This window comes from Bacteroides sp. 90-K9/2 (genome assembly GCF_047310725.1).
In the GTDB taxonomy this organism is placed as follows: domain Bacteria; phylum Bacteroidota; class Bacteroidia; order Bacteroidales; family Bacteroidaceae; genus Bacteroides; species Bacteroides vicugnae.
In genome coordinates this window covers 115,343-230,685 of sequence record NZ_JBCGVL010000002.1, presented here as the reverse complement: position 1 = coordinate 230,685, position 115,343 = coordinate 115,343, and the positions used below count along the sequence as shown (strand labels likewise).

Annotated in this window: 65 protein-coding genes and 2 pseudogenes (2 of these 67 running past the window's edge); 34 read left to right on the top strand and 33 right to left on the bottom strand. The window is 42.7% G+C overall.

Annotation, left to right across the window (positions count from 1 at the left end; genetic code table 11):
• From AAHJ11_RS08415 to AAHJ11_RS08370, 10 genes are all read left to right on the top strand, one after another.
• Positions 1-86: the 3' portion of a sulfatase-like hydrolase/transferase gene (locus AAHJ11_RS08415; RefSeq protein WP_298044097.1), read on the top strand. 1,441 nt of this gene lie to the left of the window's left edge; the window shows 86 of its 1,527 coding nt (coding positions 1,442-1,527); its start codon lies beyond the left edge, outside the window; its stop codon occupies positions 84-86.
• Positions 87-199: 113 nt separating this feature from the next.
• Positions 200-1,858 (top strand): hypothetical protein, encoded by a 1,659-nt coding sequence (locus tag AAHJ11_RS08410; RefSeq protein WP_413579333.1) that lies wholly within the window; start codon positions 200-202, stop codon positions 1,856-1,858.
• A gap of 21 nt (positions 1,859-1,879) precedes the next feature.
• Positions 1,880-2,284: a hypothetical protein gene (locus AAHJ11_RS08405; protein WP_148367793.1), complete on the top strand. Its 405-nt coding sequence runs from the start codon at positions 1,880-1,882 to the stop codon at positions 2,282-2,284.
• A 21-nt stretch (positions 2,285-2,305) separates the two neighbouring features.
• Positions 2,306-3,937, top strand: coding sequence for a DUF1735 domain-containing protein (locus tag AAHJ11_RS08400; protein ID WP_217720799.1), 1,632 nt, complete (start codon positions 2,306-2,308; stop codon positions 3,935-3,937).
• A gap of 33 nt (positions 3,938-3,970) precedes the next feature.
• Positions 3,971-4,957 carry a glycoside hydrolase family 43 protein gene (locus AAHJ11_RS08395; RefSeq protein ID WP_195648723.1) on the top strand — a complete coding sequence of 329 codons (987 nt, stop codon included), beginning with the start codon at positions 3,971-3,973 and terminating at the stop codon, positions 4,955-4,957.
• 140 nt (positions 4,958-5,097) lie between these two features.
• Positions 5,098-8,283: a SusC/RagA family TonB-linked outer membrane protein gene (locus AAHJ11_RS08390; protein WP_148367790.1), complete on the top strand. Its 3,186-nt coding sequence runs from the start codon at positions 5,098-5,100 to the stop codon at positions 8,281-8,283.
• Positions 8,284-8,303: 20 nt separating this feature from the next.
• Positions 8,304-10,190 carry a RagB/SusD family nutrient uptake outer membrane protein gene (locus tag AAHJ11_RS08385; protein ID WP_148367789.1) on the top strand — a complete coding sequence of 629 codons (1,887 nt, stop codon included), beginning with the start codon at positions 8,304-8,306 and terminating at the stop codon, positions 10,188-10,190.
• Positions 10,191-10,212: 22 nt separating this feature from the next.
• Positions 10,213-13,299, top strand: a complete 3,087-nt coding sequence (locus tag AAHJ11_RS08380) for a SusC/RagA family TonB-linked outer membrane protein (RefSeq protein WP_413579329.1) — start codon at positions 10,213-10,215, stop codon at positions 13,297-13,299.
• Positions 13,300-13,324: 25 nt separating this feature from the next.
• Positions 13,325-15,121 carry a RagB/SusD family nutrient uptake outer membrane protein gene (locus AAHJ11_RS08375; protein ID WP_148367787.1) on the top strand — a complete coding sequence of 599 codons (1,797 nt, stop codon included), beginning with the start codon at positions 13,325-13,327 and terminating at the stop codon, positions 15,119-15,121.
• A gap of 29 nt (positions 15,122-15,150) precedes the next feature.
• The gene (locus AAHJ11_RS08370) at positions 15,151-16,053 is read left to right on the top strand and encodes a BT_3987 domain-containing protein (RefSeq protein ID WP_148367786.1); all 903 of its coding nucleotides are present in this window, start codon (positions 15,151-15,153) and stop codon (positions 16,051-16,053) included.
• Positions 16,054-16,186: 133 nt separating this feature from the next.
• Here AAHJ11_RS08370 and AAHJ11_RS08365 read toward each other — a convergent pair whose 3' ends face one another.
• Together AAHJ11_RS08365 and AAHJ11_RS08360 are read right to left on the bottom strand one after the other, a co-directional pair.
• Positions 16,187-17,563 (bottom strand): ATP-binding protein, encoded by a 1,377-nt coding sequence (locus AAHJ11_RS08365; protein ID WP_195648727.1) that lies wholly within the window; start codon positions 17,561-17,563, stop codon positions 16,187-16,189.
• Between the two features lie 76 nt (positions 17,564-17,639).
• Positions 17,640-21,650: a hybrid sensor histidine kinase/response regulator transcription factor gene (locus AAHJ11_RS08360; protein WP_195648728.1), complete on the bottom strand. Its 4,011-nt coding sequence runs from the start codon at positions 21,648-21,650 to the stop codon at positions 17,640-17,642.
• 358 nt (positions 21,651-22,008) lie between these two features.
• Here AAHJ11_RS08360 and AAHJ11_RS08355 point away from each other — a divergent pair, with 358 nt between their 5' ends.
• From AAHJ11_RS08355 to AAHJ11_RS08335, 5 genes are all read left to right on the top strand, one after another.
• Positions 22,009-23,556, top strand: coding sequence for a sulfatase (locus AAHJ11_RS08355; protein WP_148367783.1), 1,548 nt, complete (start codon positions 22,009-22,011; stop codon positions 23,554-23,556).
• A 30-nt stretch (positions 23,557-23,586) separates the two neighbouring features.
• Positions 23,587-24,717: a family 43 glycosylhydrolase gene (locus AAHJ11_RS08350; RefSeq protein WP_148367782.1), complete on the top strand. Its 1,131-nt coding sequence runs from the start codon at positions 23,587-23,589 to the stop codon at positions 24,715-24,717.
• Positions 24,714-26,381 carry an arylsulfatase gene (locus AAHJ11_RS08345; protein ID WP_167511915.1) on the top strand — a complete coding sequence of 556 codons (1,668 nt, stop codon included), beginning with the start codon at positions 24,714-24,716 and terminating at the stop codon, positions 26,379-26,381. The genes AAHJ11_RS08350 and AAHJ11_RS08345 overlap by 4 nt, the downstream gene beginning before the upstream one ends.
• 5 nt (positions 26,382-26,386) lie before the next feature.
• Positions 26,387-28,591, top strand: coding sequence for a glycoside hydrolase family 2 protein (locus tag AAHJ11_RS08340; RefSeq protein WP_413579324.1), 2,205 nt, complete (start codon positions 26,387-26,389; stop codon positions 28,589-28,591).
• 778 nt (positions 28,592-29,369) lie between these two features.
• Entirely contained in the window at positions 29,370-29,831 is a 462-nt protein-coding gene (locus AAHJ11_RS08335; RefSeq protein WP_413579323.1) for a hypothetical protein, read from the top strand.
• A gap of 772 nt (positions 29,832-30,603) precedes the next feature.
• Here the strand turns inward: AAHJ11_RS08335 and AAHJ11_RS08330 are convergent.
• The 10 genes from AAHJ11_RS08330 to AAHJ11_RS08285 all read right to left on the bottom strand — a co-directional run bounded on the left by AAHJ11_RS08330 (position 30,604) and on the right by AAHJ11_RS08285 (position 51,253).
• Positions 30,604-33,210: a DUF4962 domain-containing protein gene (locus AAHJ11_RS08330; protein ID WP_195648731.1), complete on the bottom strand. Its 2,607-nt coding sequence runs from the start codon at positions 33,208-33,210 to the stop codon at positions 30,604-30,606.
• 118 nt (positions 33,211-33,328) lie between these two features.
• On the bottom strand, positions 33,329-34,936 hold the full coding sequence (locus AAHJ11_RS08325) for a sulfatase (protein WP_148367777.1): 1,608 nt from the start codon (positions 34,934-34,936) through the stop codon (positions 33,329-33,331).
• Positions 34,937-34,948: 12 nt separating this feature from the next.
• On the bottom strand, positions 34,949-36,946 hold the full coding sequence (gene hepC, locus AAHJ11_RS08320; RefSeq protein WP_148367776.1) for a heparin-sulfate lyase HepC: 1,998 nt from the start codon (positions 36,944-36,946) through the stop codon (positions 34,949-34,951).
• Between the two features lie 20 nt (positions 36,947-36,966).
• Positions 36,967-38,256: a DUF4995 domain-containing protein gene (locus AAHJ11_RS08315; protein ID WP_148367775.1), complete on the bottom strand. Its 1,290-nt coding sequence runs from the start codon at positions 38,254-38,256 to the stop codon at positions 36,967-36,969.
• 172 nt (positions 38,257-38,428) lie between these two features.
• Positions 38,429-40,195: a RagB/SusD family nutrient uptake outer membrane protein gene (locus AAHJ11_RS08310; protein ID WP_259021772.1), complete on the bottom strand. Its 1,767-nt coding sequence runs from the start codon at positions 40,193-40,195 to the stop codon at positions 38,429-38,431.
• A gap of 23 nt (positions 40,196-40,218) precedes the next feature.
• Positions 40,219-43,425 (bottom strand): SusC/RagA family TonB-linked outer membrane protein, encoded by a 3,207-nt coding sequence (locus tag AAHJ11_RS08305; protein WP_413579320.1) that lies wholly within the window; start codon positions 43,423-43,425, stop codon positions 40,219-40,221.
• Positions 43,426-43,672: 247 nt separating this feature from the next.
• The gene (locus tag AAHJ11_RS08300) at positions 43,673-44,116 is read right to left on the bottom strand and encodes a cupin domain-containing protein (RefSeq protein ID WP_320974728.1); all 444 of its coding nucleotides are present in this window, start codon (positions 44,114-44,116) and stop codon (positions 43,673-43,675) included.
• Between the two features lie 29 nt (positions 44,117-44,145).
• On the bottom strand, positions 44,146-45,267 hold the full coding sequence (locus tag AAHJ11_RS08295) for an aldose epimerase family protein (RefSeq protein WP_234131806.1): 1,122 nt from the start codon (positions 45,265-45,267) through the stop codon (positions 44,146-44,148).
• Positions 45,268-45,279: 12 nt separating this feature from the next.
• Positions 45,280-49,317, bottom strand: coding sequence for a two-component regulator propeller domain-containing protein (locus tag AAHJ11_RS08290; RefSeq protein WP_258978811.1), 4,038 nt, complete (start codon positions 49,315-49,317; stop codon positions 45,280-45,282).
• A 37-nt stretch (positions 49,318-49,354) separates the two neighbouring features.
• Positions 49,355-51,253, bottom strand: a complete 1,899-nt coding sequence (locus AAHJ11_RS08285) for a hypothetical protein (RefSeq protein WP_320974729.1) — start codon at positions 51,251-51,253, stop codon at positions 49,355-49,357.
• Positions 51,254-51,492: 239 nt separating this feature from the next.
• Between AAHJ11_RS08285 and AAHJ11_RS08280 the strand changes: the two genes are divergently transcribed.
• From AAHJ11_RS08280 to cysK, 15 genes and pseudogenes are all read left to right on the top strand, one after another.
• The gene (locus AAHJ11_RS08280) at positions 51,493-53,454 is read left to right on the top strand and encodes a sulfatase (protein WP_320974730.1); all 1,962 of its coding nucleotides are present in this window, start codon (positions 51,493-51,495) and stop codon (positions 53,452-53,454) included.
• Positions 53,455-53,654: 200 nt separating this feature from the next.
• A pseudogene (locus tag AAHJ11_RS08275) lies at positions 53,655-53,780 on the top strand (ISAs1 family transposase); the annotation flags it as partial.
• Positions 53,781-53,999: 219 nt separating this feature from the next.
• The gene (locus tag AAHJ11_RS08270) at positions 54,000-55,649 is read left to right on the top strand and encodes a DUF6377 domain-containing protein (RefSeq protein ID WP_148367767.1); all 1,650 of its coding nucleotides are present in this window, start codon (positions 54,000-54,002) and stop codon (positions 55,647-55,649) included.
• Positions 55,650-55,860: 211 nt separating this feature from the next.
• Positions 55,861-58,860: a TonB-dependent receptor gene (locus AAHJ11_RS08265; RefSeq protein ID WP_320974731.1), complete on the top strand. Its 3,000-nt coding sequence runs from the start codon at positions 55,861-55,863 to the stop codon at positions 58,858-58,860.
• Positions 58,861-58,902: 42 nt separating this feature from the next.
• Entirely contained in the window at positions 58,903-60,366 is a 1,464-nt protein-coding gene (locus AAHJ11_RS08260; protein ID WP_413579418.1) for a RagB/SusD family nutrient uptake outer membrane protein, read from the top strand.
• A gap of 36 nt (positions 60,367-60,402) precedes the next feature.
• On the top strand, positions 60,403-61,917 hold the full coding sequence (locus AAHJ11_RS08255) for a SusF/SusE family outer membrane protein (RefSeq protein ID WP_320974733.1): 1,515 nt from the start codon (positions 60,403-60,405) through the stop codon (positions 61,915-61,917).
• A gap of 14 nt (positions 61,918-61,931) precedes the next feature.
• The gene (locus AAHJ11_RS08250) at positions 61,932-63,710 is read left to right on the top strand and encodes a glycoside hydrolase family 66 protein (protein ID WP_320974734.1); all 1,779 of its coding nucleotides are present in this window, start codon (positions 61,932-61,934) and stop codon (positions 63,708-63,710) included.
• Between the two features lie 168 nt (positions 63,711-63,878).
• Complete coding sequence (locus AAHJ11_RS08245) at positions 63,879-66,392, top strand: glycoside hydrolase family 31 protein (protein WP_320974735.1); 2,514 nt, start codon at positions 63,879-63,881, stop codon at positions 66,390-66,392.
• Between the two features lie 136 nt (positions 66,393-66,528).
• Positions 66,529-67,851: an ATP-binding protein gene (locus AAHJ11_RS08240; RefSeq protein ID WP_148367761.1), complete on the top strand. Its 1,323-nt coding sequence runs from the start codon at positions 66,529-66,531 to the stop codon at positions 67,849-67,851.
• 902 nt (positions 67,852-68,753) lie between these two features.
• Complete coding sequence (locus AAHJ11_RS08235; RefSeq protein ID WP_148367760.1) at positions 68,754-69,329, top strand: restriction endonuclease subunit S; 576 nt, start codon at positions 68,754-68,756, stop codon at positions 69,327-69,329.
• A gap of 8 nt (positions 69,330-69,337) precedes the next feature.
• A complete protein-coding gene (locus AAHJ11_RS08230) occupies positions 69,338-70,810 on the top strand; it encodes an N-6 DNA methylase (RefSeq protein WP_234131813.1) in 1,473 nt (490 codons plus the stop codon).
• Positions 70,811-70,817: 7 nt separating this feature from the next.
• On the top strand, positions 70,818-71,327 hold the full coding sequence (locus AAHJ11_RS08225) for a hypothetical protein (protein ID WP_234131814.1): 510 nt from the start codon (positions 70,818-70,820) through the stop codon (positions 71,325-71,327).
• 199 nt (positions 71,328-71,526) lie between these two features.
• Entirely contained in the window at positions 71,527-72,327 is an 801-nt protein-coding gene (locus AAHJ11_RS08220) for an alpha/beta hydrolase (protein ID WP_167511914.1), read from the top strand.
• A 29-nt stretch (positions 72,328-72,356) separates the two neighbouring features.
• Positions 72,357-72,698 (top strand): cupin domain-containing protein, encoded by a 342-nt coding sequence (locus tag AAHJ11_RS08215; protein WP_217720814.1) that lies wholly within the window; start codon positions 72,357-72,359, stop codon positions 72,696-72,698.
• A 122-nt stretch (positions 72,699-72,820) separates the two neighbouring features.
• Entirely contained in the window at positions 72,821-73,768 is a 948-nt protein-coding gene (gene cysK, locus AAHJ11_RS08210; protein WP_148367756.1) for a cysteine synthase A, read from the top strand.
• 131 nt (positions 73,769-73,899) lie between these two features.
• Here the strand turns inward: cysK and AAHJ11_RS08205 are convergent, their stop codons facing one another.
• From AAHJ11_RS08205 to AAHJ11_RS08175, 7 genes and pseudogenes are all read right to left on the bottom strand, one after another.
• Positions 73,900-76,194 (bottom strand): glycoside hydrolase family 3 N-terminal domain-containing protein, encoded by a 2,295-nt coding sequence (locus tag AAHJ11_RS08205; RefSeq protein ID WP_148367755.1) that lies wholly within the window; start codon positions 76,192-76,194, stop codon positions 73,900-73,902.
• A gap of 46 nt (positions 76,195-76,240) precedes the next feature.
• Positions 76,241-77,503, bottom strand: a complete 1,263-nt coding sequence (locus AAHJ11_RS08200) for a hypothetical protein (protein WP_148367754.1) — start codon at positions 77,501-77,503, stop codon at positions 76,241-76,243.
• Positions 77,504-77,523: 20 nt separating this feature from the next.
• Positions 77,524-79,200 carry a SusD/RagB family nutrient-binding outer membrane lipoprotein gene (locus AAHJ11_RS08195; RefSeq protein WP_148367753.1) on the bottom strand — a complete coding sequence of 559 codons (1,677 nt, stop codon included), beginning with the start codon at positions 79,198-79,200 and terminating at the stop codon, positions 77,524-77,526.
• Positions 79,201-79,211: 11 nt separating this feature from the next.
• Complete coding sequence (locus tag AAHJ11_RS08190) at positions 79,212-82,400, bottom strand: SusC/RagA family TonB-linked outer membrane protein (RefSeq protein WP_148367752.1); 3,189 nt, start codon at positions 82,398-82,400, stop codon at positions 79,212-79,214.
• Positions 82,401-82,420: 20 nt separating this feature from the next.
• Positions 82,421-83,236, bottom strand: a complete 816-nt coding sequence (locus AAHJ11_RS08185) for a family 16 glycosylhydrolase (RefSeq protein ID WP_148367751.1) — start codon at positions 83,234-83,236, stop codon at positions 82,421-82,423.
• A gap of 584 nt (positions 83,237-83,820) precedes the next feature.
• On the bottom strand, positions 83,821-87,792 hold the full coding sequence (locus AAHJ11_RS08180; protein ID WP_148367750.1) for a hybrid sensor histidine kinase/response regulator transcription factor: 3,972 nt from the start codon (positions 87,790-87,792) through the stop codon (positions 83,821-83,823).
• A 96-nt stretch (positions 87,793-87,888) separates the two neighbouring features.
• Positions 87,889-88,074 (bottom strand): annotated as a pseudogene (locus AAHJ11_RS08175) (helix-turn-helix transcriptional regulator); the annotation flags it as partial.
• A 324-nt stretch (positions 88,075-88,398) separates the two neighbouring features.
• Between AAHJ11_RS08175 and AAHJ11_RS08170 the strand changes: the two are divergent.
• Positions 88,399-90,123 (top strand): hypothetical protein, encoded by a 1,725-nt coding sequence (locus tag AAHJ11_RS08170; RefSeq protein ID WP_297284772.1) that lies wholly within the window; start codon positions 88,399-88,401, stop codon positions 90,121-90,123.
• Between the two features lie 478 nt (positions 90,124-90,601).
• Here the strand turns inward: AAHJ11_RS08170 and AAHJ11_RS08165 are convergent, their stop codons facing one another.
• The 12 genes from AAHJ11_RS08165 to AAHJ11_RS08110 form a co-directional block, all read right to left on the bottom strand.
• Positions 90,602-93,004 carry a glycoside hydrolase family 3 N-terminal domain-containing protein gene (locus tag AAHJ11_RS08165; protein ID WP_148367749.1) on the bottom strand — a complete coding sequence of 801 codons (2,403 nt, stop codon included), beginning with the start codon at positions 93,002-93,004 and terminating at the stop codon, positions 90,602-90,604.
• Positions 93,005-93,307: 303 nt separating this feature from the next.
• A complete protein-coding gene (locus AAHJ11_RS08160) occupies positions 93,308-93,787 on the bottom strand; it encodes a pyridoxamine 5'-phosphate oxidase family protein (RefSeq protein ID WP_148367748.1) in 480 nt (159 codons plus the stop codon).
• 190 nt (positions 93,788-93,977) lie between these two features.
• Complete coding sequence (gene rnr / locus AAHJ11_RS08155; protein WP_259021751.1) at positions 93,978-96,134, bottom strand: ribonuclease R; 2,157 nt, start codon at positions 96,132-96,134, stop codon at positions 93,978-93,980.
• Positions 96,135-96,353: 219 nt separating this feature from the next.
• Positions 96,354-97,481: an FISUMP domain-containing protein gene (locus tag AAHJ11_RS08150; RefSeq protein ID WP_148366886.1), complete on the bottom strand. Its 1,128-nt coding sequence runs from the start codon at positions 97,479-97,481 to the stop codon at positions 96,354-96,356.
• A 36-nt stretch (positions 97,482-97,517) separates the two neighbouring features.
• Positions 97,518-98,651, bottom strand: coding sequence for a fibrobacter succinogenes major paralogous domain-containing protein (locus AAHJ11_RS08145; RefSeq protein ID WP_234133196.1), 1,134 nt, complete (start codon positions 98,649-98,651; stop codon positions 97,518-97,520).
• Positions 98,652-98,654: 3 nt separating this feature from the next.
• The gene (locus AAHJ11_RS08140; protein ID WP_148366884.1) at positions 98,655-99,695 is read right to left on the bottom strand and encodes a BACON domain-containing protein; all 1,041 of its coding nucleotides are present in this window, start codon (positions 99,693-99,695) and stop codon (positions 98,655-98,657) included.
• Positions 99,696-99,702: 7 nt separating this feature from the next.
• Positions 99,703-101,019 carry a DUF4302 domain-containing protein gene (locus AAHJ11_RS08135; RefSeq protein WP_148366883.1) on the bottom strand — a complete coding sequence of 439 codons (1,317 nt, stop codon included), beginning with the start codon at positions 101,017-101,019 and terminating at the stop codon, positions 99,703-99,705.
• Positions 101,020-101,031: 12 nt separating this feature from the next.
• Positions 101,032-101,928, bottom strand: coding sequence for a putative zinc-binding metallopeptidase (locus tag AAHJ11_RS08130; protein WP_148366882.1), 897 nt, complete (start codon positions 101,926-101,928; stop codon positions 101,032-101,034).
• Positions 101,929-101,949: 21 nt separating this feature from the next.
• Positions 101,950-103,518, bottom strand: a complete 1,569-nt coding sequence (locus AAHJ11_RS08125) for a RagB/SusD family nutrient uptake outer membrane protein (protein ID WP_148366906.1) — start codon at positions 103,516-103,518, stop codon at positions 101,950-101,952.
• A gap of 23 nt (positions 103,519-103,541) precedes the next feature.
• Positions 103,542-107,132 carry a SusC/RagA family TonB-linked outer membrane protein gene (locus tag AAHJ11_RS08120; protein WP_167511872.1) on the bottom strand — a complete coding sequence of 1,197 codons (3,591 nt, stop codon included), beginning with the start codon at positions 107,130-107,132 and terminating at the stop codon, positions 103,542-103,544.
• 151 nt (positions 107,133-107,283) lie between these two features.
• Positions 107,284-108,447, bottom strand: a complete 1,164-nt coding sequence (locus tag AAHJ11_RS08115) for a FecR family protein (protein WP_320974747.1) — start codon at positions 108,445-108,447, stop codon at positions 107,284-107,286.
• 62 nt (positions 108,448-108,509) lie between these two features.
• Positions 108,510-109,004, bottom strand: coding sequence for an RNA polymerase sigma-70 factor (locus AAHJ11_RS08110; protein ID WP_032845598.1), 495 nt, complete (start codon positions 109,002-109,004; stop codon positions 108,510-108,512).
• A gap of 153 nt (positions 109,005-109,157) precedes the next feature.
• Here AAHJ11_RS08110 and AAHJ11_RS08105 point away from each other — a divergent pair, with 153 nt between their 5' ends.
• Together AAHJ11_RS08105 and AAHJ11_RS08100 are read left to right on the top strand one after the other, a co-directional pair.
• Positions 109,158-110,165, top strand: a complete 1,008-nt coding sequence (locus AAHJ11_RS08105) for an NAD-dependent epimerase/dehydratase family protein (RefSeq protein WP_148366880.1) — start codon at positions 109,158-109,160, stop codon at positions 110,163-110,165.
• Positions 110,156-111,121: a phosphatase PAP2 family protein gene (locus AAHJ11_RS08100; RefSeq protein ID WP_148366879.1), complete on the top strand. Its 966-nt coding sequence runs from the start codon at positions 110,156-110,158 to the stop codon at positions 111,119-111,121. Before AAHJ11_RS08105 ends, AAHJ11_RS08100 begins: the two co-directional genes overlap by 10 nt.
• A gap of 90 nt (positions 111,122-111,211) precedes the next feature.
• On the opposite strand, the gene dusB is transcribed toward AAHJ11_RS08100, so the two are convergent.
• Both dusB and AAHJ11_RS08090 read right to left on the bottom strand, forming a co-directional pair.
• Positions 111,212-112,207: a tRNA dihydrouridine synthase DusB gene (dusB, locus tag AAHJ11_RS08095; protein WP_217720834.1), complete on the bottom strand. Its 996-nt coding sequence runs from the start codon at positions 112,205-112,207 to the stop codon at positions 111,212-111,214.
• 14 nt (positions 112,208-112,221) lie between these two features.
• Positions 112,222-114,114: an RNA-binding domain-containing protein gene (locus AAHJ11_RS08090; RefSeq protein WP_320974748.1), complete on the bottom strand. Its 1,893-nt coding sequence runs from the start codon at positions 114,112-114,114 to the stop codon at positions 112,222-112,224.
• A 24-nt stretch (positions 114,115-114,138) separates the two neighbouring features.
• Here AAHJ11_RS08090 and AAHJ11_RS08085 point away from each other — a divergent pair, with 24 nt between their 5' ends.
• On the top strand, positions 114,139-115,343 hold the 5' portion of the coding sequence (locus AAHJ11_RS08085; protein ID WP_217720836.1) for a peptidase U32 family protein. The gene runs 79 nt beyond the window's last position; 1,205 of the gene's 1,284 nt are visible here — the first part of the coding sequence; the start codon lies at positions 114,139-114,141; its stop codon lies beyond the right edge, outside the window.

The following is a 115,343-nucleotide window of genomic DNA, read 5'->3' as shown; positions in this document are numbered from 1 at the left end:
AACTTCTGGATTCTCTGAAACAAAATTTCTTTGCCGAAGTGGATGGTTATTATCGCAGTGAAGTAGAAGAAGAACCATTAAAATAAGGTCAAATGTTTATTCTGAACATAAATCCCGTTGATAAAACAATCGTTCTATTCTACCGGGATTTATTTCTCTACCTTTGTTCTGTTCGATGTCGGACAATTAACCTTGAAGTATGTATATGAAAATGAAAGCTTTTTTAATGTTTGTATTGCTGTTCTTATGTTCAATGGGAACAAAGGCGCAGGATTTGGGGGCGAACTATAATGAAAATATAGACTACCCGATTACGGAAATAGAGATGCTGAAGCAGTCGAAAGTGAATTGGGTGAGAGGGTTTGTCAATGTCCCCGCTCTGTTTCTTCAAAATGAAAACGGGAAAATTGTAGGCGTGAAAGAAGAAGCCATTAAGACACATATTCCCACACTGAAATTTATCCAGGCCAAGAAAGCGTTGGGCGACCGCGTGAAGTTCATATTAAGCCTGAAAATACCTTTTGAATTATATACCGATACGGTTCCCAAAGTAGGGACGAAGGAGATGGAGTACATATTCCGGGCAACGGAAGTGTTATTGCAAACTTATCAGATGGCGCTGAACATTGACATTTTGGTTATGGGTAACGAACCGGAGTGGGAAAATGCATTGGATACCGATCTTTGTCATGCCGACGGTGATGATTACCGGGCATTCCTGAATGAGTTTGCCAATCGGCTGACTACTTGGAAGCAGGCGAATGGCTGGACATTTGACATTTATGCAGGGGCATTGAACCGTGTGTCCGAGTTGCCGAAGAGCGAAACGGTTCCTGCGGTAGTCTCTGTGGTTAATAATAATCCTAATGTGGTGGGACTCGACCTGCATGTTCACGCATTGAATATCAATCAGGCGGAAGATGATTTCCGGATCATCCGCAATAAGTACGGTGTAACCAAAAAACTGATTTGCACGGAATTCTCTATGGTGCGTGCTTTGAATCCTCATGTGGCCGATGCGTTGGGAGAATGGGGAACCAAGAATGGTTATACAGCCGGAATGAAAATCTACGAATATCTTAATCTGATAGCTGAAAAGGCGAATGCCGGTACACCGGTTAGTGCTGCCGAGTTCAAGAGTCTTTTTGAGAGTTACTCTTGGTATCCGAAGAATTGGTATAAGACTTTTTATGAGGTATTCAAGAAATATGATACGTATGCCATTACCGGGCGTTTTAGCGTTGTTCCCGGTGGGGCGAGAGCTGTTTACGATGCGAATACTGAAATGTGGGAGCTTGGAGGAATTTATTTTTCCCGTTATTTAGGACTGGATGCAAACGGGTTCTACAATCCCAATCCATTATTATATCCTGATTTCATCGCTGCTCAAAATGGGCTGGCAATTTCCAGTCTTGTCGAAGGACAACAGGAGTTATTTATTAGTTGGGGTAACGGAGCTGATAAGACGGGAGTGTTGTCGGTGACAGACAAGGACGGGACCGAGGTAGTGCGTCAGCCGCTTGATTCGGAAAGCGATTATACGCTGGTTAAAAATCTTGTTCCCGGCACAACATACCATGTAGCGTTGCTGAAGTCGGATGACAGTGTGTTGTGGGAAGATGATGTCAAAACTAAGCTTGTGACGGGAGAGTTCCCTCTGTTGAAATATCAGCAAGTGGATGGATATGCGTTGGTGCAACTGTTGAATTTGCCGGCTGATGTCGCTTCTTACAAGCTAAAGGTGGATGGACAGGAAATCGATATAGTGAATAAGAACCTGAACGGGCAAGTGCTTACGGCCGAAGTGACTTATAAGGATGGATCGGTAGAAACATTGTCGGCAACTATTAGAAAGTAATGATCTTAAATTTATTCGCTTATGAAAGTAATATATGTATTATTGGCATACCTGTTGGTTTTCGCCTCTTGCGCAAAAACGGATTATGCTGAAAACGGCGTTGATAGAAAGGATATAACGGGATATACCGAAATAGGATTTTATAGTTTGGATGGAGTTTGTATTTTTGCAGAGCAGGAACAAGTTCAGACTGCAATCAATTCCAAGCGCCTGACCTATCGTTTACAGAATTCGGATCAAAGCCAATACATTCATGTGAAGTTTACCGGGAAACCTGCAACTATCGGTCAGAAAATAAAGGCAGCGTTCTCATTCCGGGGAGTTTCTTTCCTCAAAGAAGAGATGGAGATGGAGGTCGTTCGGATAGATGGTGGAAAAGTGTGGTTGTCAGGTGACAATGTTGGTATGGTAATCCCTGTTTTTTAATCATTTAAAAAGAATTGAATTATGAAAAGATATATTCCTATTGTAGCGTCGCTGATGGCGTTTTCATTGGTTTCCTGTGGTGAAGTCATGGATTTGACGCAGCCGGAAAAGGCGGAAGTTACTTATTCCGGTATCACTTTGTCACTTAATCAGACTGGCAAGTATGACCTATATCTGGATGAGCCTGAATATGAATATACCATTATGGTAGAGAAGAGCCATTGCGAAAAGGAAGCGAGAGCGGAATTTGCAGTAGTCGATGCTCATTCGTTTGGCGAGGAATACACGCTATTGCCTGCGGCTAACTATGACCTGGATGCCAACAGTCTCGACTTTAAAGGTGACGATGTGTTGCATGCTGTGGGGCTGCGTTTCCACGATCTTACTACACTGGACAACACCAAAAAATACGTGCTTGGTCTGAAACTGAAGTCTGACGATCTTGCCGTCAATGAAGAAAAGAGTACCATGACTTTCTATCTGCAACAAAAACAAGGTGGTATCGGTAATCCGTATATCATCACTGCGGCCAAAGACTTGGCCAAGCTTGGTGAATATCTCAAAGACGGACAGACTACTTACGTACGTCTGGGTGCGGACATCGACCTGCAAGGAACGGACTGGACTCCGGTGGAAGCCACTGCTGTCAGACCTGTGGATTTCGACGGCTGCGGACACGTTATCAATAATCTGAAAATTACATCTTCTTCATCCGGTTATCAAGGCTTCTTCGGTATGTTGACAGGACGGTGTGCCAATGTGACCTTTACGAACGCGCAAGTTACCGCTGATAAGAAACTTGCGGGTATTGTTGCTGGTCAGGCGGGTAATGTTTCCGGTGCGGGTATAGTAGAGAATGTTCGGGTGTCAGGTACTATCAGTCTGACTTCGGGTAATGCCGCATGGGACGACGGTCAGGCGGGTGGTATTTGCGGACGACTTCATGGAGCAGACAGTAAGATTTATCAATGTGGTTCGGAAACGAAGATTACTGCTTTGTGGTCGGCAGGTGGTATCTGCGGTGAAGTGCGTGAGGGAGCTGCTATAGAACAGTGCTATCATATAGGTGATATCACTACCCAGTCATGCGTCGGTGGTATTGCCAGCCGGTTGCTTGGAAGCAAAATTTCCCACTGCTATTCACACGGAGTGATGAAAGCGGTTCCCATGGTGGTGGCCAATCCGGGTGGTGGTATAGCAGGATGGGTGCAACCTATGTCCGGTGCTTCTACAACCTCTACCATATCCTACTGCTGGAGCGACTGCGATGTATCTGCACAAAACCAGGTGGGAGGTATTATGGGTAATGCCAACAATACTACCGGGAGCGGTATTACTGTTCATCACTGCGTGGCATGGAATACGTATTTATTCTCTCAAGCTGCGCCCAAATCGGGTAAGGTATGCGGACGGTACAGCGAGAACGTCGCTTATTCCTGTTACGCTAATCCTGCTATGGAATGTGTGTTCCCCAATAATCCCATGTTGCCTGACCAAGCCAGCGTAAACGTGGACGCTGTCATTACGGTAGACCGTTACAATGGTCTGACTACCATCAATAACTTGATGGAAGCTGTCCGTACTCTTGACTGGGATAACTCTATATGGAACCTTGACGGTGAACAACCCCGTTTGGCATGGGAACTGGATTAATAAGAAGTGATATAATAATTAAGATATAAACTGATGAATACATTCAATAAAATCCTCTTACGAATGACACTTGCTTTGGGAGCGACATTCATATCTGTCTCCCAACTGCAGGCTGATGATTGGAAAGAAATATCTTTTGCCGACCCCACTATCTTTGTGGAAAATGGAAAGTACTACCTCACCGGTACGCGCAACCAGGAACCGTTGGGCTTTTCCATCCTCGAATCGACCGATTTGGAGCATTGGACGGTTCCCGACGGCAGTTCCCAGCAACTGATTCTTCGGAAAGGTGACCGTACGTACGGTGAAAAAGGCTTCTGGGCACCTCAATATTTTAAGGAGAAAGGAACCTATTATTTCACTTATACCGCCAATGAGCAAACGGTGATTGCTTCTTCAAAATCGGTATTCGGTCCTTTCCGTCAGAAAGAAGTCAGACCGATAGACGCTTCCGCCAAAAATATCGACTCATTCCTGTTTAAGGATGATGATGGGAAATACTACCTGTATCATGTTCGTTTTAATAAAGGAAATTACCTTTGGGTAGCCGAGTTTGACATGAAGAAGGGAGGCATCAAACCGGAAACGTTGAAACAATGTATGGACTGCACGGAGCCTTGGGAAAAGACTCCGAATTACAAGTCCGCACCAGTAATGGAAGGACCGACGGTTATGAAATGGGACGGAGTGTATTACCTGTTCTATTCTGCTAATCATTTTATGAATATTGACTACTCGGTGGGCTATGCTACTGCTTCTTCCCCTTTTGGTCCGTGGAAGAAACATCCGAACAGTCCGATCATACATCGTAGTCTCGTAGGAGAAAACGGATCGGGACATGGAGATGTGTTTAAGGGGTTGGATGGAAAATACTATTATGTCTATCATGTCCATCGTTCGGACTCCACGGTGCAACCTCGTAAAACGCGTATTGTTCCGCTTATGCTGGAGAAAGGAAATGACGGCGTATATAGCATCACCGTAGACAAAGATCACGTCATAAAGCCTATGTGGAAATGATTTGTTCAGAAATGTAGTAGAGAAATCTATTTTGCACATTTGTACGGGTTTTAAGGAGATTCTTCCCTTTCATTTGAAGATTTTCCCGCTTAATTTGTGCTATGAGATAAAGAATTTGTTAACAGTTAAAAATAATGTTTATGAAAAGGAACAGACTTTATTTTTCTTTCTTCTGTCTTTGTTGCTTTTTGCTTTGTACATTGAGCGTACATGCACAACAAATCTATTGGAAGGGACAAGTGAAGGATGCAGTATCCGGTGAGCCGATGATAGGTGTCAGCGTTCGCGTGAAAGGTACAGGCAGCGGTACGATTACTGATTTTGACGGTAATTTTTCCGTGAAAGCATCGAAAGGAGACATACTTGTCATTTCTTATGTGGGCTATAAAACTCTGGAACTGGATTTAAAGAATAAGACGACGCTGGGAGTCATTTCTTTGGGAGAAGATGCGGAAACGTTGGAGGAAGTGGTAGTGGTAGGATATGGTGTTCAGAAAAAGGTATCCAGCGTCGGTTCCATTGCTACGGCAAAGGGAGACGACTTGTTAAAGGTAGGTAGCGTGAACTCTGTGTCCGAAGCCTTGCAAGGTCAGATGCCCGGTGTGGTTGCCATCAATTCCACTTCGAAGCCGGGAGCCGATCAGGCCTCTTTGTTGATTCGCGGTAAGTCCACTTGGGGAGAAGCTGCGCCGCTTGTACTGGTGGACGGCATCGAGCGTGATTTCAATGATGTCGATGTGAATGAAATAGAATCCATCTCTGTATTGAAAGATGCTTCGGCCACTGCGGTTTACGGTGTGAAAGGTGCAAACGGCGTTATCCTGCTTACCACCAAGCGGGGACTGGAACAGAAACCGGAGATTTCGTTCACTGCCAACTTTGGCTTCAAACAACCGTCTGCCGCTCCCGAATGGGCGGATTATGTGACTTCCATGAAACAGTATAACAGAGCCCAGGCGAATGATGCCAACTGGGGGGCACTGGTTCCCGAATCTACCATTGCTGCATGGGAAAATGCGTATGCTACCGGAAATTATGGTCCTTACAATGATGCTTTCCCGCAAGTGGACTGGTGGAAAGAAATGGTAAAGAATGTAGGTTACGAGCAGAACTACAACCTGAATGTACGAGGTGGTACAAAGAAAATGAGTTATTTCGTTTCTTTGGGTTATTTGCATGACGGTGATATCTTTAATACGACCAAACAGGAGGAATTTGATCCTTCCTTCTCCTATCGCCGCTATAACTGGCGTAGTAATTTCGACTTCAATATAACGAATACTACCAAACTGTCATTTAATGTAGCCGGTAAGATGGGGTATCAGAATCAACCTTCTTATTATGAGAATGTCGATTCTCCGGATGAACGCTTTTTCGGAACGTTCTTCACGGCTCCGAGTAATGAGTTTCCGATTAAATACAGCAATGGAATATGGGGAGACGGGTTAAGTTCCGATCAGAACATTGTCTGTCTGATGACAGAAGGGGGGAGTCGTAACATTAAGCAACATCAAGGTTTCTATGATGTGATCCTGAATCAGAAACTGGACTTTGTCACTAAAGGATTATCATTGAAAGCATCCTTGTCTTATACCACTTCTTCATCATGGAGTACCCAGATTATGCCGGGTAAGATTCTGGGTAAAGATGATTTGGTTGCTCAACGTACGCATATTCGTATCAATCGTGTGTATGATTATGCCAATCCTATTTACAATCCCGATGGAACCATTACTTATAATTATACGGAGAAACGCTATCCGGATGAAAACGCCCCTGGAGATTTACCTGTCGGCGGTGCTTATGACGGATTCAAGGCTTACGGACGTAAGTTGTATTATGAAGTGGCATTGAATTACAACCGTCAGTTTGGCGACCATGATGTAAGTGCCTTGTTTGTGTTCAACCGTAAGATGAACGAGTCGACTAGTGATAATGTGGCCGTCATGAACTTCCCGGCTTACGAAGAAGATTGGGTGGGTCGTGTGACTTACAACTTCAAAGAACGTTACCTGGCCGAGTTTAACGGTGCTTATACCGGCTCGGAAAAATTTGCTCCGGGACATCGCTTCGGTTTCTTCCCGTCCGCTTCTATCGGTTGGCGTATCAGTGAAGAGCCTTGGGTGAAGAAATGGACCAAAGGAATACTGACCAACCTGAAAGTGCGTTATTCGTATGGTGTGGTGGGTAATGATAAAGGGGCTACCCGTTTCAACTATATTCAGAAATTCGAGCAACTCTCCGATAACGCACAGTTCGGTAAATACCAGACCAGTAATTGGGGACCTTTATATAAAGAAGGCAAACTGGCCGATCCGGATGCCACCTGGGAAGAATCCGTTAAACAGAATATCGGTATTGAGATAGGTTTGTGGGGCAAATTGAACTTTACGTTGGACTTGTTCGATGAAAAGCGAAATAATATTCTGATGACTCGTAATACAATTCCGTCTTGGGCGGACAGTGGTATTGCTTTCCCGCAGGTGAATCTGGGTAAAACTAAAAATCATGGTTTCGAACTGGATGTTACTTGGAACGATCGTATCGGAAAGTTTAATTATTATGCAAAGTTTAATTTTGCAACTAGCGAGAACCGTGTCGTCTTTATTGACGACCCGAAGAATCAGAGTGAATATCTGAAGAAAGCCGGGAAATCAATCGGATACGTCAACAAGTACCTGGCAACAGGTAACTTCCAGTCGTTGGATGACATTTATAACTCGGCGCAGTCTACCATTGCCAACGGTGCACACAACACACTGATTCCCGGTGACTTGTATTACATTGATTACAACGGAGACGGTATGATCGATGCTAAAGATATGGTTCCGATGAAAGACCTGAACTATCCGGTAACTACCCTCGGATTTACGCTGGGAGGTTCTTACAAAGGATTTGGATTCAATATGTTGTGGTACAGTGCCATGGATGTTTATAAGGAAGCGATACCGTCTTACTTGTGGGATTTCCCTGCAGGTAACATCAAAGCTCAACCCAATACATTGAACACATGGACAGCCGATGCCCCGATTCAGAGCGGAGCCGTCCGCCCTAGTATTCATGTACAGAGAAATTACAACTCGGTGGGCAGTACTTATACGTATACCAACCATGCTTATCTTCGTCTGAAGAATCTGGAAGTGAATTATGAGATTCCGAAACGCTGGTTACAACCTGTGCATCTGACAAAGCTGCAGATATATATCAACGGTACCAATCTGCTGACATTCTCGAAAGGCGATTCACGTCGTGACCCGGAGCATTCGGGACAGAATGTGTATCCGATGGTGAGACGTTATAATATTGGTTTTAGATTAGGATTATGAGACACTTTAAATTTACTGATATGAGAAGACATAAGTTGAATTGGATATGGATCATTATGCTGGGGTTGTTTTTCGGAAGTTGTGAGGACTACCTGGACCGTTCCCCTGATGACGGACTTTCCGAAGATGATGTTTATAAAGACTATAACAGCTTGTTAGGGTTCATGGACCGCATTTTTCTGAATGGTGATATATTGATCTTCACACATGGCATCAACTCCTATTCAAATACGTATGTAACGGTAGGTAATTTGTCCGATGAATATGCATCTGTCCGTGATGATGACCCGTCGAAGTTTGTCAATGCAGGCAACTGGCTGGAGAATGCGAGTACACGTTTCGAAATAGGAAGTAAAAGTGATGGAGCGAATTTCAAAAGTGCTATTTCGCGTGCCTATACCGGACTTCGTATCGTGAACCGTGTGATTAACGGAGTCGACCAGGTGAAATCGATTACCGAAGACCAGAAAAGAAAATTGCTGGGACAGGCTCACTTCCTGCGTGCTTACTTCTATTTTGAAATCATCAAACGATATGGCGGAATGCCTATCTTTGACCAGCTTTGGGGAGCATCAGACAACTTCGATCTTCCCCGTAAAACTTATCAGGAATCCAATGCATGGATGCAGACTGATCTGGATAAAGCCATTGAATATTTGCCATTAAGTTGGTCGGATGTAGAGCACGGTCGGCCTGACAGAGTAGGTGCTATGGCATTAAAAGCAATGACGCAGCTTTATGCGGCCAGTCCTTTGATGCAGAACGACCTGAATACCATTGAAAACAAAGGATATGGAAAAGAAATGGCTGCCGAGGCTGCCCGCAGTGCGCAGAAGGCTATCAACGCTATCGAAAGCCACGAATATTATCGCCTGATGAATCATGACGAATACCGCAGTATTCAGTTAATGCCTAATTCCAACCAATTCGCACAACCGGAATACTTATGGTTTCTGCGCTGGCATCACGGTAACTGGTCGGCTTTTGTCAGAGCGCAGTGGTTGACACAACCTTATGATAACAAGACCGGTGCCGAAGGTACTCCTTATAATGCTCCGACACAAAATGCGGTAGATATGTACGAACGCATGGGAACTGATGGTAAGTACTATCCGATCACTGATCCGCGTTCCGGTTATGATGCGGTGAAGACTACCGATCCATACTCGGATAGAGATCCTCGTTTCACTAACAATATCCTTGTCCCCGGTGAACAGTGGGGAAAGAACTTGCAGGGGGTTCCTTATTATGTAACCACTTATTCGGGCGGTTATTCCGAGAACTTCATTTCTACCAACCAGTTTACGAGAGGTTCCCAGCAGACCGGATATATGTGTAAGAAGTTTATCTGGCCGGAAGCAAGTGTGCCTTTGTTTGGCGAAGCAGGTTTCCAATTATATCGTCTGGTGGCTGTATACATTCGTGTTTCACAGGTTTACCTCGATATGGCAGAGGCTTCATACGAAGCAACAGGTGATCCGGATGCAATAGTGACAGGTTGTACGATGTCGGCCCGTCAGGCATTGAATAAAATCCGTGTAAGAGCCGGAATCGGTGAACTGCCGGATGGAGTGGACTTTAGAGAAGCTTATCGTCGGGAGCGCGGTGTGGAATTGATGTTCGAAGGACACCGCTGGTACGATATCCGCCGTTGGATGATTGCTGAAGACTTGTTTAAGGGTGAATATCCGATTATGGGCGTTAAAGCTACCCCGATCAACCATTCTTATACCGCCGACCAGTTGAAAGTGGAAAAAGCCTGCACTTATAAGTTGACCGACTTCACCTATGAGTATGTTCCGGTAAAGACAGCCGTGCGGACGTTTAACAAGCGTAATTATTGGTATCCGTTGCCGATGGATGAAGTGGCGGCTTTGGATAATCTTCAACAGAACCCCGGATGGTGATACCTAAAATAAAGAAAAGTATATGAGAAACAAGATTAGATATATAAGACTGATAGGGCTCATATTTGTCCTTATCGTTGGCTCTAGCCTGACTTTCGCACAAAATAAATCAAAGAGAAAGTCGGCGAAGAAGCCTTTGGTGGAAATAGTTTCTATTGTTACCGACGAGAAAGGTAGTCCGCTGAAGAATGTTTCTATCATTTGTGGAGAAGGTGCAGTCGTTCTATATACAGATGAAAAGGGACGTTTTCAGACGAAAGTGGAGAATGACGCAACCGTTATGATCGAAGCTTTGGGATACGAGGATAAAGTGTATAAACTGACAGGTAGCAATATCGTTCCTGAAAAGATTGTCCTGAAGAAAGAGCCTCTGTTCCTGACCGGAGAATCCTTGGTGAACAGAGCCGATGGCGGAAAGACATATAAAGGGAATGAAGTAGGTGCAACGAGTGTACTGGAGAACGGGCAGTTCGGAACGTTTCCGGATTTGACTTTGACGAATATGCTGCAAGGTAAAATGTTAGGTTTGCAGGTCCGCTCTACGGTCAGCGGATTGGGAAATAATACGCCTGATTTATATATCCGTGGCCAGCACGGTATGTCGGAAAATACGGCTATTGTTATTATCGACGGTGTGGAACGTCCGGTTGCGGATTTGATTCCTGAAGAAATTGAACGTATCGAGTTGCTGAAAGATGCCACTGCTAAGATTCTTTACGGAGCACGTGCAGCGAATGGAGTACTTTGGGTAACTACCCGCAGAGGAAAGGCCAACCGCCGTATTTATAATGCCACTGCCGAGGTGGGAGTGGTGCAGATGACACGCACACCGGATTTCCTGAATTCCTATCAGTATGCTAATCTGTATAATGAAGCGCGTGCCAATGACGGGATGACTCCTTACTATAACCAAAAGCAACTGGAAGGATATAAAAACTCCAAAGGAGCCAATGACCTGTTATACCCGAACGTTGATTTATATGATCAGTTGTTGAATAAGAATGCCAATTACCGGAAAGTATCATTCGATATGACGGGAGGTACCGACAGAGTGCGTTACGCACTGATTGCCGGATATGTAGGAGGTAGCGGATTTGAAGACGTTGCCTATACTCCACAACTGAACCGCTTGACGCTTCGCGGAAACCTCGACTTTAACGTAACGGATTTCCTGACTATATCCGCAGACGTTGCCGGACGTATGGAAATGCGCAAATGGGGACAACTGGACTGTGGACAGGTATTTACGGCCTTGTCTACTCACCGCCCGAATGAATACCCTCTGACAATGTCAACGGAAGAAACCGGACTGGCAGGCGGTTCGGACGGGATTCCTTTGTTCGGTGCAAGCCTCCGGCAGCCGATGAATGCTTATGCGGAAACCATGTACGGAGGATATACAGACGAACGCTATACGCGTAGCCAGACCAATATCGGTTTGAAATTTGATCTTGATATGCTGACGAAAGGATTGAAAGCCGGAGCTTTCCTCTCTTTCGACAACTATGATTACCTGCAACTTTCCTTGAGCAAAGTCTATCCGACGTATGCCATCAAGACATACCGTGACTTTGCCGGTGAGGAAAAAATCATGTACACCCAGATGAAGAAAACAGATGTAGCCACTTCACAAAGCCGGAAGTCGACTACCCTGCAACAGACATTGGGATGGAATGCTTTTGCCGGTTATGAGAATACATTCAATCAAAAACACGATGTATCGGCACGCCTGACTTATATGTACTCGAAAACAACCAATCAGGGAGTAACCCAAGACATCATCAATGCCAACTACGCATTGCGCCTGAACTATATGTACGACCACCGTTATGCTGTGGAAGCCGACATGGCATTGATGGGAAGCAACCGTTTCAAACCGGGAAACAAATATTTCTTCTCGGCTGCGGGGGGGCTTGCCTGGATTCTAAGCAATGAAGATTTTCTGAAAGACAATGAATACGTGAACTTCCTGAAACTGAAAACCAGTGCCGGTATTCTGGGATATGACAGAAGCACGGAACATTTATTGTATGAACGTGCCTGGGCACAAGACGGCAGTTTCCGATTCGGAACAACGAACAACGGTGCTACGGCTTACTATTCTACTTTTGTCCGTGCAGGCAATCCGAACCTGAAATGGGAAAAGGCGGCAGAATGGAACATCGGTGTGGAAGGTCTGTACCTGAACAACCGCTTATATACCGAAATAAACTATTTCCGTGAAAAACATACAGACATCATCGGTTCTGTCGATGCATCTTACGGGGATTATACAGGCAACTTTACTTACCAGGATAACATGGGTTCTGTCTTGAATCACGGTATAGAAGGAATGTTCACCTGGAGCGACCGCGTCAACGACTGGTCTTATTCGGTAGGAGCCAATTTCGTATGGTCGAAGAACAAAGTATTGAAATGGAATCAGGTGAAACATGGTGAAGAATACCGCTACACCGTAGGACGCTCTACCGATGCTATGATGGGATTGGTTGCCGAAGGATTATTTGGTAAGGACGTAGCTATCAACGGACATGCAACCCAGACATTTGCCGATTATCAGGAGGGCGACATTGCCTACCGGGATCTGAACGGTGATAAGGTTATCGATGGTCGTGATGTGAAAGAACTTGGAAACTCATTCCCGCGTACTACACTGGGTATTGACTTCAGCGTAAGCTACAAAGGTTGGGGGCTGTATCTTCAGGGATACTCCGAACTGGGTGTTCACACTTGGGCAACGAATGCCTATTATTGGAACAACGGAGAAAGTAAATACTCCAAACTGGCATTAGACCGTTACCATCCGGTAAACAACCCGACCGGAAGCTATCCTCGTCTGACAACAACTGCCGGTGAGAACAACTTCCGTAATTCTTCCTTTTGGCTGGAGAATACAAGTTTCTTCCGTATGAAGAATGTCGAGTTGAGCTATACGTTCAATCAGTTCTCTCCGAGTTCGGTGGTGAAAAAGATCAAGGTTTTTGCCCGTGGTGCCAACTTGTTCGTGCTTTCTTCCGTGAAGGATCTGGATCCTGAACTGCTGAATGCCGGTGTGACCAACTATCCGGTGACACGTAGCTTTACAGGTGGAGTCTCTTTTGTATTTTAATTTTGAACAATTAATAGATGGCAATATGAAACATATATTAGGAAGTTGCGTTTTAGCAGGTCTGTTTCTCTTTTGTGCTTGTGACGACACATTGGATACCAAGGTGACGTGGCAGATCGGAGACTCCGATACATGGAGAGTTCCGGAGCTTGCTCAAGGCGTACTATATAAAGCTTATAATGGCATAGCCAACCGTCCGGATTGCTTCGAAGATAACTTTCTGGATTGTGCTACTGATAATGCAATGACCAATTTGCGTAGCTCTTCTGTCTATAAATTAAGCATGGGCGGTATGACAGCGTTTAACAATCCGATTGGAAACTGGAGCAATGCATACAACATGCTGAATTATGTAAACTCTTTCCTCGAAAACGGCTTGACCGACCAGGTGCAGTACAACCGTACCGATCCGGAAGTGGACAAGCAAATCAAGTTACGTCTGAAAGGTGAATCGTATTTCCTGCGTGCATGGTGGCATTTCGAACTATTGAAGATGTACGGTGGAAAGGGTAAGAACGGAAAAGCATTGGGTATTCCGTTGGCAGATCATTTTATCTCGCAGGAAGAAGCTGCGCAGAATGGTGAGTTCCTCCGTCCTACATATCAGGCAACAGTCAATTTTATTGTAAACGATTTGAATAATGCCATCGAACTGTTGCCGAACGCATATCAGGGAGATGACCTGGAGTTTGGTAATACACAAATAGGGCGTGCCACGAAAGCTGCTGCGGCTGTTCTGAAAAGCCGTGCGCTTTTATATAGCGCCAGCCCAGCCATGCAGGATGATGACGTGACGAAGATTACCGGTATGGGACAATTCGAAATACTGAACCCTACAGTTTATCAGGCAAGATGGGAAGCGGTAGCTAAAGAGATTAATAAGATTCTGGGTATGGAAGGTTTCGGTACTTTTGTTCCTGTCACGGCTTCTTCCATAGCCGATGTCCAGACGGAAAGTTCCGATTATGCTTTCCGCAGGTATTTTAATAATAACCTGCTGGAAGGTTTTCATTTCCCGCCGTTCTATTATGGAAGTGCCCGTGCCACTCCTTCTCATAATCTGGTAAAGGCTTTTTATACGAAGAACGGTTATCCGGCAACTGACGTCCGTTCGGGTATCGACTTGTCTGATCCAGACTTTGATATGATGCAGCTTTATGCCATACTGGATAATCGTTTTGCATTGAATGTTTATTACCACAGTGCTACATTTGGTGATTCCGGTCAGTCACTGGATATGTCCGAGGGTGGAAAAGATTCTCCGTCGTTTAGTGAGAATGCTACACGTTCCGGTTATTACCTGGCTAAATTCGTATCCAAGAAATCGGCTATGCTGAATCCGATCCAGACGTTAAGTTCGGTTCATTACAATCCTTTATTACGGAAATCGGAAGTTCTTCTTAACTTTGCCGAAGCTGCCAATGAGGCATGGGGCAACCCGACGGTGAAAGGGGAGGGCTGTCTGTATTCTGCTTATGAAATAATGAAAACGATCCGTTTGCAGGCAGGAGGCATTAACTTTGATCTTTATCTGGATGAAGTAGCTCAAAGTAAGGATTCGTTCAGAAAGCTGATTCAGAATGAACGCCGCTTGGAGTTTGCTTTCGAGAATCATCGCTATTTTGATATGCGGCGCTGGGTATTGCCGTTGAACGAAGAGGTGGAAGGAGTTGCCGTCACCCGCAATGAAGACGGTACATTCAGCTTCAAAGTACAGAAGGTGGAGCAACGGAAATATGAAGTGAAAAACTATTTCACTCCACTGCCATATTCAGAGCTGGAAAAGAATAAGAATCTAATTAATAATCAGGGTTGGGAATAACATGTGGTTGATATAAATACTTATTTACAATGAAGAAACTAAATATATTATGGATAGGGCTGATAAGCGTTCTGATGACTGCTTGTTATGATGATTATGAAAAGGACTACGATAAGAGTACGGTGTACTTTGCTTCGCAGAAACCTTTGCGGACACTGGTAGCCGACACAGATATGTCGATAAAGGTAGGAGTGGCCATTGGTGGCAAAAGAGAAGTGCATACCGATGATTGGGCTACGTTCGAGATCGATCCGTCTTTATTGGATGGTACGGGCTTGACACTAATGCCGGAAAACTATTATCAGTTGGCTGATCCGAACAAGATGACGATCAGCAACCCGAACCTGGCAATCGCAGATGTGAAAGTGACTTTCTCCGATGCTTTTTATAACGATGATGCCGCTTTGGATAAACACTATGCCATCCCTTTCCGGTTGGTCGATCACAATCAGGATGAAGTAAGTACCGACGTGAATGGCAATTTGAAGGATTACAGTATTGTAGTTGTCAAGTTCGTCAGCCAGTATCACGGCACCTACTTTGTAAAAGGGAAAGTTACCAACTTATCCACCCAGCAGGTGACTGAATACAATAACAAGGATTTGAGTCAGAATATGACCCGCGACTTTGTTTCATTAGGCAGGAACAAGGTACGCAGACCGGGCTTCGGACAAACGTTGGAAAACAATGAATCGGTGAATCTGACAGTCAATTCAGATGGAAGTGTGACTATCGAGGCCGGGGGAAGTGTCGCTATCGCAGATGCATCCGCCACATTAGATCCTGCAGCCGAATCACTGGAATTTGTAGGGAAACAGCCTAAGTTTACACTTTCTTATAAATACACGAAAGGCGGTGTTACTTATCAAGTCAATGAAGAATTGATTCGTCGTCAGAATCCGGAAGCCGATTTACGCTTCCAGGAATGGTAGAAATAGGTATTAGTCGATTATAGGTGTCTATCTGTCGCCGGTAATTAGCTGAATCAACGATGTTGCAGGCTGATTACCGGTGATGTTTTTAGACATTCTGTTAAATTTATATCGCTTAAATTAGCTTACGACTCTACTTTAGAATAGATTTTCCTTTTTCTGTTATCATCCAATAACCTATCTTTTTCGAGCCTTTTCGAATAATGCAGCCATTCACTTTTAAGTTGCGGAATGCTCTCTTGATCGTAGCACTGGAAACAGATAAAGATATGGCTAAATTATCATATGTTGACTGATTATCTTTTACTATCAATTTTAATATATCTTTCTCTAATGATGATAGTTTTAAAGGGTCATTTAAAGGGTCATTTAAAGGATCATTTAAAGGGTCATCGTTCTTAATTCTGTTAGGTCTATATATGATAAGTGTAACGCCACCGGCTTCATTTATAAACTCCGGTTTGCGGAGCCCTGCTTTCGTCATACCCTCATAAATTTTATGAATACCTCGTCCCCATGATTCAATAAATCCGGCACGGTAAAAAGTTTCGGCGATAAGGCGATTCCGGGGTTGTGAAGCGTGGTCACCTAATAATTGTTCGATAGTCATACCTTCGGGAAGTGTCCCCGGATTCCAAAGGCGGATGCGGTCATTATACACTTTCATTTGTATATGTACTCCCGTGTACAACTTATGCACAATACTATTGAATAAACTCTCCCGCAATGCATCTTCTGGAATTTCTAAAGGTTCAATGCGCTGCAATCCTTCATAATGGACAGGTGAAATGAGATACTTGGATTTCAATACTTCTATCACGCGATCGGTCATCTGAATGATATTTCCATCCACTACATCTTGAAACATCAGGTCGGCTTCATCACGACCAAACCTCCCAATACGAAATTGTACACTGGTGAAAAACTTTGCAGGATTTTTGCCGAATAGAAGTAAAGCAGCATTGCGCAACTTACCTTCCCCACCGATAAGATTCAGATTAGAGAGTACTTTTTCCGTAGTTTCATTCAATGAATCTACTGGCATACGTCCGGCATCGACGGCTTTACGCAAAAAGAAATCAATAGCTTGGCGGTCGATGTCATCCAATGTAGCTCTTTCGTTTTCAATATCATCCCACGAATGCCCCATTTTGCGAAGCAAAAACTGTTGCAAGGCTGCACCTTTCAACTCCTGTTTGGTAGAACCGCTGCGATAATGATATATACCGTGATAAGCGATAGGCAAATTACACGGTTGCACGGCAATCTCGATGTAGTCTTTACCCTCTTTATGCAAAAGATTTACATCAGCTACAATGCCCAGGTAGTTAACAATCTTATTAGGAATGTCTTCCATCAGTCGTTTGGTGTCTGCTACACCAACCACTTGTTGGTTATCGTCTATACCGATATAGATACGCCCACCTTGTGCATTTGCAAAACCACAAATCCACTTTAGATATTCGTCTCTCCACGATTCCTTATATTCAATATTCTGACTTTCACTCATAATTACTACAAAGTTACATATTCTTTTTCAAACTTTGTAGAGTATAAGGAGATTTACAAGTGCCAGTTCCGGCGAATTACTTCAATTGCTTGAGAAACTCTGTCGGAGTGATATTAAATTCCTTTTTGAAACATTTTGTAAAGTAGTTCGGGTCTGATATACCGACAGCGAATGAGGCTTCGGAAACATTCATGCCGTTCAGTAAATGGGTTTTGGCTTCCTTCATCTTGATGGTACGTATAAACTGTGTGATGGAGCATCCCGTGAGTGATTTCAGTTTCATGTGCAGCAGACTACGGCTGATGCGGAGATGGGCTGTGATTTCAGTTACTCCAAAATCTTCCTTGGTGAGGTTCGCCATGATCAGCTCCACCAGTTCTTTCATAAACACCTCATCCCGTGGATTATTGGTGATTTGCTTGATGTTCAGTTCCTCCGCCTGTTTGAAGTGCTCGATATTCTGTTTCCGGCTCTTTTGGATATTCTGTACCAGCAACTCCAGGTTCTTGGCGTTGAAAGGTTTGGTGATATAGGCGTCCGCTCCCCGCAGATAGCCTTCTGTATGGTCGTTTTCATCCGTCTTGGCAGTCAGGAGGATGACGGGGATATGACTGGTCGTTACATCTTGCTTGACGCGTTCCGTGAATTCCAGTCCGTCCATCACCGGCATCATTAAGTCCGATATAATCAGATTCGGCAGTTGTCTGGCTATCTTCTTGCAGGCTTCCGCTCCGTTGTAGGCACGTATGATGTCGTATTTCTCGCCGAATATACTGGCGAGGTAATCATTCATTTCTTTATTATCCTCCACAATCATGATAGATTCTCTGCCGGAGTCTTTCTCTTTGTTGGTCAGCTTTTCGGGGATGAGTTCGATTGTTTCCTTGATTCGCTGGTTGTATTTTTGTATTTCTTCGGTCGTGATGTTTTCGGAAGAGCGTTCGTCGGGTGCGTAGGCATCCTCCGATACGTTCAGGGTGACGATAAAGTCCGAACCTTTGTTGACTTCGCTCTCTACCCGTATTTCCCCTTTGTGCATGTGGATGAGCGAACGGGTGAGCGACAGTCCTAGTCCGAATCCCTCGCGGTGGTCACGCTTCTCTACCTGGTAGTAGCTTTCGAATATTTGTTCTTGGGCTTCCTTAGGGATGCCTCTACCACTGTCTTTCACGGAGATTTGCACAAATGTCTCTTTTTCTTCTTTTATCAGTTTGGCGCTCAACTTGACATATCCTCCCGGTTGTGTGTATTTAAATGCGTTCGAGAGCAAGTTATAAAGAATCCGTTCCAGTTTGGAAGGCGAGAACCATACTTCCTCTTCGGTGTCTTCCAGATTGACAATAAAGTCTATTTCCCGTTCTCCGGCTACGATGTCGAAGATGTGAGACAACTCTTCCAGAAAATGCATGATGTCTCCTTTGCGGACGCTGATATGCATCTGCTTCATTTCGATTTTACTGAACGTCAGTAATTCGTTAATCAGATAATTCATCCGGTTGGCATTGCGGTAGATGACTTCCAGCTTCTCTTTGTCGTTGTTGTTGATCTGTGGCTGCTGGATCAACCGTTGAAGAGGTGACAGAATCAGGGTTAGCGGTGTTTTCAGGTCATGGGAGATGTATGTGAAGAAATTGATCTTTTGTTGGTTCATGTTTTCTATGTTGACACGCTGTTCATGCTCTGTTTTCAGTCGCATGAGCAGGATGATACGTGTTTTGGTATATCTGTATGCGGCGTAAATGATTAACAGGGAGAGTAGCGCATAGGCAAGGTATGCTCCCGATGAGAGCCACCAGGGAGGAAGGATTCTGATGGCAAGGTCTTTTTGTCCCGTTTCATCCCAGTGGATGCCGTCTTTGCTGGCTTTGATCTTTAAGATATACCTTCCTGAAGGCAGGTTTGAGAAACGTACCTGATGCTGGTTGCCTACAAACTGCCAGTCTTTGTCGATACCTTCCATTTTCATGGCATATTGGGTGTTGTAGGTGTATTGATAATTCAGTCCGGAATATTCGAGACGCAGGGATTGGGCCTGGTCGTGTGTCAGGGTAATCTCTGTCAGCTCGGAGATGGAGGAAGGGATGGACGCCTTTTCATTATTGGGTGACATATATTCGCTGTTGCTCCATATAGCAGTCAGTGCAATGTTGAAATGGGGATTGACGGAGCGTACCTGTTCCGGATAAAAAGAAATCATGCCGTTGATGGTTCCGAAATACAGTTCTCCGTCAGGTTTCTTGCAGGCGGAGGAGTAGTTGAACTGGTTGATGGGCAATCCGTCGGCAGTGGTATACCGGTCTATATTTTTTGTTTGGGGATTGATACAGCAGAGTCCGTTTCCGGTTCCTACCCAGATATTACTCATTTCATCCTCAATGATACCTTTAATGGCGTTGGAACCCAACTGTTCTTTGCTGTAAAAAGCGATGATGCTGCCGTTGCGGTCTGATACATAAAGCCCGTTGTTGTCTGTCCCTATCCATATCCGTTGGTGCGAATCGGGGTAGATATAGGTTACATAGAGATCGGTGTGTGGTAAGATAGGGAGCGAGGTAACTTTCAGTGTACGGGTGTTTATCTGGAACATACTGCCTTTTCGGGTTCCTGCCCAAAGTATGCTGTCATTGAATTGTACCAGATTGAAGACGCGCAGCGGTGAGACCTTTTCCGGACGGGCATTGATTTTTTTCTTGTCGATCAGGAACAAGCCTGAAGGACCTCCGTACCAAACGTGGTCGTTTTTGTCTTCGATGATGCAGAAGCCGGACGAGACCTCTTCCGACAATAGATTATAGTTCACCGTACGGTTCAGATGCGGTATATAGTGAAGAGCTCCTTTCAGGAACAGTCCGAGCCATAGGCTGTTATCTTTGTCGAGCCATAGAGAGTGTATGTTCTTGGCGTAGATTTGCATCTGTTTGTGAAGCCGTTCGGCGCGGGTAATCTCTTTTTTACTGTTCAGGTAATTCAATCCGCCATCCTCCGTAGCGATGTACAGGCCGTTGTCCGGAGCATTGATAATCTGGCGGACAGCTTTTCCGCTCAAATGGTTGAAACTGCTTCCGTAAGGATATATCTGGAATTGGTCGGAGCCGAATATATAATAGTTGACTCCTCCGAAATAGGTTCCCACCCACATATTATGTGCCTTGTCCTGATAAAGACTGTAAATGGGCGAATCGTTCAGGGCACTTAAATCCCGTTCGGATTGTTCGTAGTGCGCAATCAGTTGGTAGAGTTTGTTGAACACGAAGATGCCGTACTCCGTTCCTACCCATATATTTCCGGTATAGTCGGTTGACGCACACCGGAAATCTTTCACTTCGAGGTCTTTCGAGAGGTTACACAGGGTGTTGCTTTGTATGTGGTAGACGAAGAAATCACTATTAGTATTCAACAAAAGCTGGTTGGACGAGATCAGGACAGCATTGTTACATTGTTGTGCAAAAGGCTGGATGAGAGTAGGGAGGGAAACGAATTGTTTCTTTTCCAGACTGTATCGCATCAGTCCTTTGTTGGTATCTATCCACAGGGTTTTGTCTCCGTCCTCTGCGAGGTATCTCACATGGGGCTTCTCTTCATTGAGCAGGAAAGGGACGAACAGGCTGTCCTGTTCATTGTAACGGTAGAGTCCGTTGCTGCAGGCCGCCAGGAGCATACCGTCGCTGGTGTTCAGGAAACAAACATCATCTTTGGTGTTCCCTTTGATCCGGTAACGGGTAAAATCTTCCGTCCGGTAGTCATAGCTGCAGATGCCCTGATCGGTAGAGATCCATAGAACGTTGCGGAGTGAGTCATTGTACAGACGGGTGATGAAGTCATGGCAGAGTGAGGTACTGTCGGCTTCATTGTGTGCGAACAGGTTGATATTATAACCGTCAAACCGGCACAAGCCGTTGCGTGTACCAAACCAGATGAATCCGTGATTGTCCTGTGTGATTGCATTAATGGTGTTATGCGGAAGTCCTTCGGTTATACTTAACTGTTTGAAACGTATGTTGGTATATTGTATCTGTCCCGTAGACAGGTTTATGTTTAAGAGCACGAGACTAAATAAGAGGATGATTTTAAGTGATGTGGTTCTCATGGCTTTTCTGATTAATTTTCACGACCAAAGATACGTCTTTTTTTGTTTTGGACGGTCGTAGGATTGTTCAAACGGACAGTACTAATGTTCAGTTTGTTGCCCGACAACTGATTTTTATACATGATTGCAGGTATTAAATACTATTTTTCTGTTTTTCTTGGATAGAAAAGACCACATTTGCAAGGTGAAACTCTAAAAGTCAGAAAAAGGATCACACGTTTGATGTGTGTCCGGATGCGGCGATTAAGGATATGGAAGGTATGCAGAAAATTTTTGTAACGATGGGACATGATATGAAGTCGGTTCCATGATTGTACACCGTTTTGAATAAAAGACTATAAGATTAAAATAAGCAAATATGAAAAATACACTCTTTTGTATCACAGGACTAGCTATACAGGGATTGCCTCTGTCGGTCACAGCGCAGAACGGTAAACCGAATATTGTGGTTATCATGACCGACCAGCAGCGTGCCGATCTCTGCGGCAGAGAGGGGTTCCCTCTTGACGTGACTCCTTATGTAGACCAACTAGCACAGGAGAATGTATGGTTCAACAAGGCATATACCGTGATGCCTGCCAGTTCCCCCGCCCGTTGCTCCATGTTCACCGGACGTTTCCCTTCTGCCACTCACGTACGTACGAACCACAATATCCCCGACATCTTCTATCAACAGGATTTGGTAGGAGTATTGAAAGAAAACGGATATCAGACAGCATTGGTCGGCAAGAATCATGCTTACCTGAAACCTGCCGACCTGGACTTCTGGTCTGAATACGGACACTGGGGAAAGAACAAAAAGGCGACTCCCGCCGAGAAAGAAACTGCCCGTTTCCTGAATCAGCAAGCCAGAGGGCAATGGCTCGAACCCTCTCCAATCTCCCTGGAAGAGCAGCATCCCACCAAAATCGTGAACGAAGCACTGGCATGGATTGAGAAGCAGAAAGAAAATCCTTTCTTCGTATGGGTATCTTTCCCGGAACCCCACAACCCTTATCAGGTATGCGAACCCTATTACTCCATGTTCTCACCTGACAAACTTCCCGTATTGAAGACATCGCGCAAGGATTTGGCAAAGAAAGGAGAGAAATACCGTATTCTGGCAGAACTGGAAGATGCATCCTGCCCCAATCTGGAACAGGACCTGCCCCGAATCCGTGCCAACTATATCGGAATGATCCGGTTGATAGACGATCAGATCAAAAGATTGATCGAATCATTGAAAGCCGGCGGACAATATGAAAATACCATCTTTGTTGTACTCTCCGACCACGGTGATTATTGGGGAGAATACGGATTAATCCGTAAAGGAGCCGGACTTTCCGAGAGCCTGGCACGTATTCCGATGGTATGGGCGGGCTATCAGATCAAGAATCAGCCTGCACCTATGGATAGCCACGTGTCGATAGCCGACCTTTTCCCCACCTTCTGCTCTGCCATCGGTGCCGAAATACCGGCAGGCGTTCAGGGACGTAGCTTGTGGCCGATGTTGACCGGGAAGGCTTATCCCCAAGAAGAATTCTCCAGTATAGTGGTTCAACAAGGCTTCGGCGGGGCTGACGTCGGACTGGACGCTTCCCTGACTTTCGAACAGGAAGGCGCATTGACTCCCGGCAAGATAGCCCACTTTGACGAACTGAACACTTGGACGCAAAGCGGCACTTCACGCATGATAAGAAAGGATGACTGGAAACTGGTGATGAATCATTATGGAAACGGTGAACTTTACAACTTGAAGAAAGACCCTTCGGAAGTTCATAATCTGTTTGGTGAGAAGAAATATAGCGAAATTCAAACGGAACTTCTGACCCGGTTGCTGGCATGGGAATTACGTTTGCAGGACCCACTACCTCTTCCGCAAAGACGCTATCATTTTAAACAGAACCCATTTAACTATCTTAAATAGGAAGAATACGTAAACATAAAACAGGAATATATGAAATTGATTGGACGATTAGGATTGATCTTGCTTACAGGATTTATTTCCATCTGTACAGCATCAGCGCAGTTATATGGAACGGCAAATACAAACGCTCCGGAACTACGTGTTCCGAAATCTGTAAAGCCGGCATTTGATTATTGGATGAGGGACACCTGGGCTACGTTGGGACCTGACGGTTATTATTATATCACAGGAACTACCTCTACCCCCGATCGTCATTTTCCGGGACAGAAACATTGCTGGGACTGGAATGACGGTTTGTACCTGTGGCGTTCCAAAGATATGAAGTCGTGGGAAGCTATGGGACAAATCTGGTCGATGGAAAAAGACGGCACCTGGCAAAAGAAGCCGAAAGTATATAAAGCAGGAGAGAAATATCAGAAAAAATCCATCAACGGTGATCCGATGGACAACCGCTTTCATGCAGTGTGGGCTCCGGAAATGCATTATATCAAAAGCGCGAAGAACTGGTTTATCGTTGCCTGCATGAATGAGTCGGCAGGCGGGAGAGGTTCTTTTATTTTGCGCAGTAAGACCGGAAAACCGGAAGGACCGTACGAGAATATCGAAGGCAACAAAGAGAAAGCCATCTTCCCGAACATCGACGGAAGTTTGTTTGAAGATACGGACGGCACAGTTTATTTTGTCGGGCACAACCATTATATCGCCCGTATGAAACCGGATATGAGCGGATTGGCCGAGGAACTGAAAACGTTGAAAGAAAAGAAATACGATCCGGAACCGTATATTGAGGGAGCATTTATTTTCAAATACGATAACAAGTATCATCTGGTACAAGCAATATGGTCGCACCGTACGGCAGAGGGAGATACCTATATCGAGAAGAAGGGAGTGACTTCGCCGAAAACACGTTATAGTTATGACTGTATCATATCGACAGCCGATAATGTGTATGGGCCATATAGTGAGCGCTACAATGCCATCACGGGAGGAGGACACAACAATCTTTTTCAGGATAAGGCTGGAAACTGGTGGGCTACCATGTTCTTCAATCCACGCGGGGCACAGGCGGCAGAGTATAAAGTGACGTGCCGTCCCGGATTGATTCCGATGATCTATGAGAATGGTAAATTCAAACCCAACTTTAATTATAAAACCAAATGAAAACTTCTTTATTGATAGCAGGCAGTCTGGCTCTGGTTCCGATGGCTTATGCGCAGGACAAGCCGAATATTATAATTATACTGGCTGATGACTTGGGATTTTCAGATCTCGGTTGCTTCGGTGGTGAGATTCATACACCGGTATTGGATAAACTGGCGGAGAATGGCGTCCGTATGACGCAAATGTACAACAGTGCACGCAGTTGCCCGTCCCGTGCCAACCTGTTGACGGGACTTTATCCCCATCAAACAGGACTGGGACACATGGACGGCAGTCACCCTGCATGGCCGAAGGGATATTCGGGATTCCGTTCCAATTCGGATAATGTCACGATTGCGGAAGTCTTGAAAGATGCCGGATATTTTACGGCTATGTCGGGAAAGTGGCATTTGGGGAACAAGTCGAATCCTGTTCTTCGTGGTTTTCAAGAGTATTACGGGTTGCTGGGCGGATTCAATTCTTTCTGGAATCCGGCGGTATATACCCGTTTGCCGAAAGACCGTACCCCCAGACACTATGAAGAAGGGGCTTTCTATGCAACGAATGTGATAACGGATTATGCGATTGACTTCATCGACCAGGCACATCAGGAAAAGAAACCGCTGTTCCTGTATCTGGCTTATAATGCTCCCCATTTTCCTTTGCACGCACCGAAAGAAGTGACTGATAAATATATGTCTCTCTATATGCAGGGATGGGACAAGATTCGTGACGCACGTTGGAAACGGATTGTTGACCTGAAACTGATGCAAGGCAAACCGGAACTTAGTCCGCGCGGCGTGGTTCCCGAAAGTCTGTTTGAAGATGAAACGCATCCGTTGCCGGCATGGGACTCATTGACGAAAGATCAGCAGACCGACTTGGCACGCCGTATGTCTATCTTTGCAGCGATGGTGGATGTGATGGACGCGAATATCGGACGGGTAGTGGATGAGTTGAAAAAGAACGGTGAGCTGGACAATACATTTATCATGTTTATGTCTGATAACGGAGCTTGTGCCGAATGGCATGAATTTGGTTTCGACAAACAGACCGGAGTCGAATATCATACGCATACGGGAGCCGAACTCGACCAGATGGGCTTGCCCGGAACTTATCATCATTACGGCACAGGCTGGGCGAATGTTTGTTGCACGCCGTTCACGCTGTATAAACATTATGCTCACGAAGGAGGTATCTCAACCCCATGTATCATTTCCTGGGGCAATCATGTGAAGAATAAAGGCGGACTGGATCATCAGCCTGCACAATTCTCCGATATCATGTCTACTTGTGTGGAACTGGCAGGAGCCACTTATCCGAAAGAATATCAGGGAAGAGCGATTCTGCCCACGGCAGGTAAATCCATCCTCCCGATTGTGAAAGGAAAGAAGATGCCCGAAAGGTATATCTATGCGGAACATGAAGGCAACCGCATGGTGCGTAAAGGTGACTGGAAGCTGGTTTCGGCCAATTTTAAGGGAGATGAATGGGAATTGTACAATATCAAGGAAGACCGTACCGAGCAGCACAACCTGATCGGCAAATATCCTGAAATGGCAAAAGAACTGGAAACGGCCTATTTCGAATGGGCAGACAAGAGCGATGTCCTGTATTTCCAGAAAATGTGGAATACCTACAATAAGAATCGACGGAAAGATTTTAAAGAATATAAAACCCGCTAACGCTTATGGATAAGAGAATCTTGTTTACTCTGGCTTTAGGAGCCATGTCGCAGGTGTTTGCCCATGCATGGGAGCCTAAAGGAGACAAAATCAAAACAGTATGGGCTGAACAGGTGACGCCGGAAAATGTGTGGCAAAGTTATCCCAGACCGCAATTGCAACGGGCAGAATGGATCAATCTGAACGGATTGTGGAAATATGCCGTGACGGATCAGAACACGGTCCGGAAGAATGTTTCCTTTGAGGGGGAAATCCTTGTTCCGTTTGCGATTGAATCGTCTCTGTCCGGAGTGCAGAAAACATTTCTTCCTACGGATAAACTATGGTATCAACGTGAGTTCACACTAAATCCTTCCTGGAAGAATAAATCTACTATCCTGCATTTCGGAGCAGTGGATTATGAATGTCAGGTGTGGGTGAATAACCGGTTGGCCGGCACGCATAAAGGAGGGAATAATCCGTTCTCGTTTGATATTACTAGGTTTTTGAAGAAAAGCGGGCCTCAAAGCATTGAGGTAGCTGTAACCGATCCGACAGATACGGAATCTATTTCCCGTGGCAAACAGCAACTCAATCAGGAAGGGATTTGGTATACTCCCGTATCGGGTATTTGGCAGACAGTCTGGCTGGAAGCGGTAGATAAAACTTATATCCGTCAGGTGCTTCCTTCCACTGATATTGAGAAGAAGTCTGTAAAACTGAATTTCGACATAGCCGGAGCTAAAGGCAATGAAGAGGTAAAAATAGAAGTATTGGATGATGGTAAAGTAATCAGGACGGTGGAACAGAAGTTGCGTGATGCGATTGAGATAGATGTTCCGGATGCTGCTTTATGGTCTCCCGAATCTCCGAAACTGTATCATCTGAATATTTCCTTATCCAATGGAGGGCGTGTTTTAGATCAGGTAAAGAGTTACTTTGCTTTGAGAAAGGTAGATGTACGGAAAGATGAGTGCGGATATAACCGCATTTGCCTGAATAATCAACCCATCTTCCAATACGGTCCGCTCGATCAAGGCTGGTGGCCCGACGGATTGCTGACTCCTCCTTCCGAGGAAGCGATGCTGTGGGACATGGTGCAGTTGAAGAAGATGGGATTTAATATGATCCGTAAACACATCAAGGTAGAACCGGAACAATATTATTATTACGCCGATTCTCTCGGTCTGATGATGTGGCAGGATATGGTATCCGGTTTTGCTACATCAAGGAAGAAAGAGGAACACGTTAATCCGTCGGCTACTGCCGATTGGAATGCTCCCGAAGAACATACCCGCCAATGGCAAAAAGAAATGTTCGAGATGATTGACCGTCTCCGTTTTTATCCTTGTATCACTACCTGGGTTGTATTCAATGAAGGATGGGGACAGCACAATACGGTGGAAATCGTGAATAAAGTGATTAAGTACGACGATACACGTCTGATAAACGGGGTGACCGGGTGGACGGATAGAGGCGTAGGTGATATGTACGACGTACATAATTATCCTGTCACTTCCATGATTCTGCCGGAGAATAACGGTAACCGTATTTCCGTATTGGGAGAGTTCGGCGGTTATGGCTGGGCGATCAAGGAGCATATCTGGAATCCGAATATGAGAAACTGGGGGTATAAGAATATCGACGGGGCAATGGCATTGATTGATAGCTACGGTCGCCTGTTATATGATTTGGAAACGCTGATTGCCCAGGGATTGAGTGCAGCAGTCTATACACAAACCACCGATGTGGAAGGGGAAGTGAACGGCTTGATTACTTATGACCGGAAAGTGACTAAAATACCGGAAGGCTTATTGCACCTGATGCACAACCGTTTGTATGAAATCACCCCCGTGAATGCGGTTACTTTGATTGCGGACAGTCAGAATGGAAGCAAGAATACCCGCCTTGTCGGTGTGAACGGTCAGGAACTGAAAATGACTTCTTTGCCTTTCGAATGTTCCCCTCGTTCCACAATAGTATCTGAAGCAACTTTTAATGTAGATAAGGGCTTCAATCACCTGTCTTTGTGGCTCAATGTTGCCGGAGAAGCAAAAGTGTGGTTGAATGGAGTGGAAGTCTTTGCGCAGGAAGCAAAGCAGACCAGGCAATATAATCAATACAATATCAGTGACTACAGCCGTTACTTGCGGAAAGGGAGCAATCTGTTGAAAATCGAAGTGAAAGATAGCAAGAAGATGAGATTCGATTATGGGTTGAGAGCTTATTAACGGAATTGTTTTTCTTTTGTCTGTTTCTATTATAAGGTACTTACCTTTGTATTCTTCTTCCCGAATTGGCTTAGGAATCGAAACACTGTAGAATTTCTTGGTATCTGGGAGAAGCTGAACAATCCCACTTTTAATTGTGTAGAATCCGACATAATTAAAAGTGGGATTGAACAGTTATTGCCTTAGCGCAAAAGAATGGATACAAAATACAAATGCCATTGGTATTATATCAAAACTGCTAGATATGGTGGAACATGCCCACAAAGGCATTGATTTTATAAACATTCAGTGCAAAACTTCTTGTATTTATTGCCTTATTTCCAATATATTCCAAATAAATCATTTATCTTTGTCACACGCTTTCCGCCCATCAGCGTGATGGAACTGGTGGAAAGTGGTTTTATTTCTTAATAGAGTAAAAGCGTATTATCTCTCGTCTATGAAAATTAGCAGTTTTAAAGGAGAGAGGTGATTCAGCAGATACTCCACGCGAACGGTGTATATCAACATATCCGTCAGAGATGTGTTATATATAAACGATTGGCGTGGGTGTCTGTTGTTATCATTATCTTCCGAAGGGTATTGCTAAGCCTCATAGACGGATAATGGTGCAACAGCATCTGCGCCTTTCTTGTATCCGGTCGGTTTATTCATAATACCCCAATATAACCTGACCAATCCCCGCCACCGGACTGCAGGAAGCGTAGATGCCCGTTGTGCTAATATAATAAAAAGAGTATCCCTCTTTCATTGTATCACACATAAAAAAACGAACACTATGTCAGAATGGATTAGCATAGAAGAAGCGGCCAAGAAATACGGTATCGAAAAAGAGTATATCCAACTTTGGGTGGATATGCAGGTAATCATGTCATATTTCAAGGATTACAGAACCGTCGTAAACGATCAGAGTCTCCGTGGATTCCTGAAGATTAGGGAGAAAGGAATTAGCCCGGAATACGTGAAAGTCTTGGAGCAGCTTTGCATCAGTAAATTTGAAGTGTGTTCGGCATATGCTTTTCTCTTAGGGGCACGCGACAAGGAACTCGAAATGTACAGGGAAGCCAAATCACAGCGGGATGCATTACGGGGCATGTGGATAGAGCTAAACGAACGGACACGGGATTTAGAAATAGAACTTGAATTAGGACGGGGTAGTTGTTATAAATGCCCGTTAAAAAAGCTGTGTATAAGAATCAAAAGAATAAAACAGAATTGGTCCACAAAGATGCAGAAATGAGCAATCATCTTATTTTGTTTAGGCTAATACTTAGCGATTTGTACTCTTTTTATTGTCAATCTGTCAGGATGACATTCAAGTGCTTGAATATCAATTTTATACTGCCTGACAATAGGTGCTGATAATAGGCTGACAGTAAAACATCTGCACTTTTATTGTCAGCCTTGATTTCTTGTCAAGTGCCTTGTTTTAAGATTAATCAAGTGGGACTTTATAGGAAGAGTAGCCGGTATAGTTATGTTGGGATACCGGTATAGTTACATTAAAGTATCGGTATCTTTAATTCGTCACGGTCGTGACGAGATCTTCCCACGGCCGTGGTAGGATCTCGTCATGGCTGTGGGAAGAAGTTACCACGGCCGTGGGAAGTTAGTGATATCGGCACGTTAATGGACAAATGGTTATGGGATAATGGAAGTATAACAGCTGTATAACGTTTGTTTAATGGGGACTTGTCACAAAAGGTAAGTAGGCTGGATGGATTGAGGATAATACGGGAGGACAAATCATTAAATAATAGACTGGCAATAGGAACTGCTAAATTTATATATGTGAATACAATCGGAAATACTGCTTATCTTCAACCAAGAAAAGGGAAGAGAGGGTAAGCTGACTATGAGAAATACCCTGAAATGTTATGAGAATAAGCTGAAATTTAAGCTAAAATAGAGAATATCTTATGAGAAATACCGTATTGAAAAGTATTTCTCATAAGATATTTGTTTGATTATCTGATGTTTATGTGAATTAATGAGAATATGAGAAATGCTTTCTATATCTCTAAATCCGGTAAGGTATCAACTAGTTTCTTTTCCACACGCTTACCACCGACTTGATCTACAATAGTCGTAGCACCATTATTCAAATCATAATCAAAGTTCAGCGAAACACCTTTCTTTTTATTTTCTATACGGAGAAATGCTTTCTCTCCACCATCTAAATTACATTCAATAACCCATTCTTTTACAGTTATGCGATTTCCTTCACGATCCACCACAGCATCAGCACGGTTATTCCCATGTACATCAATCACATTCAAAAAACAGACCTGATTGCTGGGAGACGTGGTTGCTGTGAAATGGTAATGATTAGGGAGTGTCTTGCCAAGTCGTTTTTTCCAATCAACAGCAGCCACAAAGAAGGTATCTGTCTGTGCGTAAGTCATCTTTTGTGAAGAAAACAAATGGGCTACAGATACTCCGTCTACCTTATTCTTTCCCAAAATACGCAGTCCACCCCCTTCTTCAACCACTTCCATCGGAAGTTCTACCGTATGCAGTAAATAATTCCACTTTACAGGTTCCTTACCTGTCAGTTCATCGTAAATGACAAATAGTCCCGAACGTCCTAATTGGACAATGTGCCTGCGGAAGAAATCCAGTTTATTCTCATCCCAACCCATTTCTGGAGTAAAACGAGTGCCGGACAAACGTCCGCGTTCCAGCCATAACGGAGAAATGACTTTGCCATAGGCATTGGAAGCATCACCTACAACGTAAGAGATTTCTTCACCTTCGTAATAGCGGGGAATCCAACCATAACCTTCTGTTCCTATCTTTTGTCCCATACCGTTTACCAATATGGAATTATGGGCACGAGTGTTCCGATAGGCATACATGCAGTGGTCATCTGTAAACCCGGTACGATGTCCGCTGCTATAGAAGATGGCTTTACCGCCAAAGAAGGTGTTGAAAGCATTCTGATTCGCTAAGGCATGAGAAGTAGAACCGTAAGGACTGCTTCGGAAAGAAAGCATCGCATTGTTAGTATGGTGTCCGATGTCGGTATGCATCAAAGCAGTACCCGTTTGACTGAAGATTTTGCATGCCGGTAAATCCGACAAGCGCATGCTATAAGCAGGTCTTTCCTTTTTAGTAATACAACGATACCACGTCAGGTCTGCCGGTTTGGTTTCGAAAGCTTTCGAGAAGATATCGGGGTCTTCTTGCATGATTTCGTGTACATAGGCTGCCGCCCACGGGTTGTTACATTCACGCGCTATGGCATCAGCATATCCTACGCGGCCTCCGTTCGGAGTATGCTGTCCCTCATGCGAATTGCCATGACCTCCGGATTTGGAGAAAGGAGGTTGCTGGTAGATGACATATAATGCATTATTGTTATACCACGGATCAGCAAAGAAATTGAAGCCTGAAATACGTGAGAAGAAGGCCGGAATTTCTATTAAGGTGCGTATATTTACATGGAAATAAGCGTCTCCGTTATGCCAGGCACCATCTTTGTTCAGACCGGGAAGGCGGGAAATCCATTCATTATAGCAATAATCTGTCCACACTGATGCTTCCGGTATCTCACCAACCGTAGCGAATGCCGCCATCGTCAGAATACGGAAAGTCATCTGCCATACATGGTTGTCGGCGATACGGTTCTCCAGATGATTGACATATTCATTATAGAACTTATCGCCAATATTGCGAATGTTGTCCAATAGCAGTTGTTTCTCTTCAGGAGACAGCAAGCCATAGAATCCATCATATGTAGATGTACTCATAGATAATAAAGTGGATAGATTAAAGTCGCCTGCAAAGTATTTGCTTTCTTGCCAGGAAAGAATTTCGCTCAATCGGTCGATACCTTCCCGATAATATTTTTTATCTTTCGTCAATAGGTAGGCACGTACCAATGCTTCTACGTTAGCTTCTTCCCTATCCACAATCTTACGGCTTTCCCGTATAAGGGCAGACTTACGCTGTACAAGGTTAGTCAATGTAACCACATTCGTTGTATCTATCTCCTCCCAAAGATGTTTCAACGGATGCGAGATGCATCGGACAGCCTTGTCTATATATGCCCGAGCTTCCGGATTATTTTTATTTTTTGCTATGATCTCCTCCCAATCATCGGCATCTAACAATACACGGGGATGATGGGAAGGGTACCCCGCCAATACTTTCTCTAAAGCAGGTGGATTAAACTCCGGTGTATCTTTATTTATATAGAACTGATAAACCGGCGACCACTCTTCATTACCTTCGGGAGTAACATAAGCATGTTGCCAATACCATTTTCCCGGAGCCAGACACTGGAAAGGATTGAAGAAAGCCCAGGCACGTTCTCCCGTCAGAACATCCTTTTGGAAATTTTTGTCTTGGGAAATACGAATCCGGTAAAGTACTTTCGGCTTTTCGTCCACTTGCCCCGGTACACCATCTAAAACGGAACCTAAATGCGGAAATTTGTCCGGCCACATAAAACGCGGCGGATTCACCGCAACATGTGCGTCATTCAACGGTGAAGGAGTTGCACGGACTTCGTGCATCATCGTTTTTTCAGCGACTTTTATAACGGCTGTTTGTCCGGAACTGTTACATGACATCAACAGACAAAAGGCAGGTAAACCTAATAATATCTTTTTCATTTTTGAATCTTATTTTTATTTGTTGAAAGTAACCAACTCTTTCAAACTGACTGTCTTATTATTGATTAAAAGGGGTTCAAAACCCTATAAATGTACTATATTTCATGCTTGCAAGGCATCAGTTCTTTATGAACCGTCTGTCACCTTTGAACAGTTCATTCTCTTTTTCGTCAGGATCTTCATCCTTATATTGTTTTTGAACCTCTTTCAGTAACGACATTAGTTCTGTTTGCTTATCAGCATACTCTAATTTGCCGAATATATTATTTAATTCATTCGGGTCGTTCTTCAAATCATACATTTCCCACTCATCCACATCATTGTAGAAGTGAATCAGCTTAAAATCAGCCGTGCGAATACCGTAATGCCGCTTTACCGAGTGTTCTGCCGGATATTCGTAATAATGGTAATAAGCCGCCTTTCTCCAATCGGCAGGAGTCTTGCTTCCATTGGTCAGAATAGGTTTCAATGATTTACCTTGAATATCATCTGGTATATCCACTCCCGCAAAGTCCAGCAAGGTAGGAGCAAAATCCACATTCATTGCAATTGCATCCGAAATACTACCCGCTTTTATTGCTTTCGGATATCGGATTATCAACGGCATGCGTTGACATTCTTCATACATAAAGCGTTTATCAAACCATCCATGCTCACCCAGGAAAAAACCTTGGTCTGAAGTGTAGATAATGATTGTATTATCCAATTCGCCCTTTTTTTCCAGATAGCTGAGTATGCGTCCGATGTTTTCATCCACAGCCACTACCGTTGCTAGATAATCGCGCATATATTGTTGGTATTTCCAACTTATAAGTTCCTTGCCCTGCAGTTTGCCGCTGCGATATTCGGAAATGCGTTGTGCATAGACGGAATCCCACTTGTCTTGTACATCGGCAGGCATACGTTTATAAACCTGATACAAACGGTTGGTCGTATCTCTCAGCATTTCTTCGCGAGTCAGCAATTTCAAGTCCCAATCGTTCGTAAGTGTATGCTCAATCGACATATCCTGTTCTTTGGCTGCAGAACCTCTGCCTTCATAGGTATCAAAGAATGTGGCCGGTTGGGGAAAAGTCGTATTGTTGAACATACCCAAATGACGGGGAGCAGGCATCCAGTTGCGGTGTGGCGCTTTCTGATGATACATCATACAAAAAGGCTTGCTCTTATCTCTATTCTCCAGATACTCGATAGCTTTGTCTGTTATAATATCAGTAGTGTATCCTTGTTCTACAATCTGCTTTCCATTCTCGTTGAAAGCAGGATTATAATAATCCCCTTGTTCATGCTGTCCTGTCAGGATACACCAATAATCAAATCCCTGAGGCTCTGTAATCAAATGCCACTTACCAACGATTGAAGTCTGATAGCCTGCTGACTGCAATAATTTAGGGAAAGTCTGCTGACTGCCGTCAAAAGTGCTGGCATTGTCCGTGAATCCGTTGACATGACTGAATTTGCCCGTTAAGATACAAGCCCTTGACGGACCGGACAGGGCATTGACCGCATAACAATTGTCCATGCGGATACCTTCGTTGGCAATTCTATCCATGTTGGGAGTCTGGAGAAGACGACCTCCGTAGCACGACATAGCTTGTGTAGTATGGTCGTCCGTCATCATAAAAATGATATTGGGCCGTTTCACCTCTTCCTTGAGTTTACCTGAACTACAAGCAGATACTCCAATAGCTGTGAGGGGCAAAAATAAAAATGATAGTCGATTCATAACCACTGCCGCTTATAAATGATACTCTAATTGGCGTTTCTTACCATTGACAGATACTTCTATCTTCACACCGTTTTCATCGAATTCTTTATTCAGGTATTTCGCCTTGATATAGGGGAAAGAAGCTGTATCCTTCACCGGATAAATAACTGTGATGTAACGTACCGGGGCCGGACTTTCCTTGACTATATCGAATGATACGGAAGTGCGGGCTACGCGTTGACGATAAGCAATCGAACTCCAGCCTTCCTTTTCTCTGGTAGAGATTTTTTTCTCGGCAAAGCATTGCAGCTTCACATTGTTCGGTCCGTCAAAAGCGGTGGTCAGTATATTATTCTTTTCATCCACATTGACATTTCCTTCGCAGAAATGATAGTTCAGGTTCACTGTTCCTTTGGCATCTCCAACTGCCTCATCAACAATGACAAAATACGTCTGGTCAACAAAAAATACGGAACGCCTGTGTTTCAGCCCGTCATAATGCGGATTTTCCGTTACCAGGATCTGTTCATTACCTTCTGGTTTCCAAAGTTTAGTGACAGACTGCGTGGTTTGTAGATTCTTTTCATCCAATGTCAGTGTATTATGAACGCAAGTCTGGCGGAACCAGTTGCGAAGCTTCATCACTTCATCATCTCCGGCATACACATACGAGCCGCTGTCGGGAAACAGATTCTTGCCATTAAACCAAAGTTCAAAAGTTCCGTTATCGGGCTGACAGTGCCATTCGCCTTTCGGACCTGCTTTCACCACCATTACTGTAGCATCTTGTTTCCACCCGTTTCTGAAAGTGAAAAAGCCAGAAGTCAAAGCGCCATGAGACAGATTAGGCAACGGAGTGCCTTCACGTCCTTCGGTTGCATAATAGCGTATCCATTCACAATCCGGGAAAATATTGAGCCACTCCTTATAATTTTTAATTTCTGCCGGACGATTACCCAGTTTGGCATCGCTGAAACAAGGATTGCTATAATCAGGGAAGCAAATATTTGAGTAGAATTCGATCATGCTCTTTACCGTATTCACATATTCAGCAGGAAATTCCTGACGGAAACCGTTAACATCCGCCATGCGCAAAGCTTTACAAAAGATATTGATTGCTGCCAAATGATAATGAGGGTCCAACTCGTACTGACCTCCATCCGGATAAACTTGCTTTTTGATTTCACGGTTCAGAATGCTGATGCCACTTTCCCTCCAAGAGGCAGCCTCTTTAAACTCTGGAAAGAAGGCTCCTGCATACACCATGCGCTGAGCTTCAAAAAGCAAGTGATTACCCTGAGCGGAATAATTATTCAGAATGTGCAGTGCATGGCGATGATAATTCACTAGAAATTCAGTCAAAAATTCTGGAGTGAACGACGGTGAATCGACAAACAACAAGAACTGCAAGGTCTGGTCTTGCAAACGGTTGCTGACTTCCAATGGACGCCAGGCAAAACGTACATTCTCCGCATTGTCTTTTACTTCACCGGCACTGACCAGTTCATATTCTTCCGGTTCCACCTGTGTCAAAGGATTCTTCTTAATCCAATCCATATACTGGTATGCCCATTCTTTGGCATATTTCTCATCACCTGAAAGGCGATAGGCTTTTCCCATAGGAGTAAACCATTTATGGCGATGCAGTTGCCAACGTAGTTCATTGTCTTGCACCGGCCAATATTGCCAGTTGATGTCTTTGCCATAATTATAAGAAGGTTGATATCCTTTATGTACAAAGAATGTATGTTCCAAAGCGTCATCCGCCCACTTTTGCTCTTCTTTTGAAATTTGAATGTTCTTCAAATCAATATCAGGATGGAAGATTCCCGTGCGATGCCGGTAATAATTCAACAGTGCTTTGGCAGCTTCGTCATAATTTTGTGCAGCATAGGCGGCTTTAACCTCCTGCATACCCTGATAGTCCAGATTTAAGAGGCTGAAAGCTTCTTCTTTGAGTTGCTGCGCTTGAATGTAAAAGGACACTGTTAATAAAACAATGCTCAAAATGTATTTCAAATTTTTCATAAAAGTAATATTCTATTCAATTAAAGCGATTCGTAGTCTAATCTTTTTACCTGCATGTATCGCAGCAATGCTTCCAGATAGTAGTAGTCGGCATAATTCAGTGGGGTGTCGATCTCCGAACCATTAGGTAGTGAGCCTACTGAATGCATCAGCAGGAATCCTTGGTTGGTACCGGCTTTTGCCAAATACGCATCTGAAGAAAGTGAATGAAGTAATTTTTCAGCATAATTCAGATATATTTGTCCATTTTCCGTCAAGGTACTAAGTTCTATTAGTGCCGAGGCTGTAATAGAAGCTGCTGATACATCACGGGGTGTTTCAGGAGTATCGGGGGCATCGTAATCCCATAAAGGAATGAGGTCTTCAGTCTTCACACGGTCCATTATCATTGCTGCAATGTTTTTAGCTTGTTGCAGGAAGAGCGTATTTTTCGATTCGCGATAGCAGGATGTGTATCCATATACACCCCAAGCTTGTCCGCGTGCCCAAGCTGAATCGTCATTCTTTCCTTGGTGAGTACATTTCTCTTCTACACTCCGATCGTCATTATAGCTCACCACATGATAAGAGGAATAGTCTTCCCGAAACTGATGTTGTTGTGTTACGCGAGCATGTTGTAGAGCAATCTCTTTGTATTGCGGATTACCAGTAAGTCGATATACATAAAACAAAAGGTCCAAATTCATCATGTTGTCTATGATAACGGGGAAATTCCACCGTCCGAAGTCCCACGAACGAATACATCCTATCTTGGAATCAAAACGTCCGCACAGATTATCAGCGGTTTGTATCAATGCCTGACGTACACTGTCTGCAGGAGCCAAACGATAGGCATTGCCGTAGCTGCAATTCATCATGAATCCGATATCATGCGTACCTTTATATTTCCTTACTGGATAGAGAAAATTTGTAAAATGTATGGCAGCGTCCTTCAGATTTTCTTTGCCTGTTATTTGGTAGATTAGCCACAGGTTGCCAGGAAAGAATCCGCTTGTCCAGTCATAGATAGAAGTGCAATAACGACGAGTACCCAATACTTCTGTCACGGGTTTTACCCGTAAGGAGTCCTTAAAGGTCATAGGATTCTGTTGCAGTTGGCTGCATAGGAAATCTATATCATAACCAGTCCAGATGGAACGAGGCAATAAAACAGAATCACCTATATCAGCTACAGTTTCTTCCAATTGCCTGACAGATGTATCTATTGCACTCTTTAGCCAACCATAGTCTTCTTCGGGCTGAGGAGACGCACAACTAGAACATTCCAATAACGTAACAACTACATATCCCAACAATAAAATATTCTTCATAAAAATATGTCTTATAAATAACTGTTTCTATATGCAAAATTGCCTACAAATCAAAAACTCATTACACGATTCTATGGAAAGAAGTTTCACAGGTAATAAAAAGATTATTACGTCTGTTTTATGACAGAATAATATTCTTTTTATTACCTGTGAAATACTCTACGGAGGGTTTTTATTCAAATCCCGGATTGTTCTGTCCATTCAAAGCTGCATTCGACTGTATCTCAGCTAACGGAATGGGATACAATTCATGTTTGCCATCCACAAAGTTATGTCCTGCCACATAATTGCTTGATGCCCATGAAACAGGATCCCAACTTTGTAGTGTACTTGCATTAATGTATTCATTAGCATCTGGATACCAGGATTCTATGTAAGCTTGTGCAGCTCTCAAAGCATCACCCAGACATCCCCACCGAAGAAAGTCATACTTGCGTTGTCCCTCGTAACAAAGTTCAAAACCACGTTCCCAATACAAAGCTGTACGAAATTTCCCAGCATCGTCACTATCATCAATAAAATCCAAATTATACACCTTAGGAGCTTTCATCAGACTTGCATAGTTGGCACTCGTAATAGGAGTAGCCTCTGCACGCTGGCGTACATCGTTCAGTAGCTTCCAGGCTTCTGTTGTATTGTTAGTCTCATTATAAGCCTCTGCAGCCATTAATACAACATCTGCATAACGCAAAGGACAATAGTTCACACCAGTATGGTTGGGATCCACAAAACCCAAAGCCATCCATTCTCTGCGCCATTTACCCGGATAACGATATAAACTCTTGGCTATAGAACTGGCCGTATATGACTTATCCTGAGTTTCGGTAGTAGCATTCCATACATACGCATAATCCACGAAATTTACATCCCGACGTACATCCTTTTGACTACCATCCGCATTCGATTCATAGAATGATTTCCAGTAGGGTAATACCGTAAAGAAAGCATTGGCGCGTCCCATGTATGAACTCGTGCCAGAATAACTACCCGGAGCATCTACTATCGGGCCATTGTAAGTAGCCCACATTCCAGAATTGTCTGTTTGTCCTTGATTGGGTTCAAAAGCAATCTCCCACAAACTTTCCTGATTATTCAGAATCAATTGAGAATAGTTTTTGAAGAGTTGCTCGTAACCGCCACCATAGAAATTATGATAACCTTCTGCCTTGAATGTCTCCCATTCCCTAATCACAGCTTCAAAATAGCTCTTGCGGGTAGTATCATCCGGACGGGTCAACTTTCCGGTAGTGCTGCTTAGGCTATAGCCGGCCCGTTGCAAATACACCCTCATCAATAATGCCCGAGCTGCCCCCTTACATGGAATTTCAGAAGAAGCAACTGCACTTCCTACATACAAATGTTCCTTTGCAAAGTTTAAATCGTCAATTATCTGATCGTATATCAATTCACGATCCATGCGAGGTTTGGAAGTCTGTTCATAGCCGCTTGTATAATCTACGCTAAATGGCACATCCCCAAAGAATCTTACCAAATCGAAGGCCAAGAATGCCCGAAGAAATTTGGCCTGTCCAACTAATTCCTGTAAAGCTGTATTCCCTTCATATCCTTCCATCTGCTCAATACTAGCAATTGCTAGATTGGCACGGTCAAGACCTTGATAGGCAAACTCCCAAACGGAAGCAATCCATGTATTCGAAGAAGTATACATATAGTGAGACAAATCACGGCGAGTTCCATCTCCACCAACCCCTCTTACCATAAACATATCATCCGAACCGAAGAAAGGCATAATGTATTGGCCGTAATATTCACCGGTCTCCAAACAGTCATAGATTCCTACAACTGCCATTCGGGCCTTGTCTTCTGTCACGAAATAAGTATCTTTCTCATAATATGAAGTAGGCTTTTCCGTTAAATCACAGGAACCAAATCCTATCACCATCAGTGCGCCAAGCGCATATATCATTTTATTTTTCATTGTATTCCCTTTTTTTATCCTAATTAAAATGCTACATTAACACCAAATACGAAAGACCGACTTCTGGGATAAGCACCGAAATCAACGCCCGGAGTCAGAGCATCGCTCATTGTAGAAACCTCTGGATCAAAACCTGTATAAGGTGTCCATGTCAGCAAGTTGTTTCCAGTGGCGTATATACGTAATTTGCTTAAACCAAGCTTATTAATCATTCTTTTAGGGAATGAATATCCGATGGTTATATTACTAAGTTTCAGATAGGAAGCATCTTCCACAGCCCACGAATGAATGTATGTATTGTTCGAACCGTTGTCACCAAATACAGCAACGCTTTTTCCCCTGTTTACAGCCGCCAGTTCTTCCGGATTCTTAATCAATTCTCCATTGCTGTTTACGGTTACCCAACGGTTAGCTTCATTGGCTATTGCCAACACGTTCTTATTGGTCAAAGCTGTTTTTGTATTAGTCAGTTTCGTGGCATTAAGTACTTCTGCTCCGTAGCTATAGGTCAAAAAAATGCTCAAATCAAAATCTTTCCAAGTAAAGGTATTGTTAATACCACCATAGAAATCAGGAAATGCATTACCGATAACAGTCTTGTCATTTTCCGTAATCAAATTATCCTCACTACCATCCACATTCTTAAATTTCCAATAACCCGGTTGAATTTGTTTTTTGTCTCCATGATAAGGAACCCCATCCTTCAAGGTATAAGTATTAGTCGTTGCATCATAATCGAAATCGCTTACCTGATACAGACCATCTGTAACATAGCCATAGAACTGTCCTAAGGGTTGTCCAACTGCAATTTGATGGGACGCACCGGCACCAGAATAACCAAAGCTTGCCAAATACAACTGTACGTCTTCACCTGTCAGCTTGTTGACTTTGTTCTTATTATGAGATAATGTAACAGTCGTATTCCATGAGAAATTCTTGTTGGTGAAGTTCACTGTATTAATAGTCAAGTCGATACCGATATTTTGAGTTTCGCCTGCATTAATAATCATATTCTGATAACCAGATGAGTAAGGCAATTTGGCCGCCAACAACAAATTACTACTTCGGTTGATGTAGAATTCCGGAGAGAAAGTGACACGTTGATTCAAGAAACCAAAATCCATACCTAAATTGAACGTCTTGTTAGCCTCCCATTTCAAATCGGGGTTAGGAACTTGATTGGAAGCATAACCAGCCTGTGCGCCGTTGCCATTAGCAGCTGTAACAGAACTCATGATTGCCAGACTCTGATAACTGTCGATTCGGTTATTACCTGCCAAGCCATAACCGACACGGAGTTTCAAATCAGAGAAGACATTCAAATTCTTGATGAATTTTTCTTCACTCAAACGCCATGCAGCAGAAAATGCCGGGAAATATCCCCATTTATTGTTCTTTCCGAATTTTGAAGAACCATCGGCACGTACTGAAGCTGTAAACAGGTACTTGTCCAACAAGCTGTAGTTTACGCGAGCAAAGAAAGAAAGCAGCTTATCATCATAATTCTCAGAAGAAGTAGGAGTACTTGGTGTTCCTAATGAAAGGTCGCCCAGTCCGATTTCGTCATTCGGAAATTGAGTAGCACCTGCTGAGAACGAACGTGCCCATTTGCTTATAAACTCGTGGCCAACCATTGCAGTGATATCATGTATCTTGTTATTCCAAGCATAAGTCAAAACATTGGAAGTCTGAAAACTATTATTTTCGAGATTCGTAATAGTACCTTTGATACTGGAACGCTTAGCTGTTTGCGATTCTGCACCATAGAACACATCATTACGACGAGTTTGATAAAGCATACCTACTGTACTGCGAAACGACAATCCTTTTAGCAATTTAATCGTAGCACCTCCATTGGCTTGGAAAGTACGCCACTCTCTATCATTAATTTCTTCGGCAGCAGAAATTAGAGGATTCTGCATTACATTACCACTGTCATCAGCTAAAATGGGGTCTTCACCTGCCAGAAGTTCTGCATCAGTTCCTTGAATACCGATTGTGGGGCGGTATTGTAGGATATGTTGCATCTTATTGAAACGGTCGCTATCTCCTGAAGTTCCCATGCCTTCTACACGTCTCTGGTCATAACTGATGCGAGAATTTACCGTGAGCCATTTGTTAACTTCATGATTCATGTTAAAAGAGATATTGTGTTTCTTAGTACCACTATACACCATAGCTCCTTCTTCATTATAGAACGAATAAGCCAAACTATAATTCATCTTTTCAGTCTTTCCGGAGACTGCAACACGATAGTTCTGTGTTAAAGCTGTACGTCCCAGTGCTTCATCTTGCCAGTTAATTCCGGGACGATTGGCATAGTTGGCTTCGATATCACTATATTTACCATATCTTTTCTCCCATGATGTCATACCGTCAGCACCAGCATCACCTGTATTCATTCTCCACAAGGTGCGTTCGTAATCCAGTCGTACAAACTCGTAAGGAGAAAGTACATCGAGCTTTTTGGCCAAAGTCTTGAAGCCTACATAACTATCAAAAGTGACTGTTGCTTTGCCGTGGGATTTACTACCATTCTTGGTGGAAATCACTACAACACCATTGGCACCACGTGCACCGTAAATAGCTGTGGCGGAAGCATCCTTCAGTACGTCAATCGTTTCTATTTCAGCGGGATCTAGGCTAGCCATACCATCTTCGCTGGGAAATCCATCGATAACATAAAGTGGTTCATTACTCTGGGTAATTGAAATTCCTCCACGTACGCGTATGGAAACAGTAGAACCTGGAGCCCCCTCACTTTGTTGTACCATCACACCAGCCATACGTCCGCTCAAAGCTTGTGTTACATCACTAACTGGAATTTTAGAAAGTTCTTGTCCGCCTACTGAAGCTACCGAACCGGTTAAATCCTTACGTTTTACAGTAGCATAACCAATAGCAACAACTTCGTCCAGCATCACAGCATCAGCCTTTAAAGTTACGTTAATTACACTTTGATTATTGACCTTCACTTCCTGTGAAGTCATCCCCACATAAGAAAAAATCAGCACATCTTTAGATGCATCTTTTACTTTTAAAGTATAGTTACCATTTATATCGGTAACTGTTCCAACCCCGACAGCACCTTTAATAGTAACACTACTTCCAATCAGTTCATATCCTTCGCTATCAACCACCTTACCGGTTATTGTCAGACTTTGTGCGTATGCAGCCATACTAACAAAAGCGAGGACAAACATTAAAAATAATTCTTTTAATTTGTACATACATAAATAAATCTAAGGTTTAACTTTAGAATTTTTCGATAACAAACATACGACAAGTGCTAAAAAAAGGGTAAAAGTATTGTTTTTAATCTCCCCATTTTTCCACTTTTTTCATATCAATATTGTTCACCATGTAATAGTTTTGTGCAAAAACAGCCTTATAGATACCTAAAACACAGGGTGTTGTTTTAATCAAATAGTAAATTTATGTATCTGATTACACGCCCTTTAGGTTGTTTTTCAGTACTTATTTCAGAAAATCCGCCCGCATCGGAGCAAAACAATCAATCAAAACTCCAGGTTCCAGACAAATGCAGCCATGTAAGATGTCTGGTTCAATATAAATACCGTCTCCTGCTTCCACAATTTTCTTTTCATCACCTACCGTAAATTCGAATTTACCAGTTGCTACATAAGTCGTTTGCGTGTGATAGTGGGTATGGGGAGTTCCTATGGCCCCTTTCTCAAACTTAACTTTAACCAGCATCAGTTGCCCGTCGTAACCCATGATTTGCCTGGTCACGCCTTCATCAGCGGGTTCCCATGCTTTGTCCTTTTCATAAATAAAAGTGCCACTTCTTGTTTTCTTTACAGAATTGTCGGGAATTTCGTTATTGGCACATAAACTCGTTATCACCAAAAGAGGCACTCCAATTATAAACATGCATTTCTTCCATACTTTCATTTTCATAATTAATAAGTTTTAGTTGATTAAATATATTATTCTGATATAGTTTCAAATTTATAAATAGTCATTTGGCGGTATATTTCTCCCGGAAACAAGCTTGTAGTTGGAAATTGAGGATTGTTAGGAGCATCTGGAAAATGCTGCATCTCAAGGCAAAAGCCATAATACCGGCCATACTTCTTGTCGTCATGTCCGGCAAGATAATCCATGTTCGAATTCGGAATATAAAACTGCATACCTGGTTCAGTGGTGTATGCTTTCAGAACTCTGCCGGATATGGGTTCTACCACAATAGCCGCCAATTCCAAAGAATCTGAATACCTATTCAGTTTATAGTTGACATCATATCCTTTCCCCATTTTCCGTATTCGTTTTTCTGCCCGTTGTGGAGTAGTGTAATCATATACAGTTCCTGCTACGGCCAGTATCTCTCCGGTAGGAATGCCTGTAGAATCGACCGGAGTTATGGAATCTGCATTAATCCTATAAATATGGTCCAACACCGGTTCTTTACAGCCTGTCAGGTTGAAATAGCTATGGTTCGTAAGATTGATTACCGTAGGCTGATCTGTAGTAGCTGTATATTCCAAGATAATCTCATTCTGATTAGTAAGTTTATAAGCTACTGAAAGATTCAGATTTCCGGGAAATCCCCCTTCCAGGTGCGCACTTCTATATTTAAAAATTACGATGGCCGTATCTTTTACTGTATAGAATGTGTCCGTTTCAAAAATCCGGTTATTGAATCCTTTTGCCCCTCCATGGATGGAATGGCCTTTATTGTTTTTTTCCAGATGATATATCTGCCCGTTCAATTTGAATTCGGCATTTTTGATTCTGTTGGCAAACCTTCCCACCGTAGCACCTAATTTAGGATGTTTTCCTAAATAATATTTCAAACTATCAAACCCCAGAACTACATGTTCAAAGTTTCCTTGCCTGTCGGGAACGGAAATATCAGTCAGAGAAGCGGCGTAATTCGTCACCTTAACAGACATTCCGTTTCCATTTACCAAGGTGAAAAGCTCTATAAGTTTGTCTCCACTCCGAATACTATCACTCTTAGATACTGACAACTGATATGAAGCCGATTGACTGCACGAAACCGATAGAACTAAAACTGCTGTCAAAACTAAAATAAGGTGTACTTTCATAAGTAATAAATATCATTTCTTTACATACTCTGTCGGCAAGCATCCGATATATTTTTTGAAGCGTGCTGCAAAATAAGAAGGTGTATTATACCCTACCATAAAGCTGATTTCGGAAACAGTATATTTTCCTTCTTTCAATAATTGGCATGCATGGTTGAACCGTATCTTGTGAATAAAATCAATGGCAGATTTTCCTGTTATCGCTTTTAATTTGAGATGAAGATTTGAACGGCTCATATTCATTTCACGTGCAAACTGTTCCGTAGAGAATTCTACATTATCCATGTTCTTCTCAATGACAGCAATGGCCTTTCGCAACAGTTCCTCGTCCATTGTATTATTCGCAAGTTTTTCCGGTTCAATTTCCATCATCTTGGAATACCGCTCGAAAATGCGGTAACGTGTGCGTAGCATATTCAGTATCTTAACCTTCAACACTTCCATAGAGAATGGTTTGGCGATATAATCGTCAGCTCCTACCTGCAAGCCTTCCAACTGGTACTTGACATCCACTTTGGCTGATAACATATAAACCGGAATATGGCAGGTACGTAAATTCTGTTTCACTAACTTGCATAATTTCACACCGTCCATTACAGGCATCATGACATCTGTAATAATCAAATCGACTTCCTGGTCTTTCAATATATACAATGCCTTTTGTCCGTTCTCCGCTTCCAAGAGATTGAAGAAAGCAGACAGACTGTTTACTATGTATTGTCTCAGCTCCCTATTATCTTCTACCACTAGGATGGTGCCGCGTTTACCGCCTTCATCATCTGTATTTTCTTCCTTTTCCAACTTCTCATCATCACTAATATAGATGTCATTTGCATTGGTGGAATATACACGTTGATCTCCTGCGTCCCCACTTCTGCCAGACAGTTCCTCCCGGGTATATACAGATTTATCCTGCGGTAGATAAATTGTAAAAATGGACCCTTTGCCTACTTCACTCTGAAGAACAATCCGCCCATGATGCAGTTCAACCAAGCGCTGAATTAAAGAAAGTCCGATACCGCTTCCTTCACAACCATTCTCCACCTGATAGAAACGTTCAAAAATCTTCTCCTGTTTCTCGAGCGGAATGCCAATACCAGTATCGGCTACTTGTAATACAAGGTTGTTATCTTCCTTATAGAGTTTCACGGTTATGCTTCCGCCGACTTTGGTGTATTTAAAGGCATTCGAAAGCAAGTTATTTGCAATCAGATCCAAATAGTTTTCGTCGAAAAGCACATTTTCAACTTGTAGTTCTGTATAGAAATTATAGTCTATATCTTTTCTTTTAGACAGACTTTCATAATTCATAAAGCAGTTTAGTACCCGTTTAGAAGCATTGGAGTACACAGCTCTGAGTTCAAAGATTCCTAATTCTGCACGTCTGAAATCCATCAATTGATTGACCAAGTGCAGTAGACGGTTGGCGTTCCGCTGGACATAGGACAATAGCTCATGTTCCCAATGCCCGCTGATATGGTTGAGTAATTCCTGTAATGGCGCAACAATCAAGGTCAACGGGGTTCGTAATTCATGTGAGATATTTACATAAAAACGGATTTTCATTTGGTTGATTTCTTCCCGTTTTTCCTTATCGAGTCTTTCCATGCGTATTTCAGCTTGCATATTTTTGCGCAGCCAAAAGAACCGTACACTACCGAATACCAGCAAGGCAAACGACAGAATAAATAAAGTAAGTGCCCACCAAGTACAATACCAAACCGGCAGTATGCGGATGTGAAGCATAGTGGGATCCTCATTCCATTTTCCATCATTGTTCGCCGCTTTTATGCAGAAAGTATAGTCTCCTGCCGGTAAATTGGAGTAAGAAACGAGACTGATATCATTTTGCTTATACCATACATCATTATACCCTTCTAATTTATAAGCAAAAGTATTATGCTTACCTGCTATATAATTGGAGACGACAAACGAAATGGAAAATGAATTCTGGGATGACGACAAAGTTATATGGTCAACGTACGCAATGTTCTTTTTCAAAATACCGGTTTCATCATCCGGCAGTACCTCCTTATTATAGACAAATAATTTATTGATTACGGGTTTAGGGGTATAAGGATTATCGATCAATGTTTCAGGACGGAATAAAGTAATGCCGTTGACTCCTCCAAACAGCATATAACCATCGTCTTTTCTGCAGTAAGCTCCTGCATTAAACTGATTACCTTGTAATCCGTCCATAATCGTAAAATTACGGAATTTTCCACTTTCCAGATTCAAGCAACTCAATCCCTGATTCGTACTTATCCATAAACGACCGTAGGCATCTTCCAGGATACCGTAAATAACATTGCTCGGCAAACCGTTTGCTGTTGTATATTGCAAAAATTGCTTGTCACCCTCTTTCAAAGCAAATAAACCGTTGCGGGTTCCAATCCATATATATTGGGAAGAAGATTCGTAGAAACAATTCACAAATGCCTGCTTCAGTATAGAAACTATTTGAAAATCTGTATTAATGAGTAAGGAGGTACCTATCTGATTAAAAACCGAGACTCCCATTTTTCCTCCGGCCCATATACGTTTCTTGGAATCCCGAAACAACAAACGGTTATCTTGCTGCAATTTATGCCCGTTCCTATCTTTATCAACAATCGTGAAGCTGTGTTTAACCATATCAAAGTGGAATAAACACTCCAATGATGCCACCCAAAGTCCCTCGTGCCCATCAGAGATTATAGAATAAATATTATTACTCGGCAAATTGCTGTTCTGGCTATTATAATATTCCACATGACCGGATTTCCGGTGCAAGGCCATCATTCCTCCGGCATGTGCTCCTACATAGACCTTATCTTGCGCCTCATCCACATATACTGTTTTAATATCTTTAAAAGGTGCACTCACATTACCCAAATTAAATAAATAATTCTTATATTGTTGCGAAATATTATCATAGAAATTCAACCCGCCATTACTCGTACCGATCCACAAGTTATGCATATTATCCTCAACAATACAACTGACTACATTATCACTAAGTGAATTTAAGAACGGAACATGCTTGATACGCTGAAAGCGGTTACACAAAGGATGATAGTAATTCAATCCTCCCCAGTATGTACCCAACCACATACCGCCTTGCGAATCTCTGAAAATGCTTCGGACTGAATTCTGTGACAAACTTCCTTCCTGAATCTCCGAACTTTTTATAGACGAAAAGTTATCTGTACCTTCCTTGTAGATATTCAATCCTCCATAAGTTCCCACCCATAAACGATTCTCCGTGTCCAATGCCAAAGAACGCACATAGTTTGAGTTTAATCCGGATTTACCATCTGCATGACGGTAATTTTTCCATTCTTTTGATTTCACGTCATATAAATAAAGCCCATCTCCCTCTGTTGCCAACCATATTTTATTAAACATCTGGCACAATATAGCATGTATTTTCACACCGGCAGGTATATTCACCAGCTTCTCCAGAACACCGCTTGATAGAGTATAAATATACGCGCCATCTTCGGCACCTATATAAATGCAATCGTCCTGGCGTACCAAGGCAGTAGGTTGCAATCTATGCAAGGAAGAAGACAATGTATCATTCAGGAAACATTCCTTCTTTACATCAAAAAGCAAGATACCTTCGGCAGTTCCCAATATCAACCAGTCTTTTTTAATTGATACAATATTGGTTACAGCTACATTCAAGCCATTCTTTTTATAATAATAATTGGAGAAAGCATTCTTTTGATGGTTGTAGAGAGATAATCCCTCACGAGTACCAACCCATATCCGGTCTGAATCATCTACTGCAATGCAGTGGGAGATGTCACTGGCAATGCTACTGGAATTTGTATATTGATGACGATATACAGTAAAATTATAACCATCATATTTATTTACACCATCATACGTAGCAAACCATAAATTTCCTTCTTTATCCTGATTAATAGCAAAAACTGTACTGTGTGACAAGCCCTCTTTCAGACCAATATGGGAGAAATAAATATCTTCGGTTACACCGGCATTCAGCACACAGGGAAACAATCCTCCTAAAAGTACTAACAAAAATTGCAGTGTTTTCATAGTTCTAATCCATTATGAAGCAAATAGATGAAATATATTAGCAAAAATAGATATTTATCTGTATTTTCTTATCAGTGCCTTTCGGTATTATTTGCAAAGGTATAAAAGAAAATCCGGGAACCGGATTGAAGATTCGTCCATCTCCATCGGTCGGTGCCACTTGTATATTTCCAGATTCGCAGGTGATATGCAATACACCTTTGTTCTTCTTTATACAAACTTCACGGGCAGTTATTTCCACCTTTTCTTCAGGCGATGCGATAACCGGCAGCATAAGATAAGCCGATTCATTGCAATGCTCCACACTTATGCTGACTCCTTGTTCCGAGAACGCATAATCCATCGCTACAGATACTGCTCCTTGTTTCGGAGACTGTTGATTAATATCAACCAAATGAGTCTGTACATCAAACCGGCAGATTTTGTTTCCGGTAAAACAAGTGATGTCCGTGGCCAAATCATCCAGATTACTATATGCAACCCCATCTTGAATTAATTCAACTCGGGGAGTACCTCCCATCAGATATTTACGGGTATTGCTCTGCATATTAGGAGCTTCAATCAGTTTATATTGATTCATAGTTGCAGCAAAAACAGGCCCTGCTTGCGCATGCCACAGCAAAGAGAGGGCACCTCCCATAGGATGAGTCCCTTTTACCTTATATTCAGCATCATATCCGGTAAACGTAGCACGCCAAGCTCCTTGGGACAGAAGCCAAGTACGAATATCTTTAAAATACTTCATGCCATAAACAGCATCCCGGGGAAGGTTACCCGAGGAATTTATCTTCACAGGAGGCAGTTCCAAGAAAGATGCTAATGCTTTGGCGTGTCCAAATGTATGATGAATACAGGGAGGAATACCGGATGCGAGATAATGCATTCCTCCATAAAGAAGACCGCCATGAGTCGCCTTATCCAGCAAACGGATATTGCGGTGAATGGCCTCCAAATATTCCGGATGACGGGCAGCCATTAGATAATAGCCTCCCATAAATCCGTCACTGGTACGTCCACCCCAGTATGTCCACTTAAAACTGCGTGTGCCCCAACTGTTATCCCAAGCACCGTCGGGCAACATAAATTCCAGATGGGTATTCATGGAACGTTCTACGAGTGACAATAATTCCGTATCATTCTCCATCACTGCATAATATGCCATATTGGGCAGGGATTCTTCTATATTATAAAGTAAATCGACCGGACGACAGCCGTTGCTAGTTTCAGAACTGATATTCGGTCCTTCACCATATAGGAAGCAATTATTTCCCGTGAAATAGCTTTTCAGTCCGGCAGCTATCTCTCGGGCTTCCATCTTGAAATCAGGGCGGTTACACAGTTCACCGATAGCGTACAAGGCATAGGTTGCAGAAGCTGAATAATTGACGTTCATATTCCGCATACCTTTCCGCTTGCGGCTATAAATAAAAGGATTGTCCATTATAAACTCACCGGCATTCAATAATTGTTGCTTCCAATGGTTACGGGTCGAGTCATCCAGTAAGTGCCCATGATAATGTAAGGCCTCGTAGAGGGCAATAGACGCAAATACCGTAGTACCGTTCCAGTCCGAAATATGTACATCATTCATCCATGAACCATCTGGACGGTGCACATTCTCCATCCACGCCATTAGGCGCTTGGCTCCGAGCAGATATTTGTGGTTGCCAGTCTTTTCCGCCAGATACATTAAAGGAAGTACGGCATCTCCTATTCGCCCGTGCATGCGGGCACATGCAGGGCACAAGACGCCTCCGTCAAGTGCGGAATCAGGATGGATGCACTGATAGGTCAAAAAGGTGTCCATCCATTTCGTCAACAGCTTATCTGCTTCACAGCGTAGTGAATTATCAAAAGAATTTCCATTCACATTTCGTGCTTGTCCTGACAAAAATGATACATAAAATAGTATCATTATAAAAAACATGTTTCTCATATCTTTTGCGTTAGATTTCAATATTTAAAATTAAAATTTTATCCTCGGTTTCTTATCTTTTTTTATCCAATATCATATGAATAGATGTTTAAGCGTCTTGCAATATTGTTGAATCGATATTAATTTTGTTGAAAAATTATTTGCCGAGACAATATTAACACACTTTTGAACATAAGAAAATCTCCGTTAGACACAAACGGGCTATTTTAGCAGAAAGAAACAAATATACTTAACATTTTATGAGACACTTACCTTTATTAATGTGTACCGCCTTCTACGGATTGTATTCCGCACCTACAGAGGCAGCAGACAAAAAAAACGAGAGGCCAAATATTCTTTGGCTCACCTTTGAAGATACCAGTGCATACGAATTCGGTTGCTATGGCAACAAAGGGGTACATACCCCCAATGCGGATAGTCTTGCTTCCCGCGGCATACAGTTCATGAACGCATGGTCTGTAGCTCCCCAAAGTTCGGCGGCCCGTTCTTCACTTATCACCGGATGCTACTCGAGTACCTACGGAATGGATATCCATCCCGTACCCTATGATACACCCGCCGACATCTTCTTTCCCCAGAAATTGCGTGAAGCCGGATATTATTGTACGAACAACAGCAAGACACATTATAATTCCACCACCGACAATAAAATATGTTGGGACGAGTGCAACAACAAGGCTTCCTACAACAGTTCAAAACGGGGAAAAGATCAACCTTTCTTCGCCGTGTTCAATACGGTAACTTCACATATGGGACGCATTCGTACTTTCCACACCGACGGACGAAGAGACTACACGCAGGAAGGTATCTACCCGACATTACTTTCATTGCCCTCCTATGTTCCCGATTTGCCGGAAGTACGTTCCGATTATGCCGGTCATCTGGAAGCAGTACAAGACGTAGATATTTGGCTGGGCCTCTTCCTGAAAGATTTGAAAGAAAGAGGATTGGATGAAAATACGATTATCTTCTTCTTCAGTGATCATGGCGGTTGCGTACCCCGTGGTAAAGGATATTTGTACGAAAGCGGTCTAAGAGTACCTTTGATAGCCTACTTTCCACCCAAATGGCAACATCTGGCGAATCAGGCTCCAGGCAAAGAGTACAGTTTGGTCAACTTCACGGATTTGGGACCTACTGTACTTAGTCTTGCAGGGATAAAGCCACCCAAACAGATGCAGGGCAAAGCACTTTACGGCAAGTTTGCAAATAAAGAAAAACGTGAAATGCAATTTGCATTGGCAGCCAACCAGCTACATCATTTCATGCCGGTACGTGCCGTTACTGACGGACGATTCAAGTACATCCGCAGCTATATCCCCTACCGCCAGTTTGCCTTACGCAATTATTACCAATGGGGGATGCCATCCAATAAAGCCTGGGACAAGCTGGTGTTGGGAGGACACAATACCAACCCCGATTGGGGGCAGGCTTTTGAAGCCCATCCGGCAGAAATGTTGTTTGATCTTGAAAAAGACGCGGGTGAATTACATGATTTGTCCGATGTGCCCGAATATGCAGCAATTCTCACTAAAATGCGCCAAGCACTGTCTGACCATATCCGCACTACCTGTGACTTGGGATTTTTCCTTCCTACCTCACGTATCGGACATATACTTTATGATAAAGTACGGAAAGAGAAATATCCGTTGGATGACTTGTATGTCCTTGTCGAGACAGCTGGAACGGCAACTACCGCTTCCCTTCCTTTATTGGAGAAAGCAATAGCAAGCTCTCTGCCGGAAATGCGGTTCTGGGGAGTAGTGGGATATGCCAAACTTGCTAGAGAAAAACAAATTGGGACTTGTCCGGAAATCTTATTGGCGCTCCTCCAAGATGACAATCCTTACATCGCTTCTGAAGCTGCCTATGCCGTTGCCTATCTGGGCAAAGCCGAAGAAGGTGTTTCACGCCTGATTACTCCCGTTTTGGAAAAAGACAGAAAAATAGCTTATTCATCACTGGAATGCCTGTCATTAGATCCTAACATGCGCGATTGTATCCGTCCTTTCCTGCCGGATCTAAAAGAAGCTGCGGAAACCTTGCCACGCCTTGAAAACGAAGATGCCGGTCTCATGGCACGGGGGATCCTCGTAAACTTGGGTGAAATGGATATCAACAACCTTCATGGTCCCGAAGCTTATCAAAGAGGTCTGAAGTTAAATTACGGTCGCAGGCCAATAGTGCCGCTACCTAACTAAAAGAATAAATTTATATGTAATGTAATCGAGATAGTAATTTTATTGATTTTCGTATGTACTTTGCCATGTCTGAAGTTACATCTTCGGACATGGCAAAGTACATATGCCACACGCATTGATATGGGAATGGCTACCCTTACAATGGAATGCAGGTATTTTTTTAGGCAATGAATAGAGGATAAGACTGCCTATATGCCTAAGATAATTGCGAAGCACTCCAGGATATAATAGAGTTTAATCTTAGTGAGGATACGAGATGCTATTTATATCACGCAAAAAGATACTTTGGGGAAAACAAGGGCATGGAAGAAGTGAATAATAGAGAATAAAAATTTTCAATACTTTCCCTAGTAAGGAGTGACCGGAATAAAAGAATTAACAATGACTGCATATTGATTATTATAAATACAATTATTGTGTTTATAATAAATCCGTTTTGCTCTCTCTTTAAAAAAGATTGTTTTTTCTACCTGCAATAATCTTCTCCTGAAAGCCGGAAGTTTCTGAAAGACTTTTATCTTTGCAGATATAATACATGCGGCACTATGAAAAAAGTTATTCTGATTTTTGTGACAATCGTCCTTTCTGGTCTGCTTTATGCAAAAGATAATAAGAGTACCGATGCGTTGCTTCGTGAGATTGATGGTATCATTAAAAACCGCCAGACTTATGGAGCGGAAAAGGAGGCACGAATTGCTGACTTGAAGAAATTGTTGGTTGAGGCTGCTTCCGATGAGCAGCGATATGGTTTTTGCGGACGTCTTTTCGATGAATACCGGGCTTATAATCTGGATTCGTCTTTTGTCTATGCCCAACGGAAAGAGGAACTGGCACATCGTTTAAATAAACTGGACTACTTGGATGATTCTGCCATGAATATGGCGGAAGTGATGGGAACTACCGGAATGTATAAAGAAGCCCTCGAGTTATTGGGGAAAATTGATAAGAAAACACTGCCCGACTATCTATATGGCTATTATTATCATCTGTACCGCACTATTTATGGATTGATGGGTGATTATGCCGTTACGGAGAAAGCCAAGAAAGAATATTACCGGATGACGGATTTATACCGGGATTCCCTGTTACAGATCAATGCTTCCGACTCTCTGGGGCACGCATTGGTGATGGCAGATAAGTGCATCGTTCATGCCCGATACGATGAAGCGATTGATATGCTGATGGAATATTACAGTAAACCGTCTTTAGATGATCATGCACAGGCAATGATTACTTATACCATTTCCGAAGGCTATCGGTTGAAAGGAGATAAGCAGGGGCAAAAACATTACCTGGCTCTTTCGGCCATTGCCGATTTGAAATCAGCGGTAAAAGAATATGTGTCTTTGCGCAAACTCGCTTCTCTTGTTTATGAAGAAGGAGACATCGACCGTGCCTACAACTATCTGAAATGTTCCCTGGAGGATGCCACCCTTTGCAATGCCCGTCTTCGTACCCTGGAAATCTCACAGGTCTTTCCTATCATCGACCAGGCCTATCAATTAAAAACCAAACGTCAGCAGCAGGAGATGAAAGTCTCATTGATTTGTATCAGTTTGCTTTCCGTATTTTTGTTAGTCGCCATTTTCTTCGTTTACAAGCAGATGAAAAAGGTTGCTGCCGCACGTCGCGAAGTGATCGACACTAATACGCTCCTGCAAGAACTGAACGAAGAACTTCACGATTCCAATTCGCAACTGAAAGAAATGAATCATACGCTTTCGGAAGCCAACTATATCAAGGAGGAATATATCGGGAGATATATGGATCAATGCTCCACTTATCTCGACAAGATGGATTTATACCGCCGTTCCCTGAATAAGATTGCTGCTGCCGGAAGGGTGGAAGAACTATATAAGGCTATTAAATCTTCGCAATTTCTTGATGAAGAACTGAAAGAGTTTTATGCGAACTTCGATGTGACTTTCCTGCAACTCTTCCCCAGTTTTGTGGAAGATTTTAATGCCCTGCTTACCGAACCGATGCAACCTAAACCGGGAGAACTGCTGAATACCGAACTTCGTATCTTCGCTCTCATCCGCCTTGGAATTACGGACAGTACTAAGATAGCGCAATTCCTTCGTTACTCCGTCACTACCATTTATAATTACCGGACTCGTGTCCGTAACAAGGCTGTGGGAGAAAGAGATGAATTTGAGGCTAAAGTAATGCAAATAGGGAAGGTGGAAGAATAAGAAAACCACTACTTTTTTAGTCCGACTTCTATTTTGTAACGTTCTTATATTTAGTGGTTTATACTGTGGGATACTGTATAAATCACTATATTTTTGCTATCTGCTTTAAGAAGCAGTATGAAATGTGGATACTTTTGTTTCACGGTCATTTCAGCAATGACACAGAGAGTAAAACAAAAGTAACCCTAATATTAACTTTAAATTAATGTACATGAAACAGAGTATGAAGTCGAAAGGCTTTGAACGCCGCCTCTTACTAATAATGTGGGGCTTGTTCCTATCTCTTAGTGCATTCGCACAACAGATTTCAATAAAAGGACATGTCGTAGATGCCACGGGCGAACCGGTGATCGGTGCTAGTGTGGTAGAAAAAGGTACAACGAACGGTACAATTACCGATGTAGACGGTAATTTCTCATTAAGCGTTCCGACTAACAGCACGCTGACTATCTCTTTTGTCGGCTATAAAATGCAGACAGTTCCGGTGAACGGGAAAAACTCTTTGAAAGTAACCTTGCAGGAAGATACGGAAGTATTGGACGAAGTTGTAGTAGTGGGTTACGGAACGATGAAAAAGAGCGATCTGACCGGAGCGGTATCTTCTGTCGGAGTGAAGGACATCAAAGACTCTCCGGTGGCCAATATCGGTCAGGCAATGCAAGGAAAGGTGTCCGGCGTGCAGATTATCGATGCCGGTAAGCCGGGTGATAATGTCACCATTAAAATCCGTGGCTTGGGAACAATCAACAATAGTAACCCGCTGATTGTCATTGACGGAATACCTACCGACTTGGGATTGTCTTCCTTGAATATGGCCGATGTAGAGCGGGTGGACGTATTGAAAGATGCTTCGGCAACAGCTATTTATGGTTCGCGTGGTGCGAACGGTGTGGTGATGATTACCAGCAAACGGGGTGCCGAGGGTGCCGGAAAGGTGACGGTAAACGCTAATTGGGCGATTCAGAATGCCACTAAAGTGCCCGATATGCTGAATGCTGCGCAATATGCCGCTTTGAGCAATGATATGCTGTCTAATAATGATGATAATACAAACCCTTATTGGGCAGACCCTTCTTTATTGGGAACAGGAACGAACTGGCTGGATGAAATGCTGCGCACGGGAGTGAAGCAAAGCTATTCGGTTAGCTATTCCGGTGGTACGGAAAAAGCACATTACTATGTGTCCGGTGGTTTCCTTGACCAGTCCGGTATTGTGGAAAGCGTTAATTACCGTCGTTTCAACTTTCAGGCAAATAGCGATGCCCAAGTTAATAAATGGCTGAAATTCACTACCAACCTGACATTCAGTACGGACGTGAAAGAAGGAGGAACTTATAGCATCGGTGATGCAATGAAAGCACTCCCCACCCAACCGGTGAAGAATGAGGACGGCAGTTGGAGCGGTCCCGGACAGGAGGCGCAATGGTACGGAAGCATCCGTAACCCGATCGGTACACTGCACATGATGACCAATGAAACAAAAGGATATAACTTCCTGGCAAATATCACCGGAGAGATCACCTTTACCAAATGGCTGAAGTTGAAAAGTACATTCGGTTATGACGCCAAATTCTGGTTTGTCGACAACTTTACTCCGGCTTACAACTGGAAACCGAATCCGGTAGAAGAATCTTCCCGCTATAAGAGCGATAACAAAGCATTTACCTATTTGTGGGATAATTATTTTGTATTCGACCACACTTTTGCGCAGAAACACCGGGTAGGGGTGATGGCAGGTTCTTCCGCCCAGTGGAATAACTACGATTACCTGAATGCTCAAAAGAATATCTTCATGTTTGATAATATCCACGAAATGGACAACGGCGAGAAGATGTACAGTCTTGGCGGTAGCCAGAGTGACTGGGCACTGCTCTCTCTGATGGCACGTCTCAACTATTCTTACGAAGATAAATACCTGCTTACAGCTACTGTGCGTCGTGACGGCTCTTCCCGTTTTGGTAAAAACAACCGTTGGGGAACATTCCCTTCCGTTTCGCTGGCATGGCGTATCTCCCAGGAGAACTGGTTTCCGAAAGACAACTTCCCGGTGAATGACCTCAAACTGCGTATCGGATACGGTGTGACCGGTAATCAGGAAATCGGTAACTATGGTTTTGTTGCTTCCTATAACACAGGAGTCTATCCTTTCGGCAACAACAACTCCACCGCTCTGGTATCTACTACTCTCTCCAATCCGAATATTCATTGGGAAGAAGTGCGCCAGACCAACTTCGGTGTAGACATGAGCCTGTTCAATTCACGCGTCAACCTTTCGCTGGACGCTTATATCAAGAAGACAGCAGATATGTTGGTGAAGGCTTCCATTCCTATTACTTCCGGTTTTGAAGATACTACCGAAACCTTCACCAATGCCGGTAAGATGCGCAACAAAGGGGTGGAAATGACCTTGCGTACTATTAATTTGAAAGGGCTTTTCTCTTGGGAGTCTGCCTTAACAGCTACTTATAACAAGAACGAAATTCAGGACTTGAACAGCGAAACTCCGATGTTTATCAACCAGATGGGGAACTCATACGTGACTATGCTTAGAGCCGGTTATCCGATTAACGTATTCTACGGATACGTAACCGACGGACTTTTCCAGAACTGGGATGAAGTGAACCGCCATGCTACCCAACCGGGCGCTGCTCCGGGTGATATCCGTTTCCGGGACTTGAATAACGATGGAGTTATCAACGATGAAGACCGTACCGTTATCGGCAACCCGAACCCGAACTGGTTCTTTTCTCTAAGCAATAATTTCTCTTATAAGGGATGGGAACTTTCCGTGTTCCTGCAAGGCGTATCGGGAAACAAGATTTATAATGCCAACAATGTAGACAACGAAGGAATGGCAGCCGCTTACAACCAGACCACAGCCGTACTGAACCGCTGGACGGGAGAAGGAACAAGCAACTCCATGCCGCGTGCTATCTGGGGAGACCCGAATCAGAACTGCCGTGTATCCGACCGATTTGTGGAAAACGGTTCCTACCTCCGTCTGAAAAACATTACGCTTTCGTATACACTGCCTAAAAAGTGGATGCAAAAGATTCAACTGGAAAATGCCCGCATCTCTTTCTCTTGCGAGAATGTGGCGACTATCACCGGATATTCCGGCTTTGACCCGGAGGTTGACGTTAATGGTATCGACAGTAGCCGCTATCCTATCTCACGTACGTTCAGCATGGGTTTGAACTTTAACTTTTAAATCAGGAGGAAGAATATGAAAAAGATAACAACTTTGGTAATGATGTTTGCCATGCTGGCATTGACCTCATGCAACGATTTCTTAGATAAATATCCTAAATATGGCGTCGATCCCGAATCGGAAGTAACGAACGAGATTGCCGTGGCACTGACTACTGCCTGCTACAAGACTCTTCAGTCATCCAATATGTATAATCAGCGTATCTGGAGCCTCGATATTATCGCAGGTAACAGTGAAGTAGGCGCCGGAGGGGGAACCGACGGACTGGAAACTGTGCAGGCTTCCAATTTCATAGCCCAGAGTGATAATGGCTTTGCTTTGTACGTATGGCGTTCTCCGTGGGTAGGTATCGGACGTTGTAACATTGTGCTTTCCAATCTGCCTTCGGCGGCTATCTCCGATGAGGTAAAGACTCGTTGCATGGGTGAGGCTTATTTCCTGCGTGCACATTACTACTATATTCTGGTTCGTCTGTATGGAGGTGTGCCTTTGCGCTTAACGCCGTTTGAACCGGGAGAATCTACGGATATTGCCCGTAATACGGTAGATGAGGTATATGCCCGGATTCTTTCTGACTGCAAAAATGCGGTAAACATGCTTCCTCCGAAAAGCAGTTATGGAGACAGCGATAGAGGACGTGCCTGCAAAGAAGCTGCAATGGCTATGCTGGCGGATATTTATCTGACACTGGCGCCCAATCATCGCGAATACTATAATGAAGTAGTAACTCTGTGTGACAACATTGCTGCGATGGGATACGATTTGACTCAATGCAATTATGCCGATAATTTCAATGCTACTATCAATAATGGTGCGGAATCCCTTTTCGAAGTACAATATTCCGGTAGTACGGAATATGATTTCTGGGGCGGTGATAACCAATCATCCTGGCTGTCGACTTTTATGGGACCTCGTAACTCAAGTCTGGTGGCCGGTGCTTATGGATGGAACCTGCCTACGGAAGAATTTTTCAAGCAATATGAGGACGGTGATTTGCGGAAAGACGTAACTGTCTTGTATCAAGGTTGTCCTGCTTTTGACGGTATGGAATACAGACGTTCCTGGTCGAATACGGGTTATAATGTGCGCAAGTTCCTTGTGTCGAAGACTGTTTCTTCGGAGTATAATACCAATCCCAACAACTTCGTAGTATATCGCTATGCAGATGTTCTATTGAAGAAAGCGGAAGCATTGAACGAGCAGGGACATCCCGACCAGGCTGCCGAACCATTGAATATCGTCCGTAAACGTGCCGGACTGGCAGATGTGCCGACTGCTCTGACGCAGACTGAAATGAGGGAGAAGATTATTCATGAGCGCCGGATGGAACTTGCCTTTGAAGGACACCGCTGGTTTGATATGATCCGTGTGGATAATGGAAATTATGCATTGACATTCCTGAAATCCATCGGCAAGAATAATGTGACCAAGGAACGTCTCCTGTTGCCTATTCCGCAGACAGAGATGGACTCCAATCATCTGATGACTCAAAATCCCGGTTATTAATCTGTTTTATAATCATTCATTTAGATAAATAATATCATGAAGAAATATATATATCAGTTGTTATGCTCTCTTTTCATCGGCGGAACGATGGTTGCCTGTGCCGAAGATTATATGGAGACAAATAAAGGACATGATACCCTCACTCTTTCGGTGAATCAGCAGGACTTGGTGTTGAACGAAAAGAACCATAGTCAGGAAGCACTCGCTCTCTCATGGACTACCGGAACGAATTATGGAAGTGGTAACCGTATCTCTTATACGCTGGAGCTGGCAAAAGCCGGAACGGACTTTGCAAATGCTTATTCGGTGGATTTAGGTACGGGAACGTATCAATGGACTAAGAAAGTGGAAGAACTCAACCAATTCCTGAATACACAGTTCGGTATCGGTTATGCTGTGAAAGCGGAGTTGGAGGCACGTATCACAGCGGTTGTTGCCGGAATGGAAGAGCAGAAACAAAGTGCGACGACTGCTTTTACAGTGACTACATACCAGCCGGTTACTACTACGCTTTACCTGATCGGTGAGGCTGCTCCGAATGGATGGGCTGCCGACAATGCGACAGCGATGGAGCGTACGGATAACGGACAGTTTACATGGACAGGAAAACTGAACGCCGGATCATTGAAATTTATAACGACATTGGGACAATTCTTGCCGTCGTACAACCGTGACGCCACTGCCGGGGAAGCACTCCAGCTGACTTACCGTACATCGGGTGACCAGCCGGATGAGCCGTTTGTAATCGATGAAGGGGTAACCTATATTGTAAAAGTAGATCTGCTCAATCTGACGTTGACACTGACTGAAACGGAAGATATCGGTTGGAGATTTGACGAGTTCTTCATTGTCGGTTCGTTCACCGGAAATGGTGGCTGGGGATTTGAGGCACTGTCTAAAGATGCTGTTCAGATGGATTTGTTCCATTATGGAGCTGTGATTCCTTGGGAAGCAGACGGAGAATTTAAGTTTAGCTCTGTGGCGGACTTCGGCCAGTCGGATGCTTTCTTCCATCCTGCCGTAGCAAATGCTCCGTACACTTCGACGTCAGTAGTGCTTGGAGGCGACGATAATAAATGGCAAATGAAAGAGGCTGAATGTGGCAAACCTTATAAAGTATGCTTCTATACAGGCAAAGGAAAAGAAAAGATGCTGATGCGTCCGTTCACTCCTTACGCAGGATTGTATCTGGTGGGTGAGGCGACTCCGAACGGATGGAGTTTGGACAATGCTACGCCGATGACTAAGAGTGTCGACAGTCCTTATATCTTCACATGGAGCGGTACGCTGAAAGCCGGTGAGATGAAGATTTCCTGCGATAAGCAGTCTGACTGGAACGGAGACTGGTTTATGGCGGATAAGAACGGTAAAACTCCGACGGGTGAAGTGGAAACAGCTTTGTTTGTCACTAAATCGGATGCAGAGTTGAGCAGTATGTATCCGGATGCAGATTTGGGTGGTCTGGACTATAAGTGGAATATTCAGGAGGCCGGTTCTTATCAGATTACGATTGACCAGTTGAAAGAGACGATCTCGATTGTGAAACAATAAAACAAGAATTCAAGATGAAAAAAATAATATATCTGGTAGCTGCTTTCCTGTGTATGGCTTGCAGTGATGATAATGAGTCGAACCAACAGAATGGAGGAGCTTCGGGCGGTGTTACCGAAGTGACTCCGGTAACATCGGATTTGAGTGTAGACCTGTCGACAGACAAGGCTTTCTACAAACCGGGAGAGAAAGTGGTGTTTACAGCGGATGACGCTCTGCCTGCCGGAACTAAAGTACGTTATCGTCTTTCGGGTGAAACGGTGGGAGAAGAATCGGTAAATGGTACGAGCTGGACATGGCAGCCGCCTACCACTGATTTTAAAGGGTACATGGCAGAGCTTTATCGTCAGGAGAACGGAACGGATGTAATAGTCGGTACGATTGCGGTAGATGTATCCAGTGATCCGGCACGTTTCCCGCGTTATGGTTTTGTCGCTGATTTCAGTCAGGAGAAGACAGCCGAAAAGACACAGGAAGAGATGGAGTATCTGAACCGTCATCATATCAATTGGGTGCAGTTTCAGGATTGGCATAATAAACATCACTGGCCGTTGGGCGGTACACGTGTACAGTTGGATGAGGTATATATGGATATCGCTAACCGGGAGGTTTATACAAGTTCGGTGAGGAATTACATTGAAGCGCAGCATCGTTTCGGTATGAAGTCTATGTTTTATAATCTTTGTTTCGGAGCGTTGAAGGATGCTGCTGCGGATGGAGTGAAGGAGGAATGGTATCTGTTTAAGGATGCTTCTCACACTACTAAAGACAGTCACGATCTGCCGGGCGGATGGAAAAGTAATATTTATCTGGTAGACCCTTCTAACAAGGAATGGCAGAAATATCTGGGCGAAAGGAATGACGATGTATATGCAAACTTTGCTTTCGACGGTTATCAGATAGACCAGTTGGGACGACGTAGCACGCTTTATAATTATAGTGGTATTCCTGTTAACTTGCGTGAGGGATATGCCTCTTTTATAGATGCAATGAAGCAGGTGCATCCGGACAAGAGCTTGGTGATGAATGCGGTGAGCCGTTACGGTGCCCGTCAGATAGGGGAGACGGATAAAGTGGATTTCTTCTATAATGAAGTATGGGCGGATGAGGCTGATTTTACCGATCTGAAAGCTATTCTTTATGAAAATGGAGTATATGGCGATTATCAGTTGAATACGGTTTTTGCAGCTTATATGAATTATAACAAGGCGGATAACCGGGGGGAATTTAATACGCCGGGTATTCTGCTGACGGATGCTGTTATGTTTGCTTTGGGCGGTTCGCATCTGGAATTGGGAGGCGATCACATGTTGTGCAAAGAGTACTTCCCGAATGAGAATCTGACAATGAGCGAAGAGCTGAAAACAGCGATGGTTCATTATTATGACTTCCTGACTTCTTATCAGAATCTGCTTCGTGACGGAGGTACGGAGAATAGTATCACCATGAATTGTACCAACGGGGAAATGAGTCTGAATGTATGGCCTCCCCAACAAGGTTCGGTCACTACTTATACCAAGCAGGTAGGCAACAAGCAGGTGATACATCTTCTTAACTTCTCGCAGGCAAACAGCCTTAGCTGGAGAGATGTGGACGGCACGATGCCGGAACCGACCTTGATTACGAAAGCTGCTTTACAAATGAATCTGCCGGCCAAAGTGAACAAGTTATGGGTAGCCTCTCCTGATGTACATGGAGGCGCTTTGCAGGAACTGGCTTTTACGCAGGAGAACGGAGTTGTTTCTTTCACATTGCCGTCTCTGAAATACTGGACAATGGTTGTGGCTGAATAAAAATGATTGTAAGTCTTCTAGCAAACTAATCTTATATTATTAGGCACGGATTTCACGGTTTTTAGAATGATGGAGTATGTAAAACAACAGCGTTAATCCGTGTAATCCGTGCCTTAATTTACTATATGAGCAATAATGCATGAAGCGGCTGTAGATAGAATAACTGAAATGATAAGTATGAAGATGAGATATAAATTCTGGGTATGGGCGTTGTGTTTGGTATTCCCGACATTGGTGTGGGCGGAAAGTGCAGCGCGCACATGCACTTCTTTTACACAACAAGGCCGTCAGGTGACTTTTCACCTGACGGACAGTGCTGCGTTGCAGCTACAGCTTTGTAGCCCTTCGGTAGTCAAAGTTTGGTTTTCGCCCGATGGACAGCTGCAACGAAAAAATGCCTCTTTCGCGGTAATTAATGAAGAGTTGGAAAATGTAGGGACCGTCCATGTGGACGAACAGGCAGCCTGTTACGAGATCTTTACTCCGAAATTGCGTATTCGGGTAAATAAGTCTCCGTTGAGTCTTCAGATATTTGATAAGTATCAGAAACTCCTGTTTAGTGATTATGCTGACAAGGGGCATGTGAGTGAAGGAACAAAGAAGATGGAATATAAAGTGCTTCGTCGTGACGAGCATTTCTTCGGACTGGGAGAAAAGACAGGAAAGATGGACCGTCGTGGCGAATCTTATAAGATGTGGAACAGTGACAAGCCCTGTTACAGTATAGTGGAAGATCCGCTCTACAAGAGTATTCCTTTCTTTATGAGCAGCTATCGGTATGGTATTTTTCTTGATAATACGTACAAAACGGAATTTAAGTTCGGTACGGAAAGTCGTGACTATTACAGCTTTGAAGCTCCGAACGGTGAAATGATCTACTATTTTATCTTCGGCAAGGACTATAAGGAGATTATCAGCCAATACGTCGGACTGACGGGTAAACCGATCATGCCTCCGAAATGGGCGCTGGGCTTTGCTCAATGCCGTGGTCTGCTGACAAGCGAAAAGCTAAGCCGCGAAATAGCCGAGGGTTACCGGAAACGTGGAATCCCCTGTGATATTATCTATCAGGACATCGGCTGGACGGAATACTTGCAGGATTTCGAGTGGCGCAAGGGAAACTATGAGAACCCGAAGAAGATGCTTTCGGATTTGAAAGGGATGGGTTTTAAGGTAGTTGTATCTCAAGATCCGGTAATTGCACAAGCCAACAAAAAGCAATGGGAAGAAGCAGATCGTTTGGGTTATTTTGTAAAGGACAGTACGAACGGCAAAAGCTACGATATGCCCTGGCCTTGGGGTGGCAACTGTGGAGTAGTGGATTTTACCCTGCCTGCCGTAGCCGACTGGTGGGGAACCTATCAGCAGAAACCGATTGACGATGGTATCTCCGGCTTCTGGACGGACATGGGCGAACCTGCCTGGAGTAACGAAGAGCAGACGGAACGTCTCGTCATGAAACACCATCTGGGTATGCACGATGAAATCCATAATGTCTATGGATTGACTTGGGATAAAGTGGTGAAAGAACAATTTGAAAAGAGGAATCCGGACCGTCGTGTGTTCCAAATGACTCGTGCTGCTTATGCAGGGCTGCAACGTTATACGTTCGGCTGGACGGGTGATAGCGGAAACGGAGACGATGTACTGCAAGGTTGGGGACAGTTAGCCAATCAGATTCCTGTAATGCTTTCCGCCGGATTAGGATTGATACCGTTTTCTTCCTGTGATATTACCGGTTACTGTGGAGATATTGAGGATTATCCGGCTATGGCGGAACTCTATACCCGTTGGATACAGTTCGGGGCATTCAATCCTTTGAGCCGTATTCACCATGAGGGAGATAATCCGGTGGAACCGTGGCTTTTCGGTCCCGAAGCAGAAAAGAACGCAAAGGCAGCTATCGAGTTGAAATATCGTTTATTGCCCTATATCTATACTTATGCCCGTGAGGCTTATGATACAGGATTGCCTATCATGCGCCCTCTGTTTCTCGAATATCCAATGGATATGGAAACTTTTTCTACGGATGCTCAATTTATGTTCGGTCGTGAATTACTGGTAGCCCCTGTGGTGAAGAAAGGTGCCCGCACAAAGAACGTGTATCTTCCCGAAGGTACATGGATAGACTACAACAACAAGCAGACAGTCTACACCGGAGAGCAGTGGACTACGGTTGATGCTCCCTTGTCTTCTGTTCCTATGTTTGTGAAGCAAGGTTCTATCATCCCCACCATGCCGGTGATGAACTACACTTATGAGAAACCGGTATATCCACTTACTTTTGAAGTCTTTCCCGCACAGGAAGGTGCACAGGCTATTTTTACTCTCTACGAGGATGAAGGGGAAGACTTAGGATATCAGCGTGATGAATTTGTCAAAACGCCGATTGTTTGTAATACTTTGGCGAATGGATATGAATTGACTGTCTCTGCCCGTGAAGGAAAAGGTTACACTGTCCCTGGTCCGAGAAATCTATTATTCCGTATTTATTCTGTGAAAGCTCCGAAAGAGGTAACTGTTAAAGGAAAGAAGATAAAAAAGGTAAAACCGGAACGCTTGGAAGAAAATTTGGAGAATGATACGGAATCTGTATTATGGAATTGGGATAAAGAAACCGGTGTATGTAGTGTGCGAATACCTGATAAGGGGGGTGATGAACAGATTATGATTGCTTTTTAACTAAGCAGTGAGCTGTTGGTAAGCTAATATTCAGAACTTTTCTTTCGTTTTATGTGGATAATGTGTATATTCGCACGAAACTCATATCAGAAATGTGTAAATTATCACATTTCTGATATCAAAAATGTGATTCATTATGTTCGAAAGAGATATTCTCAGGCAATTGGCAGCATGGAAAATGGACGTGAACAGGAAACCGCTCGTTATTCACGGGGCTCGTCAAGTAGGAAAGACATGGGCTTTGAAATATTTCGGGAAGGAATATTTCGAGGATGTCGCCTATTTTAGTTTGGATAAGGATGAAAGCGGGCTTTGCGATATCTTTAAAACGACCAAAGACCCTAGGCGGATTATTCAGCAATTGTCTTTCTTGCATGGAAAGAAAATCAATCCTCAAACGACTTTACTCATATTGGATGAGATTCAGGAATGTAATGAAGCACTGAACGCACTGAAATATTTTTGTGAGGAAGCTCCCGAATATGCGGTAGCTTGTGCAGGTTCTTTATTAGGTATTTATTTGAATCATATTGGCAATTCCTTTCCGGTGGGAAAGGTGAATCATCTGTCCATGTATCCGCTTACTTTTACGGAATTTCTGAAGACAAAAGATTTGAATATGTATGAGTATATGCGTTCTATTAAGGAAATAGTTCCTCTTCCTCAAATATTTTTCGATAAGTTGCGTGAATCATTTGTTGCCTATTCCATTTGTGGTGGTATGCCCGAACCTGCTACTCTGATGATTGACTTCAATGATATGGAAAAGGTGGATTCGGCACTTCGGGATATCTTGAATGACTATGCACTGGATTTTGTAAAACATACTACATCGGCATTGGCTCCCCGCATTAATTATGTATGGAATTCCCTGCCTTCACAATTGGCGAAGGAGAACCGTAAGTTTGTTTATCAGTTGGTACGTCCCGGCGCCCGTGCTCGTGAGTATGAAGATGCTATTTTGTGGTTGGAGCAGGCGGGACTTATCAACAAAGTTGTATTGAGCAAATCACCCAAATTACCATTGAAAGCATATGATGATTTGAGTACATTTAAACTTTACGCATTAGATGTAGGACTGTTAAGGCAGTTGTCGGAGCTGGATGCAAGTGTTTTGCTTCTGTCTACTCCCGGGTATATGGAATATAAGGGAGCTTTGGCAGAGAATTATGTGTTGCAGAGTCTTACAGCGCAGTTCCAGGCATCTTTTCGGTATTGGACTTCCGGCAATAAGGCTGAAGTGGATTTTCTGCTTCAATACGATAATCATATTTATCCGATAGAAGTGAAAGCTGACCAGAGTATAACAGGTAAAAGTCTGGTTCAGTATGAGAAGCTTTTCCAGCCTGCTTGCCGGATCCGGTATTCAATGCTGAATTTGAAACAAGATGGTAATTTGATTAATATCCCTCTGTTTTTGGCGGATAAGACAAAAGAGCTATTGAAGGATAAAAGTTGAAAGAGCCTTTTGAAGAAATCAGTAGCCTTCTTAAAAAATGATGATTCTTAAAAAAGGAATATTTAATCATTGGAGAAGTACGTGAATTGCAGTTTGGTAAAGAAAAGCCGGAAAATGTCCAGCATTTGTAATTACACGATTTTTTATTTCTGCTGTTTCGAAAATATACCAATCGAGCTGCGGTAGATTTTTGATTATTTTTGTTATTTGGCGAGTAGATGCCCGAATAACTAATCATTTTATTGTTTTTTCCTTTCCGATATATTATGTTAAACTAGAGAAAAAATGCTTCTTAATAGTCCATTTTTATCTTCTTCACCGAGGAGCGATAGCTTCCTCGGTGAAGAACAAGTCGATGCACACCGAGGAACACTTCATTGGTTTTAAAGCAATGAACGGTTTCTAAATAGAGAAAGATGCATATTCTGTTTGCCTTTATGCAATATTAGGCATCTTTCTGTATACTCATGCATTTATTTATGCAGTTTATTTTCTGGTTCATTATTTTCTAATTAGCTATTTCCCTACAGAATATTAAAAATAGAACATTGAAAGTATATATTATCAAGTGTATAATTATTTAAAAGACACTTATTGATGGAGGGGCGTTCGGTACTGAATGTTCGGCTATAGACAGCGGGTGCTTATATGTGAGTATGGATGAGATGCAACTATATCTTTCCGGTTAATATTTACTTATTCTTACTTAGTAGGGTCCCTACTTTATTTTGTTTTTAATTAGAAGAAGTTATAAAAGTAATTTTCATTTTTTGTGTTTTTATTTTCCTCATATTGCATTGATATATCAAAAAGAGTGATATATTTGCAGTGTAATTGAATTGATAACTGAAATTTATTCTTTAACTTTTTAGAATAGTGTGTTTAAGTAGGGACTGTATTGTATGGATAGAAAATCAAAGGATATAAAGAGAATAAGTGATATTGCCATTATGCAATCTGGCATATATATGAAAAGTGATCCGGCAGGTAATATAAAGTATTTGCAGGTTAAGGATATTAATCCGGGGAGTAAACCTGATTACAGTCGGATCACTACAGTGGAGGATAGAGGGATTGGTGATCAATACTGGTTACGGAAAAATGATTTATTATTTGCGGCTAAAGGAGCCTCTAATTATTGTTTTTTGTATGATGGGTTAGTGGAAAAGATGGTAGCTTCTTCGTCATTCATTATTATACGTATTATATCAAAAGATATACTACCAGAATTTCTTTGCTGTTTTCTCAATACCCCATCTGTTCTTAATAAATTGAAAAACTCATCGGTAGGTACAGGAATTCAGGTAATTCCCCAATCGGTACTAAGTGATCTTCAGATCGGCATACCTTCTATGCAGACACAACAGCTTATTGTACAGATGGATCAATTGAGAAGAGAGGGGGAAAGTATTTACAGTGAAATCAATGAACTAAAACGGAGTTTGCAGGAACAGTTGTTGATGGATTCTTTAAAATGAAACATGTTATGATAGAAATTGCATATTATATAGCGAGTAAGGCGAAACAAATTTTAGGTGGAACGCTTTCTGTCAATCAGTATAAGGATTATGTACTGGCTCTGCTATTTCTGAAATCTGCAAATGAGTACTACAAATCAAACGATTCTTTTCAATCGGATGAGAATAAACCTCTCCTCCGGTTGTTGGTGTCTGAACGTAGTTCTTTTGACTATCTTTACAAACAACTTGGCTCGGCGGAGCTTGGTAAGTTGATCAATGTTGCTCTTTATGAATTAGAGCAAGCAAACAGCCGTGTAATTGAAGGTTATGAAATTAATAGAGCCATCAACTTCGAAAGTAATATATTGGGAGATACGAATGAGAGATTGGGTAAATTGCATGAACTTCTTCGTCTGTTTCAGAAACTGACATTAACAGATGATGCCGGTAAGTTAATGGATATCGGTGCTTTATATAATCAGTTATTGTACATTTTTGCCGAAGAGGCGGGTAAGAAGATAAGTAATGTCCTTACTCCTAAAGAGGTTATTGGTTTGGTGGCGGAATTGATAGGTAATAATAAAGATAATAATAGTTTGTGTGATCCGGTATCCGGCAGTGGTACTCTACTAGTTGAAGTTGGTAAAAGGGTTGGAATCAGAGGAGTTGGTATTTTCGGGCAAGAGGCAAACTGGAATCAATATGCATTGACAAAAATGAATCTGATGTTGAATGGATTCAAAGATTCCACTTTTTTTTGGGGAGATAGCCTTAGTAATCCTAAACTGACGGATGGCGACCGGTTAAAGCAGTTTGATATTGTTGTTTCTATACCACCATTTGCAGATAAATGGGCAATAGAGGAAGCTGAGTTTGATCGTTATGAACGCTTTCAATATGGTATTCCTCCTAGAAGTCAGGCTACATGGGCATATATTAGTCATATTCTGGCAAGTTTGAAACCTAATGGGCGGGCTGTTGTCGTGGTTCCGGCGGGGGTTTTGTTTCGTACCAGTGAAAGTAAGATACGGCATCAGATTATTGAGCATAATTTGCTTGAAACGGTTATTGAGTTACCGCAAAATCTGTTTTACGGTACGGCTATTTCTACGGCTATTCTTGTTTTCAGAAAAAACAGGGAGATGACGCAGACTTTGTTTATGGATGCGCGTAAAGGATATATTTCGAATAAAGGTATTTATAAACTTTCGGATGCAATGGTCGAACAGCTTTTAAACACTTACAAGGGTTTTCTTAGTGGTGAACAGGTTTGGCAGGAAAATAGTTGCCCGGCTTATATTGCTACGCAGGAGGAGGTTCGAAACAATAAGTATGATTGGCAGACTGTCAAATATGTGGAGGAGAAGATTGAAAGAGTGGAAGTTGATGTAGAAGCAACTCTGCAAAGAATTGAAAAATTAGAGAAGAGACTGGAGTTTGTCAATGAACAGTTAGAGTATTGTACACAGCAATTAATCAGGCTAACAAATAGAAAATAGATATACCATGGGAACTATAAATTCTATAATATGTGCTATTATCAGTGCACTATTTACAGTCTTTTTGGCACACATGTCAAGAAGAAAAACCAGAGTGACGATTTACTGTATGGAAAATACGTTATTGACACAAAGACCGAATGTTCCGGGCCTTGCAGTTTTTGTGAAGTATGAAGATACGACGCCCATTGAAAATCTTTGGAGAATATGTTATATGCTAAAAAATACAGGAAATCAGAATATTGTGGGTGAGGGAGCCCAGTCATCTTTGGTGACTAAAGGGCATGGACTTCCTTTGTATACGAGAAATATAAAACAGATTATTCAAATATCCGCAACAGATAATAGTATAGCCGAGTTGAAAGATAACGCCCTATATTTTAAACAATGGTTGCCGGATGAATATATCACTATTGAAGCTTTGGTGGAAAGCGCAGGTGAGAAGCCTGAATTGTACATTGATAAGCGTGATATTATTAATGCTAAAGTTATTGTTAAAAACAATATCAATAAGTGATTTTTCATTTCGAAGTGGTAAATTGAATAGCGTTTGTCCAAGTTGGAACTTTACCCAATCAATAGTATGAGCTCTTTTTTTAGTCTTTTTTACTTATGTTCTTGGAATAAGGTCTTATCTTTGTTCCTGTCTGAAAAAAGAATGAACTGTTTAGGTTGATAGTTAATGTAATACTGAATCATTGAAAATAAATAAAGTCATGAAAAAGATTTGCCTTCTTCTCTTTTTGCTTTGTACTTGCATTGCTCAAGCACAAACTGTTTATCGCACCGACAAGGATATATCTTATGTTTCTGGTTCCGAAATGGATGCCTATCGACTGGAACGTTGCAAACTGGATATTTATTATCCCGAAAATAAGAAGGGTTTTTCAACTATCGTCTGGTTTCACGGCGGTGGTATGGAAGGTGGAAATAAATTTATCCCCAAAGAACTGACAGAACAAGGGTTTGCAGTAGTGGCGGTAAATTATCGTTTGAGTCCGAAAGCGAAAAATCCGGCTTATATTGAGGATGCGGCTGAAGCTGTGGCATGGGTTTTCAAGAACATCGAGAAGTATGGTGGCCGTAAGGGCCGAATTTTTGTTTCCGGTCATTCTGCGGGAGGTTATCTTTCGTTGATTCTGGCAATGGATAAAAAGTATATGGCAGCATACGGAGCAGATGCTGATAGCGTAGCTGCTTATCTTCCGGTCAGTGGCCAGACGGTGACACATTTCACTATTCGCAAGGAGCGTGGTTTGCCCAACGGTATTCCGGTGGTTGATGAATATGCTCCGGTAAATAAGGCCCGCAAGGAAACAGCCCCTCTTGTACTGATAACGGGTGACAAGCATCTGGAGATGGCGGCAAGATATGAAGAAAATGCACTGTTGGAAGCTGTCCTGAAAAGTATAGGTAATAAAAAAGTGACGTTGTATGAAATGCAGGGATTCGATCATGGTCAGGTGCTCGGTCCGGCTTGCTATCTGATTGTAGATTATGTGAAGAGGTTTAAATAATATAGTTATAAATAATAATAGATTGGAAGATGAAAACACGTAGTGATGCTTTTCAGTTTGAGAAAGAATTGGATTGGGATAAACCGGCTCCGGGAATCCGCCGCCAGATAATGGGGTATGACGGGCAACTGATGATGGTGAAAGTGGAATTTGAGAAAGGTGCCGTCGGTTCTATGCATCAACATTATCATAGCCAGGCTACTTATGTCGCAAGCGGCAAGTTTGAATTGAGCATTGGCGACCGGAAAGAAATTCTCTCTACGGGCGACGGTTATTATGTAGAACCTGATCAGCCTCATGGATGCGTTTGTCTGGAAGCAGGTGTATTGATTGATACATTTAGTCCTATGAGGGCTGACTTTCTATTGTAGTATCTGGTAGAAAGTCAGATATGTATGGTATGAATTTACCATATATGTGGTATTTACCTTGAACAGAATCTCCACTATCTTTGTACTATATTAAAAACAAAAGAAATTAAAAACAGATATATATGGAAAAGATAGCAAGAAAATTGACGGATTTGGTAGGTAATACTCCGTTGTTGGAACTTAGCAATTATAACAGGAGTAATGATTTGAAAGCTCGTCTGATTGTAAAGATTGAATCTTTTAATCCTGCGGGAAGTGTTAAGGACCGTATTGCATTGGCTATGATTGAGGATGCTGAAACGAAAGGTGTCTTACAACCCGGAGCAACGATCATTGAACCGACCAGCGGAAATACTGGTGTAGGATTGGCTTTTGTTTCGGCAGCGAAAGGCTATAAACTGATTCTGACGATGCCTGATACAATGAGTATTGAGCGACGTAATCTTTTGAAAGCCTTGGGAGCGGAATTAGTGCTGACTCCTGGTGCGGATGGCATGAAAGGGGCAATTGCCAAAGCGGAAGAATTAAAAGCTGTAACTCCGGGAGCTGTCATCCTACAACAGTTCGAGAATCCTGCTAACCCTGCTATGCATTTACGAACTACCGGTTTGGAAATATGGAGAGATACCGAGGGGAAAGTCGATATCTTTGTAGCAGGTGTAGGTACTGGCGGGACAGTTAGCGGTGTAGGTGAAGCGTTGAAGATGCGTGATCCGAGTATAAAGATAGTGGCAGTGGAACCATCTGATTCTCCGGTACTGTCGGGAGGAAAACCTGGTCCTCATAAGATTCAGGGGATCGGTGCAGGATTTATTCCTAAAACGTACAAAGCCTCTGTCGTAGATGAAATTATTCAGGTGCAGAATGACGATGCTATTCGTACGAGTCGTGAACTGGCCAAGCAAGAAGGGTTGTTGGTCGGCATATCTTCGGGGGCAGCTGTATATGCTGCTACGGAACTGGCGAAGCGACCGGAAAATGCGGGAAAGATGATCGTTGCGTTATTGCCTGATACAGGTGAACGTTATCTGTCTACCATTTTGTATGCTTTTGAGGAATATCCTTTGTGATAATACTGCTTTCTTTCAGATAAAAATAACTGCTCTTTTTGATTCAAACGATTGTCTTTTGTTGTAGACATACAATCATTTGAATCAAAAGGAGCAGTTTGCACTAATAATGTACACTTACTTATAAATGCTTATTTATAAGTAATCGTCAATACTTGATTTCCGCATTGCATACGAAAATCTCCCTGTTCCAGCACCCATTGTCCATCAGCATTGACAAAAGCTAGGTCGCTGTCTTTGATGGATAGAGTGACGGTTTGAGTTTCGCCCGGTTGCAGTTCTACCTTTTTGAAGGCTCGTAACCTGCGGTTTTCAGGAGTAAGCGAGGCCACAAGATCACTGCTGAACAGCATGACGACTTCTTTTCCGGCATATTTACCGGTATTGGTTACGTCTATGGAAAAGTGCAACTTATCTCCTGTGCTAAACGAGGACTTGTCCGTTTGGAAGTTGCTGTATTCAAAGGTAGTGTAGCTCAATCCATATCCGAAAGGCCATTGAACGGAGACTACCGCATTGTAGTCGTAAGCTCCTTCCATCTTGTCCATTTCCTCGCTCACCCGATAATCGTAGGTGGTCAGTGCTGCTTCGTGTCGCGGATATGTGTAAGGCATCTTGGCACTGGGGTTCACGTCTCCTGCCAGAATGTTTGCCAATGCGTCGCCACCGTAGTTTCCGGGTAATAGAACGTTAATAACAGCATCAACCAATGGTTCCAAGTCGTTGATAATACGGGGACGGCCTTCGTTGAGTATCAGGATAATCGGTTTTTCCGTAACGGCAAGTGCCTTTACCAATTTGCTTTGGTTGGCAGAGATAGCAAGTTCGGAAAGGTTACCGGGTGTTTCGCAATACGAATTTTCGCCGATACAGGCGATAATAATATCCACATTGCGGGCTGCTGCGACAGCTTTCTCGATTTCCGGTTCATTTTCTTCCATGTAAGCACCTTCGGGTTTGTAGGTTACTCCCTGTTCCAGACGGACATGATCGGTTCCGAATTTGTTGCAGATTGCTTCATAAATGGTGTTATACTTGTCGGCAAATCTGTCGGTCAGATGTCCTTGCCATGAATAGCTCCAACCGCCGTTCAAGCAACGCATGGAGTTAGCGTTCGGACCGGTTACCAGTATCTTTTTTCCTTGAGGAAGCGGAAGGATGTTATCCTTATTCTTTAGCAATACTTCCGATTCTTCGGCTGCATGAAGTGCGATAAGTGCATGCTCCTTGCTACCGAAGAGAGGATAGTCTTTCAGCAAGGTATTCGGATGGTCGAACAGACCCAGGCGGAACTTTAATCTAAGTACGCGGCGGACGGCATCGTCAATGCGGCTCATGGGTACTTTCTTTTCTTGCACCAACTCTTTTAGTAATGTACAATAATTGAGATCATACGGTTCCATAGCCATGTCTATGCCTGCATTAATTGCCATTTCGATGGCTTCTTTCTTATCCGCTGCCACATGTTCGCGGGTATAAAGATTGTTGATGTCCGCCCAGTCGGTGATCAACATTCCGTCCCATCCCAAGTCCTCTTTCAGCCATTTTGTAAGGAGTTCGTGGTCGGCATGCACAGGCTTCCCGTTGATGGAACCGCTGTTGACCATTATAGTCAGTGCGCCTGCTTCTACACAGGCCTTGAACGGAGCAAAGCATTTCTCACGCAGTTCGGAAACGGATATATAAGCCGGTGTGCGGTCTTTGCCGGTACGTGGTATGCTGTATCCCATGTAATGTTTTACGGATGTAGCAATCCGATCAGCGGGAATATGGTTAGGATCGTCTCCCTGAAAGCCTCGAACAGCATTACTGCCCATAATGGCATTGACTAAACAGTCTTCTCCATAGTTTTCCCACACACGTGGCCAACGGGGATCGCGCGCCATATCGACAGTGGGGGAGTATGTCCAGGGACAATTGCTTGCTCTTGTCTCATAAGCCGTTACACGTGCCGCTTCGTAGGCCAATTCTGGATTGAACGCAGCACCCATATTGATGTTCTGGGGAAAGAGGGTGCCTCCTAATGTATAGGTAGTACCATGATTTTGATCCAATCCGTAGATGCATGGAATGCCAATCTCTTTCATCGACAGTTCTTGTATCCGACTGATAATTTCGTTCCATTTTTCCGGGCTTTGTGCCACAGGGCCGGGAGCGTTAAGAAACGAACCTACCTTATATTCGGCAATCGCTTTGTGGAGTTTTGTCTCGTCCAGTTGGAATTCTCCATTCACTATATCTCCCAATACATCAATGGCAAGCTCGGTCATTTGCCCTATCTTGGCGTCAAGGTCCATCTTTGATAGAAGCTCTTCCACTTGTTGCTCTATTTTTGCGTCTTCAGGAATGGCAGTGGGGACTGCCTGTTTGGAACAGGCAGTCATTGCAATGGATGCGGACATTAAGATAATATTTCTTAGTTTCATTATGATTTATTTTTTAAGTAGCGTAGTTTATCCAATCTGTCATTCATTATTTCACGGTTATTAAATCTACATAATAGCCATGTCCCGTACATAAGAATCCGTCTTCAGTTTGAATCTTATTCAGCATGTCTTGTGTCAGTACCAGTATGTATTCACCGTTTTCCGTAAATTCTATCTTATCTGCCAGACCAGCCCACCAACCTGTGGCAAGTTGCATCTGATGATATTCGGCAGTAGGCTCTATGGAGTAGACTACTTTCAGTGTTGATCCGGCTGTGATACCGGCAAACACATCCTTCGGAATCAGACCGAAACTCTTGTTGGGATCACCGTCCGGCTTATCCCACGAAACGTAATGATGTCCCGACCAAAGCGTTATTTCGGTAGATACGGTAACAGTCTGCTCGGTAGTCGTAGTATTATCGTTCAAGAACTGTACAGCCTCTCCGCTACGGGTCTTGCCTGTCATCGTATAGCTTCCATCAGACAAATCCGGACAAGTCAGCGTAATCTCCGTAGAAGATTGGTTGTTGAATTGAGACACTGTCTGCCCGCCGATGGTTAGAGAAGCGATGTTGTCGAGATTGATGCCGGAAATGGTCCAGTCCGTGTTGGCAGTAGCCCGGTTGGCTCCCGAAATGATTAAGGAAGACTTAGTCACTTTTACCATGTCGGCTCCATATTCATTGCCTTCGGAATCTTGCAGAACGATGCGGTAATCGCCTTCGTTTACGTCTGTCGGAACAGTGTATTCCAGATATTCCCCATCTTCCGATTCAACATAAGTGGGATCGGTGACCGTGCTTCCTCCCAAGAGGATGGCTGTTACGTTCTGTAGATTACTGCCATATAGACGGGCAGTCTTACCGGGAGATACAATCCGTTCAAAGGCTACTTCCTTGGATTGGGGGTCATCTGCCAATGGATTGACCAATACCAATCCTTCACGGGAAGTCTTTTTCCCTTTCACGGTTTCTACTTCTATCTTCAAATTATATGTACCGGCTTTCAGACTGCGGTTCATTTCCTTGTCGGAGCCGGTACCCGATTCTACTTCCTGCCCGTCAATAAACCACGTGACTGTGGTGTAATCTTTCGGAGTCACGGTCAGCGAGATGGATAGATTTGCATCCCGGCTGATGTTGGCGAATGTAGCCAATTGACCATTTGTTCTGTCAGGGAACACCGGATCAAGGATATGCGGATCATCATTCTCTGTTACCGTAGCGAACGGTTCTTCGTCGGTGCATGCAGTAAATGTGGAGCCTACAGCGAGTAGGGCAAATAGTGCAATATATATCTTTTTCATAATGGATGATTATTTAATAGTTAGTTTTCAGTATCCCACCACAGAAGGATATGCCAATTATCTGTTCCTCCCATACGTTCAATGGCTTCGTTATAGTTATTCTTATTGTATGAAGATTCCAATACAGGATAGCAGAGGCGAACCGGAATGTCCGTGCCACCGGTGAGATATTGTCCAAAACCATATTCTGCCGGTGATTTCAATTTCGGATAACCGGAACGACGCACATTTGCCCAACATTCGGCAGGGTTGGTGAAGTGAAGAATCCATGCCTGTGTGTTGATGGCTTCGAGTTTCTGATTGTCCGTGTGCCCGAAAGCCCCTTTGTTTTGAATGAATGCATCAAACTCTTCATCGGTGATAGCCGTGCAATCGTAGTTGTCTGTCAGGAAATCCATAGCCGCACGCACTCCTTGCTTGTACAGATTTTCTGCCGAAACACTGCCGACGTTCCATTTTTTTACGGTAGCTTCCGCCATCAGCAACTTCACTTCTGCAGAGGTCATCACTACACCCGGATTGTCGCTTTTAAGGAAATTATTGGCAAGTTTGGGTTCCACTTCACGGGCCATAGTCGCCGTGACGGCAGGATTGTTGACGGCTAATGCTGCACAAATATCGCTGTCGTAACCCGTAGGCCACGGTTCCCACGAATAAGCACCCGGGTCGCGCGGACTGAAAGCAATTCCTTTGTCAATCATCTCTTGAGTGATGTCGACACGATTGTCGGTACTGGTGGCACTCATCAGTCCGTCGTAATAGCAACGGGAAATTCTGAATGTACGGGGATCGCCGGAGTTGTATAGCTGATTAAAGAAGGTAGAGCAGAGATAACTTGGATTGTTGGCGGGGTCGTTGCCGAACAACAGTTGCGGCAATGAATTTCCGCGGTAGTCAGAGTAAGCTTCTTGTCCGAAACTAAATGCTATTGTCATGTATTTGATGAGAGCGTCGCCGGAAGCGTCCGTTATCACACCGCCGTTGGCAGTTAAAGCGTTTTCAAATTCCGTTTGTGCCTTTGTCGGGTTGACATTGGAGATTCGCATGGCAAAACGAAGGCGAAGTGAGTTTGCCAATTGTTGCCATTTAACCACATCACCGGCATAGATGAGGTCGCCTGTCACTTTATCTTTGGACGGATCGATTTTATTGACGGCATCTTCCAGTTCCAGAAAGAAAGCGTTGTAAATATCTTCCTGTTTATCATACTTCGGATTGAACTTCCCTTCGAGGAATCCCAGTCCGGCTTCACTGAAAGGAGCGTCTCCGTAAGTGTCGGTGATGATAGACATCAGGTAAACCCGATAGATGCGGAGCACAGAGTTGATATTCACTTTCTCTGCATCTTCGGCTGTACGATATTCAGCGTCGGTAATGTTCTTCAGAGATTGGGTGTAGAAAGATGTCCAGATACGGCTCATTTCATTATTGTCCACTGTGTGGCGGCCACCATAGTTAGTGGTGTTCCAGCATCCCATCAGTTGTTGGGTGAACGCATAATGGTAGTTACGGTAGATCTCTATCATGCCCAAGTCTCCGTATGTTTGCAGTTGGGCAGTGGTGAGCTGTGCATTCGGGTCGATGGTAGCAGCCTTGGAAGGGTCGGTGTTCATGTTTTCCATGTATTCATCGCTACAAGAAGCGAAAAACAGGGTGCATGCCATCATGATGATTGTGATGTATTTAGATTGTCTCATGATATATCTTTTTAGAATTTCACATTTACATTAAAACCATAGCTTCTGCGTGAAGGCAACGAACCGTATTCAAGTCCCATACCGGTGGTATTGTTGTAGTTGGAATCCGGGTCGATATTTGGAATATTCTTCCATACGATGAATGGATTGCGGGCAACGAACGAAACGGTCAGTCCGCTTATTACATTCTTTAGCCAGGATTTGGGTACATTATAACTCAATGTCAGTTCACGGCATTTCACGTATGAGTTGTCGTAAATAAACATAGAGGGTGCATTACGGCAAACGCTCATCCAGTAGTCTTCCGGATTGATGTAGATGTCGTTGGGACGATAAGTTCCATCACCGTTGTCAATGACACCCGGAGCAACGAATCCACCTGTCGGCTTCCAGTTATCGGCTCCTTTCGCAATGCCGGCTGCTAATCTTTCTTCTTCCGAGCGATACCAAGCATCGCGTCCAGCCAATGTCTCGGGACTTTTACCCGATTCGTGGGCGGCGCGGGCAGACATGGAATAGAGGTCGGCGCCTACTTTCACATCGAATACTGCTACCAACGAAATATTCTTGTAGGTAAAGTTGGTGAGCAATCCACCTGTCCAATCCCAAGAGGCATTACCCAATACGTGGTTGCTCTTGTCATATTGCGGCAGACCGGTTTGCGGGTCAATCAGAATATCTCCCTTTTCGTTCCGTTGGAAGTCCGGACCTACGATAGAACCAAAGTTTTCGCCTACCTTAGCGGCTACCTGAACGTCGAGCCAAGTCGCCTTTTCCAGTTCAAACATATCCGATTCGCCATCCAGCTCTTTTACCTTGTTGCTGTTTTTGGAGAAGTTCAGATTAATATCCCAGGAGAAATCACGTGTTTGAATCGGTCGTGTGCTAAGGGCAATCTCGATACCTTTGTTTTCTATTTTGCCGGCATTGATTAAGCGATAGTTATAACCGGTTGTCCAGGAACTTGCCATTCCCATAATCTGGTTTTTACTGATTTGAGAATAGTAGGTGAAATCCAACCCGATACGGTTCTTCAGGAATTTCAATTCCAATCCCATTTCCACAGAATTTGTTTTGGTTGGTTTCAAGTCTTTGTTGGGGATGGTTCCGTTATCGATATATCCGATGGTATATCCGGGATAAGCATATTTGGATTTCGTATAGACAAGTCCCAATTGATAAGGATCGGTATCGCTACCCACTTGCGCCCATGACATACGTAACTTTCCGTAAGGCAGGAGGTCACCCAGTTGTGTCAGCTCGGAGAACACAAAGCTACCGGAAAAAGAAGGGTACATATACATATTGTTATTGATAGGAAGGGTAGACGATTGGTCGCCACGCAACGTGGCATCCAGGTAAAGCATGTGTTTCCATCCCACGTTCACTGCTCCGTAAACCGAATTAATCTGCTTGCGGTAACTGCCGGGCACTACACTGATCTCGTTGAAGCTCGTCAATGAAGGGACATCGCGTATCTTCATGTCTTGAGCGGTGGTAACAGTGGTCTGGTTGTTCACCTTATATACATTGCCGCCCAACGTAGCGTTGAAATCGAAATCACCCCAATGGTTGTTATAGAGAGCCAACACTTCAAAATTGTACATGCGGTTGCGGAAAGCGCTGTTTTGAAGTCTTCCGGCTTCGAATCCGGGAGTGGTAGGCGCTTTGTAATCATCGAACGTGAACCAGTTGAGTTCGGCGCCCAGCGTTGCCTGAAGTTTCAGATGCTGGTCAATGTTCCATACAGCTTTGCCATTCATGCGGAACAAGTCCTTCTTGGATTTATTGAAGTTCTTATAGATATCCCAGTACGGATTCACGTTGTAGGGGTCCATACCGTTCCAGTTGGAATATTCGCCGTCGGCAGTCTGATAGGTTCGTAGCCATTCCTGGTCGTAGGTGGTGGCGAGGGTCATCAGGTTTTTACCGATATTGGACTTGCTGTCGCCTAATGCCGGACGGTTCTTCACGTCTTCCCGGGTATAGTTGACGCTGAAATCCAAGTCTACCTTTCCTGTAGACGTATTGGCACGCAGGTTGAAAATATCACGACTCATGTGCGTTTGGGGAACGATGTCTTTATTGCGCATGTCCGTATAGGTGAAGCGAATGCCGGTTTTTCCGCTGTTCACACCTATGATGGCCGAGTTGGTGGCGGTGATACCCGTGCGGAAGAAGCTGGATGTATTGTCGGGGACAATCAGGAAAGGACGTTCCACGCCGTCGAAATACTTCAGCATGTTTGAACCGTCCGCTTTGGGGCCCCAACTCTTGTTCGTGTTGGATATGGCATCATAGCTGTAAGTACCGTTGCTTCCCATACCATATATCTGTTGCACTTCGTCCCATTTGGCGAGTTGGGTGTCAAAAGTCAGTGTTCCGTTATATTCCACGCTGACTTTGTCCTTGTTGGCGCGCTTGGTTGTAATCAAGATGACACCGTGGCTGGCACGGCTACCATAAAGTGCGGATGCTGCAGGACCTTTCAATACCGACATGTTTTCCACGTCATCGGCATTGATACTTGAAATGCCGTCGCCTAAGTCGAAGCCGCCGTTTGTACCGGCACTACCGAAATTGGTATTATCCAGAGGTACACCGTCCACTACATAAAGAGGCTGGTTGTTTCCGGTCATTTCGGTACTGCCTCGCAGAATGACACGTGTAGAACCGGAAGGACCGCCGGCAGTCTGGCTGACTACCAAACCTGGCACACGTCCTGCCATGGAGTTGATGAGATTCGTTTCTTTGGCTTTGGTCAAAGCTTCACCTTTCACCTCATCAATGCCGTAGCCCAATGCTTTGCGCTCTCTCTTGATACCGAGGGCGGTGACCACTACTTCATCCAATGCTTTGGCATCTTCTTTCAAAGTGATATTCAAAGGACCTTTTCCCACTTTCACCTCTTCGGATTTATAGCCTACGTAACTGACAACGAGCGTAGCTCCTGCTTTTACGTTCAAACTGAAATTTCCATCCAAATCGGTAATGGTTCCGTTGGCAGTTCCTTTTTCCACTACAGAAGCCCCGATAATGGGACCTGTGGCATCGCTTACTTTTCCGGTTACCTTGTTGCTTTGTTGTTGAACAGCTTGTGAACTTGGTTCTGTTGCTGCATACACTTGTTGGAAACTTCCCGCCATCCCAAGGGCGAGCGTTCCGCAGAATAATAGATACTTACATTTCTTCATATTCATAGCATGTATATTTAAGATTCCTATAATATTCTCACCCAGTCGATGTACATATTTACTTTCTGACCGTCTTTCAGGCCTGTCAGTTTATTGATGTCGGTAATTCCTGTAAACGCACCTCCCACGGCGAGGTTGAACAGGACGTAGAAGTTGTCGTGAAAGTAAGGGTTCGAGCTAATGTCGAACGTATGGAACTTGACGTTGTCGACGGATATGGTCAGGCTGTTTTCATCCCAATCCAGAGAGTAGGTGTGATAATTGCCGTCTTGCAGACTGTTGGCAACATTGGCTTTGTAGTATTGCTGTTCGTGAGCCGCTATGCTGGGACCATAGTGAATGGCGGTGTTCACTTGTTTTTCTGAAATGCCCGCAGCCATTCCGCTCTGTTCTCCCATTTCCATAATATCAATCTCTCCGCATTGCGGCCATTCTTTGTCGTTATCTCCCATTATCCAGAACGCAGGCCATAGTCCGCCGTTGGTTTTGGGAAGCTTGATGCTCGCTTCTATCTTGCGATACTTGAAGCTCTTTTTTCCTTTAGAATTGACCCTGCCGGAATAGATTTTATTTCCTTTGCGTTCGGCAGTAAGAATCAGAACCGATTTGTCCCCGTCCTTTCCTACTGATACATGAGCGGCATCGTATGCTTGCAGTTCTTGATTGGTCCAACCGGGTTCATGAGTTTCTTTCGTCCATACTTTTTCGTCGAAAAAGTTGAAATCGTCTTTAAAAAGAATGTCTTGTGGATTCTCTTCCGGTTCCGTTCCAACAGAATCAGACGAGCAGGATTGTTGCGCGAAGCAAACGGATAAAAATAGAAATAGTGCTACTTTTTTCATCGTTTTAGCATTTTAAAAGGTTGAACGTAATATGTGCTTTATACTTGTAAAGCCTGGTGCAAAGATGCTAATATCAGGCTAAAACGATGGTCAGATTGCTGACATATAAGGTTTGATTGCTGACAAATCTGCTGATTTTTATCGAACTGACGTTATCCTACCCATCCTTTTTCAAAGATTGCTTCGGTGCGGAAATGAACTAATCTTAGTTTTTCTAAAACCTAATTGGTAGTATGCAATGATTTAATACTCGTTATACATAACTTTATTCGTCTGACAGTTGTTTCTTTTTCGTCTGACAACTGTTATTCTTTCGTCTAACAACTGTCAGACGAAAAAGAAACAACTGTCAGACGAATAAAATCATGCATCATTAGCCATAAATCCATTAAGCATTAAAAATAAAATTTCACAAGTTCAAAATTAGTTCATAACCAGTACGGTTATGAACTAGATCGTAAATTGAGGATTAGGCACGGATTACACGGATTTCACGGTTTTAATGCAATGATTACGCAAAGCAACTGTTTTTATCCGTGTAATCCGTGCCTAAATATATTCCTTTCTTATCTTTTAAAGGTTGTTTATTTCCCACTATATTTACTCGGCTGCATCCCGAATTGTTTCTTGAATAATGAACTGAAATATTTCGTGTTGACGAATCCGGTTTCGGTGGCGACGTCGGTTACACTTTTACCTTCCTTCAGCAGTTCGGCAGCCTTCTGAAGTCGGATGATACGGATAAACTCCTGTGGTCCTTTTCCCGTCAGTGATTTAAGACGACTGTAGAACAGTGTCCGGCTCATTGCCATTTCATGACATAAGAGGTTGATGTTGAAATCGGGTTCATCTAAATGATCAAGAACAAACTGTGTAGCTTGCATGATGAACCGGTGGTCGCCCTCGGCCATTGTTTCGTTTGCTGTCGTAACGCTTTTGTTGTCGATGCTTTCGTGGCTTTCGTTGCTTTCGTTGTCGTCCCGTTTGCTACCCGTCTCTACTTGAGCGATGGCCTGTCGCATGAAGAACTGCCGTTGTCTGTTTCGATTGTCAATCAGTCCTTGCACTTTTAGTTTCAGTATTTCGGTACTGAATGGCTTGGGGATGTAATCATCCGCGCCTTTCTTCAATCCTTCCACTATTGCTTCATGGTTAGCCTTTGCTGTCAGCAGAACGACGGGAATACCCGATGTGTCGGGATTCTCTTTGACCAGTTTGCAAAGTTCGTCCCCCCGTATGCCGGGCATCATGACGTCCGAGAGGATGATATCCGGATATTCATTGGCGAGGCAGGCGATAGCTTCGTCTCCGTTGGCGACATCAATCACCCGATAGAGGTGTTCAAAGGTCTGGCGGAGATAGTGACGGAGAGTCTCGTGGTCTTCTACAATGAGCAATGTATTCCGGTCGTCCGGATCTTTCATCTTGTCCGTTTCGTGGCTGTTTTTATCCGATGTGTCGGTAAAGTGTTCGAGGGATGATTCGTGTGATACGGATTCGGCTACGGTGGTAGTTCGTGGCAATGTTACGGTGAAAGTAGTTCCCTTGCCCTCCTCGGAACAGAAAGTGATTTTGCCATGTAGCATCTTTACAATGCGCTGCACCTGCAACAGTCCGAATCCGGTTCCTTCTTCCTGTGACTGCCGGGCATTTTCGGCTCTGTAAATATCGGAAAAGATATGCTTTTTCGCTTTCTTGGGTATACCTATTCCGTTATCTTTCAACGAAAGGATGGCTTTGCGTTTCGTTGCTTTCAGATCCAGGCTGATTGCTCCTTGGGGCATTGTGTATTTGCAAGCATTAGACAGAAGATTGTCGAGTAACATCTCTATCAGATGTTTGTCTGCCGAAATGAAAATGGATTCGTCGGGTTGGGTCAGATTCAGTGTCAACTGCTTCTTCTCGCAAAAAGACCGGAAGACGGAGACTTCTTTCAGCAAAACTTCATTCAGACAAAGCGGAGTTGATAAAAAGGATTGCTTGTGGGCGTCTACCTTTTCAAATTCGAGCAACTGTGTGATGAGTGAATGGAGCTTGCGGGTACTTTCATGGGCCAGATTCAGGTAATAACGGGCTTTGTCCGAAAGATCTTGTTCCCGGTTCAAATCCTCCAGCGGTGCCATGATAAGCGTCACCGGCGTGCGAATGTCGTGCGCTGTATCGATGAAGAAACGTATTTTGTCTTCGTCGTATTTCTTCTGGAGTTGGTTGCTCTTATACCGCAGAATGAAATAGAAAACGAAGCCTATTATAAATAGGTAAATGGTCCAAGCCCACCACGAGTTCCACCATGGCTGACTCACGTGTACTTCTAAGGTGTTTTCGGAGATAGTCTTTCCGTCGCTGCGCCGCAGACTGCGCACCTTAAAAAGATAAGTGCCCGGCGATACTTTGGTGTAAGATGCTTTCCCCTCGGCAGACGGTTTGCTCCAATCATTGTCATACCCCTCTAAAATATGCTGATAGACAATATCGCGCTGGAAACGATAGTTGATAGATTCAAAAGAAATAGTAAACGAGTTGTATTTATAACCGAGCTGTACGGCATGGTCGGCAAGCATATCATGAATGGCGGGTTTCAACGATTCTTCTTCCTTGGCGTTTTGATAATCCACTGTCAGTCCCGTGAAACGCAGGAGCGTCCAGTAGTCAACGGTTGAAATGTCGAGTGGCATGATAAAGACAGCACCATCCGTGCTACCATACACAAACTCACCATTCATTAACCGGGCAAACGAAGACTTGTTATATTCCTTGTCTATATTGCCCGCATAGTTGAGGTTCGACACGCGCAGGCTGTCTATCAAGGCAATTCCTTTTCCGGTGCTGACCCACAAGCGTTTCTTGTCGTCTCGCTGCAAACTATATATATCGTTGGACGGCAATCCTTCTTGAACAGTGAAAGTTTTTACCGTTCGGTTTTTCATGTCATACAGATTCAGTCCTCCCCCTTCGGTTCCCAACCACACTGTTCCGTCTTCATTGAATAGCATAGAGATGATATAAGCACTGACATTCTGATTGTGAAATTCTTGGGAATTGGCATAGTGCTGTATATTTCCTGTGTGCTTGTTCACTAGGAAGAAACCGTTGACGGTAGCCACCGCTACCTGGTTTCGGTCGATAGGTTCAATGGACTGTACCCAATTCACGTCGAAGGAACGTCTGTTGCCTTTTTCTTTTTCAAACATGATCAGGCATCCGTCCAGACCTCCTATCCATAAGTCCCCCTCCATGTCTTGTTTGACGGAAAAAATATAATTGGTAGTCAATTGCCCTTGTTGTTTGGTGAGATGACGTAGCACGCGTCCGTTGTTATCCAATAGATATACCCCGTCTCCGTATGTTCCTACCCATACGTTTCCATTTCCGGATGTGCAAAGAGAAATGGTTACAATTTCTTTCAGCACGTGTTTCCAGGTACCTGACAGGGTGTTTCGGATGCTGATTCCATTATCGGTAGCGAACCATTGGTTGCCATCCGGGTTTTCTTCGATATCATTCACGTTATTGCTGATGAGGGAATGGGGATTTCCTTTTTCGTGCGCTAATATCGAAATGGGATGTTTCAGCAGGATAGCTACAGATACGCCTCCCGTATAACTACCTATCCAGATGTTGCCCTGATCGTCTCTGGTTACGGCATATATGCCGTTTCCCCGCAGGTAAGTATCTGTGTCATCTTTGGTATTCATCAGTAAACGGGCTTTCTTGGTGGCTTTATCTATCGCATACACACCGCCACCATCCACGCCTATGAGTATGGTATGCTCATCGTAGTCTGTAATTGCCCGTATCGGATGAAGGAATGTACTCCCTTGTCCCTCCAGTGCAAGCACTTTGGAAGTGTTGAGGTTCATCACAGACAAACCGCTGCCAAATGTGCCTATCCAGAGTTCTTTTTTCGGTTTGTCGCAGAACAATGTCTGTACATTCCATCCTTCCAGCAGTTGGCGTTTTTTATCCGGCAGGGCGTGTGAAAGTTGCCAGACTCCGTTAGAAGTACCCACATAGAGCGATTCGTCGGCAAATGCGATGTCGTTGACATATTGTCCTTTGAGCACGGCAACTATACGGTTGTCCGCTTCCTGCTTGTATAGTCCTTTATCCGATCCCATCCACCAGGTTCCGTCATCATCCAAACAAAGTTTGTTCAAGATGACTTCTTCCTGAATCAATAGCCCCAGATGTAGGACTTGCTCAAAATGATCGTGAATGGTGGAGTATCGGTAGATTCGTCCGGTGTGGTCGTAGGCAAACAGTCCTTGTCGTGCGTCGTACAATAAGTAAAGCCTGCGTCCGGCAAGATCGCCATAATAGAAATTTCCCGGTAGATCATAGTTCTTTACTGCATGACCGTTGTATCTGTCTATTCCGGTTTTTGTAGCAATCCATATGGCACCGTCTCCATCCTCGACAATCGAAAAAACACGTTGACTACTAAGACCTTCCGCATAGCCTACATGCCTGACATCGAACATCCGGCTGGTCAGTTCGGCTTTGACAGCCATACTTATCATTAGTAGTATGGTGATAACAAGATTAAAACGAACCATATTCTTTTAATTGTTGATATCACAAAGATAAAGTTTCTTTAGAAAATCCCAACAAAATAGGGACGTGAAATTAAAAGGAATATTCAGTAAATATTCCTATGTAAAGTCAATCAGAAAATCGACGAGATTAATATTCCCGGGAATGGCAAGCTTCTTTCTTATTCGATAACGTGCTGTTTCTACCCCACGAATAGTAAGGTTGGTGAACTGGGCAATATCTTTAGTCGATAGATTTAACCGTAGTAGTGCACAAAATCTCAAATCACTGGCAGTAAGGCTGGGATCTTAAAAAAAGTTCTTTTTTTAAGATTTATATCCGATTCTTTATAAGGAATGATTAAAAAAGAGAGAAAATAAGTTTGTGGCTATTGGGCAAAATTGTATATTTGTCAAATAACCATTCTTTGATTATGATGTTATTTTCTTATAGTTTTTAATTAGACCTGAAAACGTATAAGGATAAAGCTAAGTTCATGTATTGAATATGCTAATTCTCGTAAGTGTTGATGGTAGAGATAAAATTGTGAAAAATGATTGGTGGTGTATGTTTAATATATTGAGATATAATGTATTTCTATAGAGTAAAACCTTTTAAATTTTATTATTATGAAACATGTATCTATTTTCTTCGTTATTTTATCTGTTTTTATTAATTATTCATGTACAGATGAAAGTCAAAACAACTTGTTGGATTTAGAAGTTGGTGCATCGGCAACTACTAGATCATTGACCCCTCCAAACTTTGAACAAGATTGGGAAAATCAAACATCGATTCAACTGACTGATAATAAGACTGTTGATTTGCCTTGGGTTGAATATGCTCCTACAAGTATAATTTATGATATTAGGATGGACATAAAAAAAGAAGATGGATGGGTGTTCTTGAGTACCCCAAACAAAGATATTGGTAGTGATTATTTGATTTTTTATAATAAATATACCGGGATTTTAAAAGTGTTTTATTACAATCAGAATTCTTTCTTAAGCAATAATGCTGTTTGGGAGTTCTTTGATGAAAGATTCTATGGCTATTTTAATCAGGGAACTACATTCACAGCACCATTGGATCGTGCTTCTATTCAGCGTGTAGGTGTCAATTGTTTGAGTAATAACACTACTCTGGGTATTGACAGAGGTTGGAATTGTTTTCAAATACCGTTAACTTATACAGGAAAAACAGACGGGGGGATCAATGTTTATTCAAAAGTGTTAAACATCTCTGAACTAACTATTACAGGAAATTACAAAGACACAACAACAGGTACTATTATTGAAGATCATTATTCCTCATCTCCAAATCTTCTGCAAAAAGGTGCAAATACCATTGTAAAGGCGGGAGGAGATGCAGCTGAAAAATGGGTGAAAGGAGAGGCTGAAAAAGCTATCAATAATTCTTCATCTGGAATTCTAAAAAATGTAGGAAATGTAGTTGCTGGTGGACTGGCTGGATTAGCAAAGGGAGGAGTTTCAGGATTGATAGCTGGAGGATTGAACGCCCTCTTTGGATCATTTCTTGGTTCGAAGAAGGTTAATGAGCCCACTATACAAACGGTTGAATTATCTACCAATGGAACTATTGATTTGAAAGGACAGATGATTAGTAATAGCTCTATTCCAGTATTACCTTTGACTGCTATAAAATATGATGAAGGATTTGGGGCTTGGAATTTAACATCTGCACCAATATTAAATATAACAGGAACTTATCATGAAATAACAGCTCGGCCAGATATTGCTTCTGCATATAATTGCAAATATTCAGGGAAATATTATAGTTTATCGTTTCATCCAACATTTAATGTCGTTATTAATCCAGCCATAGCAGATGAGGTAACTTATAAAGTTAGTTCTAATGTTGTCGAATTTGAAGGAAGTGAATGGGATACTCAATTTAAAGATTATTATAATAGTACGCCTAATCCTTCTTATACAGGAGTTTATGTTTATATACCAAGTAAAAGGTCTGGATACGATTTTACTCCAACGGTTATTCAGGATGAGAAGAAAGGCACAAAGGTTAAATTTGCAAGTTATTATGGATATCCGATTGTTATAGGTGATCCTGATACTTATATTAATGGTTATTCTACATATGCAGAGACTTTCAAGTTATATTCTAATACTATATTCTCATATATGTCATCTTATAATCGTACTGAAGTCGATGTTTTTCCCCGCTCAATGTGCAATATGTGTTTAAATGGTAAACCTGTATTGTATGTAGCGAATTTTGGGGTTAATGTTACTGTTACTATGACTGTGAAAAGTACAGGGCAGGAAATAATATCTAGTAGAACATATATACCGGAGTATAATATAAAATTTAAATAAGAATTTTCTCTGAATATTGTATTTGAATCATTTCATTTGCAGATACTTTTTATAGGTATGTATGAAAGGTTTGTATTTTTTTATTTGTTCTTGGTTTTTATAGGGAGTGTAAAAAGCTTGTTGCATTGTTAGTTTATTGTAGGGGCAACTGACATTACCCCTACAGTAAGTAGTATATAAATAGTCTAACGTTCTGGAATACCAAACGCTTTTGTTGCAGCATTGTTAGATCTGATAGCCAATTAATCCCGTCAAAAGTAGAAGTCGTTTTTTTGTTCCTGTGGCCGTAGAACAACCATCTTTTTATAAGTTATAGTTGATATGCAGGACAAATATAGCAGTTTTATTAAGCATAATTTATAAGAATACCAATTATAACCCTATCATAATTGATGAAAGAAAAATAAATAAGAATGTGAGGTAGCCTAAATATTAGGGGGCTGCCTCACATTGCTTTTAATGACTATCTTAGATTTATTTATTGAACCTCGAAACTTCCCTTCAACCGAATATCCTCCGAAGAAGCCCCCACCATCACCGAGAAACTTCCCGGCTCTACTGTAAACTGATTATTCTTATCCCATAACCCCAAGTCTTGAGGAGTAAGTGTAAAGCTAATCGTTTGTTCTTCTCCCGGTTGCAAATGAATGCGTTCGAAACCACGTAATACTTTATCGTAGGTTGTTACACTACTAAAATCATCACGGATATAAAGCTGGACCACTTCATCTCCTGCTTTCTTTCCTGTATTCTTTACAGTGCATGAAAGAGTGATATTCTCTTGTGCCCCGATAACCGGTTTGGAGATTTTCAAGTCTGAATATCCGAAAGTCGTATAACTTAAACCATATCCGAAAGGATAAAGCACACCGGCAACACGGACTTTTCCTTTAGAATCCGAACCCGGTTTGAATGGGAAAGCGAAAGGTATCTGTCCCACAGATTTCGGGAAAGTAACTGCCAGACGTCCGCCCGGGTTATAGTCTCCGAAAAGAACCTTGGCAATGGCATCTCCCATGAATTCGCCGGGGAACCAGGCATGAATGATGGCAGGAACATATTTGTTTGCCCAATTAATAGTAGCTGCTCTTCCGTCTACCATTACCAGAACGACAGGTTTTCCTGTGGCATAAACAGCTTCCAATAATTGTTGTTGGCGCCCGCAGAGATCGAGGTTGGTACGTGAGAATTCTTCCCGAACCGTCTTCTCATTTCCACCTAATACAAGGATAGCGACATCCGAAGCCTTTGCTAATTCTACGGCTTCATTAATCATCGCTTGCTCCTGTGTATCTAATGGAACATTGTACAGTTCACTTTCCGGGAAATACTTATCAATAATATCACAGCCTTTTGCATAGCGAACTTCTGCATTGGGCAGATATTCTTTGATTCCCTGATAGACAGTCTTTATAGATGCATTGGCGGGACCGTATCTGCAAGTCAGTTCTTTCACTTCTTCCGCATTCGGGCCAATCACAGCTATTTTGCTGAAGTTCTTGGATAACGGAAGCATTTGATTCTCATTCTTCAAAAGTACGATAGATTCTAAAGCTGCTCTCATAGATACATCCTGATGGGTGGCATTATGCACTACCACTTCCGGGCGACGGTCATCACCGGGATATGGATTATCAAAAAGACCCATCATAAACTTGACACGGAGAATCTCACCAACACGTTGATCGAGCGTATGCAGAGAGACTTTGCCCTCACTAATAGCACGGCGTAATGGAAGAATAAAATCCTGTGGCGGAGTGAAGTTCGTGCGGATATTCAATCCGGCATTTACCACTTGTGCCGCCATTTCTTCTTCTGTGGGAGTGATACGATGTTTAGTGTGTAGAAATTCCACCGCTTCACTATCCGAAACTACATATCCTTTAAATCCCCACTGCTGACGCAGAATTTCCGTGAGGAAATGATAACTTCCGGAAACAGGCTCCCCGTCATAGTCATTGTAAGAACTCATGACGCCCAGTGCACCCGCTTCCTGAATACCTTTACGGAATGGTTCCAGATACAGAGTCTTCATCTCACGCGGAGCCACGTGCGGATCGGTACGTGTACCTCCGTCGCGTCCACCAACCGGAATACTATAAATGGCAAAATGCTTCGGAGTGGCAACGATTCCTTCACTTTGCAGACCAAGAATCATTTGCTTACCCAATTCGCCTACCAGATAAGGATCTTCTCCGTAACTTTCAACTACACGTCCCCAGCGAGGATCTTGTGCGATGTCCAGAATCGGAGCATAAATATTGGTATATCCGAGTGCTTTCGCCTCATCAGCAGTGACTTTCGCAATTTCCCGGATCAATTTTTTGTTCCACGTGGCACCTTGCCCGCATTGAGCGGGAAACATGGTAGCCCGGTCGTGGCATAATCCGCGTATTCCCTCGTTGGTAAAATCGACCGGAATACCCAGTCGTGTCTGTTCCACAAACCAGCGCTGAACGGTGTGGCGATTCTTCACACTGTTGGCATACGGATAGGAGATTTCAGAACCGAACTTACCCAGTCCGTTGGCCTGTTCGTCGATATTCCCGATACCGTCTTTCCAGATTTCTGTCGACCATCCGTCGGTAGGCCATGCATCTTTCAGTACCCGTCCCGAACCGTAAAGAGTAGCCATCTGACAGGTCTTCTCTTCCAGTGTCATTTGCGAAAGCAAATCCGCAATACGGGCTTCGATAGGAGCGGAGGGATCTTCGTATACGTCCTTTACACCGTTCTTGTTGAAGTCAATCCAGGTCTTTTTGTATATATCCTTTGAGTTGTTGCCGGATTTGTTACCGGTAGGTTTGTTGCTTGCCGAGATATTGCCGGTGTAGATACTTCCGGCAGATATTAACAGGGCGAGACATAGTAATTTCTTCATAAGTTATTTTTTTGTAAGAGTACTTATCTATTTATTTTTATTTATGTTGCAAGTATACAAAAACAATTTGAAATGAACAGATAGAGTAGCTTTTATAATTGTGTTATAAATCTCACACCTGTAATACCGGTGGATAAAGAGATACAGCCAGAGGGTGAAAGTGTGAGGGTAAAATTTCTCTAAACTTTTGTTTAGAGAAATTTGCTTGGAGATACTCCGTCATGCTTCTTGAATGCTGTATTCATTTCTTAGACGGGTGTGGAACATGAAGTTAAATTCATTAGCTGAAAGCTGGAAACTGTTTTATGGTTTTTCGTTGGCTCGCAGACCGAAGACTTTTCCTGTCATCTGTCGGGCAGCTACTTTCCACACTTTTACGTTACGTACGGCAGGATCGGAATAGCTGAATGCGTTGTCTGTATAATGACGCATGATAATATCCAGTGCACGGCGTTTATCGTCTATCTCTTCGATGAATTCCACTTGCCCCCGACACATCGCGCTTTCGGAACGCATACTGTAACTGCAGGCTACCTTTTCGTGTTGGTAGACAAGTTTATGTCCGAGGCTGAAAGTGATACATACATTATTATTGTGTTTCAACATCTCTAACTTGCTGCCTTCGGGACCTGAATGCAGATATATGATGCCATTTTCATAACCGAAGTTCATGGGAACTACATAGGGATTACCTTCTAAATCTGTAATGCCCACAAAACAGGCATCGCAATGCAGGATAATGGACTCGATTCGTTGTTTGTCTTCGATAATGACAGTTTTCATGGATATATGAATGTTATAATAGTAAGAATAATCAAAATGATACGCTAAAGTACAGACTTACGACTGATTACACAAATCTATGCAAACTTTTTTCTCGTTGCTTTCACAGATTTATCTAATCAGTCGTATTTCTGTACTAATGTTATCAGGGGTTGAATGAGCTTTTCAGTTTGCTTGAATATTCAAACTTTTACTTTTCTATTAATTCAAAGTCCAACTGTTTCTTTTCCAGATTAGCGCGGGCTACACGAACGGTGATGGCATCTCCCAAACTATAGATCTTGTTTTTGCGACGTCCGCGAAGACAATAATTCTTTTCATCGAACTCATAATAATCGTCATCCAGATCACGGACAGGAACCAGACCTTCGCATTTGTTCTCGTTCAGTTCTACGTAGAGCCCCCATTCGGTGACACCGGAGATAACGCCGTCGTAAATCTGTCCCAGACGTTCGCTCATGAATTCCACTTGTTTGTATTTGATGGAAGCACGTTCAGCGTTGGCTGCAATTTGTTCCATGTTCGAACTGTGGTCGCATAGGTCTTCGTATTTAGCTTCGGATACACTGCGCCCTCCGTCCATATACTTCGTTACCAGACGGTGTACCATCATGTCCGGGAAACGGCGGATGGGTGAAGTAAAGTGGGTGTAATATTCGAATGCCAGTCCGTAGTGACCGATGTTGTGAGTCGAATAACGGGCTTTTTGCATGGCACGGATAGATACGGTTTCAATCAGGTTTTCCTCTTTCTTTCCGTGTATGTCGTCTAGCAGGTGGTTGATGGATTTTGAAATATCTGTCTTCGTTCCGCTTGTACGTACTTTGTAGCCGAAGCGGGCGATGAATTGTGACAGATTCTCCAGTTTCTCCGGATCGGGAAGGTCGTGGATACGGTAAGGAAGCACTTTAGGCTTTTTATTTTTGGGAACTCTACCGACGAACTCTGCCACTGTTCTGTTGGCAAGCAACATGAATTCTTCCACCAGTTTGTTGGCGTCTTTCGATTCTTTGAAATAAACGCTGATCGGTTTTCCTTTCTCGTCAATTTCAAATTTCACCTCGTAGCGGTCGAAGTTGATGGCTCCTGCTGCGAAACGTTTCTCACGAAGTGCTTTGGCAATGGTATCCAGTGTGAGTACTTCTTCTTTGTAGTCTCCTTCTTTGGTTTCAATAATCTGCTGTGCCTCTTCGTAAGTGAAACGGCGGTCGGAATTGATGACTGTATGTACGATGCGTGAATTTCTGACTTCTCCCTTTTCAGTAATATCAAAGATGACGGAGAAAGCAAGTTTTTCTTCATTCGGACGGAGTGAACAGATGAAGTTACACAACCGTTCGGGAAGCATCGGGATGGTACGGTCTACCAGATAAACGGAGGTTGCCCGCTTCTCTGCTTCTTTGTCGATGATTCCTCCTTCTTTCACGTAATGTGTCACGTCGGCGATGTGCACACCTACTTCCCATAATCCGTCTTTCAGCTTACGGATAGAAAGCGCATCGTCAAAGTCTTTGGCGTCTTTCGGGTCGATGGTGAAAGTGGTGGTCTTGCGGAAATCTTCGCGTTTGGCTATTTCTTCTGCTGAAATCTCGGCAGGAATCTTGTCTGCGGCTGTTTCCACAGCTTTCGGATATACGTATGGCAAGCCGAATTCTGCAAGAATAGCGTGCATTTCCGTAGTGTTATCACCGGCTTGGCCTAATATATCTATCACTTGTCCGATAGGATTCTTTGCTTTGTCCGGCCATTCGGTTACTTTCACGATGGCTTTATCGCCGGTCTTTCCACCTTTCAGTTTGTCTTTCGGGATAAAGATGTCATTGGCAAGTGTACGGTTTTCCGTCACTAGGAATGCATAGGATTTAGCTACTTCCAGTGTGCCGACGAAAGTGTCGTTAGCACGTTCCAGTATTTCTATTACTTCGCCCTCGGCATCTTTGTTCTTGCGTTTGGCATAGAAGGTGATCTTTACTTTGTCATTGTTCATGGCATGTGCCGAGTTACGTTCGGCCACAAATATTGGTTCACCTCCTCCTTCGGGGATAAATGAGTTTTTGCCATTGCTTTTCCGTTGGAAAGTGCCTACCATCTCCGTTCCATGATTGGTGAGGCGGAATTTTCCTTTTTCTATTTCGGAAATATAATCGTCAGCTAAAAGGTCATGTAGTATATCGACGCATAGCATTTTCTGCGGATGGGTGGTGAGACGCAATTCCGAGAAAATATATTTCATACTTAAGGTTTCGTTCGGTTTGGCATGGAAAAAGTCTATCAATAATGCTGCCAGCTCTTTCTTACTCATTCTTTTGCCGGCCTTTTTCTCTTTCTTTTCTTTCTTTTTTGCCATAATATGTGGAATTTATTAGTAGTTCAATCATTGATGAGATACAAAGTAAACAAATTTTTGGTTAGTTTGTTGCCAAAGTCTGTTTATTTTTTGATTTGCTTTTCTGTGAAGCATTAAGTTAATAAAGAAATATTGCTTGATTATTCATAAACAAAAAAAGAGGTATGTCATCCCGACACACCTCCTTTATGTATACTAAGAGAGATTTATATTTTCAAATTAGTTTTTTATACAGCGTATAGGAAAACCACGTTTGGGGGTTATTCCATATTTAGAATAAGTTATTCCGTAGCTATTATTACTAAAAGTAATATTTCCTGCCCCTTGGGTTTGCATATCTGTGGTCCAGAGATCGACACCACTTTCTGACCAGCCAAAGCTTCCTGTATGATAGCATTGCCCGGAAGGAATAATAGTAAGTCCGTAAGTATTACGAGGCCCATTTGCCAAGTCAGGGTTCATGTCGGAGTTTCCGGAAGGACTCCATCCTTCAAGACCTGCTAATGCCGACCAAACATTCTTGCAATTCGGATCAGAGTGTTTGTCTCCAAAGTCATCTTCCCATACATCTCCTTCAACAGGAGTTAATTGTTCAGCTACAAAATTTTCTAATATTTTCCACTCTGCTTTACTAGGTAGGTGCCATCCGCTTGGACAGATTCCTTGCACTCCACTTGGTACAGCATCTGCATCCTTTCCCTCTTCATTTTCTTTATTCATTGCAGCATACCAGTTATATAAAACTCCATGTGTTTTGTATATTTCAGTATTTTTTGCGGCATTTACATCTTCACCATCGTAGTCATAAACGAAATAGAGAGGTTCTCCTTCGCAAGTAGCGGCAGCGGCAGGTTTATTCACTTTAGGTAAATAAGCCAGATTTTCAGCCATCCATGTCTGCTCACCGATTTCTACGGTTTTGTATACATGGTTGTCACGTAAATCAACCATTTCTCCTTCGCCAGGTTCAGGAGTCGGTTCCGGTTTTGTCAGAGTGATGTTTACTTCGCTTGTAGCCATTGTTCCCTGATCACCTTTGACGGTTAATTCAATTTTCAGTGCTCCTTCGGCTTGGTTAGCTTCGAATGTATAGTCGTAGCTAAAAGGCACTACAGTAACTTCTGATATAGCTTTGCCTCCTACTTTTAATGTTACATTTGAGATTTCACCAAAATCAATCGTAGCTTCTCCTTTGATTGTCATTTTTTCTGCAATGTTTACCGTAGCTCCTTCAGCAGGTGCAGATATGGAGCATGTTACATGTTGCTCGGGAGTGGGGTCGTTGTTGTCGTCACCACAAGCAATTAGTCCTAAGACTGCGAATAAAAGGAATCCAAACTTTTTCATAAATGTATTTATATTTAGTGAGTAATAATATAATAGTTAGTCTTTGATACAACGGACAGGGAGACCTACTCCCGGATTGAATTCTGCATTGGTTACAAATGTGTGAAGGTCTGACCACAAACGTACGGTGATACCGAATTCAGGTCCCATTTGTACTCCAGCTGTCGAACTCCACCAGCCAGCACTGTAGCAGGAATGCATCCAGTCTTCATCACCTGCACATGCACGGAATCCGATGGGTAAACCATTGAACAAGGTTGCATTATTCTTTTCCATTTCAACACCAACCCAAGTTGGTTGTGGTTCTATTTCTGTATATTCTGGCAGCATCCACATCGTTGTTGAAGCTAAAGCTTTTGCTATTGCTGTTTCGTCTACCTGGCCATCACTCATAATAGCGGCCATGCCGGAGTCTAAAACATATTTAGATAATGTCTGCCATTCTTTCTGTGAAGGAATATGCCATCCGTCAGGACAAACGCCTTTTATATTCTGCGTCTCATTTTCTCCCGATGCTATTTCACTTTGAAGTGCGGCAGGCAAGTTATAGTAGGCTCCATAAGTTTTCAAATAAGCTTTTCCAAGTTCTGTTTTTGCATCATTATCAAACATTACGTAATATCTTGGTTCGGTTGAGGACACATCAAACTGTTGCTCTGGTAGATAGCGTAAATTTTCTGCCATCCATAACTGGTCTGCAAGTTGTACGGTTTTGTATGTATTTCCATCACGGGTATCGGTTAGCACTTCTCCATATTGAGGGGGAGCAGGTCTGTCACCAAGTTCTGTTGTGACAGTAATAGTTGCCAAAGCACTACCTTCGTGATCTCCTTTAACTGCTAACTCAATTTTCAGTTCTCCCGGTTCGGCATCTTTGGAGAAGGTATACTCATAATAGAATGGAATTGAAGTGATGTCAGTGATAATCTCTTCCCCGACTTTCAGTTCTGCAGAAATGATTTTACCATAGTTTGTAGTCCCTTCCCCTCTGATAATCAGTTTGTCTGACATAATAACGGTTGCGCCATCAGCCGGCATAAATATTTCACAGCTTATCTGCTGATCCGGAAGTATTTCTCCTCCTCCGCCTGCTGCATTATTATCATCTTTACAGCTTGCACCAAGTAATCCTAATGCCACAATAAAGCTGGTTAATAGTATCTTTTTCATATGTTATTGAATTATGTCTTCTTTAAAAAGAATACAGTTGATAAAAATGGATAGATTGTCTATAACTTTCTGTAGTTCTGCATCTTCATATACCCGGAAAACAAAACCAAAAGGATCACTTTCTTTTATTCCCGAAAAAGCGAAAACGAATGTACCGTCTGTTAACATTACAGGGCCTAATGAGATTGTTACGGAAGGGTCTTTTACATAATATAGATCAGAGCTAAGAATTTCGAATGAGAGATATGAGTTGTTTGCGAAGACTCCCAGATTTTGTCCGGCTTCAAGCGCCAGGCAGTTATCTACAGCTTTGGCTTTCAGTTTATAGGGCAAGCCGGTTAACATGTTTGAAAGCTGATATGTTCCGTTTTCCAGTTTTTCAATCGTAACATCTTTCAAACCGTAATTCATCTGTCCGTCTGAAAACATTCCTTGCCATGTTCCAATAAGCTCGTCCACATCATATTGTATCACCTGATAAGAAGTCGATCTGTCTTTAGCTGTCACGTTGACAATAGCTCCTCTCATTTTCCCGGAAGTGTTTTCTTTTACTTTGAAGTTTATTCCTTTCGCATTCTGTTCAAATGATAACCAGCTTTGAGCTTCTGCGGGTATGTCTATTACATAATCGAAAGAACTTTGTAATTTTATAGGTAGCGTAGCTGCTTTATTATCGGTGCGGAGCATCCACTCGTCTTTACCGAAGATGAAAACAGCTCCGGATTGATTGATATTGAATGCCTTTTTTTCTACTCCGTTACTGATTGTCAATAAAGCGTTTCTACCAGAGTAACCGGTGTTTTCTTTTACTTCGAATACTACTTCATTGGGGTTTACTTCTTTCAATACACACCAGTCGGCATCAACATCTGCTGTGATATTCCCTGTTGATTGGAGTTGTATATACCCTTTTCCACCGGGGGCCTGGAAATTAGTATTTACAGCTTTGATTTCTAACTTGGATTCGCTGCTTTCCGTATCATTGCATCCCGCTATTGCTATGGTGCAAAGTACAAATAAGAATATATTAAAAAACTTTCTCATAATTGTATTAATTACCTTCGTTTTCTTTTACCATTAAGATTGAGTTATACCAGCTCCAGTAACCCATTAGCCCCGAAGTTGAATATTCATCGGATGAATAAGCCCAGATTATCAATGACGTATTTTCTTGGCTTGCTTTATCCGCGAAGTAGAAAGTGAAAGGATTGGTTTTCACCGTAACATTTACTAATCCACTGCGTAAACGTGAAGGCAAACTTAATTCTGTGTGAGCGTATCCTTCTACACCTGCCGCACACGCAAAGTAGTAAGACGATGAAGAAGCCGGACTTATACTTTGTGAATCTAAAGTCAGTTTTCCGTTGGCTTTGTCATACAGAAGAGTGAAGTTGAATCCGCCAATACTTTTCAGTGTATAACTTTCTCCTCTGACTTTAGGAGTGATGGTTACAGATTGTGTAATCGGGCCTTCATCGTAATCGTCAACCGTTGCAGTATAGGTACCTATATAGTCTTCGTATTGCAGATAATTCTCGGGGTAATACTCTTTTAGTACAATATCTGTTGCATCTGCATCGGTACAAACAAATAGTCTGGACTTTTTATCCCATTTGAAGTGCTGGATTTTAACTCCGTTAGCATTGAACGGAGACTGTAACTTCAGTCCTTTTTCAGTATAAATATATGGTAAGCTTCCTGCAATGCTATAATCGGTACTGTAAACAGAGAATGTAGACATTGTGCCATTGTCGCGTATAAAGTAGTTCAGTATTTGTCCCCCTTTTTCCATGCGATATGTATTCAGAAAGGCATCTTTCTCGATATCAATGATATCCTCAAGCTGGATACGCCATGGTATGTCTTTGGGCATAGGCGTCATTTCCATTATATTTTTATATTTTTTCCCTTGCAGAATAACCTTGTCAGGAGTTGCACTCATGATAATGAACTCATAATCTCCTCCCACATTCATGTTCAGGCCTAAAGGACCTGAAAATATGTGGATCAGCTGGTTATATGAGTCGAAAGTGAGCATAGTGCTTTGCTCCGATTTAACTTGATACAGAGAGGTTATTATAGTACCTGGCTTGTAACCTTCTGCTCCTGTTTCTGAAGCCATTTCTACCTGTTTCCCATCAAATTTCATTAATAAAGTGACTGCCCCTGCGGCATAGTTGCTTCCTATGTAATATTCCAGTTTCCATCCGTTTGGAACATCTTTAAGAATCTCCTGGCATTTTATTACATCGGCTGTAGCTCTGTTGGCAGATGATTCGTCGAATATTTCTTCTTCAGAGAAAAGGCAAGATTGTAATGCAATGCAAGTCAATGCCAGAAGTGTGTATATTGATAGATATTTCTTCATAATTTTCATAGTTTATTCAATAATACTTAAGTCTACATTACCGTTTGCTATTTCATCCTGACGTCGTAGAACGATGTCACGTAATTCATCCAGATTGATTCCCCAGGTTTGTTCCATATAACTATAGACTATTTCGAATTTCTGTTTGATAAGTGCACGGCCACGTTCACCGGCACTCTGTAACATATTATTCCAGTAGCTTTCTGTATTTGTGACATACACTGCAATGTTCTCGACAAAATCTTCACGCGATTCACTCATTGCATAAGAAGTGACAAATCCTTGTTGCCATGCGTTACGGTTAGCTCCCACCATATACCAATCGCTGCCGATATAGGCATTTTCTGTGATGCGATCAAATGCTGGATCATAGTTTTTGGTTTGATGCAGGATGTGGGCGAACTCATGGTGCATTGTCTGGAAATAATATTCGTTTAGCAGATTGATATCTATTTTATCAGGATTGATGTCATTTACATTGTATAATGTAATTTTCATGCCTCCTTCAGCCGTTCCTAATACCATGGTTCCATTGTCTTCATAGGCAGGAGAGCCGATAAAGTGAATGGTCTTGGGGATGTATTGACGTAAAAAGTCTGGATTACCGGTCGCTTCATCGTATGCTTCCAGCCATACATGTTTGATAATTTTAGCCAGTACTACGGATTTCTTATAGTCGGCAGGAGCTAATATATGTGTCATGTCGCTCTCGTTATCTTCCATGCGATATTTCAATGCGATATTATATGGATGGGTGTAATTGCCCAATATCCAGTTATCGAATAGGCTGCGTTCTACTTCCTCTGTAGAGAAGATGCTGTTTGCTTTGTCCACGTCCTCGTCGTTGTTGCAAGCACCCAGTCCACAGGTTAATGTCATGATTAAACTATATATGATGTATTTCTTCATATTTTTCCCTCCTTAAGTTAGTTAGTCATTTCTTGGATTTGGTTGCATACCTGCTGTAATGACACTGGCTGGTAGTTGAATAGCACGTCTGGGATCATTCGTGTCCATCTTGTCGGTGATATTCACTAAAGTATAACCTTCATAGTAGCGGCGGTAGATTACGATACCATAGCGTTTTATATCTTGCCATCTAAGTCCCTCTTCTAAAGTTAGCAGGCGTCTTGCATGTAGAATACAATGTATCAGATTCTCTTGCATGCCTTTTTCTATTACAAAATCCGGATGTAATTCCTTCTTTACCGTCGGAGCTTCCGGCTTGTAATATTTTAGTTGAGCATAAAAATCATTGATTGTTTCTTTGGTTAGGGGCCGCGTATTTTTCGTAAAGGCTTTCTGCCAGACATCTATATCGGCTGCAGCTTCGTCGTAACGCTTTAGTAATGTGTAAGCTTCAGCCCGGCAAAGCAATGCTTCATCGGTAGTGAAAGCAGGATACAGCATATAACCGATCCAGCTGTTGCCTGATGTGAATTGCTGATAGATGACTAAACGGCGGAATCCGTTTTTGATAGAGCCACCAGGCGCAAATGGAATTTGATGGTAGCTTGACTGGTCTCCCCATGGACCTTCGGATTTACAACTTTCCGAGGCAGTAATATTATTCATGCAGTATCTTTCACAGTTGGCATAACCCGGATCGGAAACTAATGGCCAATATGAAGCTGCTGATATAACCAGTAGATTTGCCCGATTATCTGCATCTACATAAGCGTTCGGCTGTATATTCTTGTTGGGAGATAAAGCTCCTAATGCAGCCCAGTCACGTAAATATTGGGAAGCATTTGTGCCGAGTACTATATTGGCATAATTGATAACCTTCTGGCAGTTAGAAAAATCCGGCTGTGTGTAATATAGATAAAAGCGGGCAGCAAATGCATAGGCAGCTTTTTTATTAAAATGATATTTCACTCGTGAGTAAATATTGTCGTCGATTAGAGGCAATCCTTCTTCTAAATCGGCTGCGATATTTTGGTAGACTTCGGCAACTGTTCCACGTGAGTATTGTGGATTTACAGATGTTTCTGGTTCCTTTATGTAAGGTATACCTAAGTCTTTATCTGCATTTGTACCATATGCTTTGCAGAATGTCGTAGCTAATATGAAATGATTATATGCGCGACATATTAAAGCTTCCCCTTTTTGCGCTGACAATGATTGAGGGTTTCCCATTTGCTCAATAGCTGCCAGAGCTTGGTTGGCTGATGCAATCGAATTATAACAATCATTCCATAAGGCATGAGGTGAGTCTTGATTCTCTTCAGTGGTTTGCTGCCAGCGATACAAGTGCTCATTTAACCGGAAAAGATAGCTGTATGCTTTACTATTTTCATCAATGTTGTCACTGTAGAATTCTCCTATGTGACAATTGGTGGTCATAGGGTATGCAGATACCAATACTTTGGTAATACTCTCTTCGGTAGTTAGTTCTGTTCGGTTATCCGGCATTTCATCCAAAAAATCGCTACAGGAGGTTGTTCCCAGGCATAAGGTTGAAATGACTGCTGTATATAATACGTTTTTGTATTTCATCATTTTTATAATTATCTGAATGGTTAAAATCCTAATCTAAGAGTCAATGTGAACTGACGGGGCACAGGGGAGGCAACTCCACCGGTATTGAAAAATTCCGGGTCCTGTCCGTTTAGCTTTTTATCTGCGTAAATTAGGAATAAATTGGTAGCCTGAAGTTTTAAAGATAAATTGGATATCTTTGCTGATGTAATCCATGATTTGGGAAAATCATAGGACAAGGAAATCTCCTTCATACGAATAAAGTCTCCTTTGGCAATTCGTTCTGTAGAGTAATTATAGGCATTATATGCATACATCAAATCTTTATTGTCTTCATATTGACGTTTGGAAATGATGGCAGGGATATTGGTATGCTTCTCATCACCCGGAACTGTCCAGCGATTTTTGAATTCACGGGGCATAGAGGATAAGTCACTGTATTGATAGTTGAAGCATGGATTTAAACGTACTACATTACCAAATGAATAGGTGATAAATACATTTAACTTGAATGCTTTATAGGTGAAGATATTACCAAAGCTACCTGTTATAGTAGGATCAGTGGGACCTTCATATTTTAGATAGTCTATATTGTCACGTGTTTGAAAATCAATATCCGTACTGGTTATTTTTCCATTGATATTATACATAGGGATACCATTTGAACTTAGACCGACAAATGGGATAGAGAACAAACCACGTACCGGGTAGCCCTGACGTGCAAAACCATAACCTGAAACCAGGTCCATCACGCTTGATCGGGCGTTAAGTTCGGTCACTTCATTTTTTGCTTTGGAAAAGATGAAATCCGTGTTCCATGAGAAGTCTTTCGATTGGATATTCTTGCTTGAGATGGTGAATTCAATGCCATGTGACTTCATGGAGGCTATATTGGCATATTTGTAGATAGAACCACCTACTCCCTGTGTTGGAGTTATACCAATCAGGTCATAGTTGTTGCGTTTATACCAGTCGATTGAGAAGTTGATCCGGTTGTCTAAGAATCCCATGTCAGCACCGATGTTTAACTCATGCTTCTTTTCGTAAGTCAATTCACTATTTTCGGGGTCGGATACATAAAGTCCGGTTTCCTGTCCGCTAGTGAAAGGGCGAAATGGAGAATAGCTGGTGATTATGGCATGTGAATTCGTTACATATTCCGGACCTCTGTCGGCCGTTAAAGAATAAGATGCTTTGAATGTTAAATGTGACAGCACAGAACTGAATGTTTCAAAGAATTTTTCTTCATGTACATTCCATGCTCCTGATATATTCCATGTAGGCAACCATCGGGAAGAACGGCTTTTTCCCATACGGTTGGTGCCTTCATAGCGGAATGTTCCGTTTATTGTATAACGGCCATCATAAGAATAGGTTGCATTGGCAAAACCAGCTACACTCCTTGTTGTGGTATGGTTTAATCCATAATAGTTTTCACCGGACTCAATACCTTTCTTGAAGAATTCATAGACGTACGATGGTATTTCCCCCATTGTATATTGCATTCCCCATCCTTGAAAATAATTCTGCATACGTTTTAAATCATTCACCTCCATGCCGGCGAAAAGATTGGTTATATGCTTTTCTGCAAATAAATGATTCCAGGATGCTGTGGCACGAAAGTCTACTCCTAGCATGCGATAGTCCTTACGTTGATAAATACCGCCTTCCGGCAGTATGCTGATGGGTAAAGCATAAGGATTGTCGGGGTTGGTGTAGAGTAAATTATTGTTGTCACGAATAGTGGCGTCATCCATTCCTGTGCGATATGCTGTTGCCTGATTCGAGTGGTCTTTAATATTATGCTCTTGTGAAGAAGCTTGATATCTGACTGCTCCTAATGCGCTAAGCTCTAATTCAGGAAGTGCTTTCCATTTTACTTCTCCTTGGAATTTAACGTCAACTACGTTTAAGTCCATATAATTGTTATCCAATTCATGAAGGATATTGAATGGTGCGTAGTTGGCTGTATAGTCCACTGCCGGATCCAATGCACGTGATGTGTTTAGTGCATACGAATATGGATTGATGTCAAATTGACGGGTGACTTCTCCACTGGCTGCATTCACTTCTGAACTTAGTGTTCCGGGCGCTTTTTGCTTACGGTAGGAAGCACTAGAGATTAAATTTATAGATAAATTCTTATATATATTATATGTTGTATTTAAATTAGCTGTATAGCGTTTTACTTCACTTTGCTTGTACCAGCCCGGGTCTGACATAGCACTTAATGAAGCATAGAATGAAGACTTTTCTGTTCCGGAAGTGATACTGACAGAATGATTCTGGGTGATGTTGTTGGAAAATAAAGCATCAAACCAATCGGTATTTCTCATTTCCGCTTCGCGCAGGTAAGCATTGCGTGCTTCTGGAGTATTGGCAAGTCCGAATAGCCCTGTAACTGGATTATATTGATTGATCAATTGATACATACGTCCATACACTCCGCTATCTTTTGCACGATAGGTATCGCTATTATTAAGCCATCCTTTTTGTTCCATCTCTTTATAGATTCCCATTTGTTCCTGTGAATTCATAATATTGAATTCTTTATAACTGGGAATCATACGAGTTGTAAACTCACCGGTGTAGCTGATTTTGCTGACACCGGCTTTTCCCTTTTTGGTAGTTACTACAATAACCCCTGCCATGGCTCGTGCACCATAGATAGAGGTTGCTGATCCGTCTTTCAATATTTGAAAGCTTTCAATATCATCGGAGTTCAAGCCGGCAATAGCAGAACTGATTAGAGTTTCTGCATCACCTGAGGATAAATCATCCGGACCTACATCAATTGCATCTTCCATAATTACTCCATCTACCACCCACAATGGCTTTGAACTGCCGAAAATAGATGTGGCACCACGTACTCGGATTTTCGGGGCGGTACCAAATGTACCGGAAACATTTTGTACGGATACACCTGCGGCACGTCCTTCGAGTCCCCGGCTAATATCAGGCAAACCATCTAGTTTGACTTCATCTGCGGACAATTGGTTGGTTGCTCCCGTAAACAGACGTTTATCCATTTTTTGCATACCTGTTACTACTACTTCAGATAGAGTTTGTACATCAGGCATTAATGTAACATTCATAGTCGGGGTAGGAGTCAGATCTTGCGGTTTCATTCCTATATAAGAAAATTGTAACAGAGATTTATTGGATACATTTTCTATAGAAAACTTCCCATCTATGTCCGTTAATACCCCCGACTTACTTCCTTTGATAACAACTGTTGCGCCGATGAGCGGCTGCCCGTCATCACCAGAAATAACTACTCCTTTTACATTAAATACTTTCGCTTGTTTGGAAGGTCCTTTGGTAGTGATTGTGATAAATTGGTCTTCAATATGATATTCTAATGGCTTGTTAGCTAGGATAATGTCGAGAGTTTGTTCTATGCTCTTATCTTTGATGGAGCCTGAAACAGTGAATTTCTTGACATCATCATACGTAAATAGGACTTTGTATCCGGAAAGTTTTTCTAGACGTTTTAGTACGGACGGTAATCGTTCGTTGCTAAATTCAATTGTGATTTTCTTTTGTGATTGTACTTGAGCATTTACCCGATAGGGCTGGAAGCACAATATGCATAGAAAGCACACAATAAATAGGTTCCAATAATTTCTCATACGTTTGTTTTTAATAACACTATTTGAATATGTTTATAATACTAGTGCGTATGAGTTCAAAAAATAGATACCCCTTTTGCGAATTATTTTTTAAGAAAAGTGATATTTTGCTGTTTCTTGCATAGATTTGTTATACTTATGCAATAAAAACCTAGTCTACGGTGAGCGTATTGCCTTGCAAGGTGACTGTTACTTTTTTCATTCTGTTAAGTAATGAAATAGTGTGCTCTAAATCTTTGGTACGATCGGATATAAAGTGCATTTTATACTCCATTGCTTCTTTGTTTCTGAATTCTATGTTTACATTGTACCAACGTCCCAGATTTTGCATAATATCTTTCAATGTGACATCATCAAAATAGAAATAGCCATCTTTCCAATAGACGTATGAGTCTAGGTCTACTTCCGCTAGAATAAAGTTACCATCAGATTGCAGGTGTGCATCTTCTCCCGGATATAGTCTGGTATATGATCCTCCTTTAGTGTTGCTGATTTCTACTTTTCCATTGATAAGTACTACATGGGTATCTTCGGGCGTATAACTACGTATATTGAATTCAGTACCGAGAACACGTGTCTGCACTGTTTTGGTTTTTACGATGAAAGGCCGCTTCGGATCTTTGGTCACTTTAAAATAAGCCTCGCCTTCTAAAGTGACAATACGTTCGTCGCCAATAAAGGCCGTAGGGTAGACAAAGTTGCTATTGGCATTGAGCCAGACTTCCGTCCCGTCACATAATACTACTTTGAAGCTTTCGCCACGTGGTACGGTGAGTACATGTGTTTGTGTGGTCGTTGAAATCACTTGTCTGTAATCCAGTTCTTTTTCCTCCGGTTTTGAGATCACTTTCTGCGGTAAGGTTTGATTGGTTGATTGCGGTTCGTCTAATACAATCTTTTCTCCGTTATCTTTTTGCAGGGTGATGTGTTGGGGAGTAGTATCAGCAGTGAATACAGTGATTGGTTCAAGTGCAGGAGTTGTCAGGCTGTTGATTAGATAGTAAGTTCCAAATAGAACGGTAACCATAGCGGCTATTCCAATACTTGTTTTCCAGAGGTTGGAGCGTATTCTTGCTGCGTATTGTTTTTTCTTGAATCGTTCTAACTCCATCTCTATATTGGGTAGTTCTATTTCACTTTTTTGTTGCAGGAAAAGACTACTATCCATGATGTCACGACAAGCTTGCAGGGCTTCCTCATCTTTAAGCATTTCCTGCAGTTGTTCGACGTTTATTTCTGAAGAACTCTCCATAATGTCGAGTGCCTTCTCTACAGATTTATCTGTATTATCTATATTGTCAATATCTTTATTCATCACTGTTCGACTGTATCATACTTATTTATATTACGTTTAATCATAAAATAAAGACACCTGATTTATGATTTTTTTGCACATTCTTCACGTATCACCTGCAATGCTTTCACAATATGCTTCCTGACTGCACTGACACTGATATTCAGTTCCTCCGCTACTTCCTGATATTTCTTACGTTGAATATAGCATTCTTCTAAAATGTGTCTGGTATGTGGAGTCAGCTTTTCCATAGCTTTGCTGATATGCATCATTCTTTCATCCTGCTCCTGATACTCCGTTTCAACATAACTTTTGGTCAGTTCAGAATAGATTTGTACATACTGTTCATGTGTATTCTGGTGTCGCAAAAAGTCAATGCTTTTGTTGCGGACATAAACATATAGATAAGATTTAGCAGTGGCTTTGTCTATTTTAGCATAATTGGCCCAAATAAATTCGAAGGCGTCGCTCACGATATCCTTACTAGCCTCCATATTATTAATCAGATGAAATGCGTAATAATAAAGTTGAGGATAGTACTCTTTAAAAAGAAAATCAAAATCGGCCTTATCTTCCACGTGCTTTTAAAAGTGTTGAATAGTAAATAAATCGCGTTGCAAATAAACAAATAATAATTGAGAAAAGCAAAATGGCTTTTATTTTATATTTATCGTATCTTTGCGGCATCATATTTTTTGAATCAATATTCATGTAGAACCTGGGAAGTAATAATGGAGAGTGTTTTAATTACAGGCGCAAGTGGTTTTATAGGGAGTTTCATCGTGGAGGAAGCGTTGAAACGAAAGTTTGGTGTGTGGGCCGGAATTCGTCCTACGAGTAGCAAGCAGTATTTGAAGAACCGGAAAATTCACTTTCTGGAACTCGACTTTGCGCATCCTAATGAGCTTCGTGCCCAACTCTCCGGGCATAAAGGTACTTACAGTAAGTTTGATTACATCATCCATTGCGCCGGTGTGACAAAGTGTTCTGATAAAAAGACCTTTGATTATGTGAATTATCTTCAGACCAAATATTTTATAGATACACTGAAGGAACTGAATATGGTTCCGAAGCAGTTTATATATATTAGTACGTTGAGTGTATTCGGACCTGTACGCGAGAAGGATTACACTCCGATAAGCGGAGAAGACACTCCGATGCCTAATACGGCTTATGGATTAAGTAAATTGAAAGCGGAATTATATATTCAGAGTATTCCCGGTTTTCCTTATGTCATTTATCGTCCTACGGGAGTCTATGGTCCCCGTGAGTCAGACTATTTCCTGATGGCAAAGTCCATTCAGAAGCATGTTGATTTCTCGGTAGGTTTCCGTCGTCAGGATCTGACTTTTGTTTATGTGAAAGACATTGTGCAAGCGATATTTCTGGGAATGGAGAAAAAAGTAGTCCAGAAAGCGTATTTCCTGACAGATGGGAGAATCTATAAAAGCCGTGCATTTTCGGACCTGATACAAAAAGAATTGGGTAATCCGTTTGTTCTTCACTTGAAATGTCCGTTAATTGTGCTAAAAGTTATATCTTTGTTCGCTGAATTCATTGCTACACGTTCCGGGAGGAGCAGTACTCTGAATTCGGATAAATATAAGATAATGAAACAACGCAACTGGCAATGTGACATATCCCCGGCGATGAAAGAACTTGGGTATGTGCCCGAATATGATTTGGAAAAGGGAGTGCGTGAAACCATTGCCTGGTATAAAAATGAAGGATGGCTTTAGACTTATTTAAGCGCATAGAAACCCGGAAAGGGTTGTTTGCTGTGGAAAAGATTACACTGATTTATAATCTGTTGACTTCCATACTGATTCTGTTCCTGTTTCAGCGGATGGATCATCCATGGCATATGTTGCTGGATAGGGCTATGATTGCAGCAATGACTTTTTTACTGATGTATCTTTATCGTCTTGCCCCCTGTAAATTTTCAGCATTTGTGCGTATTGTCATTCAGATGAGTTTATTGTCTTACTGGTATCCGGATACTTTCGAGTTCAATCGTTTCTTTCCGAATCTGGACCATGTGTTTGCAACTGCCGAACAGTTTATTTTCAATGGACAGCCTGCTATCTGGTTTTGTCATACATTTCCGCATCTTATAGTTAGCGAAGCATTCAATATGGGATATTTCTTTTATTATCCGATGATGCTGATTGTGGCTCTGTTTTATTTCATTTATAAGTTTGAGTGGTTCGAAAAAATGTCTTTTGTTCTTGTCACTTCTTTCTTTATCTATTATCTGATTTATATATTCGTTCCTGTTGCAGGACCTCAATTCTATTTCCCTGCTATCGGAATTGATAATGTATCTAAAGGTATTTTTCCGGCTATCGGTGACTATTTCAATCATAATCAGGAGTTACTTCCCGGACCGGGGTATCAGCATGGATTCTTTTATAATTTAGTGGAAGGTTCGCAGCAAGTAGGCGAACGTCCTACGGCGGCATTCCCCAGTTCGCACGTCGGTATTTCTACTATTTTGATGATTATGGCATGGCGTGGCAGTAAGAAATTGTTTGCTTGTCTTATACCTTTCTATATGTTGCTTTGCGGGGCAACCGTATATATTCAGGCACATTATGTGATTGACGCCATTGTGGGATTTTTCTCTGCATTCCTATTGTATGTAGTTGCGACCTGGATGTTTAAGAAGTGGTTTGCACAGCCGATGTTCAAGTAGAAAATAGGAATATACTTCTGTCTTTTGAAACAGGTAATCTCCATCCGCAGGAGTCAGAGTTTGCGGATGAAGATGATGGTTTATAATGGATTAAAATTCCGAATTCTCTTTACGCTGGGAAGTGATTTCTTCAAATATGCGGAAAAGTTCTTCCTTTGTTTCTGCCCGTAGCATGGCGATGCGTGTGTTACGGAAATTAGGTATTCCTTTGAATAGTGGGCTAGCGGCCAAATGACGGCGTACGTGGAGAATACCTCTGCGTTCATCGAGCAAATCCACACTGTCGATCACTTCCTGACGAAGCACTTCCATGCACCATTCGAAACTTAGCGGTGGTAATTCCTCACCTGTCTTCAGATAGTGTTTTATTTCCTTGAATATCCATGGTCGCCCGAAGCTGGCACGACCAATCATGACAGCATCTACTCCATAACGGTCAAAACACTCTTTGCAGCGTTGAGGCGTCGTCACGTCACCATTACCGATAATAGGAATATGCATCCGTGGATTATTCTTCACTTCGCCTATCAGCGTCCAGTCGGCTTCTCCGGTGTACATTTGTGCACGGGTGCGGCCATGTATAGTCAGTGCAGCGATGCCGCAATCCTGTAGCTGTTCTGCCAACTCTACAATTACTTTGTTGTTAGCATCCCACCCTAGGCGGGTTTTGACCGTTACGGGGATTTTCACCGCATCTACTACCGCACGGGTGATCTCCAGCATCTTGGGGATATTCTGTAACATACCTGCTCCCGCTCCTTTTCCGGCTACTCTTTTTACCGGGCATCCGAAATTGATATCCAGAATATCAGGTTGTGCCTGTTCCACAATCTTGGCAGCTTCCACCATCGTTTCCGTATCTTTTCCGTATATTTGGATGGCAACCGGACGTTCGGCATCACTGATACTTAGTTTCTGAGCGGTCTTGCTGACAGCACGTATCAGTGCGTCGCTTGATACAAACTCGGTGTATACCATGTCTGCTCCAAATTTCTTGCACATCAGGCGGAAAGCCGGATCAGTCACGTCTTCCATGGGAGCGAGTAGGATGGGATATTTACCCAGATCTATTTGATCTATCTTCATATATAGTATTACTGCTAATTATTTGTTTTTTTATTGGTTGCTTTATATTTCTGCTTCGGATGGTTAGGGATTCCGGGATATAGATGTTCGATTGTTCCATTTTTTATCATCTTGGGAATAATCTTATTTGCTATATAATCAATCGTTCGATCGACTTTCTTAGCTATTTCATTTATGGTGATATAATCCTCCGCAATAGACATTATTATGGATTGGAGTTCTTCAAACTTGAGTCTTTTTGAGGTTCCAACCTTTGTACCGGAACTCTCCATATTATTCTCCGAGCTGTCAACCTTTCCCTCGGATTCATTAATATGGTATTTCGTTCCCCTGCCATTTCCTGCTGAAATCAAGAATCCTTCATTACAAAGTTTTTTCAGCATCTTTGTAATATCCGAACGATGTTGTGGAACGACATATTGTAATTGAGTGTTATTGATTTCGCTTTCACTATAACAAGTGACCAAAACGGTTAATTCATCTTGTGTCAGTGTTTCAATCTTTCCATCAAACAACTTTTTTAGTTTGATGACAGTGTTATCCGGTAATAAACTAATCATCGGTAGAGTTAATTCTACCTTGTCCGGACGATTAAATTCCTCAACATACGGTTTCTGCCAGTTAGCTTCTCTCCAACCTTTTATAATCTTGTTCACTCCGCTTCCTGCTTTCTCTGAAAAACCGATGAGCATGAACATTTTTTGCAATGCTTTATTGCGGCATACGCTATCTCCGCCTGAATAATATTGCGTTTTACTGACCAACATCGTTCCGGGGTTCTTGAAGCGGTATTTATCTACCCATTGTTCGACAACAATGTTCCCTTCTTCCGAGAAGTCGCAGTGAATAAGCGTATTGATAAATGCTTCGCGTATGGCAATGTGCGTGGGGGGGTCGTCAATGCGTATACCATTTCTTATTTGGAAAGGTTTAGGCAATATGGCTGTTAGTTTGGGATATACTTTACGGTAGAACTGAAAGAGATTCGCTTCCCAGGTTCCGTCCGGACAAATGCGATCCGACCATCTAAGAGAATCGTCTGCTCCCAAATGTTCCCTGTAGTCGGGAAAATAATTGGGGGCACATTCAGGATCAGTGATACTTTCTGTTTTTCCGAACATAAGTATTCCGGCTAAAGTGAATCCTTCTTCTTTGGTATGCCGGTCTTTGCGATATGCTTCCAGCTTAGTGAGGAATTCTAAATCATTCAGACTAAGCCAAGGATGAGACGGTTTCAGATTAGCGAAGAGCTGTCTATATTGCGTCAAAGTTTCCTTGTCGATATCTTCCATGGAATAATTGCATAAAATCCTTGAATCCCGTGGATGACTTTCGTCCGAATCGGCAATCATACGTTTCACTTCAGCATCTGTACATTTATAGTCTCCTTCGTGGTTACGTTTAAATGTATGTCCGCTAAATGGATTTTTTGTTCTATAAATAGGGCGTTGCGTGCGACTGGCCCTGGGGACATAGATGAGAAGAAGATTTCTTTCTTTATAACAACCTTCATATAAGTCATTGTCTGAAAGTAGATTCTCGTTTACGCACTCCGTGTTATTAATCTGATTCCAGAAGTCTTTTTTGTACTGGCTGATTTGCTCTTTAGTCAGTCCTTCGATGATAAATTGCTGTTTATGCTCTTTCACTCCAAGTATAATGACTCCTCCGTCTGTGTTGGCAAAAGAAGAATAAGTATCCCACAAACTATTGGGAAGACCATCTTTGGCAATTTTGAATTCCAGATCTACAGCCTCCTCTTTTTGTATAAGTGAGTCTATATAGTCGGTAAAATCCCACTCTTCCAAATTGTTGAGTACGATTGGTTTCTTATTTTCCATTTCTTCTTTCTGCTTTATTCTCTGCAAAAATACGGATAAATTCGTACCTTTGCATACTTCTATCATATTTAATGATTATCAGACAATAAGATGAATATAAAAGATTTTGAAATAATGGCTCCTGTCGGTTCGCGCGAATCTCTTGCTGCGGCTATTCAGGCAGGTGCCGATTCTATTTATTTCGGTATAGAAAACCTGAACATGCGTGCCCGTTCGGCCAATACGTTTACGATTGATGATTTGCGGGAAATCGCCCGTACGTGTGATGAACACGGAATGAAAAGTTATCTGACGGTCAACACGATTATCTATGATAAAGATATTGCATTGATGCACACCATTGTCGATGCAGCCAAGGAAGCCGGTATTTCTGCTGTGATTGCTGCTGACGTGGCGGTGATGAATTATGCCCGTCAGATAGGGCAGGAGGTACACCTTTCCACTCAACTGAACATCTCCAATGCAGAGGCTTTAAAATTCTACGCACAATTTGCAGATGTGGTAGTATTGGCCCGTGAGTTGAATCTGGAGCAGGTAGCCGAAATCTATCGTCAGATTCAGGAAGAACATATTTGTGGTCCGAGCGGTGAACAGATTCGCATTGAGATGTTCTGTCACGGGGCGCTTTGTATGGCTGTATCGGGTAAATGTTACCTCTCTTTACATGAGATGAACCATTCTGCCAACCGTGGTGCTTGTATGCAGGTATGCCGCCGTTCCTATACTGTCCGTGACAAAGAGACGGATGTGGAACTGGATATTGATAACGAATATATCATGTCACCGAAAGATTTGAAGACCATCCACTTTATGAATAAGATGTTGGATGCCGGTGTGCGTGTATTCAAAATTGAAGGCCGTGCCCGTGGACCTGAATATGTACGGACAGTGGTAGAATGTTACAAAGAGGCTATCAAGGCTTATCTGGAAGGGACATTTACCGATGAAAAGATTGCAGCTTGGGACGAACGTCTGAAAACTGTATTCAACCGCGGCTTCTGGGATGGTTATTACTTGGGACAACGTTTAGGCGAATGGACAAGAAACTATGGTTCGGCAGCTACGGAACGTAAGATATATGTAGGTAAAGGTATCAAATACTTCTCTAACATCGGAGTTTCCGAATTTCTGGTAGAGGCTGCGGAAGTCAGCGTAGGCGATAAACTTCTCATTACCGGACCGACTACGGGTGCTCTATTCATGACTTTGGAAGAGGCACGTGTTGACTTGGAATCCGTGCAGACTGTGAAGAAAGGCCAGCACTTCTCGATGAAATCGGATAAGATACGCCCCAG

Bases quoted from the DNA above. Each gene is read 5' to 3' on its own strand.
- AAHJ11_RS08380 (WP_413579329.1), top strand. From the start codon at position 10,213: ATGAGAAACAAGATTAGATATATAAGACTGATAGGGCTCATATTTGTC.
- AAHJ11_RS08205 (WP_148367755.1), bottom strand. From the start codon at position 76,194: ATGAAACTAAGAAATATTATCTTAATGTCCGCATCCATTGCAATGACT.
- AAHJ11_RS08235 (WP_148367760.1), top strand. From the start codon at position 68,754: ATGGATAGAAAATCAAAGGATATAAAGAGAATAAGTGATATTGCCATT.
- AAHJ11_RS08240 (WP_148367761.1), top strand. From the start codon at position 66,529: ATGTTCGAAAGAGATATTCTCAGGCAATTGGCAGCATGGAAAATGGAC.
- AAHJ11_RS08195 (WP_148367753.1), bottom strand. From the start codon at position 79,200: ATGAGACAATCTAAATACATCACAATCATCATGATGGCATGCACCCTG.
- AAHJ11_RS08265 (WP_320974731.1), top strand. From the start codon at position 55,861: ATGAAACAGAGTATGAAGTCGAAAGGCTTTGAACGCCGCCTCTTACTA.
- cysK (WP_148367756.1), top strand. From the start codon at position 72,821: ATGGAAAAGATAGCAAGAAAATTGACGGATTTGGTAGGTAATACTCCG.
- AAHJ11_RS08250 (WP_320974734.1), top strand. From the start codon at position 61,932: ATGAAAAAAATAATATATCTGGTAGCTGCTTTCCTGTGTATGGCTTGC.
- AAHJ11_RS08385 (WP_148367789.1), top strand. From the start codon at position 8,304: ATGAGAAGACATAAGTTGAATTGGATATGGATCATTATGCTGGGGTTG.
- AAHJ11_RS08125 (WP_148366906.1), bottom strand. From the start codon at position 103,518: ATGAAATACAAAAACGTATTATATACAGCAGTCATTTCAACCTTATGC.
- AAHJ11_RS08160 (WP_148367748.1), bottom strand. From the start codon at position 93,787: ATGAAAACTGTCATTATCGAAGACAAACAACGAATCGAGTCCATTATC.
- AAHJ11_RS08140 (WP_148366884.1), bottom strand. From the start codon at position 99,695: ATGAGAAAGTTTTTTAATATATTCTTATTTGTACTTTGCACCATAGCA.
- hepC (WP_148367776.1), bottom strand. From the start codon at position 36,946: ATGAAAAATTTGAAATACATTTTGAGCATTGTTTTATTAACAGTGTCC.
- AAHJ11_RS08135 (WP_148366883.1), bottom strand. From the start codon at position 101,019: ATGAAGAAATATCTATCAATATACACACTTCTGGCATTGACTTGCATT.
- AAHJ11_RS08400 (WP_217720799.1), top strand. From the start codon at position 2,306: ATGAAAAGATATATTCCTATTGTAGCGTCGCTGATGGCGTTTTCATTG.
- AAHJ11_RS08345 (WP_167511915.1), top strand. From the start codon at position 24,714: ATGAAAACTTCTTTATTGATAGCAGGCAGTCTGGCTCTGGTTCCGATG.
- AAHJ11_RS08120 (WP_167511872.1), bottom strand. From the start codon at position 107,132: ATGAGAAATTATTGGAACCTATTTATTGTGTGCTTTCTATGCATATTG.
- AAHJ11_RS08390 (WP_148367790.1), top strand. From the start codon at position 5,098: ATGAAAAGGAACAGACTTTATTTTTCTTTCTTCTGTCTTTGTTGCTTT.
- AAHJ11_RS08315 (WP_148367775.1), bottom strand. From the start codon at position 38,256: ATGAAGAATATTTTATTGTTGGGATATGTAGTTGTTACGTTATTGGAA.
- AAHJ11_RS08185 (WP_148367751.1), bottom strand. From the start codon at position 83,236: ATGAAAAAAGTAGCACTATTTCTATTTTTATCCGTTTGCTTCGCGCAA.
- AAHJ11_RS08215 (WP_217720814.1), top strand. From the start codon at position 72,357: ATGAAAACACGTAGTGATGCTTTTCAGTTTGAGAAAGAATTGGATTGG.
- AAHJ11_RS08290 (WP_258978811.1), bottom strand. From the start codon at position 49,317: ATGAAAACACTGCAATTTTTGTTAGTACTTTTAGGAGGATTGTTTCCC.
- AAHJ11_RS08360 (WP_195648728.1), bottom strand. From the start codon at position 21,650: ATGAGAACCACATCACTTAAAATCATCCTCTTATTTAGTCTCGTGCTC.
- AAHJ11_RS08350 (WP_148367782.1), top strand. From the start codon at position 23,587: ATGAAATTGATTGGACGATTAGGATTGATCTTGCTTACAGGATTTATT.
- AAHJ11_RS08295 (WP_234131806.1), bottom strand. From the start codon at position 45,267: ATGAAAGTACACCTTATTTTAGTTTTGACAGCAGTTTTAGTTCTATCG.
- AAHJ11_RS08335 (WP_413579323.1), top strand. From the start codon at position 29,370: ATGTCAGAATGGATTAGCATAGAAGAAGCGGCCAAGAAATACGGTATC.
- AAHJ11_RS08165 (WP_148367749.1), bottom strand. From the start codon at position 93,004: ATGAAGAAATTACTATGTCTCGCCCTGTTAATATCTGCCGGAAGTATC.
- AAHJ11_RS08105 (WP_148366880.1), top strand. From the start codon at position 109,158: ATGGAGAGTGTTTTAATTACAGGCGCAAGTGGTTTTATAGGGAGTTTC.
- AAHJ11_RS08260 (WP_413579418.1), top strand. From the start codon at position 58,903: ATGTTTGCCATGCTGGCATTGACCTCATGCAACGATTTCTTAGATAAA.
- AAHJ11_RS08395 (WP_195648723.1), top strand. From the start codon at position 3,971: ATGAATACATTCAATAAAATCCTCTTACGAATGACACTTGCTTTGGGA.
- AAHJ11_RS08330 (WP_195648731.1), bottom strand. From the start codon at position 33,210: ATGAAAAAGATATTATTAGGTTTACCTGCCTTTTGTCTGTTGATGTCA.
- AAHJ11_RS08355 (WP_148367783.1), top strand. From the start codon at position 22,009: ATGAAAAATACACTCTTTTGTATCACAGGACTAGCTATACAGGGATTG.
- AAHJ11_RS08310 (WP_259021772.1), bottom strand. From the start codon at position 40,195: ATGAAAAATAAAATGATATATGCGCTTGGCGCACTGATGGTGATAGGA.
- AAHJ11_RS08280 (WP_320974730.1), top strand. From the start codon at position 51,493: ATGAGACACTTACCTTTATTAATGTGTACCGCCTTCTACGGATTGTAT.
- AAHJ11_RS08225 (WP_234131814.1), top strand. From the start codon at position 70,818: ATGGGAACTATAAATTCTATAATATGTGCTATTATCAGTGCACTATTT.
- AAHJ11_RS08370 (WP_148367786.1), top strand. From the start codon at position 15,151: ATGAAGAAACTAAATATATTATGGATAGGGCTGATAAGCGTTCTGATG.
- AAHJ11_RS08100 (WP_148366879.1), top strand. From the start codon at position 110,156: ATGGCTTTAGACTTATTTAAGCGCATAGAAACCCGGAAAGGGTTGTTT.
- AAHJ11_RS08270 (WP_148367767.1), top strand. From the start codon at position 54,000: ATGAAAAAAGTTATTCTGATTTTTGTGACAATCGTCCTTTCTGGTCTG.
- dusB (WP_217720834.1), bottom strand. From the start codon at position 112,207: ATGAAGATAGATCAAATAGATCTGGGTAAATATCCCATCCTACTCGCT.
- AAHJ11_RS08145 (WP_234133196.1), bottom strand. From the start codon at position 98,651: ATGAAAAAGATACTATTAACCAGCTTTATTGTGGCATTAGGATTACTT.
- AAHJ11_RS08365 (WP_195648727.1), bottom strand. From the start codon at position 17,563: ATGAGTGAAAGTCAGAATATTGAATATAAGGAATCGTGGAGAGACGAA.
- AAHJ11_RS08150 (WP_148366886.1), bottom strand. From the start codon at position 97,481: ATGAAAAAGTTTGGATTCCTTTTATTCGCAGTCTTAGGACTAATTGCT.
- AAHJ11_RS08245 (WP_320974735.1), top strand. From the start codon at position 63,879: ATGATAAGTATGAAGATGAGATATAAATTCTGGGTATGGGCGTTGTGT.
- AAHJ11_RS08305 (WP_413579320.1), bottom strand. From the start codon at position 43,425: ATGTACAAATTAAAAGAATTATTTTTAATGTTTGTCCTCGCTTTTGTT.
- AAHJ11_RS08325 (WP_148367777.1), bottom strand. From the start codon at position 34,936: ATGAATCGACTATCATTTTTATTTTTGCCCCTCACAGCTATTGGAGTA.
- AAHJ11_RS08115 (WP_320974747.1), bottom strand. From the start codon at position 108,447: ATGAATAAAGATATTGACAATATAGATAATACAGATAAATCTGTAGAG.
- AAHJ11_RS08180 (WP_148367750.1), bottom strand. From the start codon at position 87,792: ATGGTTCGTTTTAATCTTGTTATCACCATACTACTAATGATAAGTATG.
- AAHJ11_RS08375 (WP_148367787.1), top strand. From the start codon at position 13,325: ATGAAACATATATTAGGAAGTTGCGTTTTAGCAGGTCTGTTTCTCTTT.
- rnr (WP_259021751.1), bottom strand. From the start codon at position 96,134: ATGGCAAAAAAGAAAGAAAAGAAAGAGAAAAAGGCCGGCAAAAGAATG.
- AAHJ11_RS08255 (WP_320974733.1), top strand. From the start codon at position 60,403: ATGAAGAAATATATATATCAGTTGTTATGCTCTCTTTTCATCGGCGGA.
- AAHJ11_RS08340 (WP_413579324.1), top strand. From the start codon at position 26,387: ATGGATAAGAGAATCTTGTTTACTCTGGCTTTAGGAGCCATGTCGCAG.
- AAHJ11_RS08090 (WP_320974748.1), bottom strand. From the start codon at position 114,114: ATGATAGAAGTATGCAAAGGTACGAATTTATCCGTATTTTTGCAGAGA.
- AAHJ11_RS08230 (WP_234131813.1), top strand. From the start codon at position 69,338: ATGATAGAAATTGCATATTATATAGCGAGTAAGGCGAAACAAATTTTA.
- AAHJ11_RS08300 (WP_320974728.1), bottom strand. From the start codon at position 44,116: ATGAAAATGAAAGTATGGAAGAAATGCATGTTTATAATTGGAGTGCCT.
- AAHJ11_RS08220 (WP_167511914.1), top strand. From the start codon at position 71,527: ATGAAAAAGATTTGCCTTCTTCTCTTTTTGCTTTGTACTTGCATTGCT.
- AAHJ11_RS08190 (WP_148367752.1), bottom strand. From the start codon at position 82,400: ATGAATATGAAGAAATGTAAGTATCTATTATTCTGCGGAACGCTCGCC.
- AAHJ11_RS08200 (WP_148367754.1), bottom strand. From the start codon at position 77,503: ATGAAAAAGATATATATTGCACTATTTGCCCTACTCGCTGTAGGCTCC.
- AAHJ11_RS08285 (WP_320974729.1), bottom strand. From the start codon at position 51,253: ATGAGAAACATGTTTTTTATAATGATACTATTTTATGTATCATTTTTG.
- AAHJ11_RS08410 (WP_413579333.1), top strand. From the start codon at position 200: ATGTATATGAAAATGAAAGCTTTTTTAATGTTTGTATTGCTGTTCTTA.
- AAHJ11_RS08170 (WP_297284772.1), top strand. From the start codon at position 88,399: ATGAAACATGTATCTATTTTCTTCGTTATTTTATCTGTTTTTATTAAT.
- AAHJ11_RS08130 (WP_148366882.1), bottom strand. From the start codon at position 101,928: ATGAAGAAATACATCATATATAGTTTAATCATGACATTAACCTGTGGA.
- AAHJ11_RS08405 (WP_148367793.1), top strand. From the start codon at position 1,880: ATGAAAGTAATATATGTATTATTGGCATACCTGTTGGTTTTCGCCTCT.